Origin of the sequence: Ensifer sp. LC163 (assembly GCF_001695855.1) — a bacterium.
In the GTDB taxonomy this organism is placed as follows: domain Bacteria; phylum Pseudomonadota; class Alphaproteobacteria; order Rhizobiales; family Rhizobiaceae; genus Ensifer.
Genome location: NZ_MBSS01000056.1, coordinates 115,344 through 230,686 on the forward strand (window position 1 = coordinate 115,344; position 115,343 = coordinate 230,686).

General features: G+C 62.1%; 95 protein-coding genes (2 of these 95 cut by a window edge). 39 read left to right on the forward strand and 56 right to left on the reverse strand.

Annotated elements, in window-relative coordinates:
• Together BC360_RS26870 and pbpC are read left to right on the forward strand one after the other, a co-directional pair.
• Window positions 1-4,001, forward strand: partial view of an alpha-2-macroglobulin family protein gene (locus tag BC360_RS26870; protein WP_065797577.1) — the 3' portion only. Its footprint begins 1,450 nt before the window's first position; the window shows 4,001 of its 5,451 coding nt (coding positions 1,451-5,451); its start codon lies beyond the left edge, outside the window; it ends in the stop codon at window positions 3,999-4,001.
• 8 nt (window positions 4,002-4,009) lie between these two features.
• Window positions 4,010-6,091 (forward strand): penicillin-binding protein 1C, encoded by a 2,082-nt coding sequence (pbpC, locus tag BC360_RS26875; protein WP_065797578.1) that lies wholly within the window; start codon window positions 4,010-4,012, stop codon window positions 6,089-6,091.
• 9 nt (window positions 6,092-6,100) lie between these two features.
• On the opposite strand, the gene BC360_RS26880 is transcribed toward pbpC, so the two are convergent.
• Complete coding sequence (locus tag BC360_RS26880; protein ID WP_244512927.1) at window positions 6,101-7,756, reverse strand: hybrid sensor histidine kinase/response regulator; 1,656 nt, start codon at window positions 7,754-7,756, stop codon at window positions 6,101-6,103.
• A 190-nt stretch (window positions 7,757-7,946) separates the two neighbouring features.
• Here BC360_RS26880 and BC360_RS26885 point away from each other — a divergent pair, with 190 nt between their 5' ends.
• The 3 genes from BC360_RS26885 (at window position 7,947) to hpaH (ending at window position 10,366) form a co-directional block, all read left to right on the forward strand.
• Window positions 7,947-8,606: a response regulator gene (locus BC360_RS26885; protein WP_065797493.1), complete on the forward strand. Its 660-nt coding sequence runs from the start codon at window positions 7,947-7,949 to the stop codon at window positions 8,604-8,606.
• A 208-nt stretch (window positions 8,607-8,814) separates the two neighbouring features.
• Window positions 8,815-9,429, forward strand: a complete 615-nt coding sequence (locus BC360_RS26890; RefSeq protein WP_065797494.1) for a LysE family translocator — start codon at window positions 8,815-8,817, stop codon at window positions 9,427-9,429.
• A 133-nt stretch (window positions 9,430-9,562) separates the two neighbouring features.
• Complete coding sequence (gene hpaH / locus BC360_RS26895; protein WP_065797495.1) at window positions 9,563-10,366, forward strand: 2-oxo-hept-4-ene-1,7-dioate hydratase; 804 nt, start codon at window positions 9,563-9,565, stop codon at window positions 10,364-10,366.
• A gap of 154 nt (window positions 10,367-10,520) precedes the next feature.
• Here the strand turns inward: hpaH and BC360_RS26900 are convergent, their stop codons facing one another.
• The 4 genes from BC360_RS26900 to gcl all read right to left on the reverse strand — a co-directional run bounded on the left by BC360_RS26900 (window position 10,521) and on the right by gcl (window position 15,616).
• Entirely contained in the window at window positions 10,521-11,789 is a 1,269-nt protein-coding gene (locus tag BC360_RS26900) for a glycerate kinase (RefSeq protein ID WP_065797496.1), read from the reverse strand.
• A gap of 310 nt (window positions 11,790-12,099) precedes the next feature.
• Window positions 12,100-13,020, reverse strand: coding sequence for a 2-hydroxy-3-oxopropionate reductase (gene glxR / locus BC360_RS26905; protein WP_244512936.1), 921 nt, complete (start codon window positions 13,018-13,020; stop codon window positions 12,100-12,102).
• Window positions 12,990-13,805, reverse strand: coding sequence for a hydroxypyruvate isomerase (hyi, locus tag BC360_RS26910; protein WP_065784304.1), 816 nt, complete (start codon window positions 13,803-13,805; stop codon window positions 12,990-12,992). Before hyi ends, glxR begins: the two co-directional genes overlap by 31 nt.
• Before the next feature lie 26 nt (window positions 13,806-13,831).
• The gene (gene gcl, locus BC360_RS26915) at window positions 13,832-15,616 is read right to left on the reverse strand and encodes a glyoxylate carboligase (protein WP_065797497.1); all 1,785 of its coding nucleotides are present in this window, start codon (window positions 15,614-15,616) and stop codon (window positions 13,832-13,834) included.
• Window positions 15,617-15,786: 170 nt separating this feature from the next.
• On the opposite strand from gcl, the gene BC360_RS26920 reads away from it, so the two are divergent.
• A complete protein-coding gene (locus tag BC360_RS26920; RefSeq protein ID WP_065797498.1) occupies window positions 15,787-16,608 on the forward strand; it encodes an IclR family transcriptional regulator in 822 nt (273 codons plus the stop codon).
• A gap of 66 nt (window positions 16,609-16,674) precedes the next feature.
• Here the strand turns inward: BC360_RS26920 and guaD are convergent, their stop codons facing one another.
• On the reverse strand, window positions 16,675-18,030 hold the full coding sequence (gene guaD, locus BC360_RS26925; RefSeq protein ID WP_065784301.1) for a guanine deaminase: 1,356 nt from the start codon (window positions 18,028-18,030) through the stop codon (window positions 16,675-16,677).
• A complete protein-coding gene (locus BC360_RS26930; RefSeq protein WP_065797499.1) occupies window positions 18,027-19,265 on the reverse strand; it encodes a urate hydroxylase PuuD in 1,239 nt (412 codons plus the stop codon). The genes guaD and BC360_RS26930 overlap by 4 nt, the downstream gene beginning before the upstream one ends.
• Window positions 19,266-19,412: 147 nt before the next feature.
• On the opposite strand from BC360_RS26930, the gene BC360_RS26935 reads away from it, so the two are divergent.
• Window positions 19,413-20,327: a LysR family transcriptional regulator gene (locus BC360_RS26935; protein WP_065797500.1), complete on the forward strand. Its 915-nt coding sequence runs from the start codon at window positions 19,413-19,415 to the stop codon at window positions 20,325-20,327.
• 37 nt (window positions 20,328-20,364) lie between these two features.
• Here BC360_RS26935 and BC360_RS26940 read toward each other — a convergent pair whose 3' ends face one another.
• Window positions 20,365-21,345, reverse strand: coding sequence for a quinone oxidoreductase family protein (locus BC360_RS26940; RefSeq protein ID WP_065797501.1), 981 nt, complete (start codon window positions 21,343-21,345; stop codon window positions 20,365-20,367).
• 99 nt (window positions 21,346-21,444) lie between these two features.
• On the opposite strand from BC360_RS26940, the gene BC360_RS26945 reads away from it, so the two are divergent.
• Window positions 21,445-21,822 (forward strand): winged helix-turn-helix transcriptional regulator, encoded by a 378-nt coding sequence (locus BC360_RS26945; protein ID WP_065797502.1) that lies wholly within the window; start codon window positions 21,445-21,447, stop codon window positions 21,820-21,822.
• Between the two features lie 2 nt (window positions 21,823-21,824).
• Here the strand turns inward: BC360_RS26945 and xdhC are convergent, their stop codons facing one another.
• From xdhC to uraH, 4 genes are read right to left on the reverse strand one after another with little or no spacing between them, the layout of a single operon-like run.
• Window positions 21,825-22,694: a xanthine dehydrogenase accessory protein XdhC gene (gene xdhC / locus BC360_RS26950; protein WP_065797503.1), complete on the reverse strand. Its 870-nt coding sequence runs from the start codon at window positions 22,692-22,694 to the stop codon at window positions 21,825-21,827.
• Window positions 22,694-25,045, reverse strand: a complete 2,352-nt coding sequence (gene xdhB, locus BC360_RS26955; RefSeq protein ID WP_065797504.1) for a xanthine dehydrogenase molybdopterin binding subunit — start codon at window positions 25,043-25,045, stop codon at window positions 22,694-22,696. Before xdhB ends, xdhC begins: the two co-directional genes overlap by 1 nt.
• Before the next feature lie 12 nt (window positions 25,046-25,057).
• Complete coding sequence (gene xdhA / locus BC360_RS26960) at window positions 25,058-26,539, reverse strand: xanthine dehydrogenase small subunit (protein WP_065797505.1); 1,482 nt, start codon at window positions 26,537-26,539, stop codon at window positions 25,058-25,060.
• A 6-nt stretch (window positions 26,540-26,545) separates the two neighbouring features.
• Entirely contained in the window at window positions 26,546-26,917 is a 372-nt protein-coding gene (gene uraH / locus BC360_RS26965; protein WP_065797506.1) for a hydroxyisourate hydrolase, read from the reverse strand.
• A gap of 171 nt (window positions 26,918-27,088) precedes the next feature.
• Here uraH and puuE point away from each other — a divergent pair, with 171 nt between their 5' ends.
• The 3 genes from puuE to BC360_RS26980 are packed head-to-tail and all read left to right on the forward strand — an operon-like array spanning window position 27,089 to window position 30,052.
• Window positions 27,089-28,504 carry an allantoinase PuuE gene (gene puuE, locus BC360_RS26970; RefSeq protein ID WP_065797507.1) on the forward strand — a complete coding sequence of 472 codons (1,416 nt, stop codon included), beginning with the start codon at window positions 27,089-27,091 and terminating at the stop codon, window positions 28,502-28,504.
• Window positions 28,505-28,514: 10 nt separating this feature from the next.
• The gene (gene alc, locus BC360_RS26975; protein WP_065797508.1) at window positions 28,515-29,537 is read left to right on the forward strand and encodes an allantoicase; all 1,023 of its coding nucleotides are present in this window, start codon (window positions 28,515-28,517) and stop codon (window positions 29,535-29,537) included.
• A gap of 29 nt (window positions 29,538-29,566) precedes the next feature.
• Window positions 29,567-30,052, forward strand: coding sequence for an ureidoglycolate lyase (locus tag BC360_RS26980; RefSeq protein ID WP_065797509.1), 486 nt, complete (start codon window positions 29,567-29,569; stop codon window positions 30,050-30,052).
• 70 nt (window positions 30,053-30,122) lie between these two features.
• On the opposite strand, the gene BC360_RS26985 is transcribed toward BC360_RS26980, so the two are convergent.
• Window positions 30,123-30,971: a helix-turn-helix transcriptional regulator gene (locus tag BC360_RS26985; RefSeq protein WP_083222745.1), complete on the reverse strand. Its 849-nt coding sequence runs from the start codon at window positions 30,969-30,971 to the stop codon at window positions 30,123-30,125.
• A 110-nt stretch (window positions 30,972-31,081) separates the two neighbouring features.
• Here BC360_RS26985 and BC360_RS26990 point away from each other — a divergent pair, with 110 nt between their 5' ends.
• Window positions 31,082-32,335 carry a cytochrome P450 gene (locus BC360_RS26990; protein WP_065797510.1) on the forward strand — a complete coding sequence of 418 codons (1,254 nt, stop codon included), beginning with the start codon at window positions 31,082-31,084 and terminating at the stop codon, window positions 32,333-32,335.
• Window positions 32,336-32,403: 68 nt separating this feature from the next.
• The gene (locus tag BC360_RS26995; protein ID WP_065784289.1) at window positions 32,404-32,724 is read left to right on the forward strand and encodes a 2Fe-2S iron-sulfur cluster-binding protein; all 321 of its coding nucleotides are present in this window, start codon (window positions 32,404-32,406) and stop codon (window positions 32,722-32,724) included.
• A gap of 131 nt (window positions 32,725-32,855) precedes the next feature.
• Here BC360_RS26995 and BC360_RS27000 read toward each other — a convergent pair whose 3' ends face one another.
• Window positions 32,856-34,148, reverse strand: a complete 1,293-nt coding sequence (locus BC360_RS27000; RefSeq protein WP_065784288.1) for an NCS2 family permease — start codon at window positions 34,146-34,148, stop codon at window positions 32,856-32,858.
• A gap of 432 nt (window positions 34,149-34,580) precedes the next feature.
• Here BC360_RS27000 and BC360_RS27005 point away from each other — a divergent pair, with 432 nt between their 5' ends.
• From BC360_RS27005 to BC360_RS27055, 11 genes are all read left to right on the forward strand, one after another.
• A complete protein-coding gene (locus BC360_RS27005) occupies window positions 34,581-34,778 on the forward strand; it encodes a heavy-metal-associated domain-containing protein (RefSeq protein ID WP_065784287.1) in 198 nt (65 codons plus the stop codon).
• Between the two features lie 176 nt (window positions 34,779-34,954).
• A complete protein-coding gene (locus BC360_RS27010; RefSeq protein WP_083222746.1) occupies window positions 34,955-35,524 on the forward strand; it encodes a DUF4396 domain-containing protein in 570 nt (189 codons plus the stop codon).
• 57 nt (window positions 35,525-35,581) lie between these two features.
• Window positions 35,582-38,104, forward strand: a complete 2,523-nt coding sequence (locus BC360_RS27015) for a heavy metal translocating P-type ATPase (RefSeq protein WP_083222747.1) — start codon at window positions 35,582-35,584, stop codon at window positions 38,102-38,104.
• A 108-nt stretch (window positions 38,105-38,212) separates the two neighbouring features.
• Entirely contained in the window at window positions 38,213-38,683 is a 471-nt protein-coding gene (cueR, locus tag BC360_RS27020) for a Cu(I)-responsive transcriptional regulator (RefSeq protein WP_065784409.1), read from the forward strand.
• A gap of 93 nt (window positions 38,684-38,776) precedes the next feature.
• A complete protein-coding gene (locus BC360_RS27025) occupies window positions 38,777-39,205 on the forward strand; it encodes a hypothetical protein (protein WP_065797511.1) in 429 nt (142 codons plus the stop codon).
• 99 nt (window positions 39,206-39,304) lie between these two features.
• Window positions 39,305-39,535 (forward strand): hypothetical protein, encoded by a 231-nt coding sequence (locus BC360_RS31955; RefSeq protein WP_065784284.1) that lies wholly within the window; start codon window positions 39,305-39,307, stop codon window positions 39,533-39,535.
• Complete coding sequence (locus BC360_RS27035) at window positions 39,532-40,983, forward strand: TolC family protein (protein ID WP_139110214.1); 1,452 nt, start codon at window positions 39,532-39,534, stop codon at window positions 40,981-40,983. The genes BC360_RS31955 and BC360_RS27035 overlap by 4 nt, the downstream gene beginning before the upstream one ends.
• A 14-nt stretch (window positions 40,984-40,997) precedes the next feature.
• Window positions 40,998-42,347: a multicopper oxidase family protein gene (locus BC360_RS27040; protein WP_065784408.1), complete on the forward strand. Its 1,350-nt coding sequence runs from the start codon at window positions 40,998-41,000 to the stop codon at window positions 42,345-42,347.
• 38 nt (window positions 42,348-42,385) lie between these two features.
• A complete protein-coding gene (locus BC360_RS27045) occupies window positions 42,386-42,871 on the forward strand; it encodes a plastocyanin/azurin family copper-binding protein (RefSeq protein WP_065784407.1) in 486 nt (161 codons plus the stop codon).
• A gap of 26 nt (window positions 42,872-42,897) precedes the next feature.
• Entirely contained in the window at window positions 42,898-43,170 is a 273-nt protein-coding gene (locus tag BC360_RS27050; protein WP_065797512.1) for a copper-binding protein, read from the forward strand.
• A gap of 77 nt (window positions 43,171-43,247) precedes the next feature.
• Window positions 43,248-43,715 carry a DUF411 domain-containing protein gene (locus tag BC360_RS27055; protein ID WP_139110215.1) on the forward strand — a complete coding sequence of 156 codons (468 nt, stop codon included), beginning with the start codon at window positions 43,248-43,250 and terminating at the stop codon, window positions 43,713-43,715.
• A gap of 26 nt (window positions 43,716-43,741) precedes the next feature.
• Here the strand turns inward: BC360_RS27055 and BC360_RS27060 are convergent, their stop codons facing one another.
• The gene (locus tag BC360_RS27060) at window positions 43,742-44,422 is read right to left on the reverse strand and encodes a phosphoribosyltransferase (protein WP_065797513.1); all 681 of its coding nucleotides are present in this window, start codon (window positions 44,420-44,422) and stop codon (window positions 43,742-43,744) included.
• 194 nt (window positions 44,423-44,616) lie between these two features.
• Here BC360_RS27060 and BC360_RS27065 point away from each other — a divergent pair, with 194 nt between their 5' ends.
• Window positions 44,617-45,798 carry a M20 aminoacylase family protein gene (locus BC360_RS27065; RefSeq protein ID WP_065797514.1) on the forward strand — a complete coding sequence of 394 codons (1,182 nt, stop codon included), beginning with the start codon at window positions 44,617-44,619 and terminating at the stop codon, window positions 45,796-45,798.
• Between the two features lie 210 nt (window positions 45,799-46,008).
• Here the strand turns inward: BC360_RS27065 and BC360_RS27070 are convergent, their stop codons facing one another.
• The 7 genes from BC360_RS27070 to BC360_RS27100 form a co-directional block, all read right to left on the reverse strand.
• Window positions 46,009-47,769, reverse strand: a complete 1,761-nt coding sequence (locus tag BC360_RS27070) for an adenine deaminase (RefSeq protein ID WP_065797584.1) — start codon at window positions 47,767-47,769, stop codon at window positions 46,009-46,011.
• Between the two features lie 17 nt (window positions 47,770-47,786).
• Window positions 47,787-48,710 (reverse strand): nucleoside hydrolase, encoded by a 924-nt coding sequence (locus BC360_RS27075; protein WP_065797515.1) that lies wholly within the window; start codon window positions 48,708-48,710, stop codon window positions 47,787-47,789.
• A 6-nt stretch (window positions 48,711-48,716) separates the two neighbouring features.
• Entirely contained in the window at window positions 48,717-49,745 is a 1,029-nt protein-coding gene (locus tag BC360_RS27080) for an ABC transporter ATP-binding protein (RefSeq protein ID WP_065797516.1), read from the reverse strand.
• The gene (locus BC360_RS27085) at window positions 49,738-50,517 is read right to left on the reverse strand and encodes an ABC transporter permease (protein WP_065784275.1); all 780 of its coding nucleotides are present in this window, start codon (window positions 50,515-50,517) and stop codon (window positions 49,738-49,740) included. Before BC360_RS27085 ends, BC360_RS27080 begins: the two co-directional genes overlap by 8 nt.
• Entirely contained in the window at window positions 50,514-51,341 is an 828-nt protein-coding gene (locus BC360_RS27090; protein ID WP_065784274.1) for an ABC transporter permease, read from the reverse strand. The genes BC360_RS27085 and BC360_RS27090 overlap by 4 nt, the downstream gene beginning before the upstream one ends.
• Before the next feature lie 105 nt (window positions 51,342-51,446).
• Window positions 51,447-52,469 (reverse strand): ABC transporter substrate-binding protein, encoded by a 1,023-nt coding sequence (locus BC360_RS27095; protein ID WP_065797517.1) that lies wholly within the window; start codon window positions 52,467-52,469, stop codon window positions 51,447-51,449.
• Window positions 52,466-53,551, reverse strand: a complete 1,086-nt coding sequence (locus BC360_RS27100) for a LacI family DNA-binding transcriptional regulator (RefSeq protein WP_083222748.1) — start codon at window positions 53,549-53,551, stop codon at window positions 52,466-52,468. Before BC360_RS27100 ends, BC360_RS27095 begins: the two co-directional genes overlap by 4 nt.
• Before the next feature lie 247 nt (window positions 53,552-53,798).
• Between BC360_RS27100 and BC360_RS27105 the strand changes: the two genes are divergently transcribed.
• The 7 genes from BC360_RS27105 (at window position 53,799) to BC360_RS27135 (ending at window position 60,815) form a co-directional block, all read left to right on the forward strand.
• A complete protein-coding gene (locus BC360_RS27105; RefSeq protein ID WP_065784272.1) occupies window positions 53,799-54,479 on the forward strand; it encodes a YoaK family protein in 681 nt (226 codons plus the stop codon).
• Window positions 54,480-54,773: 294 nt separating this feature from the next.
• The gene (locus BC360_RS27110; RefSeq protein WP_413813789.1) at window positions 54,774-56,228 is read left to right on the forward strand and encodes an ABC transporter substrate-binding protein; all 1,455 of its coding nucleotides are present in this window, start codon (window positions 54,774-54,776) and stop codon (window positions 56,226-56,228) included.
• A gap of 342 nt (window positions 56,229-56,570) precedes the next feature.
• Entirely contained in the window at window positions 56,571-57,524 is a 954-nt protein-coding gene (locus tag BC360_RS27115) for an ABC transporter permease (protein WP_065797585.1), read from the forward strand.
• Window positions 57,521-58,372, forward strand: a complete 852-nt coding sequence (locus tag BC360_RS27120; RefSeq protein ID WP_065797518.1) for an ABC transporter permease — start codon at window positions 57,521-57,523, stop codon at window positions 58,370-58,372. The genes BC360_RS27115 and BC360_RS27120 overlap by 4 nt, the downstream gene beginning before the upstream one ends.
• Window positions 58,369-59,181, forward strand: coding sequence for an ATP-binding cassette domain-containing protein (locus tag BC360_RS27125; protein ID WP_065797519.1), 813 nt, complete (start codon window positions 58,369-58,371; stop codon window positions 59,179-59,181). Before BC360_RS27120 ends, BC360_RS27125 begins: the two co-directional genes overlap by 4 nt.
• A complete protein-coding gene (locus BC360_RS27130; RefSeq protein WP_065797520.1) occupies window positions 59,175-59,921 on the forward strand; it encodes an ABC transporter ATP-binding protein in 747 nt (248 codons plus the stop codon). The genes BC360_RS27125 and BC360_RS27130 overlap by 7 nt, the downstream gene beginning before the upstream one ends.
• Window positions 59,922-60,110: 189 nt before the next feature.
• Window positions 60,111-60,815: an OmpW/AlkL family protein gene (locus BC360_RS27135; RefSeq protein WP_065797521.1), complete on the forward strand. Its 705-nt coding sequence runs from the start codon at window positions 60,111-60,113 to the stop codon at window positions 60,813-60,815.
• A 192-nt stretch (window positions 60,816-61,007) separates the two neighbouring features.
• Here the strand turns inward: BC360_RS27135 and BC360_RS27140 are convergent, their stop codons facing one another.
• From BC360_RS27140 to BC360_RS27190, 11 genes are all read right to left on the reverse strand, one after another.
• Window positions 61,008-61,427 (reverse strand): CBS domain-containing protein, encoded by a 420-nt coding sequence (locus tag BC360_RS27140; RefSeq protein ID WP_065797522.1) that lies wholly within the window; start codon window positions 61,425-61,427, stop codon window positions 61,008-61,010.
• A gap of 87 nt (window positions 61,428-61,514) precedes the next feature.
• A complete protein-coding gene (locus BC360_RS27145; protein ID WP_065797523.1) occupies window positions 61,515-63,680 on the reverse strand; it encodes a glycoside hydrolase in 2,166 nt (721 codons plus the stop codon).
• The gene (locus BC360_RS27150) at window positions 63,680-64,678 is read right to left on the reverse strand and encodes a glycosyltransferase (protein WP_065797524.1); all 999 of its coding nucleotides are present in this window, start codon (window positions 64,676-64,678) and stop codon (window positions 63,680-63,682) included. The genes BC360_RS27145 and BC360_RS27150 overlap by 1 nt, the downstream gene beginning before the upstream one ends.
• A gap of 54 nt (window positions 64,679-64,732) precedes the next feature.
• A complete protein-coding gene (locus BC360_RS27155; RefSeq protein WP_244512931.1) occupies window positions 64,733-65,167 on the reverse strand; it encodes a VanZ family protein in 435 nt (144 codons plus the stop codon).
• A 37-nt stretch (window positions 65,168-65,204) separates the two neighbouring features.
• Window positions 65,205-66,305: a glycosyltransferase family 4 protein gene (locus tag BC360_RS27160; protein ID WP_244512938.1), complete on the reverse strand. Its 1,101-nt coding sequence runs from the start codon at window positions 66,303-66,305 to the stop codon at window positions 65,205-65,207.
• Between the two features lie 373 nt (window positions 66,306-66,678).
• Window positions 66,679-67,923 carry a glycosyltransferase family 4 protein gene (locus tag BC360_RS27165; RefSeq protein WP_065797525.1) on the reverse strand — a complete coding sequence of 415 codons (1,245 nt, stop codon included), beginning with the start codon at window positions 67,921-67,923 and terminating at the stop codon, window positions 66,679-66,681.
• A 10-nt stretch (window positions 67,924-67,933) separates the two neighbouring features.
• Window positions 67,934-68,695 (reverse strand): polysaccharide deacetylase family protein, encoded by a 762-nt coding sequence (locus BC360_RS27170; RefSeq protein WP_065797526.1) that lies wholly within the window; start codon window positions 68,693-68,695, stop codon window positions 67,934-67,936.
• A complete protein-coding gene (locus BC360_RS27175) occupies window positions 68,688-70,019 on the reverse strand; it encodes an O-antigen ligase family protein (protein WP_065797527.1) in 1,332 nt (443 codons plus the stop codon). The genes BC360_RS27170 and BC360_RS27175 overlap by 8 nt, the downstream gene beginning before the upstream one ends.
• 13 nt (window positions 70,020-70,032) lie before the next feature.
• Window positions 70,033-71,646, reverse strand: coding sequence for a GumC family protein (locus BC360_RS27180; protein ID WP_065797528.1), 1,614 nt, complete (start codon window positions 71,644-71,646; stop codon window positions 70,033-70,035).
• Window positions 71,647-71,773: 127 nt separating this feature from the next.
• Entirely contained in the window at window positions 71,774-72,919 is a 1,146-nt protein-coding gene (locus tag BC360_RS27185) for a hypothetical protein (RefSeq protein ID WP_065797529.1), read from the reverse strand.
• Window positions 72,909-74,231, reverse strand: a complete 1,323-nt coding sequence (locus BC360_RS27190; protein WP_065797530.1) for a lipopolysaccharide biosynthesis protein — start codon at window positions 74,229-74,231, stop codon at window positions 72,909-72,911. Before BC360_RS27190 ends, BC360_RS27185 begins: the two co-directional genes overlap by 11 nt.
• 279 nt (window positions 74,232-74,510) lie before the next feature.
• On the opposite strand from BC360_RS27190, the gene BC360_RS27195 reads away from it, so the two are divergent.
• Together BC360_RS27195 and BC360_RS27200 are read left to right on the forward strand one after the other, a co-directional pair.
• Window positions 74,511-75,182: a N5-glutamine methyltransferase family protein gene (locus BC360_RS27195; RefSeq protein WP_139110227.1), complete on the forward strand. Its 672-nt coding sequence runs from the start codon at window positions 74,511-74,513 to the stop codon at window positions 75,180-75,182.
• Entirely contained in the window at window positions 75,179-76,294 is a 1,116-nt protein-coding gene (locus BC360_RS27200; protein WP_065797531.1) for a hypothetical protein, read from the forward strand. The genes BC360_RS27195 and BC360_RS27200 overlap by 4 nt, the downstream gene beginning before the upstream one ends.
• A 37-nt stretch (window positions 76,295-76,331) precedes the next feature.
• Here BC360_RS27200 and nadE read toward each other — a convergent pair whose 3' ends face one another.
• The 7 genes from nadE to BC360_RS27240 all read right to left on the reverse strand — a co-directional run bounded on the left by nadE (window position 76,332) and on the right by BC360_RS27240 (window position 85,818).
• Window positions 76,332-77,339, reverse strand: a complete 1,008-nt coding sequence (gene nadE / locus BC360_RS27205) for an NAD(+) synthase (RefSeq protein WP_065797532.1) — start codon at window positions 77,337-77,339, stop codon at window positions 76,332-76,334.
• A complete protein-coding gene (locus tag BC360_RS27210; RefSeq protein WP_065784253.1) occupies window positions 77,336-78,883 on the reverse strand; it encodes a class I adenylate-forming enzyme family protein in 1,548 nt (515 codons plus the stop codon). Before BC360_RS27210 ends, nadE begins: the two co-directional genes overlap by 4 nt.
• A gap of 25 nt (window positions 78,884-78,908) precedes the next feature.
• On the reverse strand, window positions 78,909-79,175 hold the full coding sequence (locus tag BC360_RS27215) for an acyl carrier protein (protein WP_065784252.1): 267 nt from the start codon (window positions 79,173-79,175) through the stop codon (window positions 78,909-78,911).
• Window positions 79,176-79,197: 22 nt separating this feature from the next.
• A complete protein-coding gene (asnB, locus tag BC360_RS27220) occupies window positions 79,198-81,135 on the reverse strand; it encodes an asparagine synthase (glutamine-hydrolyzing) (protein WP_065797533.1) in 1,938 nt (645 codons plus the stop codon).
• Between the two features lie 562 nt (window positions 81,136-81,697).
• Window positions 81,698-82,459 (reverse strand): FkbM family methyltransferase, encoded by a 762-nt coding sequence (locus BC360_RS27230; protein ID WP_065797535.1) that lies wholly within the window; start codon window positions 82,457-82,459, stop codon window positions 81,698-81,700.
• Window positions 82,460-82,558: 99 nt separating this feature from the next.
• The gene (locus BC360_RS27235) at window positions 82,559-83,023 is read right to left on the reverse strand and encodes a cyclic nucleotide-binding domain-containing protein (RefSeq protein ID WP_065784248.1); all 465 of its coding nucleotides are present in this window, start codon (window positions 83,021-83,023) and stop codon (window positions 82,559-82,561) included.
• A gap of 92 nt (window positions 83,024-83,115) precedes the next feature.
• Window positions 83,116-85,818, reverse strand: coding sequence for an ABC transporter transmembrane domain-containing protein (locus BC360_RS27240; RefSeq protein WP_065784247.1), 2,703 nt, complete (start codon window positions 85,816-85,818; stop codon window positions 83,116-83,118).
• A 306-nt stretch (window positions 85,819-86,124) separates the two neighbouring features.
• Between BC360_RS27240 and BC360_RS27245 the strand changes: the two genes are divergently transcribed.
• Window positions 86,125-86,799 (forward strand): hypothetical protein, encoded by a 675-nt coding sequence (locus BC360_RS27245; protein WP_065797587.1) that lies wholly within the window; start codon window positions 86,125-86,127, stop codon window positions 86,797-86,799.
• Here the strand turns inward: BC360_RS27245 and BC360_RS27250 are convergent.
• The 9 genes from BC360_RS27250 to BC360_RS27290 all read right to left on the reverse strand — a co-directional run bounded on the left by BC360_RS27250 (window position 86,777) and on the right by BC360_RS27290 (window position 98,878).
• Complete coding sequence (locus BC360_RS27250; RefSeq protein ID WP_065797536.1) at window positions 86,777-87,955, reverse strand: glycosyltransferase family protein; 1,179 nt, start codon at window positions 87,953-87,955, stop codon at window positions 86,777-86,779. The two genes, BC360_RS27245 and BC360_RS27250, sit on opposite strands and share 23 nt — an antisense overlap.
• Window positions 87,940-89,184, reverse strand: coding sequence for a glycosyltransferase family 4 protein (locus BC360_RS27255; RefSeq protein ID WP_065797537.1), 1,245 nt, complete (start codon window positions 89,182-89,184; stop codon window positions 87,940-87,942). The genes BC360_RS27250 and BC360_RS27255 overlap by 16 nt, the downstream gene beginning before the upstream one ends.
• Before the next feature lie 4 nt (window positions 89,185-89,188).
• Window positions 89,189-90,406 carry a glycosyltransferase family protein gene (locus BC360_RS27260; protein ID WP_065784244.1) on the reverse strand — a complete coding sequence of 406 codons (1,218 nt, stop codon included), beginning with the start codon at window positions 90,404-90,406 and terminating at the stop codon, window positions 89,189-89,191.
• A gap of 75 nt (window positions 90,407-90,481) precedes the next feature.
• A complete protein-coding gene (locus BC360_RS27265) occupies window positions 90,482-91,657 on the reverse strand; it encodes an ABC transporter permease (protein WP_065784243.1) in 1,176 nt (391 codons plus the stop codon).
• Window positions 91,654-92,652, reverse strand: a complete 999-nt coding sequence (locus BC360_RS27270) for an ABC transporter permease (protein WP_065784242.1) — start codon at window positions 92,650-92,652, stop codon at window positions 91,654-91,656. The genes BC360_RS27265 and BC360_RS27270 overlap by 4 nt, the downstream gene beginning before the upstream one ends.
• A gap of 1 nt (window position 92,653) precedes the next feature.
• Window positions 92,654-94,555, reverse strand: a complete 1,902-nt coding sequence (locus tag BC360_RS27275) for an ABC transporter substrate-binding protein (protein WP_065784241.1) — start codon at window positions 94,553-94,555, stop codon at window positions 92,654-92,656.
• The gene (locus BC360_RS27280) at window positions 94,552-96,444 is read right to left on the reverse strand and encodes an ABC transporter ATP-binding protein (RefSeq protein WP_065784240.1); all 1,893 of its coding nucleotides are present in this window, start codon (window positions 96,442-96,444) and stop codon (window positions 94,552-94,554) included. Before BC360_RS27280 ends, BC360_RS27275 begins: the two co-directional genes overlap by 4 nt.
• A 125-nt stretch (window positions 96,445-96,569) precedes the next feature.
• A complete protein-coding gene (locus BC360_RS27285; RefSeq protein WP_083222751.1) occupies window positions 96,570-97,520 on the reverse strand; it encodes a polysaccharide lyase in 951 nt (316 codons plus the stop codon).
• Window positions 97,521-97,528: 8 nt separating this feature from the next.
• The gene (locus BC360_RS27290) at window positions 97,529-98,878 is read right to left on the reverse strand and encodes an adenylate/guanylate cyclase domain-containing protein (RefSeq protein WP_065797538.1); all 1,350 of its coding nucleotides are present in this window, start codon (window positions 98,876-98,878) and stop codon (window positions 97,529-97,531) included.
• 389 nt (window positions 98,879-99,267) lie between these two features.
• Here BC360_RS27290 and BC360_RS27295 point away from each other — a divergent pair, with 389 nt between their 5' ends.
• Complete coding sequence (locus BC360_RS27295) at window positions 99,268-100,605, forward strand: nucleotide sugar dehydrogenase (RefSeq protein ID WP_065784238.1); 1,338 nt, start codon at window positions 99,268-99,270, stop codon at window positions 100,603-100,605.
• On the opposite strand, the gene BC360_RS27300 is transcribed toward BC360_RS27295, so the two are convergent.
• A complete protein-coding gene (locus tag BC360_RS27300) occupies window positions 100,602-101,768 on the reverse strand; it encodes a DUF3095 domain-containing protein (protein WP_065784237.1) in 1,167 nt (388 codons plus the stop codon). The genes BC360_RS27295 and BC360_RS27300 overlap by 4 nt on opposite strands.
• Window positions 101,769-102,314: 546 nt before the next feature.
• Here BC360_RS27300 and BC360_RS27305 point away from each other — a divergent pair.
• Both BC360_RS27305 and BC360_RS27310 read left to right on the forward strand, forming a co-directional pair.
• Entirely contained in the window at window positions 102,315-104,819 is a 2,505-nt protein-coding gene (locus BC360_RS27305; RefSeq protein WP_167590864.1) for an autotransporter domain-containing protein, read from the forward strand.
• A gap of 379 nt (window positions 104,820-105,198) precedes the next feature.
• Complete coding sequence (locus tag BC360_RS27310; protein ID WP_065784236.1) at window positions 105,199-106,029, forward strand: MBL fold metallo-hydrolase; 831 nt, start codon at window positions 105,199-105,201, stop codon at window positions 106,027-106,029.
• Here the strand turns inward: BC360_RS27310 and BC360_RS27315 are convergent.
• The 6 genes from BC360_RS27315 to BC360_RS27340 all read right to left on the reverse strand — a co-directional run bounded on the left by BC360_RS27315 (window position 106,016) and on the right by BC360_RS27340 (window position 114,840).
• Window positions 106,016-106,786 carry a polysaccharide deacetylase family protein gene (locus BC360_RS27315; RefSeq protein WP_065784235.1) on the reverse strand — a complete coding sequence of 257 codons (771 nt, stop codon included), beginning with the start codon at window positions 106,784-106,786 and terminating at the stop codon, window positions 106,016-106,018. The two genes, BC360_RS27310 and BC360_RS27315, sit on opposite strands and share 14 nt — an antisense overlap.
• Window positions 106,783-107,880 (reverse strand): glycosyltransferase family 4 protein, encoded by a 1,098-nt coding sequence (locus BC360_RS27320; protein ID WP_065784234.1) that lies wholly within the window; start codon window positions 107,878-107,880, stop codon window positions 106,783-106,785. The genes BC360_RS27315 and BC360_RS27320 overlap by 4 nt, the downstream gene beginning before the upstream one ends.
• 92 nt (window positions 107,881-107,972) lie before the next feature.
• Window positions 107,973-108,257 (reverse strand): hypothetical protein, encoded by a 285-nt coding sequence (locus tag BC360_RS27325; RefSeq protein ID WP_065797539.1) that lies wholly within the window; start codon window positions 108,255-108,257, stop codon window positions 107,973-107,975.
• A gap of 248 nt (window positions 108,258-108,505) precedes the next feature.
• Complete coding sequence (locus BC360_RS27330; RefSeq protein ID WP_065784232.1) at window positions 108,506-109,960, reverse strand: lytic transglycosylase F; 1,455 nt, start codon at window positions 109,958-109,960, stop codon at window positions 108,506-108,508.
• 25 nt (window positions 109,961-109,985) lie between these two features.
• Window positions 109,986-112,130 carry a mechanosensitive ion channel family protein gene (locus BC360_RS27335; RefSeq protein ID WP_065797590.1) on the reverse strand — a complete coding sequence of 715 codons (2,145 nt, stop codon included), beginning with the start codon at window positions 112,128-112,130 and terminating at the stop codon, window positions 109,986-109,988.
• Window positions 112,131-112,248: 118 nt separating this feature from the next.
• Complete coding sequence (locus tag BC360_RS27340; protein ID WP_065797540.1) at window positions 112,249-114,840, reverse strand: SH3 domain-containing protein; 2,592 nt, start codon at window positions 114,838-114,840, stop codon at window positions 112,249-112,251.
• Between the two features lie 259 nt (window positions 114,841-115,099).
• Here BC360_RS27340 and BC360_RS27345 point away from each other — a divergent pair, with 259 nt between their 5' ends.
• Window positions 115,100-115,343, forward strand: the 5' portion of a protein-coding gene (locus tag BC360_RS27345) for a helix-turn-helix domain-containing protein (protein WP_065797541.1). 215 nt of this gene lie beyond the right edge of the window; 244 of the gene's 459 nt are visible here — the first part of the coding sequence; it begins with the start codon at window positions 115,100-115,102; the stop codon falls past the right edge of the window.

A 115,343-nucleotide genomic window follows, 5' to 3' on the forward strand; every position in this document is an offset into this window, starting at 1 on the left:
TCGTCTCCGATATCGGTGTGTCGACCTATGCTGGCACCGACGGCCTCAACGTCTTTGCCCGGTCGCTCGCAACCGCCAAGCCGATCGAAGGCGTCGAGCTGCAACTTGTCGCCAAGAACAACGAGATCCTCGGCACGGCAACGACGGATGGCGATGGCCGCGCCACCTTTACCGCCGGCCTCATCCGTGGCACCGCCGCCCTGACGCCGGCAGTGATCACGGCCAAGAGCGGCGAAGACGATTTCGTCTTCCTCGACATGACAAGGGCCGGTTTCGACCTTTCGGACCGTGGCGTCACCGGTCGTGCCGCCCCCGGCGCGATCGACATCCTCGCCTGGACGGAGCGCGGCATCTACCGCGTCGGCGAAACCGTGCATGCGTCAGCGCTTGCCCGCGACGTCAATGGCGAGGCGATCGAGAACCTGCCGCTCACCTTCGTATTCTTGCGCCCTGATGGCGTCGAATACCGCAGGATGATCAGCGATGGCGGTAAGCTCGGCGGCCACACGCTCGATCTCGATGTTCAGGAAAACGCCATGCGCGGCACCTGGACGATGCAGATCTTCACCGACCCCAAGGCCTCGCCGATCGGCGAGAAGCAGTTCCTGGTCGACGATTTCGTGCCGGATCGCACGGAATTCGATCTGACCAGCGAGGCAAAGGAGATTGCTGTCGGCGAGCCGGTGCAGGTCGCGGTTGACGGGCGTTTTCTCTATGGCGCGCCGGCAGCCGGCCTCGAGCTCGAGGGCGAAGTGGTCCTCAAACCAACGCGCGAAAGCGCGGCCTTCAAGGGATATTTCTTCGGCCTCGCCGACGAGGAGGCGAGCGAGGAGACGCGCCTGCCGCTGGAAGAACTCGTGCCTCTCGACGACGAAGGCAAGTCGACCTTCGACGTCGCGCTGAGCGAAGTGCCGTCGACGACGCAGCTCCTCAGCGCCAATGTCACCGTGCGCATGCGCGAGGCCGGCGGCCGCGCCGTCGAGCGCTCCTTGACGCTGCCGGTGAAGCCGGAAGGGACGATGATCGGCATCAAGCCGGAATTTTCGGGCGACCTTCAGGAAAACTCCGTCGGCAAGTTCCGCGTGGTCGCCATTGACCCCGACGGCGCTAAGGCGCCCATGCCGGGGCTGCTCTGGAAACTGATCAGCGTCGAACGCAACTATCATTGGTACCGCGACGGAACCGCCTGGAAATACGAGCCGGTGGTCACCACCAAGCAGGTTGCGAACGGTACGCTCGACGTGACCGCCGATGGCGGCGAGATCGCCGTGCCCGTCGGCTGGGGCCGCTTCCGTCTCGAAGTTGAGACAGCCGCTCTGGACGGACCGACGTCGAGCGTCGAGTTCGATGCCGGCTGGTATGTCGCGTCGACGTCGACCGAAACGCCCGACGGCCTCGAAATCGCGCTCGACAAGGAAAACTATGCCGTCGGCGAGACCGCCAAGCTCAAGGTTTCGCCGCGTTTTGCCGGTGAACTGCTCGTGACCGTCGGGACGGAAGACCTGGTCACAACACAGAGCGCGACGATTGCCGCCGAAGGTGGCGAGGTCGATCTGCCTGTCACCGCCGATTGGGGTGCCGGCGCCTATGTGACTGCGACCCTCTTTCGCCCCGGCGACGCCCAGGAAAGCCGCATGCCGATGCGTGCGATCGGCATCAAATGGTTGGCCGTCGATCCGGCCGAGCGCAAGCTTGCCGTCACCCTCGAAGCGCCCGAAAAGACCGAGCCGCGCAAGCCGCTCGATATCAGCCTGCAGGTGGCAGGCGCCGGCGCCAATGAGGACGCCTATGTCACGATTGCCGCCGTCGACGTCGGCATCCTGAACCTGACCCGTTACGAAGCCCCGGATCCGGCGGCCTGGTATTTCGGCCAGCGCCAGCTCGGCCTCGAAATGCGCGATCTCTACGGGCGGCTGATCGATGGCTCGCTCGGGGCGACAGGAAAGTTGCGCACCGGCGGCGACGGCGGCCAGGTCGCGTTGCAGGGAAGCCCGCCCACCGAAAAGCTCGTGGCATTCTTCGAAGGCCCGGTGAAGCTCGACTCCGACGGCAGGGCGACAGTCAGCTTCGATATCCCGCAATTCAACGGCACGGCGCGCATCATGAGCGTCGCATGGACCAAGTCCGGCGTCGGTCATGCCGTCCGCGACGTCGTGATCCGCGACCCGATCGTGGTGACCGCGAGCCTGCCCCGCTTCCTCGCGCCTGGAGATCGCGCCGAACTGCGGCTCGATATCGCCAACACCGACGCCCCGGCCGGCGACTATCAGGTACAACTGACGACCAACGGACCGGCGACGGTGGAGCAGACCGGCCCCAGTGAAACGGTACGCCTCGAACAGGGTGGCAAGTCGGTTCTGACGCTGCCGCTGGTCGGCCAGCACGCAGGCGACGGGCTCGTCACCGTGCAGCTCACCGGGGCATCTGGGCTTTCGCTCGAACAGGCGCTCAACATTCCCGTGCGCCCGGCCACCTTGCCGGTCACGCAGCGGCAGGTGGTCAACCTCGCCGCGGGCAGCAGCCTGACGATCGACGGCCAGTTGCTGGCCGACAGCGTGCTCCAGGGCGCGTCGGTTTCACTGAGCGTCACCCGGTCGGCAGCCTTCGACATTCCCGCCATCCTGATGGCGCTCGACCGCTACCCCTATGGCTGCGCCGAGCAGACGACCAGCCGGGCGCTGCCGCTTCTCTATCTGAGCGAACTGGCGAAGCAGTCGGGCCTTGCCGATGACGGCGAGGTGACGAAACGGGTGCAGGAGGCGATCTACCGCGTGCTCTCCTACCAGTCGTCTTCCGGCAGTTTCGGCCTTTGGGGCCCGGGCTATGGCGACCTCTGGCTCGATGCCTATGTCACCGACTTCCTCACACGCGCACGCGAACAGAAGTACGACGTGCCGGAGGCAGCGATGGTGCAGGCGCTCGAAAACCTCCAGAACGGCCTCGGCTACGACACCAATGCCAAGGATCGCGGCAACGAGATCGCCTATTCGCTCTACGTACTCGCGCGCAATCGCAAGGCCGCCGTCAACGACATCCGCTATTACGCCAACACGCTGATCAACGATTTCCCGACGCCGCTGGCCAAGGCTCATATCGCGGCGGCATTGGCGCTCTACGGCGATGCCCAGCGTTCGCAGGAAATCTTTGCGTCCTCTGCCAACATGTCGACGGGCCTCGTCAATGTCAGCCTGTCGCGTTCCGACTATGGTTCTTCTCTGCGCGACGATGCAGCCGTCCTGGCTCTGGCCGCGGAAAGTCGTCCTGTGCCGCCGATGATCCCGGAACTGTCGAAGGTCGTCGCCCGGCAATGGGAGCAGAAGAAATACACCAGCACCCAGGAACAGGCCTGGATGCTGCTTGCAGCCCGCGCGGTTCAGGGCGGTGACGAGGACATGCTGCTCGACGTCAACGGCGCGTCGAAGACCGGCAGCTACGCCGCTCGGATGACCGGTGATGCGCTTCTGTCTCATCCGGTGGTGATCAGGAACGAGGGGGCGGACGCCGTCTCTGCCGTGGTCACTACGGTTGCGGCCCCAGCCCAGCCGCTGTCGGCCGGCGGTGACGGCTTTGCCATCGAGCGCACCTACTACACTCTTGATGGTACTGAGGCCAATGTCAGCCAGGCCAGGCAGAACGAACGCTATGTCGTGGTGCTGAAAGTCACGGAAACCAACGACTGGCCCTCCCGTGTGCTTGTTTCGGACCTGCTGCCGGCAGGCTTCCAGATCGACAACCCGAGCCTTGTCGACAGCGCCCAGCTGACGAACTTCGAATGGCTCGGTGAGATCACCGCGACGCATACGGAATTCCGTAACGATCGCTTCGTCGCCGCCTTCGACCGCGCTAGCGGCGACAGCCGTGAGCTGACGCTTGCTTACGTCGTCAGGGCGGTGAACCCGGGCGTCTACGATCATCCCGCCGCAAGCGTCGAAGACATGTACCGGCCGCAGTTCTCGGCACGCACCGCAACCGGGCGCATGGAGGTCCTGGCAGCCCAATAGGCCTGATGATGTCGATAAGGCAAAAACTACTGATCGCGATCCCCGCCGGCCTGTTGCTGGCGGGGCTGTCATCCTTTGCGCTCAACAAGGCCGATCAGGCATTTCCGCCGCCACTGGAGGCGGCCGGCATCGTGTCTCGCGAGGTCCTCGACATCGACGGCCAGTTGCTCAGGGCCTTTGCAACGCCTGACGGTCTCTGGCGGTTGAAGACGACTGTCGATGACGTCGATCCGCAGTTCCTGCGGATGTTGGTCGCCTATGAGGACCAACGGTTTCGCGAGCACGCCGGCATCGACTTCCTCGCGCTTGGCCGCGCCGCGCTGCAGTTCGTCACCAATGGCCGCATCGTTTCCGGCGCCTCCACTCTTTCGATGCAGGTGGCGCGGCTGATCGAACCGCGCGAGCAGCGAAGCATCGCCGCCAAGCTGCTCCAGATTGCCCGTGCGATCCAGATCGAACGCCGGCTTTCGAAGAACCAGATTCTCGATCTTTATCTGACCCACGCGCCCTATGGCGGCAATCTCGAGGGGGTGCGCGCAGCAAGCCTTGCCTGGTTCGGCAAGGAGCCGAAGCGCCTTTCTGTAGGCGAAGCCGCACTGCTGGTGGCACTGCCGCAATTGCCGGAAAGGCGCCGGCCGGATCGCAATCATGCGGCGGCCGAAGCGGCACGCGAGCGCGTTTTGACCCGCATGGCCGTTGCCGAAGTGATCGGCGAAGGCGAGGCGGAGCGCGCGGCGATGACGACCGTTCCCACCCGCCGCCTCCAGTTGCCGGCCTATGCCGCCCATCTGGCAGAAGCAGCGTTGCGCAAGCAGCCCACGGCCGTGCAACATCACACGACGCTGCGCCGCAACGTCCAGCGCGGCCTCGAGGCGGTTGCGCACGACGGCGCCGCCAAGCTGGGCCCGAGGGTGTCCGTCGCCATGATCATGGCCGACGCGCGCACGGGCGAGATCATCGGCGAAGTCGGCTCGGCCGACTATTTCGATGCAAGCCGCTCGGGCTGGATCGACATGACGCGGATCACCCGCTCGCCCGGCTCGACGCTGAAGCCCTTCATCTACGGTCTCGCCTTCGAAGAGGGGCTGGTCAGCCAGGAAACCATTATCGAGGATCGTCCGGCCGACTTCTTCGGCTATCGGCCGCGCAATTTCGACATGAGCTACCAGGGCGACGTCAGCGTGCGACAGGCGCTGCAACTGTCACTCAACGTACCCGCCATCCGCCTGCTCGATGTCGTCGGCCCTGCCCGGCTGATGGTGCGGTTCCGCCGTGCCGAGGTGAAGCCAGTGCTGCCGGCCGGCGAGGCTCCCGGATTGGCGATCGGCCTGGGCGGCGTCGGCCTGACGCTGCGCGATCTCGTGCAACTCTACGCGAGCCTTGCCAATCGCGGCTTCCCGGTGCGGCTCGGCGATGGCATCACCGACACGGCCGGGTTGATCGACGGGGAGCCGCTGCTGTCTGCCGTTTCCGCCTGGCATGTCTCTGATGTGCTCTCCGCCGTCCTGCCGCCGGCGGGAAGCCGCCAGCGCGGCATCGCCTACAAGACGGGCACCAGCTACGGCTACCGCGATGCCTGGTCGGTCGGCTACGACGGCCGTTATGTCCTCGGCGTCTGGGTCGGGCGGCCGGACAATGGCGCCGTTCCGGGCCTGACCGGCTATGGCGCAGCCGCGCCCATTCTCTTTCAAGGTTTTGCCAAGTCCGGGTTGCCCGTCACGCCGCTGCCGGATGCGCCGTCAGGTGCCGTTCGCATCTCGCAGACCGAGCTGCCGATCAGTCAGCGCCGTTTTTCGATGACAGCGAGCGGTCTCGTCAACGCTTCGGCGCGCGAGCCCGCCCCACAGATCGTCTTCCCGCCGGAGGGCGCGCGCGTCGAACTCGGCGTCGGCCATGAGACCTTGTCGCCATTGACGTTGAAGCTGCAGGGCGGCCGCGCGCCCTTCCGGTGGCTCGCAAACGGCAGGCCGCTTCCCGACCCCACCCGCCGACGGACAACTCAATGGCAGCCGGACGGCGCCGGTTATTCCACCCTCACGGTTATCGACGCAGTCGGGCGGGCTGCCAGCGTCCGGGTCTTCATCGAATAGGGGTAAACCTCATTCGGCTGCGGTTTTGCGTGCCTCGCTCAACAAGGCATCGATTGCCTCCTGTAGATGTTCGGCATCGACCGGCTTGTGCAAGAGATGATGGCCGCTGGTGCCGACCTCGCGCAAGCGTGCCGGAGAGGTATCTCCTGAAAGCACGATGACGGGTACGGGGCGACCGAGATAGGTCACGACTTCACCGATTGCCTCCAAGCCGGTTCGCCCGCCGGCGAGCCGGTAATCGCTAATGACCAGGTCGATCGGCGTCGGCCCGCGCCGGGCGGCTTTGGTATGATTGCGGCAGGCCTCGGCGGCGGAACGACCGGGATAAACACTATAACCGAGTGTTTTCAGAAGCAGGCTCAACGCATCAAGCGCATCGCGCTCGTCATCGATCACAAGGATGCCGCCAAGGCGAGGCGTTGCAGGCTTTGCCGGATCGCCCCGCCCCTGCAGAGGCACAGGCGCGGCCATCGGCAGCAGCACCGAAAACATCGACCCGCGCCCTTCGACGGAGCGCACCCGGATGGGATGGCCCAGTAGATCGGCCATGCGCTGAACGATGGCAAGCCCGAGGCCGAGGCCCTGTGCCCGGTCTCGGGCCGGGTTTTGCAGTTGCACGAACTCCTCGAAGATCGTTTTCTGGTCCTCCAAGGGAATGCCGATGCCGGTGTCCCATACCTGGATTTCGATCGCGCCGTTGCAACGGCGGCACCCGAGCAGCACGCGACCGCTCCTGGTGTAGCGGAACGCGTTGGAAACGAGGTTGTCGAGTATACGCTTCAGCATCATCGGATCGGTATGGACCCAGACATCCGTCATGACGACCTGCCACTCCAGGCCCTGCCCCTTCGCGAGACCGGTGAACTCCTCCCGCAGATCCGTCAACAAGCGCCCCAACGCCAATGGTTCGCGCGCGACTGTCACGACGCCGGCGTCGAGCTTGGAGATGTCAAGAAGTGCGTCGAGCAGGCCGCTCAGATTGCCGATCACCGAACGCGCCCGACCTGCGAGATCGCGGGCATCCGCGGCGGTGACATTGCCGTTACGGCCGAGCGCCGCGAGGGTGGAAATGAACAGGCTCAACGCGTGTATCGGCTGGCGCAGGTCGTGGCTGGCAGCCGCGAGAAAACGTGACTTGGCACGATCGGCCGATTGGGCGCGGTCCCGCTCTTCCTGCAAGCTGCCGATCAGCGCCAGATTCTCGAAGCGCAAGCGCACCGTCTCGGCGATCGAACGGTAGGTCACCCGGCTGTAGTAGAGATTGACCCCGACAAGGCAGAGCGTGAAGACGAGATAGATATCATAGATCGCGCCCTCCCCCATGAAACAGCGAAACGCAAATGGCAGCAGCATCCCCAGCAGCGAGCCGGCATAGGCCGGTGGAAATGCCGAGAGCGATGGCACGGCCCCGCAGGCAAGCCCCGTGACGACGATGCAGACGAAGGCCAGGGCGTGCGGCTGCTCCGGCAGGAAGGCAAAAGCGGCGAGCATTCCCCAAAGAGCACTGGACGACCACGACAAAACCGCGAAGCGCCACGCCCATCTGCGCCAGTTCGCATTGCGCTCGGCTTGAGGACTGCGGCGATAGCAGCGGTCGAGAATGATGCGTGCCATTGTCAGCGCGTAGAGGGCAGCGATCCATCCCTCAAGCAAGTCTGACGGCACCCACTCCTTCAGAACGTAGGCAACCGGTAGTGGAATGGCAAAATTTGCGAACAGCACCGCGTAAGATTGACGAAATAGTAGTTCTATCAGGAGAGGTTGCAATCGCTCACGCTGTTCCATTGCGCCGCCTCTGCTCGCCGGACTGGTTATCGTTGCCGACAATTGCTGATTTCAATGAAGGATTGCTTACATGTCGAAGGCCATCACCGTCACCGTTGCCGACGACCACGCCATCGTGCGCGAAGGCTTGAAGATGCTGCTTTTGACGATGGAAGGCATATCGGTGGTTGGTGAGGCCGCTGATGGCGAAGCCGTACTGGCGCTTGCCCGGAGCGAGCCGGCAGACCTTCTGATCCTCGATCTCGGCATGCCGGGTGTGGCAGGCATCCAGTTCATTGCCGACCTTCGCGCGATCGCCCCAAGGATGAAGATCCTGATACTGACCGCCAATATCGAGCCGCGAACGGTTCGCGCCGCCATCGATGCCGGCGCCAACGGCTATCTCACGAAGAATGGCGACCCTGCCGAGCTTGCCGCTGCGGTTGACGCGCTCGGCGCCAACGAAATCTACCTCGCACAATCGATACGTTTTGCAGTCAGCGACCCGGAACGACAGACACTGCCCGCCGCCAACGACGAAGCGCTTTCGCCCATTCCTCTGACCAGGCGCGAAATGCAGATCCTTTCGCTCGCAGCACAGGGCCTGACGGCGCGCGAGATTGCCGAGCGGCTTGGCATCAGCCCTCTCACTGCACGCAAGCACCGCGAAAACCTGATGCGCAAGCTGAGCCTGCATAGCGCCGCCGAGATCGCCGCCTACGCGGTTCGCATCGGCCTGCCCATTGGCTGAAATCCGCATGCTGCGCGTGCTCCATCGGTGACATTCCCTTAACCACCCCATCTTTAGCCGCAGGTTTGCGGCTCCGAAATACGGCACCTGCCGTATGTCGCCAAGGCACAACCAAGCGTAGTTTTCTGCCGGCTCGATTTCCGGACTGACCGGGTCGAGACGAATGCCGCACTGCCCGAGGAGCAGCCGGCAAACCGGAGGAACTGCGATGCCCTCGATCGAGCACTGGATTTCGTTTACGGTCGCCACGGCGATCTTTGCCTGCATGCCGGGGCCAGCCATTCTCTATATGACCGCCCAGACACTGGCCCATGGGCGCAAGGCCGGTTTTCTGGCAGCTCTCGGCATTCATATCGGTTGCTATGTGCATATCGCAGCCGCAACCCTCGGGCTTGCCGCCCTTCTCAGTCACGCACCGTTTGTCTACGCAGCGATCAAACTCGCCGGCGCCGTCTATCTGGTCTGGCTTGGCGCCACGATGCTGCTCGGCATCGGCAAGCATGGCGGCCATAAGACGGACACCGGGCCGGGCGTGTTGCGCGACAGCATCCTCGTCGAAATCCTCAACCCGAAGACCGCGTTGTTCTTCGTGACGTTCCTGCCGCAGTTCGTCGATCCGGCAGCGGCGATGCCGGTCTCGCTGCAGTTTCTGGTCTTCGGCATGCTGGTCAATCTGGCGTTGTCGGCCGCTGATGTCGCAGCCGTGTTGCTCGCATCCCTCACCCTTGGCCGTTTCGCTGGCGGCCAGAGCCGGCTGGTCCCGCGCGCCTGCGGTTCCATCCTCATCGGCCTCGGCATGATGCTGGCAACGCAGTCCGTCTGACGCGAGGCGTCTTGCAACCAAGCCTTTCCTATCCCGGCTGTTTCGGCGATGATATCCAGGCCTTGAACGCTCGAAACCCTTCGGATGCCCATCGCAAGGCCATGGTTGCGTCCATGCGAGAGGAAGCGGTCGTATGCTCAGCCCTGCCGAGATTTCACAAGCAGCCGAGAGTCTTCACCAGGCCGAAGTCGATCGCAGCCAAATCGGCCTATTGTCCCTCAAGCATCCCGGCATGACGATAGACGACGCCTATGCGGTTCAGTCCGCCTGGGTCCGGCGCAAGCGGGACCTCGGCCGGCGGATCATCGGCTTCAAGATCGGGCTGACTTCGAAGGCCATGCAGCAGGCGCTGAACATTGACACGCCGGATTCCGGCGTGCTGTTCGACGACATGCTGTTCGAGGATGGCGCCACCATTCCCGCCGATCGGTTCATCCAACCCCGAGTAGAAGCAGAAATCGCCTTCGTGATGAAGGCGCCGCTCAAGGGGCCGCGCGTCACCGTCCTGAACGTGCTCAACGCGACCGACTTCGTCATTCCTGCCTTGGAGATCCTTGATACCCGCATCGTCAGACGCGATCCGGAGACGCAGCAGGCGCGGGGCATCGCCGATACGATCGCCGACAATGCTGCAAATGCCGGGCTGATCCTTGGGGGACGACCGATGCGGGCCGACGCGGTCGACATGCGCTGGATGGGCGCCATCGTCTCGCGCAACGCCGAAGTCGAAGAAACCGGACTGGGCGCCGGTGTTCTCAACCACCCCGCCCGCGGCATTGCCTGGCTTGCCAACCGCCTGGCGCAATATGGCGACGCGATCGAACCGGGGCAGATCGTGCTCTCCGGTTCGTTCGTGCGTGCGGTGGAGGCACGCAGCGGCGACACTTTCGTTGCCGATTTCGGCAACCATGGCACAGTCGGCTGCCACTTCGCCTGAAGCGCCGCCTGACCAAGCGGCACCAATGCGTTAGAGCGTTTCCGGTCTAAACGGAATCGCAGAAACGCTATAACTCTTTGTTTTTGCGCATTTCCTGACGGAAAACCGCTTCGCACTTTTCCTGGAAATGCTCTAGTAGCTCTATCCTCGCGCGCTATTGCACCAGGATAGCCCGGAAATCGTTGACATTGGTACCCGTCGGCCCGGGCTTGAAGATATCGCCAAGCGCGTCGAAGGCGCTCCAGCTGTCATTCCGCTGCAGAAACGCTGCCGCGTCGAGCCGTTGCTCGGTCAGCCGCGCGATGGTCGTGCCATCGGCAAAGGCACCCGCATTGTCCTCGGAACCGTCGATGCCATCGGTATCGGCAGCAAGCGCCGAAACGCCCTTGGCGCCATCGATGCCGAGCGCCAGGGACAGCAGGAACTCGCTGTTGCGCCCGCCCTTGCCTGCGCCACGCATGGTCACGGTCGTCTCCCCGCCGGAAAGAACGACAACGGGCTTCGGGAAGGGTCGGCCGCGGCCTGCGACCTCGCGGGCAATCGCCGCGTGAACGCTGCCGACGTCACGCGCCTCACCTTCGATCGCGTCTGACAGGATGATCGCCTCGATGCCGGCTTCCCGCGCCTTGGCGGCCGCCGCTTCGAGCGAGACGGAAGCGGATGCGATCAGGCGTACCTCGTTGGCGGCGAAACGCGGGTCGGACGGCGATGGCGCGTCGGCTGCCGCATCGGCGAGCCACACCAGAACCTTTTCGGGGAGTTGCAAGCCGTAGCGCTCAACGATCTTCAGCGCGTCGGCTCGGGTGCTTGCATCCGGCAAGGTCGGGCCGGAGGCCACCAGTGCCGGGTCGTCGCCGGGTATGTCCGATACGACGAGAGAAACGACCTTCGCCGGGTAGGCCGCGGCTGCGAGCCGGCCGCCCTTGATCATCGAGACATGCTTGCGCACGGCATTCATGGCGCTGATCGGCGCGCCCGAGGCGAGCAGTGCCCGGTTGACGGCAACTTCATCATCGAGCGAAAGGCCTGGGGGTGGCGAAGGCAGCAAGGCCGAACCGCCACCGCAGACAAGGGCAACGACCAGATCGTCTTTCGACAGTCCGCTGACCTCGGCGAGCAAGCGTCGCGAGGCCTGCAGACCGCTTTCGTCCGGCAGCGGATGCGATGCTTCCAAGACTTCGATGCGTTGGCATTGGGCGCCGTAGCCGTAGCGGGTGACGACGACACCGGAAAGTGGACCGTCCCAGTGGCGCTCGACGGCTTGTGCCATCTGTGCCGCGCCCTTGCCGGCACCCACCACGACGGTCCGGCCCTTTGGCCGCTCCGGCAAATTGGCTGCGATCACCAGTGCCGGATCGGCAGCGGCAACAGCAGAGGTGAACAGCGTCTCCAGGAAGCTGCGTGGATCGGTGATGGCTGGCATTGGTCTCCCCCGAGAGCATGTCGCATCGCCTTCGATGCTCTACTACCTGTCATTCGCAACTCCGGACGCAAAGCTACTGCGCGCTCTTGCTGGAATTGCTTACAGCGCCGCGCGTCTATTTAGACGCGCAAAGGTCGCTGTAACACTTTGAGTTGCTGCATAATTTTGTCCTTAAATCGATTCCGATTTAAGGAATTATGCAGTAGTCGTCTCGGGCGGCGGGTCCTCCTACCGCCGCCCGGACACATGATCGGCCCGGTGCAATGGGTCTCCGGACGGATCATGCGCATTTATGCGGCCGGCAACGGTCTCAGGCGACCTGATGGTTCGCCATGCGCTCCAAGGCGCGCACCAGGCCGGAATGGTCGAGCCCGCTGTCACCGTTGGCGGCGCAGTTGTTGAACAGTTCCTGGGTCGCAGCCGTGTTGGGCAACGAAATACCGAGGGATTTCGCCCCCTGCAGCGCCAGGTTCAGGTCCTTCTGGTGCAGCGAGATGCGGAAGCCCGGATCGAAGGTGCGCTTGATCATGCGCTCGCCATGCACTTCGAGAATGCGCGAGGAGGCAAAACCACCCATCAGCGCTTCGCGAACCCGCGCCGGGTCGGCGCCGGCCTTCGAGGCGAAGACGAGCGCCTCGGAAACCGCCTCGATCGTCAGGGCGACGATGATCTGGTTGGCGACCTTGGTCACCTGGCCATCGCCACAATCGCCAACGAGCGTGATGTTCTTGCCCATCAGCTTGAAGAGCGGCAGGGCGCGGTCGAAACTCTCCTGCGAGCCGCCGGCCATGATCGAAAGCGAGGCGTTCTTGGCGCCGACTTCACCGCCGGAGACCGGCGCATCGACGTATTCCGCACCGGTTTCACGAACCTTCTTGGCGAACTCCTTGGTCTCGATCGGCGAGATCGAGCTCATGTCGATGACCAGCTTGCCCTTGGAAAGACCGTAGGCGACGCCGTTCTCGCCGAAGAGCACGTCCTTCACTTCAGGCGTATCGGGCAACATCAGGATGATGGTGTCAACGGTCTCGGCAAGTGCCTTCGGCGTCTCGACGAACTTCAGGCCGTTGTCGAGCAGTTCCTGGCGCGGCGGGATCGCGAACTTCGAGGTGATGATCGTGTGTCCGGCATCCTGCAGATGGCGTGCCATCGGCGTACCCATGATGCCCAGTCCAATAAAGCCGATCGTTGCCATTGTGCTTAACTCCTGATCTTGATGATATCTGCGGATTGCGTGCGCTTGCGCTCGGCGCCAAGCCAGCCGAGGCCTTCGGCCGTGGTCGTGCGCGGCTTGTATTCGCAGCCGATCCAGCCGTCGTAGCCTGCCTCTTCGAGTGCATCGAAGACGTGGGGATAGTTGATCTCGCCGGTACCCGGTTCGTTGCGGCCGGGGTTGTCGGCAAGCTGGACGTGGGCGATGCGGCCGGCAAAGCGCCTGTAGGTGCCGATGAGTTCGCCCCGCGTGCGCTGCTGATGGTAGAGGTCGTACTGGATGAAGAGATTGTCGCTGCCGACCTCGTCGATGATCGAAGCGGCCTGTTCGACCGTGTTGAGATAGAAGCCGGGAATATCGAAGTGGTTGATCGGCTCGATCAGCAGGCGAATGCCCTGCTTGCCGAGTTCGCTCGCGGCCAGCTTAAGGTTGGCGACCAGGGTGCTGCGCAGTACGGCTTCCGGGACCCCGTCCGGCGCAATGCCGACCAGGCAGTTGACCTGTTTGCAATCAAGCGCGGTCGCATAGTCGATGGCGCTGGCCACGCCCTTGCGGAACTCGTCGATCCGGTCAGGCAGGATGGCGATACCGCGCTCGCCACCGGCCCAGTTGCCGGCCGGCAGGTTGTGCAGCACCTGTTTCAGACCGTGGCGCTGCAGCTCGGCGCGCAGGCTCACCTTCTCGAATTCGTACGGGAAGAGATACTCGACGCCCTCGAAGCCGGCTTTTGCAGCAAGGGCAAAACGATCGAGGAACGGTGCCTCGGTAAACAGCATTGTCAGGTTCGCAGCGAACTTCGCCATGCGATGTTTCCTCCTTGTGATTGTTTTCAGTCGAGAAGCGCTTCGATCGCGGTCGGTACGTCCTCGCCGCGGATCGCCAGTTCCTCGAACTCGACGACGGCATTGATGTCCGCACCCATGGAGATGTTGGTGACGCGCTCGAGGATGAACTCGATGACGACGGGAACCTGGTGCTCGTCCATCAGCGCCCGCGCCCGGTCGAAAGCCTCCTGGAATTCATTCGGGCTGCGCACCCGGATCGCCTTGCAGCCGAGCCCTTCGGCGACGGCGACATGGTCGACGCCATAACCCTTCTCCGCGTCTTCAGACGCATTGATGTTGTCGAAGGCGAGGCTGACTTCGAAGTCCATGTTGAAGCCGCGCTGCGCCTGGCGGATGAGGCCGAGATAGGAATTGTTCACGACGACGTGCAGATAGGGCAGCTTGTGCTGGGCCCCGACCGCCAGTTCCTCGATCATGAACTGGAAATCGTAGTCGCCGGAAAGCGCGACGATCGGCCGATCGGGATCGGCGGCACGCACGCCAAGGGCGGCCGGCAGGGTCCAGCCGAGCGGGCCGGCCTGACCGCAATTGATCCAGTTGCGCGGCTTGTAGACATGCAGGAACTGGGCGCCGGCGATCTGGCTGAGGCCGATGGTCGAGACATAGCAGGTGTCGCGGCCGAAGGCCTTATTCATCTCTTCATAGACACGCTGGGGTTTGAGCGGTGTCTGGTCGAAATGGGTCTTGCGCAGCATGGTCCGCTTGCGCTCACGGCACTCCTCCGCCCAGCCCGACCAGTCACGCAGCTTGCCGGCCGTCTTCCACTCGGTTGCAACGTCGAGGAAAAGCTTCAAAGCTGCGCCGGCATCAGACACAATGCCGAAATCCGGAGCGAAGACTCGGCCGATCTGGGTCGGTTCGATATCGACATGAACGAACTTGCGGCCTTCGGTATAGGTCGGGACGTTGCCGGTGTGGCGATTGGCCCAACGGTTGCCGACGCCGAGCACGAAGTCGGAGGCGAGCATGCTGGCATTGCCGTAGCGATGCGACGTCTGCAGGCCGCACATGCCGGCCATCAGTGGATGGTCGTCCGGGATCGTACCCCAGCCCATCAGGGTCGGGATTACAGGAATGCCGGTGATCTCGGCAAATTCCGTCAGCAGGTCAGAGGCATCGGCGTTGATGATGCCGCCACCGGCAACGATCAATGGCCGTTCGGCCTCGTTCAGCATCGCGATCGCCTTTTCCGCCTGCGCGCGCGTCGCCTTCGGCTTGTAGGGTTCGAGCGGCTCATACGTCTCGGGATCGAACTCGATCTCGGCGAGCTGAACATCGACCGGCAGGTCGATCAGGACCGGTCCCGGCCGGCCAGAGCGCATCAGGTGAAAGGCCTTCTGGAAGACGAAGGGCACCAGCGCCGGCTCCATAACGGTGACGGCCCACTTAGTGACGGGTGCGGCGATCTTGGCGATATCGACCGCCTGGAAATCTTCCTTATCCAGACGGGCGCGAGGCGCCTGGCCGGTGATGCAAAGAATCGGGATCGAGTCGGCAGAGGCTGAATAAAGCCCGGTGATCATGTCCGTGCCGGCCGGCCCCGACGTGCCGATGCAGACGCCGATGTTGCCGTGCTTGGCGCGAGTATAGCCTTCCGCCATATGCGAGGCGCCCTCGACGTGACGTGCAAGGATATGGCGAACCGAGCCGCGCGCCCTGAGGGCGGAATAAAGCGGATTGATGGCCGCACCGGGGACACCGAAGGCACAATCGATGCCCTCTTTTTCGAGAACGTAAACAGCCGCATCGACGGCGCGCATCTTAGCCATGGAAACTCCTCCTATTTGATGAAACGATACCCCATCAATGGCGATATGCAACATATAAATGGGATGCATTTCCATCAGGCGGAAATAAACATCTTCAAGAATTTCGAAACAATCGATCCTGGTCCTGCTAGAGGATGATAGGAATGACTCGGGCGGCTGGAGGATGGATCATGGATGCGACAGGCAAGGGAAAACGCGGTCGGAAGGCAGGCGAAAATGCAGCGCCCGGCTCCGTGCAGGTGCTCGACCGCAGCCTGACGCTGCTGGCGATCGTTGCCGAGAACGACGGCTCGACATTGACCAACTTGTCCGACGTCACAGGGATGGCGCCATCGACCGTGCACCGGCTGCTGACGTCGCTGGCCAACCACGGCATGGTGATGAACGACCCCGACACCGGCGCCTGGACGATCGGCCTCAAGGCCTTTGAGATCGGCAACGCCTATCTGCGTTTCCGCAAGCTCGGCACCATCAGCCGCCCGTTCCTGAAACAGCTGATGGAAGAAAGCGGCGAGACCGCCAACATCGGCATCGAGGAAGGTGGAGATGTCGTTTTCATCTCGCAGGTGGAAAGCCATGCCCCGATGCGGGCCTTCTTTCGTCCTGGCCGGCGTGGGCCAATCCATGCATCGGGCATAGGCAAGGCGATCCTGTCGACATGGGCCGACAAGGATGTCGCGCATCTGCTGGCCGGCCGCGAGCTGGCGCATTTCACCGACAAGACACGCGACAACCTGCCGGCCCTGCTGCAGGACATTCAGAAAATTCGGCAGCGCGGCTGGTCGATCGACGACGAGGAACATACGCTCGGCATGCGCTGCGTGGCAGCGCCGATCTTCAACGAATATGGGGAAACGATCGCCGGAATCTCGATCTCGGGACCATCCGTGCGCGTCAATGACGACAGGCTCTCGGTGCTGGGACCGGTCGTTCGCGAGCGCGCCGATGCCCTGACCCGGGCCATGGGCGGCAAGCGCCCGGAAGATCTCTGACAGAAAAGCCTCCCCTTGGGAGGGGAGGCTCGTGCATGTCGTAGATCGGGGATTTTCAGCTTCGGTTCAGACCGTCTCGAGCACCTGGCTACCGTTAATTCCCACCTTAGCAGCCTGGGTGCCTGCACGATGTTTCATCGGCTTGCCGGCAACATAGGTTTCTGCCACCGAACGGTCGTCACCCATCGTCTGCAGGATGAAGAGTTCCTCGGCGAGTGTGCTGGCCACGCGCATTCTCAGCTCCATCGACGGCTTTGCGCGACTGTCGAGCACGACGATGTCGGCGTCGGCGCCGATATGCAGCGAGCCGATGCGGTCCTCGAGATCCAGAGCCCGGGCGTTGCCGAGTGTCATCATGTAGAACGAGTTGAACGGCGAAAGCCGCTGGCCCTGCAGATGAAGAACCTTGTAGGCCTCGTCCATGGTTTCCAGCATCGAGAAGCTGGTGCCGGCGCCGACATCGGTTGCCACCGACCAGCGCGCGCCGAGCTTGTCGAAACGGTCGCGATCGAACAGGCCTGAGCCGAGAAACAGGTTCGAGGTCGGACAGAAGGTGCCGACAGCGCCCGTCTCGGCGAGAACCGAAATCTCGCGATCGCTCAGATAGATGCAGTGCCCGAGCAGCGTCTTGCGCGTCAGGAGATCGTAGCGCGCATAGATGTCGGTGTAATCCTTCGCTTCCGGGTAGAGCGATGTTGCAAAAGCGATCTCGTCCTTGTTCTCGGAAAGATGCGTCTGCACGTAGCATTCCGGATGTTCGGCGACGAGCGCGCGGCTCATCTCCATCTGCTCCGGCGTCGAGGTAATGGCGAAACGCGGGCTGATGGCGTAATGCGCGCGGCCGCGGCCGTGCCACTTGCCGATCAACTGCTTCGTCTCGTCATAGCCGAGTTGCGGCGTGTCGCGCAGCGCGTCGGGCGCATTGCGGTCCATCATCACCTTGCCGCCGATCATCAGCATGCCGCGGTCTTCCGCAGCACCGAAGAAGGCATCGACGCTTTCGGGATGGACCGAGCAATAAGCGACGGCAGTGGTCGTGCCGTTGGAAAGCAGCTCGTCCATGAACCGGCCGGCGATGAATTCCGCATGCTCCGGCTGACGGAACTTCTGTTCCTCGACGAAAATGTAGGTGTTCAACCATTCGAGCAATTGCGCGCCATAGGATGCGATCGCCTGCGTCTGCGGGAAATGCAGATGCGTGTCGATCAGACCCGGCAGCACCAGGTTCGGACGGTGGTCGGCAACCTTGACGTTTGTGCCGGCGCGGCGAGCGACATCCGCATGCTCGCCGATGTCGGCAACCTTGCCGTTGCGCACCAGAACGGCGCCATCTTCAAAGTAGCGATAGGAGGCGGTATCGTCGACGCCCTTCGGTGCTTCGACGAAGGTCAGCACGCGGCCGCGGATCAGCAAATCGGTCATTGGACCTTCTCTCCCTTTACAACCGTTTCATACCAGGCGACAAGAAGCTTGCGCTCGTCGTCGGATATGCCAGTGACATTGGCCGGCGGCATGGCGTGCGAGCGGCCGGCCTGCAGATAGATTTCACGCGCATGATTTGCGATTTCGGTATCGGTCTCGAGCGTCACGCCCTTCGGCGGCACGACCAGCCCCTCCCAGCCGGGCTCCTTGGCATGACACATGGAACAGCGGCCAAGGACGGTATCGCGAACCTTCGGAAAGGCTTCGGCTGTGACGAAGGGCTGCTGCGCGGCCGAAACTTTTGCCTCTTCGTCACCGCTCAGGATCTTCGGCACGGTCGACAGCCACATGATGACGATGAACAGCAGCGCAGTCGCAAGCCAGGTCCAGGTCGGATTGCCCTTGTCGGCATGGCGCGTATTGAAATAGTGGCGGATGGTCACGCCCATCAGGAACACCAGCGAGGCGATGATCCAGTTGTACTCCGTCCCGAACGCCAGCGGATAGTGGTTCGACAGCATCAGGAACAGCACCGGCAGCGTCAGGTAGTTGTTGTGCGTGGAACGCTGCTTGGCGATGACACCGAATTTCGCGTCCGGCGTGCGGCCGGCGATCAGGTCCGCAACGACGATCTTCTGGTTCGGAATGATGATGAAGAACACGTTGGCCGACATGATCGTCGCGGTGAAGGCGCCAAGATGCAGGAAGGCCGCGCGGCCGGTAAAGAGCTGTGTATAGCCCCAGGCCATGGCGACCAGGATGAAATACAAAAGCACCATCAGCTTGGTGTTGTCGCGCCCGGCCGGCGACTTGCAGATCGTGTCATAGGCAAGCCAGCCGAAACCGATCGATGCCAGCGAAATGGCGATCGCCGTCGTCTTCGACACGTCGAGCACATTGGGATCGATCAGATAGAGGTCGGCGCCGGCGTAGTAGACCATGCACAGCATGCCGAAACCGGAAAGCCAGGTGACGTAGGATTCCCATTTGAACCAGATCAGGTGCTCCGGCATGTTTGATGGCGCCACCAGATACTTCTGGATGTGATAGAAGCCGCCGCCGTGAACCTGCCATTCCTCGCCATAGGCTCCCACCGGCAGATCGGGTCTTTTCTTCAGGCCAAGGTCGAGCGCGACGAAATAAAACGACGAACCGATCCACGCGATACCGGTGATGACATGCAGCCATCTCATGGCAAAGGTGAGCCAATCCCAGGCTATGGCATACTCGTACATGCAATTCTCCCATTTCTCCGTGGCGCATTATGTGTCATTGCTGGAGGTCGCGGGAACGTCGCTGCTTCACCAACACTTTCAAAAAAAACTATAAAATCGCGACGGAATGGATGCGTTACATAAGGCCCGGAGGAGAAATCGGGAGGCATGTCATATCTGGACAATGTGCGCGTCTTCGTACGCGTCGTAGAGCTTGGAACACTGTCGGCGGCTGGTCGTGATCAGCGCGTAACGCCGGCGGTTGCCAGCAATAGAATCAAAGAGTTGGAACGCCACATGGGCGTTCGGCTGTTCAATCGAACGACACGAAAGCTGACCCCGACGGAACACGGTCGTGTGTTCTACGACGGAGCCGTCAAGATCCTCGAAGCGGTCAACGAGGCGGAAAATGCCATCGCGGATCTGTCGCACAATCCGAAGGGCGCGCTGAAGATTACCGCTCCGCTAGGGATAGGTCGGCGGCTGATCGCCTCGGGCATTCCGGAATTTCACGACAAGTATCCGGATATCGAGGTGCGGCTGCGGCTCTCCGACCACAACGTCGACATCCTGTCGGAAGGGGTCGATGTCGCCTTCAAGCTTGGCATTCTCGAAGACTCGAACCTGCGCATGCGCGGCATCATGAATTGCGAGCGGGTCGTCTGCGGCGCACCCGCCTACTTCGAAAAACGCGGGATACCGCAGACGCCGGACGATCTCATCGCCGACAAACACGACTGTCTGCTGCTGCGTTACCCCGGGTCCAAGGAATACTTCTGGACGTTGCAGACGCCGGAGGGCGTCAGGAAATTTGAAGTGACCGGACCGTACGATTCCGATGACGGCGATGTGCTGACGCAATGGGCGCTCGACGGGCGCGGCATCATCAACAAGCCGCTTTTCGAAGTGAAGAGCCACATCAATACCGGCGAACTGGTACCAATCCTGGCGGCGACACCGCCGCTCGGCGTGCAATTGGCCGCGATCTATCCGCACAAGCGCTTCCAGGATCCGAAGGTGCGGCTGATGATCGACTATATGGCGGAGCGCTGTCAGCGGCTGATAGGCAGGATGCTGACCTGACGCCCCGCCGCGGTAAAACAGCGCTCTCTTCCATGGACTACGGTACGAGCACGATCTTGCCGATCGTGCTTCGCGTTTCCATGGCGCGGTGCCCCTCTGCCGCTTGTCCCAGCGGAAACCGACCGCCCACGTGGACCTTGAGCTTCCCGTTTTCGACGCGACGGAACAGATCGCCGAGGTCGGCCTTCAGGGCTGAAGGCGCGAGCAACGGCAATAGGGCGAACCCACGCAGAGACTGATTGGCCGACAGCACCTGTTCGATATCGGCTGCTTCGAGTTCGAAGCGGCCCATCGCGCCGAACACGAGGTCGCCGCCTGGCGCCAGAACGCCAAGCGCCGACTTAGTGAAGGATCCACCCACCATGTCGTAGATCGTCTCGACGGGCCCACCCGCCGGACGCACCCCGAGCGCCGCCTGCCAATCCGCCGCCCGGTAGTCGATCGCAAGGTCCGCGCCAAGCGTGCGCGCGAACGCAACCTTCTCGCTGCCGCCCGCGAGCGCGATAACCGTTTTAGCACCCGCCTCCTTTGCAAGCTGAATGAGCAGCGAGCCGACGCCACCGACGGCAGCTGACACCAGCACGGTCTTGCCCCGGGGATCGCTTTGCCGAACGAGATGAAGCGCCGTCAGCCCCTGAATCATCAGCGCTGTCGCCACCTCGAACGAAACGTCGTCAGGGATCGGCACGAGTGCGCCAGCATCGATGGCGACATATTCGGCGCAGCCACCCACCCCGCGCGCGAAGGCGAACATTGGCACCGCAACACGGGCGCCAATCGCGACCGTCTGCGTGCCTTCGCCCAGCGCCTCGACAACACCCGCCACCTCGACGCCCGGCACCATCGGCAAATCAGGCGTGACCGCATATCGATCCTGCCGCATCAAAACTTCAAAGAAGTTGAGCCCGGCCGCCTCAACTCGCACCAGGGCTTCGCCGCGCTTGGGCACTGGCGTCGGCATGTCGACGAGTCGAAGCACTTCGGGGCCGCCGAAGGAGCGATATTGGATTGCTTTCATGGATCTCCACCTAATTTGATTGGCTTCGATCTGAAATTAGCCTTACGCTCCGGGTCAGCTCTACACACCCTTTTGTTCCATACTGACCTGTTGGTAACTATGGTCGATATCATCAAGCGACTGCCGTCACTGCCATCCGAGCGAGCGCTCAAGGTGATCTCCGGCCGATGGAAGGCAGTCATCCTCTATCATCTGTTCGACGGTCCGAGGCGACTCTCGCAGTTGCGACGGCTGGTGCCAGCCGTCAGCCAGAAAGTGCTGATCCAGCAACTGCGCGAGATGGAAGAACACGGCCTCGTCCATCGCGAGATCTTTCGCGAAGTGCCGCCCCGAGTGGAATATTCGGCAACGGCTCTGGGACAGAGTCTTGAGCCGGTCCTGCTCGCCCTTTGCGAATGGGGGCAGCGTCACGCCGAAGAACTGGGTGAATTCGATCAGGTCGGCGACTGCGTCATCCGACCGCGCCAAAGCGCCTGAGGTCAGGCGCCGATGCGCTTGCCTGCCTTGACCGACGAAACGGCGGGTGCTTCCCAATGGTAGTTGAGCGCGGCGGTCATGATCTCGGCAGCGGCCAGGGCCGCAATGACGGCCGGCCTCTTGTCCTTCACCGCCGTGCCGCCGATCGGGCAGATGAGACGGTCGAAGAGATCGGGCCGGCCGATTTCCCGCGACAGCCAGCTCTTGAAGGTTGAGCGCTTGGTCTTCGAACCGATCATCCCGACATAAGACGCGTCGTCACGCCTAAGCGCCTCGGCAGCGATCAGGAAGTCGAGCGCGTGGTCATGGGTCAGGATCACAAAGGCGCTTCCGGGCGGTGCATCACGGACCACCGCCTCGGGCATCGCCGTCAGACAAGTCTCGATGCCGTGAATGTCGGCGGCCGAAAGCTCATCCTCGCGCGTGTCGACGAGGATGGTGCGCACCGGCACAAGCGACAGCGCCATCGCCAGTGCATCGCCGACATGTCCGGCGCCGAAAACATAGACATGGGGTCGACTGGCAAACTCCAGATCGCTGCGTTCAATCAGCATGGCCGCTTTCTCCCGATCAATGCGCGTGAAGGCCAGCGCGACACGCCCGCCGCAACACTGGCCGATCTCGGGGCCGAGCGGGATCGTCATCGTATCGGCGTCGTCGCCGCGCTTGAGCGCGCGCCGCCCATGATCGATCGCCATATATTCGAGCTGGCCGCCGCCGATGGTGCCGAAAAGGCCGTCCGGCGCCACCAGCATCCAGGCGTCGGTGTCGCGTGGCGTCGAGCCAGCGGCACCCGTCACCTCGACCAGCACGCAGTCCGGCTCGCGGCGCAGGAAGTCCCTGATATCCTCTCTGCTCGCAACCATCGCCATCAATCCTGTGCCACCACCTCTTGCCTTGCAGCGGTCCGTAGCCGCTCGATCGCCATCAGCACCCGCTCCGGCGTCGCCGGCGCGTCGATGCGCGGAGGGATACGATACTCCGCAACGCTCGCGGCTGCCATCGACAAGGCTTCCAGAACCGAAATGCCCAGCATGAACGGCGGTTCCCCGACGGCCTTCGACCGGCGGATCGTTTCCTCGCGATTAACAGACCATTCGGCCAGGCGGACGTTGAACACGCGGGGACGATCGGAGGCAAGCGGGATCTTGTAGGTCGACGGCGCATGCGTGCGCAGCCGCCCCTTGGCGTCCCACCATAGTTCCTCGGTGGTCAGCCAGCCCATGCCCTGAACGAACGCACCCTCCACCTGGCCCAGGTCCAGTGCCGGGTTCAGCGACCGGCCGACATCGTGCAGGATGTCGGTGCGATCGACCTGATATTCGCCGGTCAGCGTATCGACGCTGACTTCCGAGCAGGACGCGCCATAGGCATAATAGAAGAACGGACGGCCGCGGCCCTCCGAGCGGTTCCAATGGATCTTCGGCGTCTTGTAGAAGCCGGCCGCCGAAAGCTGGATGCGGGCGCCATAGGCGAGCTTGATGAATTCGCCGAAAGCCAAGCGTTCCGCGCCGATGCGCACGGTATTCGGCTCGAAGGCGACATCGGCTTCGCTAACACTCCAGCGTTCGGCGGCAAAACGCACCAGCCGCGCCTTGATTTGCTGCGCCGCATTGGCGGCCGCCATGCCGTTGAGATCGGAACCCGAGGACGCCGCTGTCGCCGACGTGTTCGGCACCTTGCCGGTCGTCGTCGCCGTGACCTTGACCCGATCGAGATCGACCTGGAACTCGTCGGCCACCACCTGGGCAACTTTGGTATAAAGCCCCTGCCCCATCTCGGTGCCACCGTGGTTGAGGTGGATCGATCCGTCGGTATAGACGTGCACCAGGGCGCCGGCCTGGTTGTACTCGGTCTTGGTGAAAGAGATGCCGAACTTGACTGGGGTAAGCGCGATGCCGCGCTTGATGATGTGGTTTTCGCGGTTGAAGGTGATCACGGCCTCTCGACGCGCGGCGTAATCCGCCGAGGTTTCGAGCTCCTCGATGATGCGCCCGATGACGTTGTCTTCGACCGTCTGGTGATAGGGCGTGAGATTGCGGCCCTCGCCGCCATAGAAGTTGAGCTTGCGGATTTCGAGCGGATCCTTGCCGACGGCATAGGCGACATCCTCGATCATGCGTTCGCCGCCGACCATGCCTTGCGGACCGCCGAAGCCGCGAAACGCCGTGTTCGAGACGGTGTTGGTCTTCAGCGGTTTCGAGCGCAGACGGACATTCGGGTAGAAGTAGCAGTTGTCGGCGTGAAAGAGCGCACGATCGGTGACCGGGCCCGACAGATCGGCGGAGAAACCGCAGCGCGCCGCAAACACCGCATCGACCGCCTCGATGCGGCCCTCGTCGTCGAAGCCGACCTTGTAGTCGACATGGAAGTCGTGACGTTTGCCGGTCGCCGACATGTCGTCGTCCCGGTCAGGCCTGACCTTGACGGCGCAACGGTATTTCTTCGCGGCCAGGGCCGCCACCGCTGCGAAGATATTGGCCTGCGTCTCCTTGCCGCCGAAGCCGCCACCCATGCGGCGCACGTTGACGGTGACGGCGTTGGACGGCACGCCAAGCACGGTTGCCACCATGTGCTGGGTTTCGCTCGGATGTTGGGTCGAGGAATAGACCAGGACCTCATCGTCCTCGCCGGGGATGGCAAAGGAAATCTGGCCTTCCAAATAGAAGTGGTCCTGGCCGCCGATGCGCATCTCGCCTTCGACGATGTTCTTCGCCTTGGCGAAACCGGCTTCGATGTCGCCACGCTCCAGCTTCAAGGGATCGATGACCAGCGGATAGTTCGCGGCCACGGCCTCCAGCACGTCTGTCACATGCGGCAGGTCACGGTATTCGACCTTGACCTTGGCGGCTGCACGCCTTGCAGCTTCGCGCGACGTGGCAATGACGGCGAAGATCGGCTGGCCGTGGAACTCGACCTTGCCGGTTGCGAACACCGGATCGTCGTGCTTGTGGGCGGGGCTGATGTCGTTCTCACCGGGGATGTCGTCGGCAGTCAGGATGCCGATGACGCCTTCGCTGGCGCTGACCGCGTCGAAATCGATCGACAGGATGTCGGCATGGGCGCGCTGCGACAGGCCGAGATAGCCGTGCAGAGTTCCGGCCGGTTCGGGAATATCGTCGATGTATTCGGCCGTTCCCGACACGTGCTTGTGGCCGGATTCGTGCCGCTCGTTTTCGTGGACGCCACCGCGGATGCGGTCGATGGGCTGCATCACATTCATGGGTCTCACCTCCTAGACGGCAACGGCAATGTTGCGGTCGATCCGGATGTTTCCGGTCGCCTGCGTTTCGAGATAGAAGCGGCGCAGCAGGTTCTTCGCAACCAGCTGGCGATACTCCGCCGAGGCCCGCCAATCGGTGAGCGGCGTGAAGTCTTGGTCGAAGGCGGAGATCGCCTGCTCGACCGATGCCTCGCACCAAGCCTTGCCCTTGAGTGCTGCCTCGACATGAGCTGCCCGCTTCGGGGTTCCGGCCATGCCGCCAAAGGCGATCACCGCATCGCTGACGTCACCGGCACTGTCGAACGTCAGGCGGAACGCGCCGCAGACGGCGGTGATGTCCTCATCCAGACGCTTGGTGATCTTGTACACGGCAAAGCTGGTGTCAGCTTCGAGGAAGGGAATTTGGACCGCCTCGACAAATTCGCCGGGCTCACGATCCTGCTTGCCATAGGCGATGAAGAAATCTTCGAGCGCCACGGTGCGGCGGCGAGCTCCCTTGCGCAGCGTCACCGACGCACCGAGTGCGATGAGTGCCGGCGGCGTGTCGCCGATCGGTGAACCGTTGGCGATGTTGCCGCCAACCGTACCCATGTTGCGGACCTGCTGTCCGCCGATCCGGTCCCAAAGCTCGCGCAATTGCGGGAAGTGCTCGGTGATAACGGGATAGGCCTCGGCATAGCTGACACCTGCGCCAAGCGTCACGCCCTTGTCGTCGACAGTGATACGGCGAAGCTCCTCGAGATGCGTAAGGTGCACGACCGGCGCGATGTCGCGCATGAATTTCGTGACCCAGAGGCCGACGTCTGTCGAGCCGGCGACGATCGTCGCCTTCGGGTTGGCTTCGAGCACATCGGCGAAATCGTCGACGGAAGCCGGCAGCATGAACAGCTCCGCTCCATCGCCGATCACCACGCGGCGACCGTCCTGAAGGCTCGAGAGTTCGCCGGCAATCCGGTCGCGCTCTGCAAACAGTGGATCCTTGCCGAGATCGCCGATGGTCGAAATCGCCTCCGCGGCGCGAATGATCGCAGCATAGCCGGTGCAGCGACACAGGTTGCCCTGCAGCGCCTTCTCGATTTCGGTGACCGAGGGCTTCGGATTTTCCATCCAGAGCCCATAGAGCGACATGACGAAGCCGGGCGTGCAGAAGCCACATTGTGAAGCGTGCGTCTCGACCATCGCCTGCTGGACGGGGTGGAGCGGGCCGCCCGGCGTTGCCAGCGAATCCACCGTCACCACGTGACAGCCGTCGAGCGAGCCGACGAAGCGGATACAGGCATTGACGGATTCATACTTCAGCTGCCCGCCGAGCAGGCGGCCGACGAGCACCGTGCAGGCGCCGCAATCCCCTTCGGCGCAACCTTCCTTGGTTCCGCGCAGGTTGCGATCGATGCGCAGGAAATCGAGCAACGTCTGCACCGCAGAAACGTCGGAAAGCTCGACAAGGCGGTGGTTCAGGAGGAAACGGATCGTGTTTCGGATCTGGATGGTCATTGCCGATCAGCTCCCACGGTAGGTCGAGTAGCCATAGGGCGACAAGAGCAACGGCACATGATAGTGCGCCGCCTCGTCGTCGATACCGAAGCGGATGGGGATGACGTCGAGAAACGGGTTGGCGCCGCGCGCAGCTTCAGAGCCGAGATAGTCGCCGGCGTGAAAATGCAGCTCGTAGGTGCCAGCCTGCATCAGCGATCCGCTCAACAGCGGTTGATCGCAGCGTCCGTCGTCATTCGTCCTGACCGAGCGCAGATGTGTCTGCCGCTCCCCCTCGATACGGTAGAGCTCGATGCGCAGGTCCTTGGCCGGCTTGCCACTGGCCGTGTCGAGCACATGGGTCGTCAGACGGCCGTCGTTTCCACCATGAGATTGCATGCGTCTTGCTCCTCCCGAAGTCAGCTTTCCAGTTCGCAGTATCCCGGTGAGCCAGTGCATTGAGAAGCAGGCGGATCATTCGAGACTTTCAAATTTTTTGGGGGGAATGACGCTGCAAAAATCCCGTTAGGAATCGGGTCGCAGAGACAAATGTCTGGAGGACTGCTTCAAATGAGATACCCCCGCGATCTTCACGGCCATGGCCCGAACCCCAGCACCGTCTGGCCCGACAAGGCGCGGATTGCCGTGCAATTCGTGATCAATTACGAGGAAGGCGGCGAGAACTGCGTGCTGCATGGCGACGCCGCATCTGAGGCTTTTCTGTCGGAAATCGTCGGTGCGCAGGCCTGGCCCGGACAGCGCCACTGGAACATGGAATCGATCTATGAATACGGCGCCCGCGCCGGCTTCTGGCGGCTCCATCGCATGTTCACGGAAAAGGGCGTGCCGGCGACGGTCTATGGCGTCGCAACCGCGCTGAAGCGTTCCCCTGCCCAGGTGGCAGCCATGCAGGACGCCGGCTGGGAGATCGCCTCGCACGGTCTGAAATGGATCGAGCACAAGGATTTCAGTGCGGAACGGGAGCGGGAAGAGATCGCTGAGGCGATCCGGCTGCACACGGTCGTCACCGGTGAGCCGCCGCGCGGTTGGTACACCGGTCGCTGTTCGGAAAACACGCTCGATCTGGTGACCGAGACCGGCGGCTTCGACTACGTCTCCGACAGCTATGCCGACGACCTGCCCTATTGGCATGAACATGCCGGCCGCCACCAGCTCGTCATTCCCTATACGCTCGACACCAACGACATGCGCTTTGCGACTGCGCAGGGCTTCAACAGCGGCGACCAGTTCTTCAGCTATCTCAAGGACAGCTTCGACGTGCTCTATGCGGAGGGTGCGGCCGGTGCGCCGAAGATGCTCAGCATCGGCCTGCACTGCCGCCTCGTCGGCCGGCCGGGTCGCGCCGCAGCGCTTGCCCGCTTCATCGAATACATCAAGGGGCACGAGAAGGTCTGGCTCGCCCGGCGCATCGATATCGCACGCCACTGGGCAAAGACCTATCCGTTCAAGGCCTGGGACGATCGACCATCGCGACTTTCCGAGGCCGACTTTGTCGCTCGCTTCGGCGGCGTCTTCGAACATTCCGAATGGATCGCCAGACGCGCATTTGTCGGCGAATTGTCCGCCGCCAACGACACGGCCATCGGACTGGCTGCGGCGCTGACCACAGTCTTCCGCGCGGCAACGCAAGAAGAGCGTCTTGCCGTCCTCAACGCTCACCCGGATCTCGCCGGCAAGCTGGCGCAGGCAAAGCGGCTGACCGAAAGCTCGACCAGCGAACAGGCCTCCGCCGGCCTCGACGCCCTGACCGATCACGAGCGCGCACGTTTCACCGAACTCAACAATGCCTATGTCGAGAAATTCGGTTTCCCCTTCATCATCGCAGTCAGGGGCCGCAGCAAGGAGGACATCCTCGCAGCCTTCGAAAGCCGGATCGGGAACGATCGCGACAGCGAGCTTGAGACGGCCTGCCGCCAGGTGGAAAGGATTGCGCTTCTCCGCCTCAAAGACATGCTGCCGAGCTGAGCCCCTTGCGATGACGATCGAGAGCGTCGGCCTTCCTGACTTCGCCCGCAAGGCGATCAACCTCGCCTCCGCCGGTCTCGGTGCAAGGCCGGTCTTTGCCACCGACGAGTTCTTCGCCCCGCTCGAGCGGCTGCTGCAGGATTGCGCCGCCGTCTTTCATCCGGGCGTCTATGACGAACACGGCAAATGGATGGATGGGTGGGAAACGCGGCGTCGGCGCGGTCCCGGCCATGACCATGCGATCGTCGCGCTTGCCGCACCCGGTCGGATCGCCGGCTTCGATGTGGATACCGCGCATTTTACCGGCAATTACCCCTCTGCCTGCGCAATCGATGCCTGTCTGGCGCCTGATGGGCCTGATGAAACCACCGTGTGGACCGAACTGCTGGGCATGAGCCCGCTTGGCCCAAGCGCCCATCACTACTTCACGGCGCTTGCCGACGGGATCTGGAGCCATGTCAGGCTGCGCATCTATCCCGACGGTGGCGTTGCCCGATTGCGGGTCTACGGCACGCCGGAGCTCGACCGGGACCGGATCGGCGACGAGGCGGTCGATGTCGCGTCCTCGCTGCTCGGCGGCCGGATCGTCGTCTTCTCCAACGGCCACTACGGCCATCAACGGCTGCTGGCACCCGGTCGGGGGATCAACATGGGCGACGGCTGGGAAACGCGGCGGCGGCGTGAACCCGGCAACGACTGGGTCATCGTCAAGCTTGCCGCGCGCACGTCGATCGAACGCATCAGCGTTGATACCGCGCATTTCAAGGGAAATTATCCGGACGCCTGTTCGATGCAGGCGGCAGATCTCAGCGAGGCCGACTGCGCGGCCGATGCCTTGGTAACCGCATCCTCCCTCTACTGGCGGGAGGTGCTGCCGCGCCAGAAGCTCAGCGCCGACAGCATCCACGACTACGGCCCCGGCGTGATCGAAGAGGTCGGTCACGCCACCCATGTTCGTCTCAACATCTACCCCGACGGCGGCATCAGCCGGCTGCGTGTCTTCGGGCGCATTACAAGGGCCGGCACCCCATAAACGACCAACATAGGACGGAGGAGCGTCACATGAAGGAGATCGAGATAAAGCCGCTGACACGCGAGGCATTCGCGCCATTCGGCGACGTGATCGAGACTGAAAACGCCTACAGTTTCCCCATCAACGGCGGAAAATGCACCCGCTACCATGACCTTGCCAAGATCGAGACCACCGGCGAAAAGGCCCGGCCAATGATCAGCCTGGTGCGCGGCGAGCCCTATCCGCTGCCATTGAAGCTGACCATGGTCGAACGCCACCCCCTCGGCAGTCAGGCCTTCATTCCCTTGACCGATAACCCTTTTCTGGTTGTCGTTTCGGCAGAGACGAAAGAAGGCCCGAGCGAGCCGATTGCCTTCCGGACCTCACCGGGCCAGGGCGTGAACATCGCCCGCAATGTCTGGCATGGCATCCTGACGCCGCTCGACGACGTCTCCGACTTCGCCGTGATCGACCGCGGCGGCGAAGGCGTCAACCTTGAAGAGCATTTCTTCGAGGAGCCATTCCTGCTGCGCTGACGACGGGTTCGAAACCAGAGGACGGGCCCGCTCCATCGGAGTGGGCGCCGTCATCGGCTAGGCCGCGATCCTAATATCCGCCGTCGCGCCTGAACCTGGTCGGGGTGTAACCGGTCAAACGGCGAAAATCGCGAGAGAAATGGTAGGGGTCGGGATAGCCGCAATGCGCGGCAACCGCTGAAACCTTCGCGCCGGGCTCGACCAGCTGGCGTTTCGCCTGGTTGATGCGCTCGTGGCGCAGCCAATCCATCGGCGTCGTGCCGATCGTATCCTTGAATCTGCGAAAGAGTTGCGACGGGCTGAGACGTGCGAGAGCGGCAAGCTCGTTGATCGTCCAGGCCTTTGCCAGGTCCTTTCTGACCGCCGCAAGCACGCCGGTTATCCGATCGCGCAATGCAGGATCGTCGGTTGGTGCGGCACCAACCAATCGCGGCGCACTCAGATTGGTAATCAGACCGGCAATCGCCGCGCTGACCAGTGCATCCGTTGCCGACGTGCGCTCGTCGAGATAGCCGATGACAGCCTGGAACGCAGCCCGTGCCGCTTCGCGATCGGAAGGTTCGAACAGCGGTGACTGTTGTACATTGAGGAAGGCATAGACATCGTCCAGCCCGTGTCCCTCGACGCCCATCCAGAGATAGCGCCATTCCCCGGCATCGGGCGCACAGCGATGCTCATAGGCCTGCGATGTGTCCAACCAGATCGACATGTCCTTCTGGGCGACGAACCGCTGTCCGCGCACCTCGATCAACCCCTGTCCCGCAGTGGTGTGAACCAGCACGTGCTGGTGGAAGCGCTTGCGGATCGGCGGCTCCTCAGGCAACGCCACCCGAGCGCCGGCAACCAGCGCGGTGTAGGGAAACGCCCCGGCGAGACGCGCCGGTGTGTGAAAATAGATCTCTTCGCGCTCAGCCAACATGCGCGACACTCTGCATGCCGATGCGAGTTTTGTCCATTATCTTGCGAGAGCGCTGCATTTCCTCGATCTGCCCGATGACGTTATCATGCAGTTTTTGCAGGGAGTGGCAGATGGCGGAGACCTTATCGACACAGAGCCGAGTGGAGGCAGCGTTCGCTCCCTTGTCTCCAGATTTCGCGCGCGATCCCTATCCCACCTATAAGGCGCTGCGCGACAAGGGCGGCCTGCACTATTTCGAGGATTTCGACATCTGGCTGGCTTCGCGCTTCGAGGATGTCTCGGCAATCGTCATGGACAAGCGCATGGTCCGCTCGCTCGAGGACATCGCAACATCAGAGGAAATCGCCGCCATCCAGCGCGCCGGCAACTGGCACGACATGCCGCATCACTCGCGCTTCGTGCAGTTCAGCCTGCTCGACAGCGACGGCGCCGTACACGACCGGCTGCGCAAGCAGGTCTTCAAACTTTTCACGCCGGCGATGATCGCCAAGCTGCGCGATCAGATCCAGGCCTATGTCGACAGGCTGATCGACAGCCTTGCCGACCGCGGCCAGATCGATTTCGTCGACGATCTCGCGGCCCACGTACCCGGCCACATCATCGGCCGCCTGCTTGGCGTCCCCGACGAGGACTGTCCCCAGCTGCGCATCTGGTCCGAGAACATCGTCCAGTTCTTCGACGTCGACCGGTCGGATGAACGCAAGCGCATCGCCGAGACGAACACCACCGAATTCTACGAATACCTGACGGCTCTGAAACACGAGCGCGAGCGAAGCCCCAAGGACGATCTCATCTCGGTTCTCATCGAGGCCGAGCGCGCCGGCGCGATGAGTTCAGACGAGTTCATTTCGACGTGCATGCTTATACTGATGGCCGGCCACGGGTCGACGATCGACGTGCTTGGAAGCGGCATGCATGCGCTACTGCGCTTTCCCGAACAGATGGCGCGGCTGCGCCGGGATCCGGCACTGATCCAGACGGCGGTGCAGGAGATGTTCCGCTACGAATCGCCCCTGCCGTTCTTCCATCGTCACTGCATCGAGGAGGTGGAAATCGGCGGACGAAATTTCGCGCGCGGCACGAAGTTCGGGCTGCTTTATGGAGCGGCGAACCGCGACCCCAAACAGTTCGAAAACGCCGATACATTCGACATCGGCCGCACCCCCAACAGGCACCTGGCCTTCGGCGGCGGCGTGCACTTCTGTCTCGGCAACCATCTCGCCCGGCTGGACATGGACATCATCTTCAGCACCTTGCTGCGGCGCTTCCCGACGATCGAACTTGTTGATGAAAAGCCGGAATATAAGCGCGGCCTCTCGGTGCGCGGGCCGAAGCGGCTGCAGATCGCCATCAAACCGACCTGAACGCCGGCAAGCGCGCGATCCAGCGCAATGCAATACGACCGATTTCAGATTTGAGTGGAGACCATGCAATGCCCAGGATTGTTTTTGTGGATGCGGAGGGGAAGTCGACGGAGGTGCAGGCTGAAGAGGGCCAGTCGGTGATGTCGGCAGCCGTCCAGAACGGCATCGATGCCATCGCCGCCGAATGCGGCGGCTCCTGCGCCTGCGGCACCTGCCACTGTTACATCGATGGTGCGTGGGCCGACAGGCTGCCGTCGCCCGACTATCAGGAGCAGGATATGCTGGATTGCGTCGTCAATCCGGAGGAAAGAAGCCGTCTCAGCTGTCAGATCACCGTCTCCGACGCGCTTGACGGCCTCGTGGTGCATCTGCCGGCCGGGCAATATTGATCGAGGGCGGTTGAGCCACCGTCCGCCGCCAAGCGCAAAAAGGCCGGAGCCGCAGGAATGTCCACGGTCCGGCCAGCCTTCGCGGGGGGAAGGTATGAGAGGCCGGGGCATCGTTTGCCCCGGCCTTTTTCCTATTCGGCGAAGAAGGCGAAGCGCACGATGAAGAGCGCCGCGACCAACTGCGTTGCCGGATGGATGACGCTCCACTTGCCGGTGAACACCTTGAGCACGACATAGCTCACGAAGCCGAAGGCAAGGCCGTTGGCGATCGAGTAGGTAAAGGGCATGGCGAGTGCCGTGAGTGCGGCAGGCGCCGCTTCCGTCAGGTCGTCCCAGTCGACTTCCGTCAGTTCGCGCATCATCAGGCCGGCGACATAGAGCAGTGCCGGTGCCGTCGCATAGGACGGGACGGCCGCTGCCAGCGGCGAGAAGAACAGCGCGGCAAGGAAGAGCACGCTGACGGTCAGCGCCGTCAGACCCGTGCGGCCGCCAGCCTGGACGCCCGAGGCGCTTTCGACATAGGCCGTGGTGCTGCTGGTGCCGATCAGCGAACCGGCAACGATGGCGGTGCTGTCGGCGAGAAGCGCGCGGCCGAGACGGCTCGGCTTGCCTTCTTCGACCAGCTTGGCGCGCTTGGCCACACCGATCAACGTACCCGTGGCATCGAAGACTTCGACGAGCACGAAGACGAGGATCACGTGGACCAGGCCGCCATGCAGCGCGCCCATGATATCGAGCTGCATGAAGGTCGGCGCGATGCTCGGCGGGGCGGAAACGATGCCCTTGAACTCGCTGACACCCAGCAGCATCGACAGGATGGTGACGACGAGGATGCCGATCAGGATCGAGCCGCGGACCTTGAGCGAATCGAGCACGGCGATGACGAAAAAGCCAAGGATCGCCAGCAGCGGACCGGTCTGCTTCAGGTCGCCGAGGCCGACCAGCGTCGCCGGATTGTCGACGACGATACCGGCATTCTTCAGTGCGATGATACCGAGGAAGAGACCGATACCGGTAGCAATTGCGCTTCTGAGCGAATGCGGAATGCCGGCGATCAGCCAGCTTCGGACCCCTGTTACGGTCAGGATCAGGAAGATCACGCCGGAGATGAACACGGCGCCCAGCGCCTGCTGCCAGCTGAAGCCGAGGGCTGCAACGACGGTGAAGGCGAAGAAGGCGTTGAGGCCCATGCCCGGCGCCATGCCGATCGGCCAGTTGGCGACGAGCGCCATGACGGCCGAACCGAGCGCCGCGGCAATACAGGTCGCGACGAAGACGGCATCCCTATCCATGCCCGTGGTCGACAGAATGTCGGGGTTGACGAAGATGATGTAGGACATCGTCAGGAATGTCGTAACGCCGGCGATCACCTCGGTGCGCACGGACGAGTCATGCTCTTTTAACTTGAAAAGTCGTTCAAACATATTTCCTCCCTTGGCGGCGTCGCCACGACGCAGCCGAACGACAGAGATCGGGACACAGTCTCCTCCAGTACCCGACCGGTGCATTTCGATCATCCCCGGATAATCCGGTGCGATCGCATCACGAACCGTTTGCGGCCCGTGCCGGGCGGGCGATCGTCCGCCCCCTTGAGACGACGCGAATGCCCTTGTGCACAGCCTGCGGATTGTGCGTCTTCCCGCGGCCGACCGCTAGCCGTCCATTCCAGGGTTCGGCGATGAAAGACTTTCAAATTTTTCGGAGCATTTGCCGCCGGTCGGCGGGCCGGTCCGTGATCTTTCGCCACCGGTTTCACCGGCCGAAGCGCGCCGAAAAAATATGCTTGGACGGCCCCTTGACCTTCCAACGGTGGGAAGCCCCATGTTCTTCTCACATCGAAAAGAAGGAGACAACCGATGCAGAATTACAAGATCGATAACATGACCTGCGGACATTGCGCCGGCAGCGTACAAAAGGCGATTCTGAGCGTCGATCCGCAGGCAACTATCAAGGTCGATCTCGGCGCGCGCGAGGTCAGCGTGGATACGGCCGCCGCATCCGGCCCGATCGCAGAAGCGCTGAAGGCGGCAGGCTACGAGAGCCGCCAACTCTAGATCAAGATCGCCACGGTGCCTGCAGTCACCGGTTGGCGCCTTGGCCTCGTGCCGAGGCGTTTGCCGTCTAACGTCGCCGGACCGAGGCCAAGGTCCATTCGCTCCACCACACGCCTTGACCTTACAACGGTGGGAACCTTTAGCTTGCCGGCTCCGCATCTTCACGGAGACCGAGCATGCAACACGACGAACACCACGCTCATCGACATGATCACCGCAGGGTGACGGCAGGCCCCTCACAAGGCGAAGGCACGTCGCTCAACCGCCTCGCCCTATCTGCGACGGCGCATTGCCTGACCGGCTGCGCCATCGGCGAGGTACTCGGCATGGTCATCGGCTCGGCGCTCGGCTGGGGCAATGTCCAGACCATCGCGCTTGCCGTATTCCTTGCCTTTGTCTTCGGCTATGGCCTCACCATGTTTCCACTGATCAAAGCAGGCATGCCATTCGCCGCGGTCCTGAAGCTCGCGCTTGCGGCCGACACGGCGTCCATCGTGATCATGGAGATCGTCGACAACGCCCTGATGCTGATCATCCCGGGTGCGATGGATGCGGGCGTCACGTCCCTCCTCTTCTGGGCGAGCCTCGCGATCGCGCTCATCGTCGCCGGCGCTGCAGCGTTCCCCGTCAATCGCTGGCTGATCGCGCGGGGCAAAGGTCACGCCGTCGTGCATTCGCATCACCGGCACAGAGCAAGTGGTGGATCGATGCATATTGGCCGAAGAAATGTTTCAAGCCGCCCTTGACCTTCCCATCGTTGGAAGCCCCATCTTCCGGTAAAGAACAGGAAAAGGACCACGATCATGGGATCTGTGACCACCATCGAAGCGAAAAGCGCCGCAGCAATTCCCGGCAATGCCCTGACGGCCAGCATACCGGTCGAAGGCATGACATGTGCTTCGTGCGTCGCGCGCGTCGAGAAGGCCATCCGCGCAGTCCCAGGGGTCACGTCCGCCTCTGTCAACCTTGCAACCGAACGGGCCGACGTCCGGTTCGATGGAACGACCAAGACCGCCGACATCGTCAAGGCGATCGAGAACAGCGGCTATGGCGCCGCTGAGGAATCGGTCGAACTGGCGATCGACGGCATGACCTGCGCCTCCTGCGTTGCCCGCATCGAGAAGGCGTTGAAGGCAGTTCCCGGCGTGACGCAGGCCAATGTCAATCTTGCGACCGAGCGCGCCACCGTGCGCCTGACCAAGGGAATTGCCACCACGACCGCACTGGAAGAGGCCGTGCGCGCGGCCGGTTACGGCGCCAAGCGCATCACCGGCGACGAGAGCACCGACGAGGAAGCCGAAAAGCGCGAGCGCGAAACCCGGCGCCTCAGCCGTTCGCTATTGGTTGCCGCAGCCCTGACATTGCCGATCTTCGCGATGGAGATGGGCTCGCATTTCATTCCGGCCGTGCACGACTTCGTCATGATCAACATCGGCATGCAGGAGAGCTGGTATCTGCAGTTCGTGTTGGCGACGCTCGTGCTTTTCGGCCCGGGCTTACGCTTCTACCAGAAGGGTATCCCGGCCCTTTTGCGTCTCGCGCCCGACATGAATTCGCTCGTCGCCATCGGCACGGCCGCCGCCTGGGGCTATTCGGTCGTTGCCACCTTCGCATCCGGGCTGCTGCCCGAAGGCACAGCCAACGTCTATTATGAGGCCGCAGCCGTCATCGTGACGCTGATCCTTCTTGGCCGGGTGCTCGAAGCCCGCGCCAAGGGCCGCACCTCCGAAGCGATCAAGCACCTGATGGGCCTGCAGGCAAAGACGGCGCGCGTCGTTCGCGACGGGGAAACGATCGAGATTCCGCTCGCCGATGTTCATTCGGGCGATACCGTGCTGGTGCGTCCCGGCGACCGCGTGCCGGTCGACGGAACCGTCCTCGACGGCAATTCCTACGTCGACGAGTCGATGATCACCGGCGAACCGGTTCCCGTCGAAAAGATCGTGGGCGCTGACGTCGTCGGCGGCACCATCAACAAGACGGGGTCCTTCACCTTCCGCGCAACCAAAGTCGGTGCCGAGACGGTGCTTGCGCAGATCATTCGCATGGTCGAACAGGCCCAGGGCGCCAAACTGCCGATCCAGTCGCTGGTCGACCGGGTAACGGCGTGGTTCGTTCCGGCCGTCATCGCTATTGCCGCCGTCACCTTCGCGATCTGGCTGGTCTTCGGCCCGGATCCGGCGCTGACCTTCGCGCTCGTTAACGGCGTCGCGGTGCTGATCATCGCCTGCCCCTGCGCCATGGGCCTGGCGACCCCGACCTCGATCATGGTCGGTACCGGTCGTGCCGCCGAAATGGGTGTCTTGTTCCGCAAGGGCGAAGCACTACAGACCCTGCGCAATGCCGAAATCATTGCCGTCGACAAAACAGGCACGCTGACCAAGGGCCGTCCGGAACTGACCGATCTCGACACATCAGCCGGTTTTGAGCGCAGCGAGGTGCTTGCACTCGTCGCCGCCGTCGAAACCCGGTCGGAACACCCGATCGCCGAAGCAATCGTCGAGGCTGCGAAGGCCGAAGACGTCGCTGTCCCGGCGCCTTCGAACTTCGAGGCTGTCCCCGGCTTCGGCGCCAGCGCCGTCGTGAATGGGCGGAGTGTCCATGTCGGCGCCGACCGGCTGATGGCCCGGCTGAAGCTCGACGTCTCGGTGTTTGCCGGCCAGGTGGCCCGCCTCGGCTCGGAAGGCAAGAGCCCGCTCTATGCGGCGATCGACGGCAAGCTTGCCGCCATCATCGCCGTTGCCGATCCGATCAAGGAAACGACGCCGCAGGCGGTCCGCATGCTGCACGATCTCGGTCTCAAGGTGGCGATGATCACCGGCGACAACCGTCGCACGGCAGAAGCGATCGCCGCCAAGCTCGGGATCGACGAAGTCATCGCCGAGGTGCTGCCCGACGGCAAGGTTGCCGCCCTGAAACGCTTGAAGGCCGACGGCCGCGCCGTCGCCTTCGTTGGCGACGGCATCAACGATGCGCCGGCCCTTGCCGAAGCCGATGTCGGACTTGCGATCGGGACCGGCACCGATGTCGCGATCGAAAGCGCCGATGTGGTGCTGATGTCCGGCGATCTGCTGGGTGTGCCGAACGCGATCGCCCTGTCGAAGGCAACGATCCGCAACATCAAGGAAAACCTGTTCTGGGCCTTCGCCTATAACGCGGTTCTGATCCCGGTGGCAGCGGGTGCGCTTTATCCGGCCTATGGCCTGCTGCTCTCGCCGATCTTCGCCGCCGGTGCGATGGCGCTTTCCAGTGTCTTCGTGCTCGGAAACGCACTCCGGCTAAGGGGCTTTCGCGGCATTGCCGCGGAAACGCCAGCGGCACGATGACATTAAGGTCCCTCCACGGTGGATCACGCCAACGTGGCGCCCGCCGGGAAGAATTCCTATATTCGACTCGAATACTCGCGCTCTGCGCGCCTCTCGAAAGGTGAAGTCATGAACATCGGCGAAGCCGCACGCGCCTCCGGCGTCTCGACGAAGATGATCCGCTATTACGAAACGATCGGCCTCATTCCGCCGGCCGATCGCAGCGGGGCCGGCTATCGCAATTACGGCGACAACGATGTCCACACTCTGCGCTTCATCCGCCGCTCCCGCGATCTCGGCTTCACCGTCGAGCAGATGACCGACCTCCTGACGCTCTGGCGCGATCGCTCGCGCGCCAGCAGCGAGGTGAAGAAGATCGCGCTCGAGCATGTCGAGATCCTTGAGCGCAAGGCGGAGGAACTGAGGGCCATGAGCCGGACGCTGAAACATCTGGCCGCCAACTGCCACGGCGACGGCCGGCCGGACTGCCCGATCCTCGACGATCTCGCCGACATGGCGAACGAACCCGGCAAGGCCCTAGAGCCTGCGCGCTTTGGCCCGGCAGGTATTGACCCGGTCCGCAACCGCCGACAGGCCTGAGAACAAAGAAACCTGGCCGGGGCTCACGCATTCGTGAGCCCGAGCCCTGCCGGCAGCATTGACAGGAATCGACGGCGTTTCTACGGATTGGTGATGGAAAAGGTTGGAAATGCATATCGGCGTCTGCTGACGATGCTCAAGCTGGTGACGATGCTGTCGCTGGCTGTGCTGCCTTTTTCCAGCGCTGCCGGCATGACCCATGTCGCATCGCACGCGGCTATGCAGATGCACGCAGCGATGCACATGCACGCGGCGATGCAGCCGGATGCCTCGGTCGATATCAGCGCGCCGGCGCAGAGCGAGCACTGCCTGGAGGCAGACAGCGGCAAGACAAAACCCATCGGTGATAGCGGCAAGGCCGACAAGAAGGACTGCTGCAAGACGTTCTGCGCCTCCGTCGCGGTTCTCGCCGAAGCCGGCGAAGCCCGGTTCGGCGTGCCACGCGCCACCTTGAGCTTTGGCCTGCAGTCGCAACTCAACCCCGGCGACCGCGCGGGCTTGCACCGCCCTCCAAGAGCCTGATCCCGTGAACAGTTGACCGCGTCTCGCGGTCTAGGTCTTGGCCTGCTCGGCTTTGCCGGTCGGACGCCGAAATCCATCATTCACATTTCAGGTTGAACCATGAAACGTCTGTTTCCCATGGCGCTCCTGCCCATCCTTCTGGGCGGATGCGCAACGACAATGCCTGCCGAGGTGACAAGCCTCGCCGATCCCTCGGAGAGTTCCGCCGCCGCCAACAGCCAGACCTACCGAAGCCCCGTTGCCGGCTACATCCACCGCGAGCCGGTTGGTCCAAAACCTTGGGTGCCGCTCAACGACGCCCAGTCTCCCGCCAAGGGAGAGGCATCATGAACAGGCAAGGGTTCAAGCTCGCCGCGATTATCGGCTTGCCGCTGCTGCTCGCCGGCTGCGCGACAAACGCAGAGTATTCGGCAAATGATGCCGGCTTCACCGCCGTCGAGGCCAAGGTCGGCGCCGGCACGGCGAAAAAAAGCGTCTGGATCCAGAACCGCAATCAGGCCGAGAAGGCCCGGGCCCAGGTGAAAACTCTGCTGGCACGCAAGTCGGTCGATGCCGATACCGCGGTGCAGATCGCGCTTCTCAACAACAAGGGCCTGCAGGCCGCCTATGCCGATCTCGGCGAGGCGTCAGCGGATGCCTGGCAGGCAACGATGTTGCTCAACCCGACGGTTTCGATCGGCACCACCGGAATCGGAGCGCCGGAGCTTCAAGCCTATCGCGCCATCGAAGGACTGGTCACCACCAATATCCTGGCGCTCATGACACGGGAGAAGACCATCGCCGTCGCCGACGCGCGTTTCCGTCAGGCGCAGCTTGCGGCGGCCTTGAGGACGCTTGCGCTCGCGGCGGAGACCCGCCGCGCATGGGTAGAGACGGTTTCGGCCTGGGAGACGGTCGCACAGCTCAACCGAGCGCAGGCCGCCGCCGACGCATCCTCCGAACTCGCCGCCAAGCTCGGAGAAACTGGTTCCATGGGCAAGGGCGACCAGGCACGCGAGCACGTCTTCAATGCCGAGCTCGCCGGCCAAGTGGCGGAAGCCCGCCTTGCCGCACGCCTTGCCAAGGAGAACCTCACCCGGAAAATGGGGCTTTGGGGCGGCGACGCCGATTACGAGGTGCCGAACCGGCTGCCTGACCTACCGAAGACCCTTTCCCGCCGGGACAGCATCGAGGCCGAAGCGCTCAAACGCCGTGTCGACCTGCAGATGGCCCGCCTTGACCTTGAGGCCGTGGCAAAATCCTATCGGTTAACGGAGGCGACACGCTTCGTCAGCGATCTCACGCTCGTCGCAGGCGCAGAAGCCGAGCGCGAACGCGAAGACGAGGACACTAAGGTCGAAACCACCGGCCAGGCGGAGCTGGAGTTTTCCATCCCGATATTCGACACCGGCCAGGCGCGCATGCGCAAGGCGGAACTGGCGCATATGCGCGCCGCCAACCTGCTGGCCGAGAAGGCCGTCAACGTCCGCTCGGAAGCCCGCTCGGCCTATCAGGCCTATCGGTCGCGCTACGACATCGCCAGGCACTATCGCAACAACGTCGTGCCCTTGCGCAGCAAGATCGAGGAGGAAGCCACCCTCAGCTACAACGGCATGATCACCAGCACCTTCGAATTGCTCGCCGACACGCGCGCCAAGGTGGACTCGGTGATCCTCACCATCAACGCCAAACGCGAGTTCTGGCTCGCCGACGCCGATCTGATGACGGCCATCCATGGCGGCGGTGCGGAGAGCGCCGAGGTCGAGACGGCTGCCCCCGCAGCGGCCGATGCGGATTGAAAGGGATCATGACCATGTTCAACAGACGACAAATTCTCGGCGCAGGCGCGGCACTCGTTTCGACCACCGCCTGGGCACAGACCTCGACATCCGGCCTGCCGGAGGCGGCAGGCATGGACAATGCCGCCACACAAAAACCGCTCGTGCCGATGAGCGGGCCGGACTACCAGCCGGTCGTGACGCTCAATGGCTGGACGCTGCCGCACCGGGTGAACAACGGCGTCAAGGAATTCCACCTGGTCGCCGAACCGGTGGAACGCGAGATGGCCGACGGCATGACCGCCTATCTCTGGGGCTATAACGGCCAGTCTCCCGGCCCGACGATTGAGGCGGTCGAGGGCGACCGGGTGCGCATCTTCGTCACCAACAAGCTGCCGGAGCACACCACGATCCACTGGCACGGCATGATCCTGCCATCGGGAATGGACGGCGTCGGCGGCCTGTCGCAGCCGCATATCCCGGCGGGCAAAACCTTCGTCTACGAGTTCGATCTCGTGAAGTCCGGCACCTTCATGTACCACCCGCATGCCGACGAAATGGTGCAGATGGCCATGGGCATGATGGGCTTCTTCGTCATCCACCCGAAGGATCCGGCCTTCATGCGGGTCGACCGCGACTTCGTCTTCCTGCTCAACGCCTATGACATCGACCCAGGCACCTATGTCCCGCGCATCATGGAGATGACGGACTTCAACATGTGGTGCTGGAACAGCCGGATCTTCCCGGACATCGATCCGCTGGTTGTTTCCAAGAATGATCGGGTGCGGGTGCGCGTCGGCAACCTGACCATGACCAACCACCCGATCCACATGCACGGCTATGATTTCGAGGTGACCTGCACCGACGGCGGTTGGGTCCGCCCGGAAGCCCGATGGCCGGAGGTGTCGATCGACATTCCCGTCGGCGCGATGCGCGCCTACGAGTTCGATGCCAAGTACGAAGGCGATTGGGCGATCCATTGCCACAAATCGCACCACACGATGAATGCGATGGGCCACGATATCCCGACCTTCATCGGTGCCGACAAGACCCAAGTCGCGGCCAAGATCCGCAAGATCAAGCCCGACTACATGCCCATGGGCACGGCCGGGATGGCCGACATGGGCGAAATGGAAATGCCGCTTCCCGACAACACGATCCCGATGATGACGGGCTGGGGCCCGCACGGCGCGTTGGAGATGGGCGGCATGTTCTCGGTGGTGAAGGTGCGCGAAGGCATCTCCGCCGGCGATTACAGCGACCCCGGCTGGTACGAAAACCCGCCGGGAACGCAGGCCTGGGAATGGACCGGCGCGCTGCCGGAAGCCACCCGCGCAACCGATGCCAAGACAGTGATCACGCCGCCTCCGCCAAGAAAAGGCTGACCGCCATGACCTCTACCAACGCAACCAAGGAAACCAAGATGAAGATGACACTTTTCGCACTGGCGTTGCTCGCCGCATCCTCACTCGCCTCGCCGATGCTGGCCAGCGGTTCCCACGCCGGCGGCCACGATGCCGTGTCGGTCGGCGAGCCGGGCGACGCCAAGAAGGCGACCCAGACCGTGCGCGTGACGATGAAGGAAACCGATGACGGCAAGATGATCTTCACGCCGGCAAGCATCAAGGTGCGCCAGGGGCAGACCGTGCGCTTCGCCATCAAGAATGTCGGCGAGCTCGGGCATGAATTCGTGCTCGACGACAAGGCGCAGATCCAGGAACACAAGGCCGCGATGGAGAAGTTTCCAGAGATGGAACACGACGATCCGAATGCCATTCGGCTTGAGCCCAGCCAATCCGGTGAGATCGTCTGGACTTTCACAAACAACGGCACTTTCGAGTTCGCCTGCCTGGTCCCAGGCCACTACGACGCCGGCATGCATGGGCCGCTCGAAGTTGTGAAGAAGTGACTGCAACCCATTGAAAGGATAACATCATGAAGACGCTTGTAACGTTGCTCGCCACCCTGGTCATGGCCGTATCGGCCCATGCGGTGGAATTCACCAAGGGAACGGTCAAGAAGCTGGATACCTCGGCCAAGAAAGTGACGATCGCCCACGAGGATCTCAAGAACCTCGACATGCCTGCCATGACCATGGTGTTCCGGATCAAGGACGAGGCTATTCTGGCCAAGCTGAAGGAAGGTGCGGCAATCGAGTTCGTCGCCGACCGGGTCGATGGCAAGCTCACCGTGACCGAGATCAAGTAATCCAGTGTCCAAGGCCCGGTATAACAACAATCCCGGGCCTTGGACGACCAGGCCGAACTGAAGGAAAGGAGCGTCCGATGTTGGACGTCAAAAGTAGACATTTCATCGTTGGTGCGATCATGGGCATGACAATGCTCACAGCCTCAGCGGCGATCGCGGCAGGCCCGATGACCGTCTACAAGGACCCGCAATGCGGCTGCTGCGAACAGTGGGCGGAAGCGATGGAGGCCGCAGGCTTCAAGGTCGACATCCGCGATCAAGCCGATATGACGCCGATCAAGACCCGGTTCGCCGTGCCGGTCGACATGGAGGGTTGCCACACCGCCGTCATGGACGGCTACGTCATTGAGGGGCACGTGCCGCTGGAGGCCGTACAAAAACTCATGACCGAGAGACCGAATGTCGCAGGCATTGCCGTGCCCGGCATGCCCGCAGGTTCGCTCGGCATGGGCAACGACCCGCAGGCGTCCTACGACGTCTACACCATCGCCAAGACCTCCGGCGTAGCGCCGACCATCTATTACAAGGTGCGGCCGGCGCAGTAACGCAGGCATGCATGGGCGATATAGCCTTAGGCGGCGCGCCAGGCGCCGTCTTCTGCCCGGGCCAGCAAGGGTGTGCGGAACACACCCATCACGCGTTCCGGCCAATGCGGCCCTAGATCGGCCAGAGGCTGTCTCCAGCGCTCGGTCTGCAGCATGGCGGCACCGACCGCAATCGGCTCGATGCCGCAGGTCTCCATGAGCGTCAGCCCGGCAACGATCGACGTGCCACTGGAGATGACGTCATCGACGAGCCCCACCCGCTTGCCCTCAAGAAGCGGCAGCATGCGCGGATCGACGTAAAGCCGCTTCTTCTGGTCGGGCGTAGTGATCGACGACAGCGGCACGGAGAGGTCGTCGACATACCAGAACTTGCGCGATGTGCCGAGCGGCACATAACGCGCATGGCCAAGCTTGCGGGCGACGGCGGCGGCCAAGGTCAGCCCCAGCGTCGGCAAGCCGGCGATGACGTCCGGTTCGAACGGCGCGAGCCTTGCGGCCAGTTCCGTTGCCAGAGCTTCCTCGACCGCGAAACTCGCCTGGTTGATGATCAGCGAAGCCAGCGCATGTTTGCCATCGGAGAGTGGCCGGATCGGTAGCGGGATCTGGCGACCGTCTTCAAGAGTTGCCGGGAAGAAATCGCGATAACCGCTTCCAATATCGAAACTTTTCGGCGGAAACACATCCTGCCAGAATTCATACGGCTGCATCGGTACTGTCCTCTTCTGCGCCACTCAGGCTTCGAACGAAAGGCGATGAAAACACCGGCGCACTGTTCTGGTTCCGGCGGTTTTCGTCTATACCGTTTACCACTTCGATCAAACCGAAAGGGCGCCCCGGCAGACGCAAATCTGGGGAATTCGACGGGCCCTGCTCCAACAGACATGCAAGGAACTGCCAGACAATGCGCGTGCCAGATGGGATCATCAACGACCTGCCCTTCCTCACCGAATTCCGTCGCGATCTGCACGCCCACCCGGAGCTTGGCTTCGAGGAGGTTCGCACAAGCGATCTGGTCGCGAAACTACTTGAAGAAGCCGGCCTTAAAGTCCACCGTGGCCTTGGAAAAACCGGCGTCGTCGGCACTTTGCAGATCGGCAACGGCACCCGCTCGATCGGCCTGCGCGCCGACATGGATGCGCTCGCCATGCCGGAGCTTGCCGAACGGCCGTACAAGTCGAAAGAAGACGGCAAGATGCATGCCTGCGGCCATGACGGCCACACCGCCATGCTTCTTGGCGCCGCCCGCCACCTCGCCGGGACGCGCAATTTTTCCGGCACGGTGCATTTCATCTTTCAACCGGCCGAAGAAGGTCGCGGCGGCGCGAAGCGCATGGTCGAGGATGGCCTCTTCCAACTCTTCCCCTGCGACGCGGTCTACGGCCTGCATAACATGCCCGGCCTCGACCCGGACGAGATGGCCGTGGTGGCCGGGCCGCAGCTCGCTTCCTCCGACAGCTGGCGGCTGACCTTCCGTGGTGTCGGCACCCATGGCGCCAAGCCGCATCTCGGCCGCGACCCGGTGACGACAGCCGGCACCTTCCTCGCCTCGCTGCAATCGATCGTCGGCCGCGTCGTCGATCCGCTGCAGCCGGCCGTCGTCAGCGCCTGCTCCGTGCGCGCCGGCGACCCGAAGGCGCTCAACGTCATCCCCGACACGGTCGAGATTGGCGGCACGGCGCGCGCCTACACGCCTTTAGTCCGCGACCAGCTTGAGGAAGAGATCGGCCGTCTGGCGCGAGGCACCGCCGAGATGTACGGCATCAAGGTCGACTACGCGTTCGAACGTCGCATTCCGCCCGTGGTCAATGATGCCGACGCGAGCGAACGTGCGCTTTCGGCAGCCCGTGCGGTCTTCGGCGAAAAGACCCGCACGCGGTTTCCGCCATCGACCGCGGGCGACGACTTCGCCTTCTTCGGGCTCGAAGCCCCTGGGTGCTACGTCTGGCTCGGCAACGGACCTGCCGTCGATGGCGCCCTTCACCACAACACAGCCTATGACTTCAACGACGCGGCGATCGGCCCCGGCGTCACCTTCTGGACGACATTGGTGGAGCAGGAGTTGAGCGCTTCGGCAGACCGTTGATCGGATCCTGTCTCGCTTAGAATCGCGACGGCCGCTGTTGCGCTGCACGTCTGGAACGAGGACCAGCCCGAGCAGATCCGAGGCAGACGTCCACGCCGCAGCAAACTCCGGCGACATGCCGACCGCGTTACGCAGGGACGCCTCCTGCCTCCGGGTTCGCGGTGTTCAGCGAAAGCAGTCGCGGGGCGACAATCGTCGCCCCTTGGTACATCAGAGCACTTCGAGCACGGGATTTTCGAGAAGCCTTCCCGTCACCACATCGGCAATGCCGCGATCGGTCTGGTGCGGCCCAGCATTGCAGGCTAGCGTCGCTCCGAAGCAGGCCTTGAAGACGAGGTAGGGCGGCTGCCAATCCACGACCCGCCCGACAGCATCGCGCAGTGCAGCAAAGCCAGCGGACACATCCGCCAACGGTGCATCGGAGACGAGGCCACACAGCGGCAATGGTAGCACCGCGTCGATCTTGCCTGCGGATGCGACAGCCATACCCCCACCGGCGGCGATGACGGCATTGGCCGCCACCATCATGTCGCGGGCATTGCCGCCGAAGACCGTCAGGTTGTGGCTGTCGTGCGAAACGGTGGTCGCGAAAGCGCCGCGCCACGCTCCCCAACCGGTGAGCAGTCCGACGCGCGGCCTGCTGTCGGCGCGGCCATGGCGATGGGCGACGGCAATCAGCGTCGCGCCTCGCGGCGGAACGACAAAACCGTCCTCGACCTCAGCCACGACCTCGCCCCATTGCGTAAAGCGGGGGCGATCGATCGTCGCCACACGCACCTTCGAACCCGTCGCCGGAATGGCGAAATCGGTGTCGATCAACGGTTCGATCTTCATAGTGCCGACAAGCACCTCGACGTCGGCTTTCGGCAAGGCATCGATCATCCGCCCGGCCATCGCGACCTGTTTGCCGCCGGCGATCACCGTACGTGCGCGAAAGTCCTCGAGATCCTCGAAGACCACGATATCCGCCCGCCGCCCCGGAGCCACGAGGCCGAGGTCGACGCGGCCGAGGCGAGCAGCGGCGTTCAGCGTCGCGGCGCGCAGCGCCCATTCGGGTTTCAGCCCGTAGCGCACGAGCCGCCGCACGACGTCGTCAAGCCCGCCGGCACGATCGAGATCGTCGGGAAAGACATCGTCCGTGCAAAGCGTCACGGTCTGCGGCAGGTGGCCGAGAGCATTCAGCGCCTCGACGAACTCGGGCAACAGGTGATCATGCGAGCCGCGCAGTTCGATCGACAGCCCGGCGCGAAGCTTGGCCAGCAGATCGTCAGCGGAGACCAGTTCGTGATCCGAGCTGACGCCCGCGGTCACGAAGGCCTGCAGGTCCGCACCGGCAAGGCCGCGTGCATGGCCATTGACCGGCTTGCCCGCGGCAAGTCCTGCCTGGACGATGGCGTGCATGCGCGGATCGCCATCGATAACGCCGCGCATGTTCATCATCTCGGCGATGCCGCCGATCTCCGGCCAGGAGAGCATGGTGGCGATGGCATCGGCATCGAAGTCGGCGCCGGCCAGTTCCAGGCCCGGCGCGGACGGTACGCTGGAGGGCGCCAGCAGAACGCAGCGCAGCGGTAGGTCAGCGATGGCATCCGCAGCCCAGCGCACGCCGGCCATGCCGCTGACATTGCCGAACTCATGCGGATCCCAGACGATCGTCGTGACACCGCGCGGCAACACCGCCTCGGCATAGGTCGCAGGCGTGACCATCGAACTTTCGACATGCATGTGCGTGTCGATGAGGCCCGGCGACAGGAAGGCACCGGCGGCATCGACGATCGAAGCGGCATCGCTGCGGGTACCAGGAGCATGCACACTGGTTATCAGCGGACCGACAAGGCCGACGTCGGCTGCGCGCCTTTCACCGGTGACCATGTCGACGACAACGCCGCCGGTGATGAGTATGTCGAACGCCGCGCCCCCTCGCGCCGCTGCGACGGCACGTGCGCGCAGCGCCGGATCCATCAGGTCCATCGGTTCCTGCGGACGGGTCACTTGGCGGCTTCCTTCATCAACGCGCCGAGGATCTGGGCTCGTGCCGTTTCTGCATGCACGTCGGTGGCATATTCGGCGTTGAAGGCGGCATGGCTTTCACGGACCTCGACCACCGTACGTCCGCGGGTAAGCGTGCCTGCCAACTCCGTATCGATGCGCGCCTTGCGGAAGGAGACCGCACCGGGATTGACGAATGCGACTGCGGCGGTCGGATCATAGATCGCCATGCACGGACGCCCGCGGCTTGTGCCAATGGAGACGTAGCCGGACAGCAGATCGGCAATCAGCGCGGCATTGACACCGCCTGCGGCACGAATGGGTGCAATATCATCGGGATAGGCGAAGACCTTGCGGCAGAGGTCGAGGTCTACCATGCGCAACGGCAGTTCGTGCGCCAGCACGATCGCCAAAGCTTCCGGGTCTGCGAAGGCGTTGAATTCGGCGGAAGCCGTATGGTTGCCACTGGTGACGCCACCGCCCATCCAGGTCAGATCGGTGATCTTCGCCGCCAGATCCGGACGGGCAAGGCAGAGTGCCGCGAGGTTCGTAAGCGGGCCGAGCGCCAGGATGCGCCTCGGCTCATTTGCCTCCTCCAACCAGCGGCAGAGTGCGGCAAAGGCATCGCTGACTGGCAGCGCTGACGCCGCCGGCAGCGTCAGGCCGGCGGTCGGCATGCCGGTTTCGCCGAGGATCCGCTCCGCCGTTTCCAGCTTGCCGAGCACGGGCAAGGCACGTCCCTCATGGATGGGGAACGTCCAGCCGAATGCCATTGCCGCGCTGGCGGCATTGCGCTTGACCTGTTCGAGCGGCGTATTGCCGAAGACGAGCGAGACGCCGTCAAGCGTCTCATTGGCATGGAGAACGACGAGCACCGCTGCGATGTCGTCGAAGCCCATATCCGTATCGATCCAGATCCCCATTGCTGGTTACCCGAACCGCTCGAGCCGTGCCGCCTTGGCGACAGGCAGATCGAAGGTAAGCTCCGTGCCCGGCTGATGCGCGGCAAGGCCCGCATCCTCCTCGGCCTTGATCGCACCGAGCGGCGTATCGAGCAGATATTCGCGTGTGCTGCCGGAGAAAGAGGCTCCGCGCACAGTGCCTTGGAAAGGACCTGAACCAAGGGTCACCATGCGCGGACGCCACGCAAGCCCTGCCGTGTCAGGCGGCAGGGATTCGGAAAGGGCGATCGGGCCGTTTGCGGCTTTGAGCTTGCCGCCTTCGGCCGCGAAAATGTTCTCGAAGCCGACGAAGTCGGCAACGAAACGGGAAACCGGGCGGTTGTAGATGTCCTCGGGCGTGCCGATCTGCTCGATGGCGCCGTTCAGCATCACCACGATCCGATCGGCGAGCGACAGTGCTTCGCCCTGATCATGAGTGACGAAGATCATCGTCACACCGGTTTCCTTCTGGACGCGCTGCAGCTCGGTGCGCATCTCGAGGCGAAGCCGGGCATCAAGGTTCGACAGCGGTTCGTCGAGCAGCAGAACCTTCGGCTCCATCACCATCGAGCGGGCAAGCGCCACGCGCTGCTGCTGACCGCCGGAAAGCTCGGCCGGCTTGCGCGTAGCGAACTTCGACAGGCCCACGGATTTGAGGCCGGCCGTCACGCGCGTCTCGATCTCGCTTGCCGGCAGCTTCTTCAGGCGCAGACCGAAAGCGACATTCTCGAAAACCGACAGATGCGGAAAGAGCGCATAGGACTGGAAGACGAGCCCGACCGACCGCCTGTTGGCGGAAACCCGCGTGATGTCGGTACCGTCAAGGCTGATGCGGCCCGACGCCGGCGTCAGCAGCCCGGCGATCGAGCGCATCGTCGTCGTCTTGCCGCAGCCGGACGGCCCGAGGAACGCCACCAATTCGCCCTTGCGGATCGACAGGTCGAGATCCTTCACCGCAATGGTATCGCCGTAGGCGAGCGTGAGCTTTTCGAGACTGAGGAAGGCGGCGTCAGACATAACGGGAAAATCCTAGGAAGCGTTCGGCAAGGAAAACGATGCCGATGGACATGAAGGCGAGCAGCGCCGAAAGGGCCGCAACCGACGGGTCATAGGTGATCTCCATGTAGGAGAGCATGTCGATCGGCAGCGTGCGCACGCCCGGGCCGGACAGGAACAGCGAGACCGGCACCTGGTTGAAGCTCGTCACGAAGCCGAGGATGAAGGCGGCGAGAATGCCGCTGCGAATGTTCGGCATCACCACACGGAAGAAGGCGCCAGCGCGCGAGGAGCCGAGCAGCACCGCCGCCTCCTCGATGTCGGAGCGCAGGTTGTTGAGGCTCGCCGACACGACGCGCACGGCATAGGGCAGCACCAGCGCCGTATGCGCAAGGAACAGCGCCAGGGTGATGTTGAAACCGAAGGGCACGACGATATAGCGCAGCAGCGCCAGGCCGACGATGATACCCGGCACGATGATCGGCAGGGACACGATCGTGCGCACGGTCTCGCCGAAGGGCAGCTTGTAGCGCGAAAGGGCGTAGGATGCGGGAATGCCGAGCACGAGTGCCATGGCGGTACCGCCGATGGCAAGGAACATCGACACCGCAAAACTTTCACGGAAGCTTTCGACGGTGAAGACCTTGGCGACCCATTTCAGCGAGAACCCCTGTGGCGGGAAGGCCAGGGTCTCGCCGCCCGACAGCGATGCCGCGACGATGATGAAGAACGGCCCGATCAGGAAGGCGATCACCAGGAGCAGGACGAGGGGAGAAAAGACGCGGGGAGTCATCGCTTGTTCCTCGCGGTGGCGAGCCGTTTCAGGAGCAGATTGGCGGCAAAGCTCATGACGATCAGGATGAAGGCAATGACGCTCGCCGAGACGAAATCACTGGCGACGGTGACGCGCTGATAAAGCAGCGTTTCGAGCATCAGCACCTTGGAGCCGCCGAGGATCGCCGGGGTGATATAGGCGGTCAGCGAACCGGTGAAGACCAGCGTTCCGCCAATGACGAGACCTTCCTTGGTCAGCGGAAGGATGACCTTCCAGAACACCTGGAACCAGTTGGCACCCAATACGCGCGCCGCTGGGATGGCGTCCTTCGGCATGTTCTCGAGCGCACTGATCAGCGACAGGATCATCAGCGGCAGAAACAGCTGCAACAGGCCGATGAACACGGCTGTCTCGGTGAAGAGAAAGCGGATCGGTTCGTCCGAAAGGCCGATGAGCTGCAGCGCCTGGTTGACGATGCCGGTGCGCCCGAGAATGACGATCCAGGCATAGGTTCGCGCGACCGACGAAATCATCAGCGGCAGCACGACGAGGCCGATCATCTGCCCCTTGTTGCGCGGCGAAAGATTGACGATCGCAAAGGCTGCGGCATAGCCGATCACGGCAGAGACGGCCGTCACCATCAGCCCGAGCCGGAACGTGCGCAGGAAGACGGTGCGGTTCAGCGGGTCGGTGAAGAAATCGACATAGGCGACAAGCGACCAGCTGTCGGCGCTGCGAAAGCCTTCGGCAAGCAGAATGACGACAGGCGCCAGAAAGACGATCGCCGCAAAGACCGCCGCCGGCAAAGCGAGCGCCAATGCCTCGGCGCGGTTCTGAAACATCCCTGGTCTTCCTTTCGTCGCGTTCAATCATTGCGGGTCGGTTGAGGTCGCCGGACAGCCGCAAACTGCCCCCATCATGGTGATGGGGGCTTTTGGCGTTGGCTGTTACTGGCCGACCTGGGCGTTCCACTCGGAAAGCCAGGCTTCGCGGTTGTCGAGGGCGACTGCCGACGGAATGAGCTTGAGGCTCTTCACGGTTTCCTCGCCATAGGTGAGGTTTTCAGCGATCTCCGGCGCGACCTTCACGTCCTTGTTGGCCGGGCTGTCGACCAGCTTTTCGGCAAGGGCCGTCTGGATTTCGGTCGAGAGCCAGAAGTCCATGAACTCCAGCGCCAGGTCCTGGTTCTTGGCGCCCTTGGTCAGAACCATGACGTTCATGCCGCCGGTCTGGCCTTCCTTCGGCGCCGCCCACTTGATCGGCAGGCCGAGCTTGGTGAAGCCTTCCCAGGAGAAACGACCGATCGGAGCTGCCCAGATTTCTTCCTGCTGCATCAGCTGCACGAGCTGCGAAGACTTGACGTAGAAGGTGACGATGTCGTCCTTCTTCGCGCCGACGGCGGCAATGGCTTCCTTCAGATCTGGCGTATTCTTGCCGATCGCCTCACCGACCATGTAGAGCGCCGGCGGGCCCTGGTTGGTGGTGACGTTCGGGAAGGCAACGTGGCTGGCGTTCTTCTCGTCGAGCAGGTCGGCCCAGGAGTTCACTTCCATCTTGTCGGAGCGATAGACGATCGACGTTGCGTAGAAGGTGTAGCCGACGCTCATGCCGTCGCCGTTCGGATCCTTGGCGATATCGTAGAGCTTGTTGAAGTTCGTGAGCTTCGTGTTGTCGATCTTCTCGATCAGGCCGGCGCGCGAGGCCGAGAGAGCGTCAGCCATGGAGACGACCGCCATGTCGACAACCGGGCTCGCCTTGTTGGCTTCCATCTTCGCCAGGCGCTCGACGCTGTTGCCGGTCTCCACCACCAGCTTGCAGCCGCATTTGGCTTCGAAGGGTGTGTAGACCAGCTCCTTGAAAGCGTCCTGGGCAAAACCGTAGACGGAAATGGTCAGCGTCTTTTCCTGGGCGGAAGCGGCATTGGCGCCGACGAGCAAAAGCGCGCTGGAAGCGAGCAGGATCTTCTTCATGGCTGGTGTTCTCCTTCTGGGGCTGAGGTTCTGGCGTTGGCAGTCGTCTGGCCAGGCTGGAATTGTATCCTGGGCGGTGCGGCGCTCGATTGCCGCACGACCAGCTGCATCGGCACTTCGGCGTCGTCGGCGGTTACCGGCGCGCCGATGGCCGCATCCGTCGGATCGCGCTCGCCGATCGCCTTTACCAGCGCTCCGACGGCGATCGCGGCAATCCGGGTCATGTCCATGCGTGCGGTGGTCAGCGCCGGCGTCACCACCGGCGACCAGATGAGATCGTCAAAGCCGGTGACGCTCGCCTTTTCCGGCACGTTGATGCCGGCCCGCTGCAACTCGGTCAGTGCGCGGAGCGCGTGAAGATCGGAGACGCAGGCAAAGGCGGTAAAGCCCTCCGCAACCTTCTCGGCGAGGCCGAGCGGACAGCCCTTGCCCTGCTCACGCTCCAGCGGCTCGATCCACAGCGTTTCAACGAACGCGCCCTCGGCAAGCGCCGAGCGAATACCGCCGATGCGATCGTTCTGCACGTTGGAGGCAGGATTGTTGCCGATGACGAGAACGCGCCGGTGGCCAAGCGCCTTCAGGTGTTCGGCGATCTGCCGGCCACCGCCCCAATGGTCGGCGGCAACCGTATTGCCCGGTGTCGACGGCGTATCGATAACGGCCACGGGACAGCCGACATCGGTGATGCGCGTGCCACGCCGAGGCACGATCACCATGCCGTCGACGTCACGGTCGATCAACCGCTCGATGGCCTTGGTCTGGGTGGTGACGTCACCGCGGGAGTCGGCGATCAGAACGCCGTAGCCGGCCGAAGACGCAGCCAGTTCGATCGCCTGGGCGATCTGCGGGAAGAGCGGATTGGCAATATCGGGAAGCACGAGGCCGATGGCGGCAGTGCGGCCGGTGCGCAGCGCCCTGCCCGCGAGGCTCGGGACATAGCCGAGTTCAGCTGCCGTCGCGCGGATCTTCTCGGCCAGTTCGGCAGAGACACGCCCCTTACCGGAGAGCGCGTTGGAAACCGTCGCCGCGGAGACGCCCAGTGTTCTGGCAATCCTCGTCAGTTTTGGTCCGGAACGCGCCAAGGCCGTGTTTTCCGTTATCGATGATTAAACGATTAATCAAGCGATATATCAGATTCCCTTCACTGTCGAATCCTTTTGCCGGCTCTCGAAATTTTTGTGCTTTCTTGAGGCGCTCCGTCTGTGGACAGACAGCGACGCATGACGCGACGATCATGCCTACCCCGCCTCGTCAAAGCGCACCTATACCGGGTGACTTCCATTCTCGCGGTCGGCGGATTAAGCCTGAGGAAAACGGCGGGGCAGCATCATGACTTTTCAGCGACGGCGTCGGATCATCAAGCGCCAGCGAACCGGGACCGCGCTTCTCGTCGTCGCGCTCATTTCCTTCCTGGCCGGGATGACCGACGCGATCGGCCTGCTGACGGTGGGCGACTTCGTCTCCTTCATGAGCGGCAACACGACGCGCGCCGCAACCGCCATTGCCGACGGCAACATCCTACGGTCGCTCATCCTTCTCGGCTCGCTCGCAGTCTTCGTCATCGGCAATGCCATGGGAACGATCGTCGCGAGCAGGTTTCGTGCCGGTGGTGTCCTGTGCTGCGTCACCCTTATCCTCACCCTTACCGCTGCCGGTGGCGACCACCTACCGAACGAATTGCGCTTCTATTTCATCGTCCTTGCGATGGGTGTCGTGAACGCCTCCGTCGAGCATATCGAGGGACTACCGATCGGTCTTACCTATGTAACGGGCGCCCTGTCCCGCTTCGGCCGTGGCTTGGGCCGATGGATCATCGGCACGGGCAACATGCAATGGACGATCCAGATCGTCCCCTGGATCGGGATGCTCGGCGGCGCCATCATCGGCGCCATTCTCGAACATCGTTTCGGGCAGTTCTCTCTCTGGGCACCGGCGATCCTAGCCGGCCTGTTGTGCGTCCTGGTTCTGAAGATTCCGGGGCGCTGGTCGCGGCGATATGCGCAGCACTAATCGCCCCGCTGCATCTTCTAATTCGGGAACGCCCTTCGCTTGCCGGGGCCTGCCGCGGGTGCAAATTTCAACTTGGCACGACAAAACGAACCAAAATTCCCACTAAATTGGTAGGGAATTTGTATGATGCATCGCAACCGCCCGATGTGTACATTCGGACGGCAAGCGCGACCTCGCGTGATGAGTATATATGCAGGAGTTAGGGAAATGACTGGCAACACGATCGACTTGGGCGAACTTTCGAGGCTGAGCCGGAAAGGCAGGCGTTCGATCCTCGCCTCCGCAGCTTTGGCCATGCTGTCGACGAGCACGGCAGCGCTCGCGCAGGACGCAAACTTCGATCCGGATGCCTCCGTCGTCATCGGCTCGCTCTATGAACCGCAGAACCTGGACAACACCGCCGGCGCCGGCCAGGGCATCAACGAAGCCTTCAACGGCAACGTCTACGAGGCCCTGTTCACACTGACCGATGCGGGCGACGTCACTCCCGGTCTCGTGGCCGAACAGACAATCAGCGAAGACGGCCTCACCTATACCTTCAAGCTCCGGCCGAACGTCACCTTCCACTCCGGCGACCCGCTGACGGCACAGGACGTGAAGCACAGCATCGAGCGCGTGGTCGCGCCCGATTCCAAGAGCTCGCGCAAGAAGAGCCTGGCGACGATCAGCGGGATTGAGACCCCCGACGATCAGACGGTGGTGGTCAAGCTTTCCGCCCGCTCCATCTCGCTGCCTTACAACCTCAGCTATGTCTGGATCGTCAACGACGCGGCGAAGGATCTCAACGCCGGCGAAGATGGCACGGGCCCTTACCGCCTCGACGAGTGGCGCCGCGGCTCGTCGCTGGCGCTCAGCCGCAACGACAAATACTGGGGCACGGCCCCGACCAATGGCGAAGTCGTCTTCCAGTACTTCACCGACGCCACTGCGCTCAACAATGCGCTGCTGACGGGTGCCGTCGATGTCATCACCAGCGTGCAGAGCCCGGATTCGATTGCCCAGTTCAAGGACAATCCCGATTTCACGGTGACCGCCGGCCAGTCGACCACCAAGGAGCTCCTGGCGTTCAACGACAGGGTCGAGCCCTTCAACAACGTCAAGGTCCGCAAGGCCATCGCCCGCGCGATCGACGACAAGAAGCTGCTGCAGTCGATCTGGGGGGAATACGGCACGCTGATCGGCTCCTTCGTGCCGCCGACCGATCCGTGGTACGTCGACCTCACCGGCGTCGATGCCTATGACGTCGAAAGCGCCAAGGCGCTCTTGAAGGAAGCCGGCTTTGCCGATGGCTTCTCGTTCAAGCTCGACACGCCGAATTACGACCCGCATCCGATCGTCGCCCAGTTCCTCCAGAGCGAGCTGGCGAAGGTCGGCATCAAGGTCGAGATCAACGTCATCACCGCCAACGAGTGGTACACCAAGGTCTACAAGGCGCACGATTTCCAGGCGACACTGCAGGAACACGTCAATCACCGCGACATCGTGTTCTACGGCAATCCCGACTTCTACTGGGGATACAACAACCCTGATGTCGTCGACCTGATCAAGGAATCGGAAGCCGCGGCCAACACCGACGCGCAGACGGCCAAGCTGACGGAGGCAAACCGCATCATTGCCGAGGACGCTGCCAGCAACTGGCTCTATCTCTATCCGCAGATCGTGGTTTCGAGCTCGGCCGTCACCGGTTATCCCGTCAACGGCCTCAACTCGCAGTTCTTCGCCTACAACATCAAGAAGAGCGGCAACTGATCCCGACCTTCTTCTAGACGATCTGCCGCGATCGCACGCTCAAGAAGGGAGCCCTCGAGCAATTTGGGGGCTCCTTTGCGTTGACGGCTATGCCACGCCATTCCCTCCGCAAGGCAACGCCAAGTCAGTCTGTTCCTACCCGGATGCAAAACAGCGCCGCGGGCGAGGTGCGCCGCACCAAGGCGCTGTAGCGCTCGGAACGTGCTGCATAATTTCCGCTGAAACCGATGACGATTTAGGGGATTATGCAGTAGCCTCCCGGTTGATTATGTGCAAAAGCCAGCGCTCCGGGCCCGGGTGTTACGCCCGTCGGATAAAAGGAAGCCCACCATTTTCGCCTATATTCTGCGCCGCTTCGCCATTCTGATCCTGTCGCTGCTGATCGCCGCGGTGGTGCTGTTTGTGCTGCTGCGCCTTTTGCCCGGAGACCCGGCGAACGCCTTGCTTTCCGTTGGCGCCGATCAGCAACAGATCGAGGCAGCGCGCGAACAGGTCGGCTCCAACCTGCCGCTCTGGGAGCAGTTCCTGCGCTTCGTCGGCAATCTCGCCCGCTTCGATCTCGGAACATCCTTCGTCAGCGGCAAGCCCGTTGTCGAGGAAATCGCCGCCCGCCTGACCGTAACGGTGCCGCTGGCGCTGCTGGGCTTTGCGCTTGCGATCGCCATTGCCGTTCCGCTCGGCATCCTGTCGGCGGTCAAGGCCAATCGCTGGTACGGTGCGGCCATTTCGACCGTGTCGCAGCTCGGCATCGCCATCCCGGTCTTCTGGGTGGGAATCCTGCTCGTCACCGTCTTTGCGGTCAATCTTCGGCTCTTTCCCTCGGGCGGTTATCCCCGTCGCGGCTGGCAGAACGAGGGCCAGGTTCTGTATGCGCTCGCACTGCCGGTCCTGACGATCGGGCTGGTCATGGCCGCCTCGCTGATCCGCTACATCAGATCCGCGACACAGGACGTTCTCGGCAGCGACTACCTGCGAACCGCCCGCGCGCTCGGCGCCAGCTTCTCGCAGGCGCTGATCCGACATGGCATTCGCAACGGCGCCGTGCCGATCGTTTCGATCCTGGGCATCGAGCTTGCAACGACCCTGCTTGGCGCAGTCGTGGTCGAGCGGGTGTTCGCCCTGCCCGGCCTTGGCTCGATGCTGCTGTTGGCAATCGAGCAGCGCGACTATCCCAATGTCCAGGGCGTGTTGTTCATCTCAACCCTGCTCGTGCTGCTGATCGGCTTTGCCGCCGATCTGTTTCAGCGGCTGATCGATCCCCGCTTGCGGGAACGGGCGACAGGAGCTGCAACATGACCTCGCTGGACCTTTCGACGGATAGACCGGCCCGCAGACACTCGCTGTCGCTTTCCATCGGGCTCGCGCTCGTCGGCCTGAACGTCGTTGTCGCCATCCTCACCCTGTTCTGGACGCCCTACGATCCGCTCAATGCCTCCGGCGGTCGGCTCGAAGCGCCGTCATGGCTGCACTGGGTCGGAACGGATCGGCTCGGCCGAGACTACCTGACGCAAATCATGATCGGCGCGCGCACCGCGTTGATCGTCGGTACCGGCGCGGTTGCGATCGGCGCCTCGATCGGCGTGACACTCGGTATACTCGCCGCTTTCGCGACGCGCCTGCTCGACGATGTGATGGCCGCGACCCTCGATATCCTGATCGCGTTTCCCACACTGCTGCTGGCGATGCTGGTGGTCGCTGCCAGCGACAGCGCCAGCCTGTGGTCGGCGATCCTGGCGCTCGGCCTGGCGATCTCGGCGATCGTCGCCCGCTTGACGCGCATCCTTGCCAAGCGCGTGCTGCGCCAGGACTATATCATCGCATCCCGGACCTCCGGCACCTCGTGGCTAGGTGTGGTCGCATGGCATGTGCTACCCAATATATGGCCGACGCTCTCGGTCAACTTCGCACTGCAATTCGGCCTGGCCGTGATCGCGGAGGCGTCGCTTTCCTATCTCGGCCTTGGCGCACCGCCGCCGAACGCGTCCTGGGGCAGGTTGCTGCAGGAAGCCCAAGGCACGGTCTATACGGCCCCCGTCGGCTCGATTGCGCCCGGCATTGCCCTGGTCGCGCTGGTCATCGGCATGAACCTATTTGCCGACGGGCTGCGGGATGTCGGCGATCCGACACGCAGGAGATCACGATGAGCGCCTTGCTTTCCGTCCAGGGCCTGACTGTGCGCGCCGGCGGCAAGACAGTGGTTTCGGACCTGTCATTCTCCATCGGCTCCGGTGAGCGGATGGGGCTGATCGGCGAATCCGGTTCGGGCAAGTCCATGACCGCGATGGCCATTACCGGCCTGTTGCCGCCGAACATTTCTGTGACCGGCTCGATCGTGCTCGATGGCCAGGAAATCGTTGGGACTGAAGACAAGCACTTGAACCGGCTGCGCGGGGTCGCGACCGCCGTCGTCTTCCAGGAACCGCTGACAGCGCTTGATCCGCTGATGAAAATCGGCAAGCAGATTGCCGAGCCGGTCCGCCGCAGGCTTCAGCGTGAACAGGGCCGTGCGTCGCGTCAGGCGGTTGGCCGCGAAGTGCTGGATCTGCTCGACAAGGTCGCCCTGCCGCAGCCGGAGCGCATCGCCAACGCCTATCCGCACGAGGTGTCGGGCGGCCAGCGCCAGCGCGTGGCGATCGCGATGGCGCTCGCCTGCCGCCCAAAACTTCTGATCGCCGACGAGCCGACGACGGCTCTCGACGTCACCACGCAGGCCGAAATCCTCAAGCTGCTCGATGGGCTGGTGCGCGAAACGGGAATGGCTCTGCTCTTCATCAGTCACGACCTGCCTGTTGTTGCCGAAGTGGTGCAGCGCGTGATGGTGTTGCGCGACGGCATAGCGCTTGAAGAAGGCGCCGTTATCGACGTGTTCGCCAACCCGTCGCACGACTATACGCAGACGCTCGTCGACGCCGCACGCATGTTCGACGAGGCCCTTGGACGGACCGGATCATGATGCTGGACCTGCAGAATGTGAACTTCGGCTATTCCCGTCACCGCAAGGTTTTATCAGACGTTTCGTTCAACGTGCGCGCCGGCGCCAGCGTCGGCCTGGTCGGCGAGTCCGGTTCGGGCAAGACGACGCTGCTGCGACTGCTGCTCGGCCTCGAACGGCCCACCAGCGGCACAATCCGCTTCGGCGACGAAGTGCTCGATCCGGCCGACGGCGCGTTCATGCGCCGCTACCGGCGTTCGGTACAGCCGGTCTTCCAGGATCCCTACTCGTCGCTCGATCCTCGCCAGAAGGTGCTCGACATCATCGCCGAGCCGCTGCAATCGCTGCGCATCGCCGGACCGCGGAAGGATGCGGTGGCACAGGCGCTGGAGGCAGTGGGCCTGCCCCTCGACGCCATGGAGCGATACCCGCATGAATTTTCCGGCGGCCAGCGCCAGCGCATCGCCATCGCGCGCGCGATCGTCGCCCGTCCACAGATCATTCTTGCCGATGAAGCCGTCAGCGCTCTCGACCTTTCGACCCGCATCCGCATCGTCGAACTGTTCAAGACTTTGTCGGCAACGCTGACGCTGGTGTTCGTGTCACACGACCTCGGCGTCGTCGCATCGCTTTGCGAGGAGATGGTCATCCTCGAAAAGGGACAGGTGGTCGAGAGCGGCAAGACGCGCGATATCCTGGCGGCGCCACAGCATTCCTATACCCAGCGGTTGCTTGCCAGCATTCCACGCATGCCGGCTTGAGCGTTTGGAGCCGTTAGCATTCGCCACGCGCGAATCTCGCGGCGGCGGCCACCCCACCAACTGGCAAACCACCTTGATCTAGAACAACCCCTCGTCGAGCGGAGTTGCCCATAGTGCCGCCGGCCGCAGATTCACTGCCGCCGCATGCCCTGAATGGCAATTTTTAACTTCTTCTGGGGGTCCGGAATCATGTTTACTCGCTCCATCCTGCCAACCGCCGCCACGCTCGTCTTGCTGGCGGCCCCGGTCACCGCGGCTCGGGCTGCAGACCTGACCGCACCGAGCGAACCCGCCCCTGCGCTGCCGGCCGCAAGCGAGCAGAGCCCATGGATGATCCGCGCCCGCGCGCTCGCCGTCCTGCCAGAGGACAAGGCATCGGTGCAGCTGAACGGCACGTCGCTCGACGGCGAAAAGGTCGGCGTCAGCAATTCCGTCGTGCCCGAACTCGATATCACCTACTTCTTCACCGACAATCTTGCGGCCGAACTGATCCTGGGCACGACCCCTCACACGGCAAGGGGCAGCGGCTCGATCGCCGGTCTCGGCGAGATCGGCAAGGCCTGGCTGCTGCCGCCAACGCTGACGCTGCAGTACCACGTCAATCTCACCGACACGATCAAGCCCTATGTCGGCGCCGGCGTGAACTACACCATTTTCTACGATGAAAAGGCCAAGGGAGATTTCTCCAGCTTCAACCTCAAGAACACGTTCGGCGTTGCGCTGCAGGCCGGCGTCGACATCAAGCTCGACGATCACTGGGGCATCAACTTCGACGTGAAGAAACTGTTCCTCGAACCGGAGGTCAACGCGACCCTGCCGGGCGCAGGCACAGTGACAGGCAAGGTCAAGCTCGATCCCTGGCTGATCGGCACAGGCATCACCTACCGCTTCTGACGCTTTCGTCAGCGGTGACGCGTTGGCAGACAAAGTCCTTCCCCCCGCCGCCGTGACGCGGCGAGGGGAACACCCTACAGCGCCGCGCGTCTTAGCAGACGCGCGGCGCTGTAGCACTTTGAATTTCTGCATGTTTTTGTCCTTAAATCGGATGGGATTTAAGGAAACATGCAGTAAGCCAGCGGTCGCATTTCATGCGTGATGTGCGGTTACGGCCTTGACCAATCCGGTCGTCAGTTCACGGCTGCTCGCATGGGAGATATCGCCCAGCGACAACATACCGACCATACGTTTTTCGTCATCGATCACCGGCAGGCGCCGTATCTTCTTGGCCTCCATCAGGCGAACGGCGTCCTCGAGCGTTTCGCTCGTGCGGCAGTAGACGATATCCTTCGTCATGATGTCGCGCGCGGTCAGCGACGCGGCATCGTGGCCGTTCGCCCACGCCCGCACTGCAATATCCCTGTCCGTCACCATGCCGATAAGGCGATCGTTTTCGCCGACCGGCAGAGCGCCGATGTCTTCGTCACGCATGATCCTTGCCACCGTGCGCAAGTCCGTTTCAGGCGTTATCCAGCGCGCGCCGGGGTGCATTGCTTCCCAAGTTCTCATCGCATCCTCCCTTGGTTTGAAAGGATGATTATAGGCGGAGATCATGGCCAATCATTGATCCGCTGAGCCGCATTCCAGTGCTGAGGCTTACTCAAGTTCCAGCAGGAAGTAGGTCGTCGGGCCGGACGGGGCATCGTTGCTCAGGCGAAATGCGACGGCGCCGACACCATCGGCCACCGGTGGGTGAACTGTTCCGTCAAGCCCCACCGGAGAAATGCGCCACCTTGCAGCCGTCCGAGACAGGGAGAGATCGACATACCCCCGCCGGATCAGCACCGGCAACCGTCCAAAACTCTCGATGACCTGCTCTTCGCTGTCACGGAATGCCATGTCCGTATTCTGGGCGTCGGTTGCAAAGATCAACAGGAAACGCCGGCTGTCGGACAAGGTTGCGCGCGGATCCAGCACCGACAGCGCGACAAGACCATTGCCGTCGGCGCGCTCCACCCGCAGCATGTCGAGGTCGACCGGCTCGCGCAGGGACGCAAACGCCATCGCTTCCGTCGCCGGTGTCTTAACGCGCAACTGGCCGGCGAACCGATCGAGGAGAATTTCACCGGTGCTGCTTTGATAGATGCCGGCATCGACGTTCGTTCCATTGTCTGGCATCAACGTGCCGTTCGACCGCAGCAGCGCCAGCATATAGTCGCTGCTTTCCCGCCGCGGCTGGGCGATCGCAAGCGCATCGCCCAATCGCTCGGCTCGGCCCAGACCGATACGGCCGACCAGGGCAAGATCGGTCAGAGACTCCGGCTCGCGCGCCTGCATATCATCGGTCAGATCCTCCTCGCCGCGCACGGAAAATGGGATCGTCACATCAGAGGTCGCAACATCGCCACGGCGATAGAGCAAGGCGGCCAAGGTCTCGCCCGCGCGGGCGACCGGATCGAGCGCAATCGCGTAGGGCAGCATCGCCCGCTTGTGGGGAAACGGCTCCCCATAGGCGAGCGCGATCGGCCCGTGACCATGGCGGCAAAGAGCGTCCCAGCCCTGAAGGGCGGCATAGGCCGGCATGGCAAGGCCAGCCTCGTAACGGTAGCGGTTCCAGAACAAGTGATCGTATTCGCTGACAACGAATGGTTTTCCGAGCCAGCGCGATGCTGCGATCATCCTGATATAGTTGACGCCATCGGCGATTGAACTGGTTTGCAGAAGTTCGCTGCCCGGCGCGTAGCCGCCAACCCAATCGTGGTAAGTGTTCGCCGTAACGACCTGGAGGTCGCGCCTGCTGAGACCCATCTGGCTCGACGGCCAATTGTTGTAGTTGCTGATCAGGCCCTTGTAGCCGAGGTCGCGCAGAACCTTGCTCATGCGCGCGGTGGAGGCACGCTCGGTTTCGACGAAGAACGCCTGCAGATCGCGCAGACGCGGGCTGTCGTTATAGCGATCCAGTGGCAACCTGATCCCGCCTGTTTCAAGCTCTTCCCCGGCATCGAGCGCGCCCCACACCTTCGCCAGGTTCGCCGTTGTACCGTAACGCTTCTTCAGCCAGAGATTGAACGGCCCAGCCAAGCTCTCGTCATAGGGGGCCCGGCCCGGCCGGTCGTGGACCACCGCTTCGAACTCCAGGCCATTCTCATTGGCGAGAATAACCAGCGCAAGAGCTTGGTCATGGATCGGAGCTTCGCCCGTGTAAGGGTTCACGCGCCCGAGGATCGCCTCTTGCAACCGCCTCCAATGCTCAAAGGTCCGGTCGTCCAGGTGAAGCATGAGTTTCACATCGCCGCCCGTGTCCCAGCGATCGTCGAAACCGCCATATGCGCCACGCGGCGACGACAGACCATCGATGATCCAATGGATGCCGTTGCGCTTCAGAGCCGCAAGCAGATACTGCATCCGGTCGAGCGTTTCCGCATCGAAATCGAAATCCCGATCACGCCCGAACATCAGACTTGCATCGACGAAATGCAGGCGTGCGATATTGTAGCCATGCATCGCCAGTTGGCGCGCGTAACGATCTGCGCCTTCGTGATCGGAGAAGCCGCCGGACGCGGGGCTCCAGGCGAGCGAGGCGCACAACATCCTGACCGGCGTATCCGGCGCTTTCGCATAGGCAAGGCGCCCTTGCTTGCCGGCAACCAGCCTATGATCGTCATCGATCGGGGCGTTCGGCAGGATTGACGAGAAATCGAGCGGGCTGCCTGGGCGCAATTCGAGCGAGATCTCCTTGACCGGGGCCCACTGATCCGAGGCGCTTGCAGGCAGGCACATCACCGCAAGCACCAGCGCCGCCCCCAGGATCCGCTGATGCATCACGCTGCCGCTCCAAGCAACTTGCTCTCGATCGGGGCCTCCGGCTTTCGCCGCCGCCTGAAAAAGCCGACGGGCAATGCAGCGGCATGGAAGAACCAGGCGACGACCGTGTAGAGCCCCATGTTCAAGCTGCCCTTGCGAAAACTCATCAGCACGATGACACCGGCCAGCGCAGCGGTGACGATGCCCAAGCCGACTGTCAGGCTGGGCGAGAACAAGAGCACGCAGAACGAAAGCGCCCACCAGAGGTAGACGAGGCACCAAAGCTTCAGCTCGGGCAGCTCGCGCACAAGCTGGAAGAAATAGGGCCGGCCAACGGAGGCGCGCAGAAGTTCGCCGATACCGAAGAGATATTTGCTCTTCCAGCGTCGAACCAGAAGACGATAGGAATTGACGGTGTGGCCGAAGTGCTGGACGAAACGGCGGTCAAGGCGATGCAATCCCCACCCGGCGCTTCGCAACCGGATGCCGAGATCGAATTCCTCGTATCCATGGAGATTGCGATCGGAGAGGTAACCGACCGCCTCGATCGCATCGCGCCGGTAAAGCCCGCCGCCGTTCATCCGGTCGATCGATCCGATCCGGTTTTCCGGTGAGTTGCGTTTGACGCGCCGCGAAAATTCGAGGTTGGACGTCAACATCTCCTGCACATGACCGGTAACACCCGCAACCGAGGGGTTGTCGGCGAGAAACGCCACGGCGACGTCGAGAAAATCACCATCGAGCAGCATGTCGCCGTCGAGCAGACAAATATGGTCGCCTTTGGAATACTGAAAGCCGAGTTGCGGGCCAATGCCGCAGCTCGGTCGCGCCGGCGGACTGATCTGAGCGATGACCACGGGGTATTGCGAAGCGATCTCGACCGTCCGGTCGGACGAGCCGCTGTCGGCAATGATGACTTCGCCACCTGTCTCGCCGAGAGCTGCAAGCGCGCTTTCAATCGTGGCCGCTATTCGCTTCTCTTCGTTCAGCGTCTTGATGATGACGGATACTGCCACGCGAGCCTCCAAAATCACCGGGGCGTCTAGCCAAGCGTTCCGGCGCAGCCCGTTCTACCCCTGATACTTTGAGTTTTGGTTTATTTGCCCCAGCAATTGCAGCAGACGTGACCGATAGCGGATCAGTATTGAACCCGAAGCCACGCCGCAGGCGCCGCCGAGCAGTTTGACGACGAGATCCTCGATCCGCGCATGGCGATCCGCCAGCACCATCTGCAGCAGTTCGAAGCCGACCGCGGTTGCGAAGACGAGGCAAAGCACAAGAACGATGCGCCTTGAGTAACCGATCGCGAACAGCAGGCCCATCAACCCGAACGCACCGAAGCGCTCGACATGCACGAACGTGCCCATGCGCGGGCGCAGATCGAGCGGCGAGAGCGTCGAATAGGCGATTACGGCGAATATGAGCCATGCAAGCAGGCCGGCGGTGCGCTTGATATTCATACTTTGCTTGTCTCTCCGCACCGCACGTAACACGGCAATCGTCATCCGTCGGCAACAGGGAGATCGCGCAATTGCGCGCGATTTATTTTGCCACCAACGCGCTATACACCGCCACGGTCTTTTCCGCCACGCTTGTCCAGCTGTAGGCGGCTTCGGCGCAGGCGGCACGGGCGCGCATCTCGCTTTCACTGGGAGGATTGGCCAGCTTGGCCGTCATCGCCGATGACAGTGCCTCCACGTCGCCAAGCGGGAAATATTCCTCGCCGGCAAGGCCAAGCTCGCGATTGGCAACGATATCGCTGGCAAGAACCGGCAGACCATAGGCCATGGCCTCCAGCAATGCGATCGGCATGCCCTCATGGCTGGAAGGCAGAACGAATAGTGCCGCATTGGCAAAAAGCTCCGCCAGCCGATCACCAGACTGGAAGCCCGTCAGAACGACACCGCCAACATCGCTCGCCAGCCTTCTCACCTCTTCCGTGTATGAGGTCTCGAATTCAGCACCGCCGGCGAGCACCAACCGGAACTCCTGATTGGAGCATTTGGCATAGGCGCGGATCAGATCGAGCTGGCGCTTCTCGGGCACGATGCGCGCGGCAAGCAGGATGTAACGCCGTGGCACAAGGCCGAACTCGGCAAGAATTCCCGTCTCGCCGTTGGCCGGCGAAACCGACACCCCATTGGGCACAAGGGACATGGACACGTTGTGCCGCGCGCCCATGGTATCGGCGATATCCTTCGAAATGGCGATCCGGCCGCTTGCAAAGCGCATGCCCAGGAGTTCGCCGAGTTTCAACATATTCTTGGCAAGGGCACCCCATTTTTGCCGGTCGTAATCATAGCCGTGATGGGTGACGACCACCGTCAGTCCGAGCATTCTTGCAAGCGGCACGAAAAGCGCCGGCCCTATCGCATGGATATGCAGCACGTCAGGGCGCCGCCAGCCCGCGTAGCAAACGCCGATGAACGTGTGAACGATGGCTTCCAGCGCCATCCGGCGAGGCGCCCAGAACGGGAAGACGCGAATGCCGTTCCAGCTAAAGGGAGCCGATTCGGGAAGATATCGACGACGCCCGATGACGTCGACGTCCCAGCCATGCTTCGTAAGCTTGCCGGCAAGGATCTCGACATGCTTTTCGATGCCGCCCTGCACATCCGGAATTCCGCGCAGGCCCAGCATCATCACGCGCCGTCGTGCCGCTCGCGCGCCCAGCCGTCGATCTTTACCTGTCAGCTCGCGATGACTGTCCACGAGATAGACTCCACGCTGGGCAGCACCGCCCTTTCCGTCGACGCCTTCCAATACTCCAGATTGTACAATCTCAGAAGAGATCGACGGCTGTTGCCGACGATCAACTTGCGAGACTCCTGACTTTCTGCCCATGGTGTGGCCTCAAGGATTGCGCACCCGCTGCCTTTTACGTTAATAATACTTAACAAATTCGTAAATTAATCATTAAATATCGAATGAACCGGCCAACAAATGAACGGAATTAATGTCATAGTAAGTATATATGCAATTCTTGGTTAATGTCGCAAGGATGAAATCCGCCGAACTATGCGGCTCCAAGCGTTGCGTAAAGATCAAGCGTTCTGTCCCGATAAACATCGGCGGAGAAATCCCTGGATACCCACGCCCTGCCTGCCGCGCCCATCCCGGCCCGCGCAGCAGGTCCAAGAGCTGCGATGTCGGTCAGCGCTCGTGCCAAATCCTCGGCGTCTCCGGACGCCGCCGTCGCGCCCGTTTCTCCGACCCGGATCATTTCCGGAATGCCCCCGATGGCTGAACCGACCACCGGCCGCCCCAGAGCGTATGCCTCCAGCAGGCTGATCGGTGCGTTTTCGTACCATTCAGACGGCAGGACGAGCGCCCTGGATGACCCGATCAAACCGTGTAGGCTCTCGCCCGAGAGATAACCGGTGAACGTCACGTCGGCATCGAGCGCGCTGGCGAGCTGCCGCAGCGACGCCTCTTCGGGGCCAGCACCGGCAACGACCAGCCGCTGTTTCGAGAGCGCCGCCGCCTTGATCAGGGTGGCAATGCCCTTCTCGGGCGCAAGTCGCCCTGCGAAAACGAAATAATCGCCCTCGTCCCAGGCGCTGCGGTAATCGTCCACATCAACGAAATTTGGAATGTGCACCATCTGCTCCCGTGCCCAACCCCATTCTACTAGCTTCTCCACGTAGAACTGGCTCGGAACGACGATACGATCGACCTTGTTTCGATAGAGCCCCAGCGCGCGATGCAATACCGTTTCGGCGAGGACCACGCCGCTCAATATCGGCGAGCCCTTGACGCAGCGATGGCGCAGGACGTTGTAGACCCGCCCACCGCGACAGTCCTCGCAGATCTTGCCGTCGCGCAGCATCTTGTAGGAAGGACAGGCAAGCTTGAGGTCATGAGCCGTCATCACGACTGGCACGCCGGCTGTCTTCAGCGTCGAAAAGATCGCCGGCGACAGGTGATGGTAGACATTGTGCGCGTGGGCGACGGACGGACGGGCACGGTCGATCAGCCTGGAGATGTTACGCTGCGCTTCGCGCGAATAGATCACGCTTGCCGCTTGCTCCACTTTTCGCAGAAAACTCGTTTGGCGGCCAAATTCGATTTCGGACACGAAATAGTCTGACCAGGCAGAACGTTCGTTGTCCTCGTGCTCCATGGCAAAAGGCACGACATCCCAGCCGATGTCGGTAAACATCTTCATATGGTCGAAGAAGACCGCCTCAGCGCCGCCACGGCGATAGAAGTAGTTGTTGATGGCGAGAAGTCGCTTGCCGGCGGCTACCGTGTTGGACACATCGTTCTCCTCATCCGCCAAGCCGATCGAGCGCCTTGTCGACAGGCAGGACCGTGCATCGTTTCTCGACCGCGTAACGCACGAGATGTTCGAACGTCTCTGGCGTGCAGCCATAGGGCGTGGGACGCGGCGCGATGTCGTGCGTGAAAAAGACCAGCCATCCCGGCTGCGCGACGAGAGCATCGATCCAGCGCGTCAGTGCAAAAGCGTGCTTCTCAGGCTGGCGGATCTCAACCGCCTTCAGCATCAGCGGATCGACCGCACCGCGGTTGATCGCTTCCCCTGCCGCCCGGCAGGTGCGATAGCGCCGCCCCAATTCCTTGCGCGCCATCGGCCAGGCGGCGTTGTAGGGAAAGGCAAAGTTCCTTGCCGGCTCGCCAACCCCGCTGCGCGCGAGATAGTCCGCATTTCGCTCGAGGTCTTGCGCAAGCGCGCCTCCGGTCAAGCGCCTTATCTTGCTGTGGCTGAAAGTGTGGCAACCGACTTCGTGCTCACGCCTGGAGAGCGCCTCGCAACCCGCAGCCGTGATCAAGGTCCGATCCGGCTCGACCCGTCCTTCGAGCCCTCCGGCAATGTAGAATGTACCGCGAACGCCGTGCCGTTCGAGGATCTCGGCACCCTGATGCAGCGCGCTGTCGGGCACGTCGTCGAAGGTAAAGGAAACGAGCGGGACGTCTGTCCTGACGTCGAGCTTCTTCGGAGCAAAGCGCCAGATCAGGCGATTTGCCAGCCGGTCGACGAGGCCATCAACCTTTTGCAGAAGCTCAGGCATAGGCAACGCCCCCTTTTTCGGCGGACTGCGACGGCAGGGCTAGGACCGCCCGCGCCTGCAGATGCAAACCGTAGAGTGAAAACAGGAAGGTGAACCAAAGCAGGTTACCGCCCTCGTAAAACAAGCTCTCAAGTCCGGCATTGAAGATCGTGTAGAGCCAGACGCGCGTAAAAAGCCGCGTGAGATGCGAGTGCTCCTCGGCCGGTGCCATGCGTGCAATGTTGCGCAGCGGCAGGACGAGGATCCACAGCACCGTCAACAGCAGCCCGGGAAAGCCGGTCGTCAAGGCAATATCGAGATAGGAGTTGTGGCCGTTGGCGGCAGCCACCGCCCAGGTCTCGATCGCGCCGCCGCTATGGACCAGCTCCGCCGTTTGCCAGAAAGCCTTGAAGCCGTAGCCGGTGATAGGCTGCTCGGCGAGCGCTGTGAACGCGAAACGCCAGATATCCGCCCGATTGGTGAACGTCGCATCAATGCCAAGCTCGGTTATTAATTCGCTTAGCGGGGTGAACACGGCAGAGCCGACCGCGAACAGGTTGAACAGCCCGACACCACCGATGACGATAGGAATGCGCAAGAAACGGAACTTCTCGAATATCCAGGCGAGCAGCAGGATCGCCGGAAGCATCGCGGTCGACGTCTTGCCGCCGGTGTGGATGAGGAAGTTGAACGACAGGAGCACAATGGCGATCCCGGCCAATCGCGACCAGGTATTCATCACGAAAAGTCCGAAGAAAGCCGCGATCACCATGGCGGCCGCAGCACTGTTCTTGTGCGGGAAATGGCCGCGCCAGAGACCCGCATTCATCGGCTCGCGCAGTTCGGACGCCTGGTGGATGGAGAGCGCCGGCTTGAAGGCGATGCCGTAGTAGGCAACGCCGAGCATGATGAGCGTGCCGACGCCCAGCATCTTGGCGAAATGCCGCTCGCTGGCGGGCAACAGGAGGTAGATGCTCGCATTGACCGTCACCATGACGGCGAGAACGGTGCCCTTGATCCCAAGTATTGGGTAGGCCGAGATCACCGATACGAACAGGAACCAGGCGAACAGCACGGCCAGCAGCGGACGCGGCTGCAGGATGATGTTTCGCATCGGGTGGCAGAGGCCATAGCCAAACATACCCGCGAACAGCAGCAGGGAAACGATTTGGTTCAGGCGGTTGGAATTGCCGGCGGACGGATCGAGCACTGCTGCCCCGGTCAGGTCGACGAAAGGGTTGATCGATATCCAGAAGAACAGAAACATCGCCATGAACAGCAGGGTGCCGACGCGCAGCCGCAGCGTATCGGCGGCATTGGTTTCGACATAGGCAGCGCTCGTCATTGGCGCGCTCCCGTCAGGCGGTCGCCGGCTGCGGGCGGCGAACATATCTCCACAGGCCGAGGGCGATCGCGGCCGACACGCCGAGAAAAAGGCCGAGCATACCGCCGGCAATCAACAGGATCACCGTGCGTGGCGGCCAAGTGCGTGCGTTGGGCGGCAAGGCGCGCGAGATCACGCGCACATTGGTCGTATCGATCTGCTGGCGCTCGGTAATCTGCTGGGCGCGTGCGAGATGCGTTTCGTAAATCGCCGCCTTGGCGCGTGCGTCGCGCTCGAGATCACGCAGCTGAACCTGGGCCTCGTTGTCAGTGAAGACGTTTGATTTCTCGGTATTTGCCTTGCCGCGCAAAGCCTCGAGCGCCTGCTCCTCGCGATCCATGTCCGCCTTGGCGCGCTCCAGAATGCGTCGAGCCTCGTCGGCAAGCGCTCCCTCAAGGGTCGTACGCTCGGATCTGGCGGCCACCAGGCGGGGATGCCGCTCGCCGAAAGTCCGCTGCATCGAAGCGATCTGCTGCTGGAGCATGTTGTACTGCTCGCGCAGGTTCGTCATGTTTTCGGACTCGAACTCCGACGCGCTGGCCGTTCTCCCTTGAGCGATTGCCGCACTCATCTGGCTGTAGCGCGTCTCCGCCTGGATGAAGCGCTGCTGTGCGCCCAGAACCTGAGTGTTCAGTTCGCCGGAAAGCTGATTGCTCACCAGTTGACCATTGGTCGATTGCAGGCCATTGACCCTGCGGAAATCTTCCACCGCCCGTTCGGCATCGGTCACGTTGCGGCGCAATTCGTCCAGCCGAGCATTCAGGTTCTTGGCGACACGCCCGGCACTTTCTGCCGCCGACTGAAACAGTTCCTGCTCGAAGGCATCGACGATTGCATTCGAGAGCGTCACGGCCTTTGCCGGCTCCTCGCTCCAAACCTTCATGACGACGACGAAGGAGCGTTCCTCCCGTCGTGCCTCCACGCGCTCCGAAAGCGCGCGCATGGCTGCAAGCTCGTTGTTGACCTGCTGTTCCTGCTTCGAAGAGAACAGATTGCGCAGTGAAGCGAACGACGCCGGCTTGACGAACTCGGGATCGCGCGTGAGCTGCAATTCGTCGATCACCCGCGCCAGCACATTGCGTGACGTCAGGATCCTGAGCTTGCTCTCCACCTCCAACAGTTGCGCATCACGCTGCGGATTGGTTGTAAAAACATCGTCGCTGACCACATTGAGATTGGACGGGTCGACGACGATATCGGTGTACACGGTGTATCGAGGTGAGGCGGTCATCGCATAGACCAGGGCCGCAAATGTGCAGATCGTGACTGCGCCGATTATCCAGAACATGCCGTCGCGCAGCCAGCGAAGAACGTCGTCTACTCCGATCTTGCTGACGAGGTGCAGCCGGGGGAAGAACGCACCACCGACATGCGGCGTCGGCTCCGTCTCTGCTTGCACCTGGGGAACCGGCTGCGGACGCCGGACATCCGGATCTCTTCGCGACGCTTGCTTTTCCTCAAAAGGAGCGGGCGCGTCCTCGTCTTCAGACGGCAGAAAATTGAGCAGCGAGCCACGGCCGACCATCGCACGCTGACTGTGCGCTGGCTCAGCCGACCTTTGTTGTCGGGGCTCGTTCGGCCTATACATCCGCATTCCTCACGCCCGCTTCAAGACGCAACAATCGCCGGCTCGCGCGTCTCGTATCTCCAAAGAAGGATTAGAGTTGTACGGTGAAAATTCCGTTAATCGGCCAGGTAGCCGTTTACCTCAACGCTCAGAAGTCCGTCAGCAACCGGCTCCAGCTTTCGGATGCCAGGCCGCCGATATAGAGGTCGTTGCGCAATGCCGCTTCCTTGAGATCACCATGGCGCGTCACCATGCAGAAATATCCGCGGTGGCGGAACGTCAGCCAACGCTGGCGCGATATCGCGTTCATCAGAAAGGGTTGCGCAGCGCCGACAGCCTGGGCGTAACCTTCGCGGTCGAGGCAGGCAAACATTTCGGCCGTCACTTCAAATTCCCGACCGGGTTGGCAAAGCACATTCAGGACCGTCGCAGTCCTGTTTGTCTTGCCAAGAAAGACGAAAACGCCAATCGCTGTTCCATCCGCCGTCACCTGGCGGAAATGCACGTCACCGAGGCTTTGGTTCTTCGCCGCGATCCCGACAAGCCAATCGAACTCTTCGGTCGACCAAACGGGCCTTACCGAAAACCGCTCCATCATTGGTCGGGCACACCCGATAAATTCGCCCGCCCCAATCACCGTCGTGGTGCATCCTGAAGCCGGGGCGGGCTTCACAGATGGTCTTCGCCGGCGCAGAACCCTATCGACTGCGCCAAGGACCCCGAGGAGCATCCTCGAACCCAATGCCGGAAACTGCCTGCTGGCACGAATGGCGCCGCTGGTAACTGGTCGAAACGATCGCTGCCACTCCAGGCTTTGTATCGGAAGCACGACCCCGCCTCCGGCAACCCAATGGTCCGCACTCACCGGCGACGAATTATCCGAGAAGCACATGTCCTGGCGCGCGGCGCGCATCGCACGAGCGAGACATGCCGCACCAACGGCGCCCGCCTTGCCGTCGGACATGAATGCGCAGAGAAGCTTGCCGACGGTACGGCGACCGTGGATCGAGAATTCCATCGGCAGCGCCAGAATAGCGCTCGCGATGGTGCCGTCGCCGTCATCATAGACGATACTGCCATGCTCGGGAGAGTAGAGCGGACTGCCGAAGAAGGTCGCGTCAAGATACTGCCGGAGATCATCGCCCGGCTCGATGTCGCGCTTGCGGAAAATCTTGCTGAAGAGTCGGCTGACCGCAGGGATATCGCCCCGCTCCATGGGTCTCACGCTGCCCGGATGCGGCATGCGACGCCCAATGGCTGCGGCAGTTTCCAGTTCCCTCAGCTCAGCCTTCATGTGCCATCCTCGTCGGGACTACGTCCTCAATCGCTCCCTCTCTGTCGCGCCGGACGAAGCGCAGGAAGACACTCCAGGAAACGATGACCATCGCGATCTCGATCACATAGAAGGAGATGAACGTGCCCGCAGGCGGCGCATACCAGGTCGCCCACGCCGTCAAGGCTGCGCCGAGCACGCTGCCAAGCCCCATCACCGAGGCGCGTGCCGGGTGATGCCCGGATGCGCCAAGCGCCTCCATGGCAACCGACCACATGGCGATGGGTACGACGACCCAGCAGAGAATCCGGACGAAGGAAACCAGCGAGACATAGTCCTTGCCGAAGAGATAGGGGAGCACCGGCGCAAGCGCGAAGACCGCGATCGCCGCCGCGATGCTGATCGATGTGGCAGCAACGAGCACCTTGCGCACCCGCTCGAAGGCGTGGTGCAAGCCGGAGGCCGTCGCCTTGGCCGAACCTGGGTAGATCAACCGGTTCAGCGCCTCGACCGAGAGATAGCTGCTTTCCAGCATGCGCCGTGCGACGCTGTAGCTCGACATCACTTCCGCTGTGGCGACAAGGCTCAGGACGAGCAAGTCGGCATTCTGGCGCACCGCGCGCAGAATGAAGGGCACGCTGAAATAGAGCCCCTGCGGCAGCTCTTCCCGAACGATGCCATAGGTTGGCCGGCCAAGGCCCTTGACAGCATACCAGCAGCCGATGGCCACAAGCACATGGCACACGAACTGCCAGACGGCCCAGGAGGCGACGGTCGCCACGCCGAAGACGATGCAGGCGAGCGCAGCCGCGATGGTGCGGGCAATCGCGAAACCGACGACAACCTTGTTGGCGGATGCAAAATTGGAGTGAGCGAGAAAGATCTGCTCCGCCAAAACAATAATCCGCACAAAGACGACGTTGGTGGTCAGCATCAGCGTGATCACGACGATGTTGGTGACCGGATCGGCGGAAAGCGTGAAGAAGAACGGAAGCGTGATCGCACCAAGCAGAACCAGAACGATGCCGCTGGTGGCCGTCAGTATGATGTTGTGCCCGAGCATGCGGGAATACATGCTCCGGTCGCGCGCCACGCGGCGCACGAGGCACTCCATCGCCCCCAATCCGCAGAGATGCACGGCAATGTTGGCAACGGCGGTAATTGCCACGAAGACGCTGAACTCATGGACGCCGAGCCAGCGTGCGAGGATCGCGAAAGTCAGAAGCTGGGCTGCAGATCCGATGATGAGGCTGCCGCCCGAAGCAGCATAGGACACGATCATCGACAGGAACGGCTTGTGCGCGCGCGGTTCTCTGAGACCTTCCGATGCCATCCCGATCTGCCTCCGACAACAATCCGACGAAATGCGCGTCTTCTGCCGGAAGGGCTGGATCAGCGCCCCCGTTTCCGATCGTCGCAAAAGTTAGCACGCAGAAATGATTGCGCGGTTAACACACGCGCCTCAATTGCATTTTAGCTTCCGTTTACCTGATTGGGGTAGCGTAACCCCCGCAGCGATCCATCGACCGATGAAGGAGAGGCCGTGCCGCAGAACAATACCCCTCTTCCGGACGACCAGCCCGACAGCATTGTGCTGCGCCTGCATCGGTTCATGGACGTCAACCTCGAACTGGCGCCTGATGTCTTGGTGCCAAGAGAGGAAACAGAGCTGCTTGGACGCACTGCTTCCAGAATACTGCACGACCGGCCAGCCGGTGCAACTGTCATCGACATGTGCTGTGGCTCCGGAAACCTCGCGCTTGGGATCGCGACCGATGTTGCGTCCGCCCGGGTCTTCGCGGCGGACTTGACCGACAGCACCGTTGCCCTTGCCCGACGCAATGTCGCACGCTTGAAGGTCGCCGACCGCGTTACCATACGGCAAGGCGATCTGTTTGATGCCCTGGCCGACGACCATCTCGAGGGCGCGGTTGATATGATCGTCTGCAACCCGCCCTATATCTCCACATCCCGGCTCGAAGGTGACAGCGCCCACCTGCTCGAGGCCGAGCCGCGCGAAGCGTTCGATGGCGGCCCCTACGGCATCTCCATCCATCAGCGTCTCATCCGAGATGCCGTGGCGCTGCTGAAGCCCGGCGGCTGGCTGCTCTTCGAGTTCGGCGCCGGCCAGGACCGACAGGCATCCGCTCTTCTCGCTCGCACCAGGGCCTACGAACCTGTCGCGTTCGCCACCGATGCGGACGGCAAACCACGCGTCGCCATCGTCAGGAAACTTGTCACTCAAGCATCCGTTGCGGCGGATGCCGGGAACGAAGAAAGATGAGTAGCATCCGCCCCCTTGAACCCGCAGACATTCCAGCGATCGCTGGAATGTTCCAGAGGGTCTTCTGCAAAGATCAGACGGAGCCGCCAGCTGCGCTCGTAGACTATATGCGCCAGCTCTATCTGGACGCACCTGGCTGCGATCGCGAGATTCGGCCCCTCGTCCACGTCAACGGCGACGGCCGCATCTCCGGTTTCGTTGGCGTGAACGCGCTGCCGATGACGTTTAACGGTCGTCGGTTGCGAGCCGCCATATGCGGCTCTCTTATGGCCGAGGATCGTGAAAGCGATCCGATGGCGGGTGCACGGTTGCTGAAGGCCTTCCTCGCGGGTCCACAGGATCTGTCGTTCAGCGAGACCGCAAGCGAAGTATCGACGCAGATGTGGACGAAACTTCGCGGTATCGTACTGCCGCAATACAGTCTCGATTGGGTGCGTGTCATCCGGCCATCGACATTCACGCTCAGCGTCGCCGAGCACCGGATCAAGCTCGCGCGGCTGATCAATCCGCTCGCGCATGCGTTTGATCGTTTCTATCGCAACAGGATGGGTCGCGGGGAGCGGCGCTGGTCGGCCGTCCCCGAAAGCGGAACCGGCCAGGCAAATTTTCGCGTTGGGGAAATCGACAGAAGCGGTTTCGCCGATCTTGTCGGTCCGCTCACTGCCCAGTTCCCTTTGCGCCCGGATTGGGCGGAAGGGCAGCTCGACAACATCCTCGCAGACGCTGTGCAAAAACCTGATCAGGGTGACGCAATCTTCGCATCCGTTACCGCACGCACCGGAACCGTCGTCGGCGCCTTTGCCTATCACGCTCGCTCCGGCGATATCGGCCGCGTGCTGCAGATCCTCGCCCTTCCCGGACAGGCCGGCCCCGTCATCGATTGTTTGATCGACCACGCAGCCGCGCGCGGTGTCGCGGGTCTGCGCGGGCGGACGCAGCCAGCTCTCCTTGAGGCCATGCTCGGTCGCCGCATCGCCTTTGTGCACATGGCGTCAACCGTGGTCCACTCGCGCGACGACGAACTCGTTCAGGCGTTCCGCCATTCGCAAGGGTTCATAAACGGGTTGGCCGGCGAACATTGGAGCCGACTTATGGGCGGCCGCTTCGACTGACCGATGCGGCCGGACTGGCCATCGCGCCCTATGCCCATCAGTCAGCAATCTCCTCAACGGTCTGGACGAGCTGCGGTCCGAGATGAAGGTAGCGCGTCGCCTTGCGTTTGGCGGAAATGTCCGCCCAGACGCGATCGACCTGCGTGGTCGTCAGGCCCGCAGCCTGCGCAACCGCCTCGATCGCCAGTCCGTTGTTGAGGCCATAAAGGCAGAGATCCATGCGGTCGTAGGGCAGCGAGAAATAGAACTCTTCCTGCGTCTGCTCCAGCGAATAGGTATCCGTCGTCGGTGGACGGCGGCGGATTTCCTCGGGAATGCCGAGATAGGCCGCCAGCGCGTATACCTGCGATTTGTAGAGATGCGCGATCGGCTTGACGTCGGCGGCACCATCGCCGTTCTTCACGAAGAAGCCCTGGTCGTATTCAAGCCGGTTGGGTGTGCCGAGCACCGCGAAATTCAGCCGGTCGGCGTGATAATATTCGATCTGCTTGCGCGTCCGCTGCTTCATGTTGGTGGCGGCAACGATGCCGAGATAGACGGCAGGCGGCATGCGCAGCTTCGTCTGCTTGCCCTGTGGATCCTGAACCACCAATGACGAGATGTTGTAGCCCTCGCCTTCGAGCGCGTTGGCGATCACGATCTTCGATGCCCAGCCCTCGCCGTAGGCAGGAACAAGCTGGCGGATGAAGGCGTCGCGACGCTCGTAGCAGCCCATTGCCTGCAATGTCGGCCCGATATCCTCGACCACGGCATCGACGCCAAAGGTTTCAGCCACCAGACGGCCGAGCCTCAGGCTTTCCGGGTCACTGTCGTTTTCGGGCATGAAGAGACAAAAGACGTTCTTCGCGCCCACAGCTCGCACAGCCAGGGCAACCGACACGCTGGAATCGATGCCGCCGGAAAGACCTAGCACGAGGCCGCGCTTCTTCATTCCACGCAGCTGCTCACGCAGCCCTGCCACGATGCTGCGGGTTTCAGCCGCATGGTCGATATCAAGCGTTTCGGCCGAAAACGCAGCCGCTTCATGGGTCGGGCGAATGTTCATTCTGCAGGCTCCATTGTCTCGGCCGCAAGCCTGCGGCTAACCTTACCCGTGTCCGTCTTCGGCAACTCGGTGCGAAATTCGACAACCTTCGGGACCATGAAGTCCTCCAGATGGCGCGAGCAATGACGGATGATGTCCTTGTCGCTGAGCGTGTGGTCCGAGCGCACAACAAGTGCGGCGATCGCGTGGCCGAGAACCGGGTCGGGCACACCAACCACGACGGCTTCCGCAATGCCTGGATGGGAATGCAGGACCGTCTCGACTTCCTTCGGCGCAACCTTCTCGCCGCGGGTCTTGATGATGTCGTCCTTGCGCCCGACGAAATAGAGGAAGCCCTCCGCGTCGGTCTGAAACAGATCGCCGGTGTAAAGCACTTTTTCCCACGGATGCGGTCCCGGCCGAAGCATGCGTTGTGTGGATGCATCGTTACGCCAATAGCCCTGCATGACATGGGGGCCGCGGATGACGAGTTCGCCTGGCACGCCGGGCGGCACGCGCTTGCCTTCATCATCCACCACAAAAGCCTCGGTGTTCGGGATGGCGATGCCGACCGAACCCGGGCGACGGTCGAGTTCCTCAGGCGGCAGGTAGGTGCAGCGCTTGCATTCGGTCAGCCCGTACATGGAATAGAGCCGGGCGCCGGAAAAGAGCTCCCTCAGCCGGGCGATATGTGCTGGCGGCAGCGCTGCGGCGGTGTTGGAGAGGTAGCGAAGGCTCGGAAGGAAGCCCGGCTCGAGATCACGCATCTGCAGGATCATCGCTGCCATCGTCGGAACGAGCGGAAATCCGGTGACGCCCTCCTCGCGAATGCGCTCGAAGATCGCATGCGGAAACGCGAAGGACTTTTCGAGCACCAGCGTCGCTCCGAGCCTTATGGCCATAAGCAGCTGATAGAGGCCGTAATCGAAGGCGAGCGGCAGGACATTGAGGATGACGTCGTCGTGCTGGTTACGCAGATAGGTCGTGATCGATTCGGAGGCCGCATCGATGTTGCGATGTGTCATCATCACGCCCTTCGGGCGTCCGGTGGAACCGGAGGTATAGATCAGCATGGCGAGATCGAGATCGATACCACCGTGGACAACCGGCTCCGCATCGCCTTCCAGGCATGCGTCGAATGCGGTGGCGCCCGCGGGCACCTGGCCGTTCGGCGCCGCTGTCGAAGCAACGAACAGGTCCGCATCGGCAGCAAGCGCGCGGGCTTCGGTCACGACCGGCATCAGTTTTGCCTGCGTGAGGATGGCGGCCGCCTCGCAATCACCGATGATGTAGGCCAGCTTGTCCGCCTTGGTCGAAGAATTGATCGGGCTGAAAGTCGCGCCTGCCTTGAGTACGGCAAAGATCGATACCGCGGCCTCCCAGCAATTATCCATGAACACCAGCACGCGATCATTGCGCTTGACGCCGCTCCTGGAAAGCGAGGCGGCCAGGCGGCTCGAAAGCCGATCGAGTTCGTCATACCGCAGCCGCTTGCGGTCGGTGATCAATGCCGTTTTCGCCGCATACGCCGCGGCGTTGCCGATAAGGAATTGCTCGAACCGCATCTGCTTGGACCTCGCCCGTTGTCGTTTACGCCGTTACCGTCGCGCCGGCTTTGGCCTCGATGAAAGCCGAGATGCGGGCGAGCGAATCCAGGTTCGCCGGCACGATGTCTGCGTCCGCCATGGCGATGCCGTAGTGATCCTCGATGAAGGCGACCAACTCCAGCACGCCGGTGGAGTCGATGATATCGTTCTCGATCAGCGATGCCGTGTCGGCAAGATCGTAGGATGTGTCGCCGAACAGGAAGTTCTCGATGACAAAGGCCCTGACCTTGTCCTTGATCGTTTCCGTCATGTGTTTTCCTTTCCTCAGTCGTTCAGGCCGCCTCGGCCGTATGGATGCTCGTACCGGTGAATGTCTTCAACCATAGCTGCGTCGACAGAATCCCGACGAACGCCGCATTGTCGCGGAAGCCGGAAACCGGCTGGGACTGGCACTTTTCGTAGAGTTTCGCGACGGCCCTCGGGTTGAAGAGGCCATCCGTGGAAATGCGGTCTTCGTTCATCGCCTCGCGGACGTAATCGAGTTCGCCGACACCGGTGAACGAAAGGCTGTCGGGTGCGCGATAGGGTTGCTTGGTGCGCTTGCCGATCGCCTCCGGCATCAGGTCCTTGGTCGCTTCGCGCAGGATGTGCTTTTCCACCAGACCCTTGAGCTTCATCTCCGGCGGCAGTCCGGCAGCAAACTCGACCAGTCGGTGATCGAGGAACGGGAAACGCCCTTCAATGCCATGCGCCATCGCCATGCGATCGCCCTGGCTCGAAAGAATATAGCCTGGCAGAAGGAATCGACCCTCGAGATACTGAGCCTGGTGTAAAGCGTGCCAGCGGGCGAAATCCTGAGGCAGACGGCTTGCTAGTTCCTCTGCCGCATCGTAGCCGGCAAGGCTGGCGCGCAGATCGGGCGAGAAGAATATCTTCGTCGCCGCCGTGCTCTTGAAGCGTGGACGATGGGAGAACAGCGGATCGTCGAGCGGCGCGTCGCCGGCCCCGAAAAAGGCGGCAAGGTATTCCGCCGACTGCTGCTGCAGGCCCGGCAGGTAGGGATAGAGCTTGCGGAACAGATGCGGGCGAATGCGCGAGCCGGGTTGCCGCCCGCAGAACCGACGTACACGCGCCTCCTTGAAAATATCGTAGCCGGCAAAGACCTCGTCAGCCCCCTCGCCGGTCAGCACCACCTTGAGGCCTTGTTCGCGTACCAGGCCCGAGAGCTGATAGAGCGGCGCCGGCGCCGTCCTGATGATCGGCCTTTCAGCAAAGCGCACGACCTCCGGGAAGACCCTGGCGATATCGCCGGCACGGCAGGCGACTGCGCTGTGCTGCGTGCCGAGGGCCGCAGCCATCTGCATCTGGTAGGCGCTTTCGTCGTGCTCGGCGCTGTCGAAGGTGACCGAGAACGTGCGCAACCCTTGCGGTGCCATGCCCGCTGCGAGCGCCGCGACAATGGAGGAATCAAGACCTCCCGACAGGTAGGAGCCGACCGGAACGTCGGCCCGCATGCGGATTCGCGTCGCATCGCTCAGAAGCGCCCGCAATTCTTCAGCGGCATCACCTTCGTTGACGAAGCGTGAAGTCGCCTCGCGGTCCGGATAGTCGAGACGCCAATAGGGCCTGATCGTCTGGCGGCCCCGCTCGGCGATCATAAAGCTCGCCGGCTCCAACTCATAGATATCGCGAAAGCCGGTTCGCGGCGCGATCGGGGCCCAGAGCGTGAAAATCTGGTCGAGCGCGACCGGATCGATCTCTGCCGCGATTCCGGGAACCTGGAGCAGTGCCTTGATTTCGGATGCGAAATAGAGTGTTTCGCCTTGGGTCGCATAGAACAACGGACGCACGCCCATGCGGTCACGGGCGAGCATCATCCGGTTGCGGCGGGCGTCCCGGATCGCAAAGGAGAAATCACCGTTGAGGACGGACAGGCAATCCTCTCCCATCTCGTCATAGAGGTGAAGGATGACTTCGGTGTCGCTCGAGGTTCGGAAATGCCGCCCCTTGGCGCGCAGTTCTTCGCGCAGTTCGACATAATTGAAGATCTCGCCGTTGAAGACGATGGTCAGGTCGCCCGTCGCATCGGACATTGGCTGCTGGCCGTCGCCGAGCCCGACGATCGACAGCCGGACGTGACCGAGGCCACCTTCCGGCGCCACGAATGTCCCGCGCTCGTCCGGGCCGCGGTGGGCGATCGCGGTCACCATCCTCTTGAGAAGGGCTTCTGCTTCCCGGACCGAACCGAAATAGCCGCCAAAACCACACATGTTCAGAACTTTCACACGGGCCAATCACAACCGAAACATAATCCGCATGAAGAACTCATGGGTTAACCGCCGGCATTTTGTGGTTGTATGGTAAATTCTCTGGAAGGAGTGACGATATGTCATCCGGCGCAACGAGAAATAACTTCATTCTTGCGGAACGTTTCTTTTTGTTACAATTTTAAACATTAGATAGAAAATAAGAACCGGCCAGAAAATACAGATCACAATGCCGGCGACACGATAGGCATTCCAAGACGCGTGCGCCTGCAAGCCCTCCAAATAGGTCATCGCCAATAGGAAAAGCGCAGCCATACAATAGGTTACGCCGACAAAATACATCCAGGACATCTGACCGCTTTCATGGCACAGCAGAAAAACCAAGGAATAAAATAGAAACCTGAAACCTTATACCACCAGAAGTAACATTCTTAAACCAAGAATTAACCAAGCTCCAGACATGGTTAATGGGCGGATCGGCGCGACTTTCCTGCTCCGGTAAGGCATACATCGCCGACACTCGTGCTTGAAAAAGCCGGAGACTGTTGCTCTTTGGCGGGTGATGTTACCGCTCGCGGGCCTTCGCAACAAAGAGCAGATCGAAACCGCGGAATTCGCGCCGAACGATGGATTTCTTTAGCGCACTCCATATCGCCGCCGGATTATCGAGGCGAAAGCCACGGAAGCTGCGCACGAGCCCGAAGGTCGCAACGAGGGTACGAAATGCCCTGACGACTGCCGGCCCACTCAGCGACGCAAATAGGATCTGTGGATGAACGGCGAGCAAAACACCCGTCGTCCGCGTGCGGTCGATACCCCGGAACTGGGTCAGGGCACGGTATTCATAGCCCTCGATATCGATCTTGAAGCACAGCTTGTCGGTTCGCGCCATCGACTGCAGCTCGGCAATCGTGATCGTTTTCGCCTTGATCGCCTGCCCCGTGTCGTCGGCGATCAGCGCCGAGGTTTCTGAACTGCCAAATCCGCCGCCGACTGAATTCAGCACCAGGACCTCATCCTCGGAAAGTGCCGCATTGATCAGTGCGACGTCCCCCTCATTCTGCGGCTCCATTTCCTTGAGGATGCCGAAGCAAACAGGATCGGGCTCGACGGTAATGACATTGTCGGCAATCTGTGCCGCCCAATAGGGTGTGACGCCTATCCAACCACCGATATCGACAAAGGTCGTGTTGCCGTCGACCAGCCGCTCGATGTTCTGAAATGTGCACGGCTCCCACTCGCCGCTTTGAAGCCGCGCAAAGAAGCGCTTCTTCTCAGGCTTGTCGGGGAAATGGACGGTCTTGCAGAAATAGGTGATCGCACGCATGGCGCTTCTCTAGCCCATATCCCGGCGAAGCGGAATCGTTTTTGCGAAGGTCTTTCATGCGGCCAGGACATGCCATCGACAGACGCCGCCGGCTTGATTTCACGCTTCCATGCGTTCGTTTCGGCTGCGTGCTTCCGTAAGTTCGGCCGTCGTCTGGCTGAGACGGTCGGCGAGCACGCGCATGATTTCCACGGCCATTTCGGGGAAGTCGGCCAGGAGCTTCAGGAAATCGTCCTTGCGGATGCGCAGGGCTTCCAGCGGTGTCGTCGTGCGCACAGTTGCCGTGCGCGGGGTGTTACAGAGAATAGCGATTTCGCCGACGATCGAATTCTGCTCGACCTCTGCCAGTTTCAGTGGACCGCTTGCGGTGGTCACCAGCACCTCGGCCTTGCCGGAGAGAATGACATAGGCGGCGTCACCGATATCACCCTGATAGAAAAGCGCCTCCCCGGCACTGTACATGACCCGGTCGGAAGTGAAGGCAAGGAGTTTCAATTTTGCAGGCGGCAATCCTGAAAACAGGGTTATCCGGCGCAGCATTTCGACTTCATCCTTGAGCAACATCACAATCCGTTTCTCCGAGTATCCGGTCGGGGACAAGCCATCTCCCGCATTGCGGCAGGACCCTATGCTCGTGCCCTGACATTAATATTACATCAAGATGCCATTTCCTTATAGTCGGGTCCTTCGTTAGCCCCCACTTCCGTATTGTCGTCGCGAAGCAGATGGCCATTCTCGAAAACTGCGACACGGTCGAACAGCTCCATCACGGCCGGATTGGCGACCACCCAGACGATGGCAGGATTGCGCCCATCCTCCCGCAATAGCGCAAAGACGTTGCGGATCACCTGTTCCTGGACACGTTGATCGAGCGCCAGCAGCGGCTGGTTGAAGATGTAGAAGTCGCAGATGCGGATGAGCGCCCGCGCCAGATCCAGCTTCTGACGCTGGCCTGCGGTCAGGCGCTTGCCGCCAGCGCCGACATTGAAATCGAAGCCGAAGGCAAGCACTTCGTTGTAGAGGCCGACAGCCTCGAAAAGATCCCGCACAATGGCCCTGATCTTTTCCGATCCATCCGCATGCTTGTGGCCGATGCGCCCGAACAGCACATTGTCGATGATACTGCCGGAGGCGATGTAACGGTTCGGGCGATAGTGCTCGATCATACCGGCGAGGTCCGCCGGCAGACCTTCGTCGAACTCGCGCCGTGCCGCGACGATCTTTGCCATCAGCTCGTCAGTCAGGAGACCGAAACGGTGGCGAGGTTCGATATACCCGAAACATAGCCGGATGATCTTGACCTGATCATCCTCGGCAACATCGGCGCGTGGGCGGCCGCGAACCTTTTGCAGCAACGCCTCATAGACGGGGATTTCCTCGGCTGTCATGAACGTCAGTTGCTGGAAGAACGGGTGATCCGGCGGCAGGTCGCGGAACAGTTCCACGACGTTCTCGGCGATTTCCAGACCCATTTCATAGAAGACGTCGCGCAAGCCGACCCGCTGGAGCACGGTCTTGAAGAACGGATGTCCCTCAAGCGCGCCGTCCCACATCACCTGATCGGTGATCGTGCCGAAGAGCAGATTTTCGCCGATCGTTGCTTCGATGTTGTACGAGCCGGGCTCGAAGAACACCACGAGGTCGCTGAGCTTCTCCTCTTCGAGGCGCTGGCGAAGCGCGCTGCGCATTTCGACGATACCCGCGGCAAAAGCCGCATTGCGGTTCGGGTCGATGGTGGAGCGCACTGCAAGCGCCAGCACGTCGTTGGTCAGAAGGACGGCATCGAGGACCGGTCTGATCTTGAGCAGAAGATCTTCCGGTCCAGTTGCGCCGGCCGCCTGATAATCGACCCAATCGCTGTTGACGTCGAAGGATGGATTGCCTGCAAGCTTGGCTTCGACCAGCTCCCACTTGCGATGGGCCGCGCGCTCACCTTCATACCGGACTTCAGTCAATGGCGCGTGCTTCAAGCCGTAGAGCAGGTTGTCGCCAAGGCTACCCTGAAACACATAGACGTCCGAGGAGGCATAAGAAATCCGCCGGCCGGTGACCGATTCCGGCATCTCCAGAATATCCTGACCGCCAATGACAACCCGACCGGCCGCCGGCCAGATCAGACGGGCGAAGGCCTCTGCCAACACTTCTCCGCCGCCTTTGAGCGCGACCGCCTCGCCTGGCTGCACCTGCAGCGAAACGTGGTCGAGAAGCGTGACGCCACCATCGTCGGTCACCGTGAGGTTGACGGCCGCGAGCGCACCGCTCAGCGGTTCGGGACTTGTCGCCGCGACGGCGTGAACCTTGGGATCGAGCAGCGGATCGACGCTGAACTGCTCGACCACCTGGGCATACTTGACCTGCACGTCCTGGCGCGCCTGGTCCCAATCGATGAGTTCCTTCAGCGGTCCGGGCAGGTCCTTGTAGGCGCCGATAACGGCGACGAGCTGGCCGATATCGAGGCGGCCCTGGAGGGCAAAATAGCCGCCGATCGAATAGAACAGGAAAGGCGTAACCTGGGCGAGGAAGTTGTTGATGAACTTGACCAGAAACTTCCACTGATAGAGGTCGTAGCGGATCTTGAAGATCCGTGCGAGCCGCGATGCGATATCGGCACGCTCGAAATTGGAGGTGTCATAACCACGGATCGTGCCGATGCCGTCGACGATCTCGCTCACCCGGCCGGACAATTCGCGCGCCGTCAGCTGGCGTTCACGCCCAAGCACCAGCAGCCGCTTGCGCATGCGCGGGATGATCACGGCCTGCACGGCGACGATGACGGAGGCGATCAGCCCCAGCCAGAAGCTCTGCAACAGGATGAAGATCAAGGCTGTCAGCGCTTGACCGCCCAGCAGCGCCGGCGACACGAAGGCGTCGCCCGTGAAGCCGCCGAGCGGCTCCACTTCGTCCTTGATCATCGTCGAGATCTCGGCCGGTTTCACCCGCTTGAAATGCGTCGGTGGGAACCGCAGGACCCGGTCGACAAGCTCGAAACGGATCCGCCGCAAGAGACGCTCGCCGAGCCGTCCTTTGAAGGTGTTGATGTAGAATTTGAAGAGGCCGTTCACGACCACAAGCAGCAGGAATACGAGGCTCAGAGCCAGCAACATCCCCTCGCGGCCGAGCTGGAAGCCATCGAAGAGATTGATCGTCCCAAGATAAGGCAAGTCAAAGGAGATCGCCAGGAACGCCTGCGTCGCTTCCGGGCTGGCGAAGCCGTCGCCCTGAATCGGTCCGTTGACGATCTGCTTGGGCAGGTCGAAGGACAGGAAATAGGGCACCATCGAAAACGCCACGACCACCAAGATCCAGAGCTGATCCTTGCGCGTATGGGTCCAAATATAGCGGGAGAGGCGTGATTCCATGTTTCTGGCAACGGGACCTTATTGAACACTGCTATGTGTGCGGCGAGGGCTTTCACGATACCCAGCCACGAAATGCGTGCTTGTGATACTTTCCGACTGAACCGCCAGGGGCGTCCGGTCGCGAGGCGTTTCGGCAAAATCTGATCCGGCTTCGAATCCGGTTCACTAGATTATGCAGGAGCGCGAGAAAACCGCAATGGACGCCGCCTTTGAGATTGGCGATCGTGTCTCCTCGCAACGGATGGCGCAGGGAAGGAGACGGGCGTGCTTATTGCGCTCGATCGTATGCCAGCTTACAACGACCGAATGAAACACACCAGCCACCACCCTACTCCTGCGAGCGACTGGTACGAAAACGCTTTCGACCTGACGCGCGGAATTGCCGCCTACACCAGAAGCCCTCTGATCGACGGCATCGCCAAGGTGATCGCCAGGCATCCGGACGCCGATATTGCCAACGCGTTCAACCACAAGCAGGTGGCGTGCAAGCTTTGGGCTCGCGACACGCTGCTGGAAGCCGCGGGCAAATCCTATGAGCGGATCGTCATTCTCGGCGGCTGGTACGGAATTCTTTCCGCCATGCTGCTCGAGGACCGCCGCTTCGATATCGCAATGGCTGAGAGCTATGACATCGACCCTTCGGTCGAGGCTGTCGCGCGCACGCTTAACGCAACCTTTGCCGATCGATTCCAAGCCGTCACGGCGGATATGTACGCGATCGACTATGGTAGTCTTGGCGCCGACCTTATCGTCAACACGAGCTGCGAACATATTGCCGATCTGCGCTCGTGGCTCGATCTGATCCCGCGAGGTACACGCGTCCTGCTGCAATCCAACGATTACTTCAGCGAACCGACCCACATCAACTGTGTGGCGTCCGTCGACGCATTCGCCAACCAGGCAAAGCTCACGACACTCGATTTCGCCGGCGCTCTGCCGACGAAAAAATATACAAGATTCATGCTGATCGGGACGGTTTGACAAGCACTTTCGAGAGCCGCTCGCGCAGGATTGCAGCCGTGTGAGTGGCGCCCTCGAGGTCGAGCGGCGGCATCGCCGGCTTCGCACGTGCCAGCAGCGTTTCAACATCGCGCGCCAATCGGGCCGGCGTTACGTCGTTCTCCGGCAAGACGCCGGCAAGCCCGAGCTTTGCCAGTCGCACTGCCCGCGTCGATTGTTCAGTTTCCCCACCAGCCGTGAACGGGATCAGCAGCGATGCACACCCGGCGCGAATGATGTCGCAGACCGTATTGTAGCCAGCCTGCGAGACGGAAAGCCGCGCACCGGAAAGCAGGCTGGCGAAATCCTGCCGAAACCGGAACAGCTTCACATTGCCCGGCGCCGCGGCTTCGAGCGCATCATAGTCGACCTGCGGCAGGTTCGGCCCGGTAATCAGGCACCATTGCAGCTCCGGCGGCAGAAGCCTCGCAGCCTCTAGCCCGGCGCCGATCAGCTCCTTTCCGACCGCACCGCCACCTGCCGAGACCAGCACATCGAAGCGCTCCAACGGCGCCATCGGCGGACCGCCGGCAACGAGGCCGGTATAGGCGACCTTGTCGGCGATCTCCTGCGCGTAAGGAAAGGTCTCTTCGAGCCGTGCAAAGGCGGGATCCCCATGCACGAGCACGAGGTCGAAATGCGCCTGCACCAGATCCAGCATTTCCTCGGCGCGACCCGGCTTCGTTCGCTCCTGCAGGATATCGCGAAGGGATGTCGCCACCAGTGGGCGTGGGCTCGACGTCTCGATGAGATCGAGCAGCGGCATCAGTTCGAAGCGCATCTGGCGCCGCCCGAACGGAAACGCTTCGAAGATGACCACATCCGGGTCGCACGTGCGAAACGCATCAAGCAGCATATCTCGCCGGCGGTCCTTGAAGTCGTCGTCCACCGGGTTTCCGGTTTCGTCAGCCAGGCCCGAAAACCCCCTGTCGCCGGCAACGACCGGCGGCAGGGCCACGTGCTTCAATCCGGAAGCTGGAAAGCCGGGAACGGGTGTACCGCCGGTGACCACCGTGACGTCGAAACCATCGGCCGCCAGCGCGCTGGCAATGCGGCTTGCCCGTGCCAGGTGGCCGATCCCCAGCAGATGTTGGACATAGAAGAAGACCCGCCGCTGCCGCGTCATGCCGTCTTCCATTCGTTTGCAAACAGGGCCGTCAGCTGGTCAATGCTGGAATGATGGTCGAAATGTGCCCTCACCCGTTGTTCGGCCGCAGCGCCCAAACGGCGACGGCACTGCGGATCGCGGATCAGCTCCTCCAAGGCGAGCGCCAGCGCCTTTGCGTCCTCCGACGGGACGACACGGCCGTTTTCTCCATCGACCAGCAGCTCAGGAACGCCCGAGATTGCCGTCGAGACGCAAGCGAGCTGCTGGCTCGACGCCTCGACCAACACGTTCGGCAGTCCATCACGGTCGCCGTCTGCCGTCACCCGGCAGGCAAGCGCAAAGATATCGCTGGTTCGATAGTGGCCGAGCACATCGGTCTGATCGAGCGCACCCTTCCAGGCAATTCTGTCCGAGATGCCGAGCTCGTCGCCGAGAACCTTGAGCTTTGCCGTCAATTCTCCAGCGCCGATATGCTCAAAACGCCAGTGAAGGTCCTGAGGCAAGAGGGCAAGCGCCTTGAGGAGGACGTCGTAGCCCTTCTTGCCCACCGCCCGGCCGACACTGACGATGCGAACGGGGTCTTGTGGATTGGAACCATCGCGGCTCGAATGCTCGCCATCGAAATGCGGGAAACGTTCAAGGTCGAGACCGTGATAGCTCAGATGCACCCTTGCCTTTTGCGATGTCAGGCTCTGCAGATGCTCATATCCGGTTCGGGTGCAGGTCACCGTCCAGCGCGCGCGACCGAGCTTTTCGGAAAGCTCCCAGTCCGGCGATGTCCAGATATCCTTGGCATGTGCAGAACATGTCCAGGGCGTGCCGGCGATGAGGCTGGCGTAAGCCGTGACCGAAGCGGGCGTGTGGATGAAGTGGGCGTGCAGCCAGCCCGGATCACCCGGCCATTCCGACGCCAGCACCAGCGCCTGCCCGAAACGGCGGAAGCGATTGCGGGTCAGGTCCCGGCCGAGATCCTTCGAAAATTGCCCAAGCGCCCTCCAAAAACCGGGCTTCGGCAGCGAGCGCACAAGGCCCTTGAGGACACGCAACGGCTCCTCATGCAGGTATTCCGGCAGGTAGTGCACGTCGGCACGTATCTCGTCATGCACCGGATGGCGCTTGCCGTCGGTTGGACGCCTCAGCGCGATCAGCACCAGCTCATGCCCGGCTTTCTCAAGTCCTAGCAGTTCCTGCGCAATGAAGGTTTCCGAAAGGCGCGGATACCCCTTCAGAACGACGGCAATCTTGCGGTCCGTTGGCAATGCTTCAGCTCGATTTCTTGACGATGCTCAGATATTCACTCGATTGCTCGCCGAGCCACCCGCCGACGATTTCCGAGATATGCACGAGCCCCTCGAGCCGCAGGCCGTTGGCAGAGCTTTTCGAGGGCGGCGCGCGTTGCGGCAAAGCCTTCAACGCGGCGGCGAAACGCAAGGGATCCTCGGCCTCGTCGGGCAGCAACATGTCGATGAGGCCAAGTTCGGCGGCGCGGCGTGCGCGGATCAGCTGCTCCTCGCGCGGCTGGATGCGCGGCACGATCAGCGCCGGCTTGTCGAAAGACAGGATCTCGCAATAGGTGTTGTAGCCCCCCATAGCCACCACGCCCTTGGCTCCAGCGATCAGCTCTTCCATGCGGTTATCGAACTCGATGATCTTGATGTAAGGGATCTTGCTTCCCTTCCTGATCAGCTTTTCGCGCTTCTTGACCGGCATATAGGGGCCAAGCACGACCAGCGCCCTATGCGTCAGCTCCGGATCCTGCTGGTAGGCATGGATGAAATCGTGGATCAGGTCGGCACCATCGCCGCCGCCGCCGGTGGTGACGAGAATATAGTCGCCTTCCGGCTTGTGACCGGGCAACTCTTCTCGCGGCACGCTCCTCTGCAGGAAGCCGACGAAGTTCATGCGCTCGCGGACGGCAGGCGGCACTTCGAGTTCCGTCAGCGGGTCGTAGAAGTCCGGTGGACCATAAACCCAGATCGTATCGTAATACTGCTCGATCTTGCGCATGGTGTCGCGGCGTTTCCATTCCACCTCAAGCAGATGCGGCGCATCCATCACTTCGCGCAGACCCAGAACGAGCGTCGTTCCATGGGCCTTGAGGTAGGTGAGCGTCTCCTCGACCTCGCCCCGTAGCCCCATCGGCTCCTTGTCGACGATGAAGATGTCCGGTTTGAAGGTTTCCGCCGTGTGCCGGATGATCGACTGGCGCATCTTCAACGTCTCATCCAACTCGATATGGCGATCGAGAGACGTGTAGTTGCCGTTGTGCAGCTTGATGACGCTCGGAATCTTCACGAAGTCGACACGTGCGCGATAATCGAAGGCGCCGGCAATCGTCGCGCCCGAAATGATCAGGATGTTCAAACCGCGATAATCTTCCACCAGCGAATGCGCAATCGTGCGGCATCGGCGCAGATGGCCAAGCCCGAAAGTGTCGTGGCTGTACATGAGTATTCGGGCATCTTCTAAGCGCCGCGTCATGCCAGAAACCTTTCGCTCAGGAAAAAACGAACCAAAACTCGCGTCGCCGGCTTGCGGCCGGCGTCGAAACGGACCTCATTTGTAGGGATCGGCGGCATCGCGCAAGCCATCTCCCAAGAAGTTGAACGCCAAAATCACAAAAATGACCGGGATCGTTGGGAATAGCAGCCAGGGGTAGAAGGCAATCACGCTCACGCTTTTCGCCTCCGTCAGCAGGATACCCCAACTGGTGATCGGAGGACGCAGCCCCAATCCGAGGAAGCTCAGCGCCGTTTCGCCGAGGATCATGCCGGGGATCGAGATCGTCGCGGTGGCGATCAGATGGGACATGAAGCCCGGCACCAGATGCCTTCCGATGATGCGACCGCTCTTTGCACCCATCAATTGCGCAGCAAGGACATAGTCCTCCTCGCGCAATGCCAGCAGTTTCGAACGCACCGCTCGTGCAAGCCCGGTCCAGTCGAGAAGGCCGAGGATGATCGTGATGCCCAGATAAATCAGGATCGGGCTCCAGGTCGCAGGCATGATTGCAGCCAGCGACAGCCAGAGCGGGATGCTCGGGATGGATTGCAGCACTTCGATGACGCGCTGGACGATGAGATCGAAAACACCGCCGTGGTAGCCGGCCAGACCGCCGATAACGATGCCGAGCACGAAGCTGACCGTGATGCCGAGAAGGCCGATCGTCAGCGAAATGCGCGCGCCATAGATGATGCGCGACAGCACATCGCGGCCGAGCCGGTCGGTGCCGAGCAGGAAGAGCTGCCCGTCCTTTGCCGGGCATGCGAGGTGCACGTTGCTTTCAAACAGGCCCCAGAAGCGGTAGCCGTCGCCGCGGCAGAAGAAGCGGATCGGCTCGACGTCCTGCAGGTTGTCGGTGTAGTTGCGCTTCAGCGTCTCCATATCGAGTTCCATCGTCCGTCCATAGACGAACGGCCCGACGAACTTGCCCTCGTGGAATAGATGCACAGACTGCGGCGGCGCATAGATATAGTCCACATTGCGCGTGTGCAGATTGTAGGGCGCCAGGAACTCGCAGATGAGGATCATCAGATAGAGCGCGACCAGGAAAATGCCGGAGATCAGCGCCAGCTTGTGCCGACGGAACTTCCACCACATCAGCCGGAATTGCGAAGCCTGGTTTACCCGCACCTGCTCTTCCGTCATCGCTTCGACGGAATAGGGATCGAATGGTGCAGCCGATACGTAGTGCTGCAGCGGTTCGCCGGGTGCCGGAAGGAATGACGTCACTTGGTGCTCCTGCCTTGCAGCCGTATCCGAGGATCAAGAATGGCGAGCGCGAGATCGGAAATCAGCACGCCGATGACGGTCAGAAAAGCGAGGAACATCAGGAAGGAGCCTGCCAGATACATGTCCTGGCTCTGCAACGCCTTGATCAGCATCGGGCCGGTCGTTTCGAGCGACAGCACGATTGCCGTGATTTCCGCGCCGGAAATGATCGCCGGCAGGATGGAACCGATATCCGAGATGAAGAAGTTCAGCGCCATCCTGAGCGGATACTTGAGCAGGGTGCGCATCGGCGAAAGCCCTTTTGCGCGGGCGGTCACGACATATTGCTTCTGCAGTTCGTCAAGCAAATTGGCGCGCAGACGCCGGATCATGCCGGCGGTCCCCGCAGCACCGACGATGACCACTGGTATCCAGATATGTTCCAGGATCGATTTCGCCTTCTCCCAACTCATCGGTTCGGCCAGATACTTCTGATCCATGAGGTGGCCGATCGAGATACCGAACCAGATATTGGCGAAGTACATCATGATCAGCGCCAGCATGAAGTTCGGGATGGCGATGCCGATCAGACCCATCAGCGACAGGCCATAATCGCCCCAGCTATACTGATGCGTGGCGGAGTAGATGCCGATCGGGAAGGCGATCAGCCAGGTGAAGATGATCGTGACGAAGGAAACCAGGATCGTCAGCCACAGCCTGTCGCCGACGACGGCGCTGACCGGCAGTTCGTATTCGAAGGAGTAGCCGAAATCACCCTGCAGCATGCCGCCGAGCCAGTGGACATATCGCAGTAGAGGCGGCTGATCGAAACCATATTCCTTCCGCAGCGCCTCGATTTGCTCCATGTTGACGCCTTCGCCCTGCGCCCTGATCTCGGCGACGTAGCTCTCGAAGTAGTCGCCGGGCGGCAGCTCGATGATGGTGAAGACGAGCGCTGAAATAATGAGCAAGGTCGGGACCATCGCCGCGATGCGCCAGAGGATGTATCGCAGCATGTCAGCCTTCCTGCTCGATCCAGAACGTATCGGGTTTATAGACACCGAAATAGCTCGTCGGGTCGAAACCGTAGAGCGCCGCTTCCGGGACGTTCTTGATCTTGTTGGCAACGAGGATCGGCTGCAGGGAGGCATTCACGATGCCGATCGAGAAGACCTGGTCCGTGTAGATCGACAGCATCCGCCCCCAGATTTCCGTGCGCTCGGCATCCTCGGCCGAATGCCGCCAACGCTGCAGAAGTTCGGCTAGTTCAACGGCAGCCGGAAGATCGGGCGCCTGGCCCATCTCCCCATGCGAGAGATAGTTAAGTCCCCAAACCGGCCATTGCAGCTGATCGTCCGCAGTCGGCGCCAGTTGGCCCGGATTCATGTCCGCGGTCGGCACACCATTGTCGAGCCCGAACCACATGGACATGATGATCTCGCCGCCGACGGCGCGGCTACGGAACGTGTCGCGTTGCGACGTGCGGATAAACAGGGAAATGCCGACCTTCTGCCAGTAGTCGGTGATCAACTGCAGGACATCGGTCTCGAGCGTGCTTTCGCCCGCGGTCTCGACGACGATTTGCGCAGCGCGGCCGTCAGAGAGAATACGAATACCATCGCTGCCGCGGTTCGTCAGACCAGCCTCATCCAACAGCGCATTGGCCTGCACCGGGTCGTGGGCGATCCAGGCGGAGGCGAATTCCGGCCGGAACAACGGGCTGTCGGGCAGCACCGTATCGGCACTCTCCTTGGTCAGTCCGTAGAAGACGGCCTTGTTGATTTCGGACCGGTCGATCGCCAGTGACAGCGCCCGCCGGACGCGCACGTCCTGCAGCAACGGGCGCCAGATCGCATCGGAGCAATTGAGATTGGGAAGCAGGGCGACCCGCGAACCTTGCGTCTTCTTCCAGAGGCGAACCTTTACCGGATAGCGCTTTTCAGCATCTTTCAGAAAGGTGTAGTCGATGAAGTCGATGTTCGTCGCCTGAAGGTCGCTCTCGCCGGTGCCGGCCTTCGCCGGGATCAGCGCCGGAGAGCTGACGTTGAGCACGAATTTATCGATATAAGGAAGCTGCAAGCCGTTCTCGTCAACCCGATGGTAGAAGGCGTTACGCTCGAACACGAATTGCTCGGCAGGCAAGGCTGTCGTGTTGCGCCACGGGTCGAGAGTAGGCAGATCGGGATTTTCCGGGCGATAGGAACGGGCCATGCGCATGTGCAACTGGCTCCATTTCTTGACCCTCTGTTCCTTCAGAAGAGCCTTGAGCTTGTCCTCATCCTGATATTTCTCATGGAACTGTTTGAGGTAGGTCGCCGGCATCGCCAGCACCAAGGGTTGCGGTGCGGCGAGTTTTTGCAGGAAATCAGGGTTGGGAGCGGACCAGGAATAGCGCACCGTGCGCTCGTCGATGACCTCGAACTTTCCGGCCTCGCCGTCCATCATCAGCGCCGTCGACAAGCCTGCCGGGCTCAGTTTCTCGTTGAGAAGCACATCTTCCCAACAGTAACGGAAGTCTTCCGTCGTCAACGGGCTGCCGTCCGACCACTTGTGTCCCTCGCGCAGATGGAACGTGAAGATCCGATCCTCGACCGTCTCGAAGCTTTCCAGCACATCCGCCTGCAGCTCGAGTTCTTCGTCGTAGCCGACGAGGCGCGAATAGCCGTAGACGGTCATCAACCGTATGTCCTTCGCGCTGCCGATCAGGCTCTGCACCGTGCCGCCGTGTTTGCCCGGCTGGCGCCCCATGCCGGCAACGTTGATGACACGCGGCGTCTTCGGCAGCCGCTCATTGACGGGTGGCAACTTTCCCTCGGCGACAAGCGCCTCCAAGAGTTTCGGCTCGCTTGACGCCGCAAGCAGATATTTGGGAAAAGCCACTGTAGCGAGCAGGGCGAGTGCAGTTCGGCGAGTGATCATGGCCGTAACTCCCTTGCATCCACTGACTTGCGAGCCAGGACGTAGTGGTCGCCGCCGAGGTCGGCAGGAGAAAGCGCATCCTCCTGGCCGTCGCCGCTGAACTGCGGCCCCCAGCGTCGCATGTCCGATCCCTCAATGGCCTTGAGCAGATCGAAATCCAGCGAACGATCAAGATCCGGATACGGAACGGCGGCGAGCAGCGATTTGGTATAGGGATGCACCGGCTTGCGCATCAGAACTTCGCGCGGCGCGAGCTCGACGATCCGCCCTGCACACATCACCGCGATCCGGTCGGCCATATAGTCGACCACCGCCAGATTGTGCGAGATGAACAGGCATGTCAGCCCAAGCTCCTTCTGCAGATCCTTGAGCAGATTGAGGATCTGGGCCTGGACGGAAACGTCGAGCGCCGAGACCGGCTCGTCGCAGATCAACAGTTGCGGCACCAGGGCGAGCGCTCTCGCTATACCGATGCGCTGACGCTGGCCACCGGAAAAACTGTGCGGATAACGGTTGACGAACCGCTGGTCGAGGCCAACGGCCTGCAACAGCGAACGTACCGTCTCTTCACGTGATTTTGCCGTTCCGCGCCCATGGATCTCGAGCGGCTCGCTCAGGATATTCTTGACGGTCATGCGTGGTGAGAGCGATGACACCGGATCCTGAAAAACCATCTGGATCTTCGAGCGCAGCGTCTTAAGCTCATCGCCTTCGGCCTTGAGCACGTCGATCGGACCTTCGCCGTCATCGAAGCTGACACTGCCGCCGTCCGGCGTGACGGCCCGCATCAAGATCTTGCTGACCGTCGTCTTGCCGCAGCCGCTCTCTCCGACCAGACCCAGACATTCGCCGCGACGGATATCGAAGCTGACATTGTCCACCGCACGATGGCGAGATGGGTCCTTCTTGCCGAACCACGACGTTTTGCGCGTGCCATAGGTCTTGGAAAGGTTGCGCACGGACAGGAGAACGTCGGGGCCAGCCGCCTTGGCGGAATCCTTGGCCCCGAGCAATGTCCCTGCTTTGACCGGCACTTCCCGCAACGCCTTCAGCCGCTCTCCCGGCTTCATGTCGAAATGCGGAACTGCAGCCATCAGGCCCTTGAGATAGGGGTGCTGCGGATTGCGGAAGATCGCGTCGACCGGGCCAGCCTCGACAATCTGGCCGTGATAGATCACGACGACTTCGTCAGCCATATTGGCGACCACGCCGAGATCGTGGGTGATCAACAGCATCGCCATGTTGAGTTTGACCTGCAGCTCGCGCAGCAACTGCAGGATCTGCGCCTGCACCGTCACGTCAAGCGCTGTTGTCGGCTCGTCGGCGATCAACAATGCCGGTCGGCAGATCAGCGCCATGGCGATCATGGCGCGCTGGCGCATGCCGCCGGAAAGCTCGAAAGGATACATGTCATAGGCGCGCTTCGGGTTCGAAAACCCAACGTAGCCAAGAAGCTCCTCCGTTCGCGCGCGCCTTTCGGCCTTTTCCGCATCCGTATGAATTTTCAGGACTTCGGAGATCTGGTTGCCGATCGTATGGAGCGGCGACAGAGACGTCATCGGCTCCTGGAAGATCTTGCTGATCCGCGTGCCGCGCAACGCCCGTATTTCTTCGCCTTCGCGCTCCAGCGAAAGCAGGTCGATCGGCTTGCCCTTGGCCTCTGGATCGTTGAACAGGACCTGCCCGCCAACCCGCGCAACATTCGGCAGGATGCCCATGACGGCCTGGCTGATAGCCGACTTTCCGGAACCGGACTCGCCGACGAGCGCGGTCACCTTTCCTGGCAAAATTCTGAAATTCGCTTCCTTGACGGCTTCAACTTCGCCGCCGAGCACCGAGAATGTGATCCGCAGACCTTCAACTCGAAGCAGGTCCGCCCCTGATGTCATCGCAACACACTTCCCTCATTGCCCTTGCATCCGCCGCCTCTAAAAAAAAGACTATCGCAGCTTCAGGGGGCTGTCCAGCTTAGGCCCTTGCAACCGCAGCGTAGTTCACCGTCGTGTCGCAATCGTCAGGGAGAAGGGCAAGCCTCTTGGGACAGCACGTCGGCGCAGTACGGCGATCGACGGAAATCATCGTAATAGAGCGTCCAGTCGGTGACATCGGCTGCGCGATAGGGCCCAAACTTGAAGTACTGGTTGCGGCCGAGCCCCTTGTCCGCATGCCCGACATGGCCCTTGACCGTGATGATCGGCTTACCATTGGCAAAAAGTTCGATGTGGCCGCTGCCGTCGGCGCCTGGTTTTGTATAAATCGCGAAATCGATCCAGCCCGATTTCGGATCCGGCAGCGGATTACCGTGGTTCGTCACGGCGATTGCGTCGGTGCAGCCATTGAACAGATTGCCGTCTTCCGCGTTCCAGGCAGGATCCGCTGCCACGAGCATGCGCATCTGATTGACGCCCGGGCGTCCCCAGACCGGCACTTCACCCGGCTTGCAGCTGGCGGCAACCCCGTCCGGTCCGGAGGAAACCGGCGCGAGATAGTTGGTCTCCACAGTCGCGAACAATTTGCCGAAATTCATGCGCAGCGCCAGGAACGGGCTGAAATCGCCTTCAGCACCCGGGTCGATCTCGCGCTTCCATTGCGCCACGAGGTAACGATGGTCGCCGGACGGGATGGGGTCGGCGAACTTCAACGAGAAGCCGTACCATACACCCTGGTCGTAGGGCACCCGCAGCGCCGTCTGCTCCCAGATCTCCGCTCTCTCGCTGCAGCCATCGAGCGAATCCGGACAGGTCGGCACGACGCTCAGTTTGAGCCCGCCATTGCCGCTGCGCTTGACGAGGCTCTGAAACTCGGCCGTCCCCGCGCTCTGCTCGAAATTCTCGCGATAATAAAGCCCACCATCCGGCGAGAAATTCTGCCCCTCGAACCCGTCGAAAAGCTTGGTTTCCCAAGGTTGCGCTGCCGCGATGCCAGCAATGAAGAAGCTTGCGACGATGAGGGCTGTTCGGAACATACGGATCCTTACTGGAGCATCTTGTCGATGAGACCGCGCGGCGGCTGCAACGGACGGGTGTTGCGATGGAGCAGCATGACATGTTCGGCCTCGGAAAGTCCATCCTGCAGCACATCGTCAAGTCGCTCATCCGATCTGGGCAGAAGTGCTGCCTCGTTAGGATAGAGAATGGTAAATTTCTGACGCACGCCGCGCAGCTTCTCCTGGCCGAGCGCCGTCCAGTCGCCGCCACAGTAGTTGACGAAGGCCTCGCTGGCGACGACGCTATGGGCGTATTTCTTCGTCAGGTTCTGCAGCCGCTGCACTTCGTTGACTGCCGAGCCGAAGGCGGAGAACGTCAACCGGTCCCGCAGACCGACATTGCCGAACATCACATTGCCGACATGCAGTCCGACACCATAGCCGATGGGGTCGCGCCCCTGCTTGCGCCGCTCTGAATTGAGCAGTTCCATGCGGGCGGTCGCGGCGCGAACGGCGCCGAACGCCTCGCGGGCGGCAAACTCGGAAGGCTCCTTGTGCCGGCCGCAGGGATAGACCGCCAGGAAACCATCGCCGACGAAGCTCAGGATGTGGCCGCCGTTGCGGTTGAACGGTGCGGCGATCGCATCGAAGTAGCCGTTCAGCGTCTCGATATAGGACTGGCGGCCTTCCTTTTCCGCGAGCATTGTCGAGCGGCGCATATCCGCCATCACGAGGATAGCGCGCACGGTCTCGCCATCGCCGCGGCGGACCTGACCGCTCATGACGCGCCGGCCGGCGCTCGAGCCGAGATAGGTGGTCAGCATATTGTCGGCGAGCTTGCCGAGAACGGCCATCTTGGCCGCGACCGCGAGATGGTTCTGCAGCCGCAGCAGACCGCCGATGACGTCATCGGTGAAGCCGCCATGGCGGTCCGTCGTCCAGGAGCCGACCATGCCATGACCGGAATCGGCGCCGAGCGACTGCATGAAGGCGATATAGTCGGTCGCCCCCTGCTCCTTCAGTTCGTCGAAGATCGGGAACTCCGACGGCGTGTCCTTGTAAAGGCGCCGACGCACATGCTCGAGATTGTTGTTCAGCAGGTAATAGTAGGGGCTGCGCAGGAACCGCTCCGGATTGAGCGCCAGTTCCTCGTGCCGAAGGCCGCTGACCTCGACACCCTTGCCGCGCACCCAGGTAAAGCCGAGCGCGTCATAGAGCGGATGCAGCATCGAAAAGGAAAGGTGCACGCGCATCAGCGGCAGGCCGGCAGCCGCGAGCCGCTCGCAGAAGCCCTTGACGATCGTCTCCAGCGACTCGTCGCTGAGCGACGTCCGCATGAGCCAATCCGCGACCTTGTCGATCAGGATTTCAGATACGTTGTCGTTTACCGGGCCCATTTCGCGTCCTCACCGTGACAGACAGTCCAGCACCATGCCCTTTTGCGATGGGCAAACGGCCCGGCGATGTGTCGGCGTTCGCTCGCGGCGGGTGATGACGATACGTGCCCGTTAAGAAAATGCTCCAACCGATTCCGGCGTCGATGACGTGCAGGCACCCGGAATGCGGCACTTATATGTTGCAGATATTGATGGCCCTCTGCAATTTCCAGAGGCGAGTGAATTTTTTGTTTCGCGCCGCGCCCACACGAATATTTGATGGCCGGCGAATGCACCGCAGTCGGGGGAAGGCGTCGGCGCCATGCTTGACTTGCAGCTTGTTTATATCCAACAAACCACGGCATGTCGCCAGGCTGGCACGTCCCATTCACAAGAGCTGGAACCGAAACTTGACCTCACCCCATCACGAAAGGCTGCTGGCGTCGATCTCGGCGCGCGCCGCCCATGTCGGCGTCATCGGACTTGGTTATGTCGGCTTGCCGCTCGCGATCGCGGCGGCGCGCGCCGGCTTTTCGGTGACCGGTTTCGACATCGACCCGGGAAAGATCGTCGCGCTGGATGCACATAAGTCCTATATCGCGGCCGTACCGGACGCCGTCCTTGCCGAGCAGGCAGCAGCCAACCGTTTCCGCTCCACGACCGATTTCGGACGGCTCGGCAGTTGCGACGTCATCGTCATTTGCGTGCCGACGCCCCTGACGAAGCATCGCGATCCCGACCTTTCCTTCGTCGAAAAGACGTCGCGCGCTATCGCTGCAACACTCAGGGGCGGCCAGCTCGTCGTGCTCGAATCGACGACCTATCCGGGAACGACCGACGACGTCGTGCGCACCATCCTCGAGGAGACCGGCCTCAAATCGGGAACCGACTTCTTTGTCGGCTTTTCGCCCGAGCGTGAGGATCCCGGCAACCCGGTCTACGAGACGACCAGCATCCCGAAAGTCGTGGCCGGCGACGGGCCGTTTGCAGCAAGCCTGATGGAACGATTCTATGCCGCGGTGGTCAAAACCGTCGTGCCGGTATCGTCCAACGCTACGGCGGAAGCGGTCAAGTTGACGGAGAACATCTTCCGCTCGGTCAACATCGCCCTCGTCAACGAATTGAAGATCGTCTACGAGGCCATGGGCATCGACGTGTGGGAAGTGATCGAGGCGGCGAAGACCAAGCCGTTCGGCTACATGCCGTTCTATCCCGGACCTGGGCTCGGCGGGCACTGCATCCCGATCGATCCCTTCTACCTCACCTGGAAATCGCGGGAATACGAACTGCCCACCCGGTTCATCGAACTGGCCGGCGAGATCAACTCGGCAATGCCGCGTCACGTGGTCAGCCGGCTCGCCGAAGCGCTCGACCGTCACGCGGGCAAGGCGCTTAGCCGATCGAAGATCCTCGTCATCGGCCTTGCCTACAAGAAGAACGTGCCGGACATTCGCGAAAGCCCTTCGCTGAGGTTGATCGAACTGATCGAGGAACGCGGCGGCCGTTGCGAATACCACGACCCCTATGTCGCCGAGATCCCGTCTACGCGGGAACATGGTGCCCTGAAAGGCAGACGGTCCGTGGCGCTCGACGAGCAATCGATCCGGCTGTTCGATGCCGTGCTGGTGGCGACCGATCACGACCGGATCGACTACGCCGCCCTTGCTTCCGCCTCAGCCCTTATCGTCGATACGCGCAACGTGTTTCATCGCCAGGGCCTGACCGGCGAGCACATCGTCAAGGCCTAGGGTCGGGGCCCAGCCAAGGCCGCCTTCAGCTTGCTGGCGGCAACCGCATAGCCGCCGGAGGCTCCATCGACGAAGTGCATGTGGTCGCGGCTCATCGGCGTGGGCACGATGCAGGTCATCAATGCGGAGTCCTGCTGGTGCAGACCGTAGCGGCCGACACCGGCCGCCTCGGCCTGGCGTAGCCGCGCCTCGATCAAGGCGAGGCGCGCTGCGCTGATATCGATCGTCATCTTCAGGCCGTCGTCGAATTTGCGAAAATCGGTGTTGTTGGCGAGATCGCGCCGATAGCGGGTCGTATCGAACGTGCCGAGGTTCCAGCCCAGCCGAAAACAGATAAACAGTGCCAATGTCTGCAACGTGATCCAAAAGCGTGTCAGCTGCCGCCCTCGCAGCGGCGCCCTCGCGCGCGCCTCGGTTTCTATGCCCTGGGTGGAAAAACGCGGTTCGGGCCCAAGCTCGGGAACGGGATGCGCGTGTCGCTCTTCCCCGTCGGCAAGAGCAACGATGTCGGCGATCAGCGCCTGAAATCCCGGTCCGTTCCCTTTTTCGCCGGGCACAGCAATGATCGATGCGATCGAGCCGTGGCGGGACTGGATGGGGTTCCAGCGGCACGAAAGCCCCGTGAGATCCGGGCGCGTGCCTGGCGGTGCTGCCTCCACCTGGTAGCGCCCCGCCTTCATGGCTGCTTCCGCCCAGCTTGCGCCGCCGCCGGAAAACATCGCGTAGGAAACCTCCTCGCTCGCCTTGAAGCGGGCGACGCGCATATCGAGGCCATCCGCCCTGATATCGCTGACCGGCACCAGTGCAGCACGCAATTCAAGCCCCAGTTCTTCCAGGACCCAGGTCTTCACGGCAGAAAGCGCGTCCTTCGCGCGCTCGGTCATTGACGCCGGCAGAACCGCCAAGGCGCCGTCGCCTCCGAAAACGAAGGGCATGGACTTTTGGTCGAGCGCGTTCATCAGCGCGGAGATGACGCTTGCACCAGCCATGTTCACGGTCTTGTACCGCCCGTCGGCGATCGCCCCGGTGGAGTTGACGATATCGGCAAGGGCAAGCATCCAGCCATCGGGCAAGGCGCGATAGTTCGCCTCGTCTGCGACGCCTTCGAACGCATCGAAGAGCGGCACGCTATCGTAAAACCCTGTTTCACCTGCCTGCGCCATGAGTGCTCCGCCCTGCTGACCGCTGGCTTTGTCGATAGACATTCCACGCAAGACCGCAAGAAAAAGTTTCATGGCACGGCGTCGCATTGAAGAGCCAGACTTGGCATTGGCGAGGCGGTGGGCGACCCCATGTCGCGACGTCGCCAAACGGCTCATCAAGTTGACCCGTCTCAATTTGACGCGATTGGCCCAACGAAGCCGCGAGCCACAGCTCATGTGCCGGAAAGGAAAGCATCGACACGCGTCAGGACGTAACGTCCTGGCAATAATGATGGACCGTTCAAGCGTTCTCCTAAAATTTGACGGTTGTCAGGTTGCCGTCCGCGTGCCCAATTCCGCTACAACCGGGAAGCAACCAATATCCCAGCGTACTACCGGGCGCAGTTACGGAAAAGGAGGGCACTTATGGACGGTGAAACCGAGAAGTCTGCAGACCATCTCCCCTTCGCTTTTCCGCCCCGCTGTCGCCCGCAAGCCCCGAAATCTCCGAGCGCCGCGCCGCGCTACTTCGGCCTCCTGGCCTCGACCGCGCTCGGCCTGGTACTGATGCAAGGCTCGCCGGCCAGTGCTGCCTGCACCTTGACACCAACACCGGGCAACAGCGTTTATGTCTGCGACAGCGGCACATCAGGCAGCCTCACCGACCTCGATGGAAACAATAGCCTCACGCTTCCCGCCGGTGGCAGCGGTACGATAAACGGCGCTGTCACCTTCGGTGCCGGCACTGATACCGTCGCCATTCACAGCGGCACCATTACCGGCAACCTGCAACAGGGTGACGGGATCGATGATTTCACCATGACGGATGGCACGCTCCAATCGCTCGAGCAGGGAGACGGCCTCGACACCTTCTTAATGTCGGGTGGCCGGATCATCGATTACTTCGAGGCAGGGGACCACGCAATCATGACCGGCGGCCGGATCGGCCGCGTCAACATGCGTCTCGACGACAATTTCTTTGACATGTCAGGCGGCGTCATCGACAGGAACCTCGTTACCGGCCTCGGCAACGACACGATCATCCTCTCCGGGGGCACGATTGCTGGCAACATCAGTGTGAGCAGCGGTACGGACAGTTTGACCGTGACGGGTGGATCCCTCGCTGGCGACGTGTTGATGAGTTTTGGGGCTGATACGTTTACCTGGGATGGCGGCGGCGTCATCCAGGGAACAGTCGAGCTCGGCGGCGACGACGACACCGCGACGCTCAGCAACCTCACAAGCGCGAACCTCGGCGGCACGGATGCGATCACGGGCGGCCTTGGCGTTGACAACCTGACGCTGGCGAACGTCACCACGGACGGCGTCGCTCGGCTGCAGAACTGGGAAACCATCGCCGCGACCAGTGGCACTGTGCTGACCTTCGACGGAACCCTGACGCTTGGCGATAGCGGCACCGGAACGGGAACGCTTGATGTCAGCTCATCCAGCACGCTTCTCGCCGGCGGCACCAACTCCGCAATATCGGCTGCCACAGCGGGACAATTCGCAAGTCTCGTCAACAGCGGCAGCATCGACCTCACGAATGGCGGTGCCGGCACGAGCGACACTTTTACCATCAACGGCAATTACACCGGCAATGGTGGCCTGCTCCTGCTCAACAGCGTACTCGGCACCGATTCTTCGCCATCCGACCGACTGGTCATCTCAGGCGGCACGGCGTCCGGCACCACCGGCATTGGCATCGTCAACACCGGTGGGAGCGGAGCCGCGACCTTGCTGGACGGCATCCTGGTGGTCGAGCTCACCAATGGTGCGACAGCAAGCACCGGCGCTTTCGGGCTCAATGGGCGGGTTGCGGCCGGCGCGCATGAATATTTCCTCTTCAAGGGCGGCATTTCGGCCGGCACTGCGGAGAATTTCTATCTCCGCTCCACCCTCGTCACACCTCCGGTGGTCCCGCCGCCCGTGATCGTCCCGCCAATGGAGATCGTTCAGCCGCCAGTGACGACACCCGTGCCGGAAGTCGTCACACCGGACGTCGTAATAGTACCGCCTGGACCAGGCGTTACGCCACCTTCGGAAGATGCCACGCCGGTAGCCCCCGAGGTGGTGGTTGTGTCAATAGGCGGCACGCCGACAGCTGTGGAGGTCGTTCCGCTCTACCGCGTTGAAGTTCCTACCTATTCCGCCGTCCCGCCCGTCGCCCAGTATCTCGCCCTATCCAGCCTCGGCACGTTTCATGAGCGCCGCGGAGATCAAGCGCTGCTCGACGGCGCCGGAGCATTGCCGGCGAGTTGGATGCGCGTCTTCGGTCAGAACGCCGAGTTCGAATGGGAAGGGACCGTTTCGCCCGGCTTCGACGGCAATTTGTTCGGCTTTCAAGCTGGCCAGGATCTTTTCGCGTGGGAAGGCGAAGGCGGGCATCACGATCGTGTCGGTCTGTTGGTCGGATATGCCCGCACAAGCGGCGACATCAAGGGACAGGTGCTCGGCTGGAATAATCTGAGCGTCGGAGAAATCGACGTCGACGCAACCAGTATCGGAGGATACTGGACGCATATCGGCCCAAATGACTGGTATCTCGATGCCGTCTTGATGGGAACGCAGTTCGGCGGCGACGCAACATCGATCGGGGCGACCGGCATCGAAATCGATGGCACCGGCATAACGGCGTCGCTGGAAGGTGGTTATCCCATTTCGTTGGCCGAGGGATGGACGCTCGAGCCTCAGGCACAATTGATCTGGCAGCACCTCTCCTTGGACGATCAACGTGACGCATTCTCGGCAGTAAATTTCGACAGCGACGATGCAGTCACGGGGCGGCTGGGCTTCCGCCTGCAAGGCGACGTTCCGACGGAAACGGCAACGCTTCAGCCCTACATCAAAGCCAATATCTGGCACGGCTTCGATGCGGACCAGCACGTCAACTTCGGCACGGATCCCATAGCTACCAAAGTCGGCGGCACCGCTTTGGAAATCGGCGGTGGTCTCGTTGCAAAATTGTCGGAATCGACCAGCCTCTTCGCGACGGCGGACTACACGACCAACCTCGGCGGAGACAAAACGCAAGTGCTGGAGGGGAATATCGGCATCAGCATAAAATGGTGACATCGTCACCAGATCCTGCCGCAAACGTCCTGGGCAGAGGACGAAGCAGCACTTGGTATGTGCCGCTTCACATCCGCTGGCGATTGCAAGAAATCGCCGTGTCAGCTTGAGGAGGAGCAACAGCTACGACAGCCGCGTGACCGGATAAGCTCCCGAAAAGCCTGACGGTTGTTGCAAAAACGGGCCGTTGGTCGCTGCCTGCGACAAGGCTTCGGCCCACCCGACGCAACATCAGATATGCCACCGTGATTGTGGGCATTGATAAGGTTAATGTCTAAACAATAACCCTTGGCATTGCAGGGGGGTGGTCATATGTGCTTGTCTATTGGTCAGGCGCAAGCAACCAGGCTTGCGCGGGCAGCGTGAAGCCGAAACAGGAATGCAAGAAGACAACTTTCGAGTGCGGTTCTGGGGCGTAAGAGGGAGCTTACCGGTATCCGGTGAGCAGTTCCTGCGCTATGGGGGAAATACATCCTGCATCGAAATTCGATGCGGCAAGGAAGTGTTGCTCTTCGATGCGGGATCCGGATTGCGCGAAGCCGGCACCTCGCTGATCGCCGAGGGCGTCGACAACTACGACCTCTTCTTCACCCACAGTCACTACGACCACATCATCGGCCTTCCCTATTTCAAGCCGATCTACAAGTGTCAGTCGTCCGTGCGGTTCTGGTCGGGACACCTGCACGGCGTGATGACGACCAAGGAAATGATCCGCGACTTCATGCGGCCACCGTGGTTCCCGGTCGATCCGGACATCTGTCAGGCAAGCCTCGAAGGCGTCGACTTCAAGCCCGGAGACGTGCTGACCCCGCGCGAGGGCGTGACGATCCGCACGACGAGCCTTACCCACCCCGGCGGTTGCGTCGGCTACCGCGTCGAATGGAACGGCCGTGCCGTTGCGCTCGTCTACGACACCGAACATGAACCCGGCGTTCTCGACCCGGCGGTGCTTGAGCTGATCGCCGGCGCCGACATGGTGATCTATGACTGCACTTACCTCGAAAGCGAGATGACGCACTATCGCGGCTATGGTCATTCGACCGGGGTCCATGGCTCGCGCCTCGCCATGGCGGCGGGCGTCAAGCGCCTGGCGATGTTCCATCACGATCCCGCTCGAACAGATGCACAGCTGGACGCAATGGAAGTCGACGTACGATCCATGTTCGCCGGCGCGTTCGCTGCCCGCGACGGACAGATCATCGACCTATGAGATCAGACGCCTGACGCCAACGGCAACCGGTATGTCCGGCAGTGACGGTAAAGAGCATTTCAAGGAAATCCCACACGGCCTCGTCATGCACGAGGTGATGAGTCAGCAGCCCGACCGTGCGGCCCGACTGATCCTCCCGACCCTCAATGTCGCCGCAGACCTGCCGGATGCGCTCGACGATATCGGCGATGATGAGCCTGTGGTCCCGGCATCCGCGCGTACCGCGCCAATCCATGACATCGACGTGAGTGTTGGCGAGCGGGAACGGCGACGGCTTCTCCGGTCCGAACACCGAGAGGACAGAAAATCCGATCTCCGGCAATCGCTGCAGCAAGGCGGAGTCGATCCGATTCCAAGGCGGAACGAGCATTGGAACGAAATGTTCGGGAAAAAGCGTTTGCAAACGCTCGACCCCGCGGCGCAGTTCATCGAGGATGACGGCGTGCGGCCGATGGGCGCCGAGTTCCTGTTTTTTCTCCTCGGGTGGCGCATGATTGCGGTGCGCCCAGCCATGGGCCGCCACGCTGATATCGGCAATGCCAGCGACACGCCGTGCCAGCGCGTCGGTAGCCGGCGCAGGCGGCACGGCGAGTGTCACCGGGATAGCATGGCTTGCCGCAAGCAAAAGCAGCCGGTCGAGCAGCGCAGTCGGCTCGACGGCGTCGTCATCCCTCAGCCAGAAATCGACCTTTCGTCCCCGCACACGAGCGCGGTCGAGTTCATCGACGAGCGATTGCCAGCCAGCATCAACGGTCAAGTGGTCTTCTCCAGAAATTCGTCGAAAATCTCACCCAATCGCCTCGCCGCAGCGGGAAAGGATCGCTCTTCGTGGACGAAGCGTCGAGCTTCGTCGCCAAGTTGTTGGCGGGTAAACGGTTCATCGATCAGGCGGCGGATCGCGGCGGCGTAGGCCTCGACGTCGCCCTCGGGCGTCAGCAATCCGGTCTCGCCATCCCTCACCACCTCCGGCACGCCGGCCGTCCGCTGCGCTATGACGGGCAGCCCTGCCGCCTGCGCCTCGAGATAGGCCAGCCCATAGGCTTCACCGCAGCCGGGCCAAAGATAAAGCCCGCTTTCGCTGAGGATGGCGGGAATGTCGCGCGCGTCCTTTTCGCCAAGCCAGAACAACCGATCCGCGGGCAATGCAGAAAAAGCATCGCGGACCTGCTGTCGGCACGGCCCGTCGCCGACAATGGTCATTGTCCAGGGCCGATCGACAAGCAACGCTAGCGAGCTCGCAAGCATGCGGTAACTGTTCAGCTTGTCGCCGCTGCGCATCATCGCCACGGCGACAAGACGGCAGCCATCAACGGCTGCGTGGGATTGCGACGAGAACGGGCTCGTATCGATGAAGGGAGGGAGCATTGTATGCCGGCAATCGGGCGCTGCCTCCAGCAGACCATCGCGGTCCCGCCGCGTCAGACAGATATTGACCGCCGCCTGCTCTATCGCGCGCAGTACATGGCGTTGGGCAACGGCGCGGACGCCCTCATTGCGACGGAGAGAGTAGGAGGCCTCCGCCGTGACGTAGGGAATGGAAAACTCGGCCGCAAGCCCCGGCCCTATCAGATCAGGTGCCTTGTAATAGGGGTGATAGCAAAACCAGGCATTCGGCGGCGTTTCGGCCAGCCAGAGGGTGCGAATCCGCTCCGCTTCCCCAACTGCGGCTGCCGTGATCGATGCGAACTGCGCCTCGCAAGCGTCCGCCATGAAGCTACGCAACTCGCTGGTAATCGACACCTCGTGCCCCGCTTGCCGCAGCGCGTCAATCAGCATGCGCGCCATCAGCCGGTCACCGGATGGAACAGGGTGGCTGGGGGATTTCAGCGGCGCGTAAAAGGCGATTTTCATGCAGAGCGAGCTATCGCGCCTTCCTTTGGCGCTGTCAACGGCGGCGGGCAGTGCAAGCGCAGCCTTTGGGCTGCACTCGGACCCTCACCGGATCAATCGATAGGTATGTCGTAGTAATCCCTCCGAACGAGCTTGAGCGATCGGTCCGGCTGGATAATGTAAGTCTCTTTGACGAAGCTGTTTCCGCTCATGAAATTATGCGGCACGATGCTGCCGACCGGTGCTTTCGTCAGCTTGGTGCGCGGTTGCCCGCCATAGGTGATGCTGCCCGGAATCGGCGCCAGGTCAGGCGTCGTACAGCCGGCAAGTGCCAGGCCGAGCACCGCGAACAACACCAACGGCCCGCAGAAACGAGACACATGTCTAGGATCAATCATCACCAATGCCTCCTAAGGCCGGCCTGAAACAAGGTGCTTTGGGCCCACAGCGTCGCGCGTCAAGGATCACCTGCAAAGGTCGCGATAGCACATTAAACTCGCGGCATAACTCCGTAACTCGGCTCCAACTTGAGCGATCAAGCAATACCGCTTCTGCCGCCTTGCGCTCCATCTAGGGTCTGGACCTAGTCTTCGGATTGCCGTCGTCAAGAAAGGCGCCGAGCCGCTCAAGCAGACGTGATGCGAAATTACTCTACGCCAGCGTCGGTAGCAGCCGGTGCCTGTGCCGTAGGCGCCGCTTTGGCATGTTCCGCCAACAGCCCGTAGGCCACGTAGTACTTGTAGATATTGCCGACATACTGAACCGTCTCGCGCCCAACAATCTCGGCGGCTGCATTTTCGACATTGCCGAACCAGAGGTCAGGATTGAGCCCCATATCCTTCGCCTTCGCCCGGAACTTGCGCAAGTTTCCCGGGCCGGCATTGTAGGCTGCAAATGCAAAGAGGAGCTGGTTGCGCGGCGTGATCGCGGGATCGGCGATGTAGGTGTCCACCAGGTGCCGGAGGTACTTCGACCCTGCCTGGACGTTCAGATCCTGGTCCTTGTCGATCCCCTTGATGCCAACGGACTTGTCGGCCGCCGTCGACGGCAGGAGCTGCATGACGCCGACCGCACCACGCGGGCTGCGCCTGGACTGATCGAGCTGGGACTCCTGATAGCCCTGCGCCATCAGCATGAGATAATCGAAGGAGTACGTGTCGCCGTGCTTGCGGAAAATCTCGACCAATTTCTGGAACCGCTCGACATCGGCCGGCGCATAGGCGCGCTTCAGCATCTTGTCGCTCTTGTAGTAGGAATTCTTCAGGATATTGCCAAAGGTCGTGCCGACGCGATGCGTTTTGACGAAGGCATCGAGCGTCGCTTTCAGTTTGGGACTATCCTTGCGGATCGCCCAGGCGATCTGCCCATGATCTGACACCAGGATATCGTCGCGTACCTTGATATCCCTAAAGACCGTAGCCCAGATGTCGGCCTTGTACTTGTCGACAACCGTCCACGGCAACAGACCGGCATTGATCATCTCGAGCACATCTTCGTCCTCGAGATTTTCGTCCATATCCTTGATCGATATCGGTGCGCGGCCGGCCTTGACGAATCCGGCACTCAGCGCGACCAGATGCTCATGGTAGCTGCTGGACTTGCGCACGCGGACCTCCTGTCCGCTCAGATCGTCGACACTGGCAATGGCCGGCGCAGAGGGGCCGGTTACCAGCACTTCCTTGGCCTCATCGAACAAAGGGGCAGTGAAATCGACCTTCGCCAATCGTGCTTCCGTTATCGTCAGGTTGCCCATCACGATGTCGCCACGCCCGTCCTCCAACGCCGTCAATAGCCGCGCTCGGGGCACAGGCACAAAGGCGATGCGAATTTTCTCGATCTCCCTCTTCCGCCCGGCATTGAGTTCCTTCTCCAATGCCATCCCGAATTCCACCGCGGTGCCAAGCTGCCGGCCGCGATCGATGAAGTAGATGGTCTTGCTGAATGGAACGACGATCCGAATGAGGCGCCGCTTCTCCATGACGTCGAGATCGCCCAGATGCGGGGCGATGATCGCCTGGAACGTACTTTCGTTCGATTGCGCCTGCAGGTTCCCAATCCCAACGATCGCGAAGAGCAGCATGAACAATGCAAGCCGTTTCATCTTGGCCTCCCCAGCCCGAGAAACCCTATTCCGGCGGTGCGCCCTCACCGAGCGCTGCTGCCGCATTCTTCTTGGCGATCGCATCGCGCGTCGCCGCAGCCGCGGCCGCGGTCTGCTCGTCGCCGGCCACCTGCACCGTCGGCGAGGCGAACGAGATGCCGTTCTTGTCGAACGCCTCCTTGATCATCGCCTGCGCCCGGCGCCGGATCTGCGTCTGATGTCCCGGCTTCGTCGTCATCGCGAAGCTCAAGGTGATGCCGTAGTCGCCGAACGTCTCGACGCCCTTCATCTTCACCGTCTCGATGATCATCGGACCGAGTTCCGGATCTTCGAGAAGCGTCGCGCCGATGCCCTTCACCACCTTCTTCACCTTGGCGATGTCGGCCTCGTAGGAGACGTTGATCATGAACTTGTCGATCACCCAGTCGCGGCTCATGTTCTGGACGGCGCCAAGCGAGCCGAACGGCACGGTGAAGACCGGGCCGCGATGATGCCGCAGCTTCACCGAACGGATGCTGAAGGATTCGACCGTGCCCTTGTAGCTACCGCTTTGAATGTACTCGCCGATACGGAACGCATCATCCGTCATGTAGAAGATCCCGCTGATGACATCCTTGACCAGGGTCTGCGAGCCAAAGCCGATGGCGACGCCAAAAACACCGGCGCCGGCGATCAGCGGGCCGATCTGCACACCAAGGCCGGAGAGCACCATCAGCACCGCCACCACCAGGATGAAGGCCGCCAGGAAATTGCGCAGGATCGGCATCAGCGTCAGCAGGCGGGTGTTGCGGGCCCGTTGAGCGGGATCGGTCGTTTCGACGGCGGCATGCTTGACGCGCAGGCTGATCAGGCTCTTGATCAACTGCCATACCAGATCCGCCGCCAGCACGATGACGACACCGGCAAGCACGCCACGGAAGATCCGATTGAGGGCATCGTCCTGCACCATCATCGACGCGTTGACGCGGAAGACAAGCGCCAGCCATCCCGCCGCCAGGGCAATGATCACCAGTCTGGCGCCGCGTTCGATCAGCACGTTGCGCATCACCCGCATGTCGTCGTCCGCCGCCGTGTCGAGCATCGTCTTGGCAAAGGCACTGGTGAAACGCAGGAGCGACGGCAGGCCGATGACATAAAGGCCGATCCAGAACAGCACCCGCATGTCCGCCACCCACAGCAGCCAGAGCAGCACCAGGAAGGCGACCATCAGGATGTTGCCGACAACGCGGCGCGAGCCCGTGGTGGCGCCGACAGGCCGGCGCAGCACGGTGAGGATGGCAAGCGCCAGCACGACCAGACCGAGGGCGGCGGCAATCAGATTGCGCACGTCTGCGGAGATTGAAAGGGCGTGCATGGCGTCGCCAATGCCCCATATGGCGGCGGCCGCGCAGATAATCGCCACCGAGGAGCGGTACCAGAACCGGGCATCCTCAGTCGTCAGCGAGAGATAGCCAGTCCGGCCGGCCGGATCCGTCGCGTCAACCGGCCCGCCGGACAGCACCGCGGATGCGATGGTGATAAGCAGGCGAGCCCCGATCCAGGCAACCAGCAGCGGCGCGATGGTCTCTTCAAGCCGTGAGGGCCAGTCGGCCACAGCAAGCACGGTGGTCGTGGCGATCGCGAACACCAGCAGCGGCAGCACTTTGACGAGCATCGAACGCGCCGGCCCGGTCAACTGCGCAGAACTCAATGTCCGTCTCAGCAGATAACGCAGCAGGTATTCGGCGCCGTAACCGATCAACAGGATGAAGAAGAACCCTTTGAGGATCGGCGCCGTGCCATGGTTCTCCATCTCGCCCTGGAGACGGGTCCGCGCCGCATCGAACTCGGCACCGATGCGCGGCACCGCGTTGGTGATGCCGGTCATGTGGCGGCGGAGTTCGGCCGTCCAGCGGGCCGCAAACCCGCTCGCCGGCGCCGCATCGGCAGGTGCCGCTGCCGCAGGCGTCGTGCCGGCTGGCGTCGCCGGCTGTCTGGTGGCCAGCCATTGCCGGACCTCCGGATCGTCGAGCAATTCGATCAGTTGCTGAACCTTGGCCGGCTCTGCGGCCGGCGCGGTGGCTTGGGTCTGAGCCTGGCTCGCGGACACAAGTCCCAGAAACACCGTCAAAAAAGCTAGAATACGGGCCATTGAGCCCCAGAACCCACGTGGCGAACTGACACCGAACATACTGATCATACCCCCAGCGACCGGCGGAGCGCCGATCGATTCCTGTCCTCATCCGCACAAACGCTAACACAGTCCCCGGCGTTTATACCAATTTCCGTTTTCGGTGCGCCTTTTCAGATCAACGACGGCGGAAACCGCCACCGCCGCCACCATGAAATCCGCCGCCCCCACCGTGGAAGCCGCCGCCGCCCGAGAACCCACCGCCGCCGTGGAAGCCACCGCCACCAAATCCGCCGCTGCCACCGCCAAATCCGCCGGGGCGATCGAACCCACCCCCTCCGAAGCCCCCGCCGCTTGGGAAATTCAACGGACGCTGGTCGAACGACTGATGCTCGAAGGAACGCTGGTTGCCGACCTGGCGCCCGGCGCGATCGATCGCCAAGTGGTCCGGCGCCCGATTGCCGATGGCGTTCCCGCCACCGGCCGGACCGCGATCGTCGATGCGCTTGTTCAGGTTCTGCGCCGCATCCGGGTGCTGGGTTGCGAACTGCTGACCGGCTCTCTTCGCATCCTGGATCGACGGCTTTTGAACCGGCTGCCAGCCGTCCGGTGTGTGCTTCTGCCATTGGCCATCGTCGCGACGATAGACATTGCCATCGCGTCCGGCATAGACGTCGCCGCCCTTGCCGCCGGCAACGAAGCCGTGATTGCCGTCGGAGGTGCGCCAATGGGCACCGGCGCCGCCGGCGGTCGAGCCGCCGCTGATCCGGGCGAAATCCGAACCGTGCTTGACCGCGGCCGTACCCCAGCTGCCATAGACATTGTGCCCGCCACGCGCGATCGCCGCATTGCCGGTGCGGGGATTGTAGGCAGCGACAAAGCCGCGCTCGCCTGCCGGACCGTAGCCCGCGGCGCCACGGATATAGGTGCCGGTGCGCGGGTTGTAGGCAGCGCCGGCCGCGATACCGCGATAGGGACCATAAGCGTAGCCATAGCGGCCGAACGTGCCGACCGCCGGATTGTAGAACGCGCCGACGCCATAGCTTACCGGGCGTGGATAATAGGGCCAGTAGCCGCCACCGGCCCAACCATAGTCCCAGTAGTCGTCATAGTACCAGCCGGTGCCGTAGACGAACGTGTCCCAGGCGAGGTAGGCCCCGAGATAGCCCATGGTGTATCCGAACCAAACCGCGTCCGGCTCGGTGTCGTAGATGCGGACATAGGTAGCGTTGTAGACCGGCGATGACGGCGGGATCGTGTAGATCTCGTCGGGGACGGCCTTTGCCACGGTGAACGGACCGGTCGGCGTATCGCCGACGAACCAGACGCCGTCCTTCAACACGAAGTACCTGTCGGCAACCTGGATCACCGTTTCATTGGTATTGACGGCATAGGTGAGCGCCGTTCCGTCGATCTTCTCGAATTTCGGGTCGCCGCTATAGGCGACCTCAACCTTCACCGAACCGTCCAGCGAGACGCGGGCCTTTTCGGGAATACTGGCCTTCAACCTGGCTTCGGCATTTTCCGAGGTGCCCGGAACCGACGAGCGGACCGTGTAATAGGCGGCATCCTCCGGAATATTCTGGAAATCCTGGGGAAGGTTGGGGGTGGCGAAGGTCCAGGGGCCATCGAGCGACGCAGCCGAGAACCAGCGGCCGGAGACGAGCACGTACCAGTTCGAATCCTGAGCCAGATAGAACACATCGCTCTCGGTGTTCGTCGCAATCTTCAGACCGGTGCCCGGCACGGCTTCGAGCTTCGGCTCGCCGTCGAAGACGAGCAGTTCCGACGGCGTGTCCGAATAGATGACCTTGGGCACCGCGCCCTCTCCGGCAGCCAGCGGAATGGCCGCCTTCGCGTCCTTCCAGTTGTCATCATCGGGCAATTTGCCGAACAGATCGGGAAGCGAGGTTACCGGCTGCCAGCCGCTCGACAGGTCTTTCGACTGAAGCCATGCCTTTTCGTTGCGAAGATAATAGGTGCTGTCGGCGTCGAGCTTGAACAGGTCCCAATTGGTGTTGACGGCAAAGGAGAGGCCTTCGGCGCCCTTGACCGGCGCGAACACCGCCTTGCCGTCGGTCTGCACCAGCAGCGCCGGCACCTTGCTGACGTAGATCGGCGGCGGATCGGCCTTCAGACCTTCGACATTGCCGAGCCGCTCATAGTCGGCAAGGCTCGCGGTCAGCTTGTCCTCCGACAGCGTTATGGTGCCGACGGGCATCACCTTGCCGACCTCCAAGGCGAGGTCGGCCAGTTCCTGGCGATCGAGAACCGAGAAATTGATCTCGTCGACCTTGATGTCGGAGACGACCACCTCGTCCGAGCCGCTGTCCGCCACGGTCTTGCCCGTCACCCCGATGACACCGAAGATCGGCTTGGCATCGTCGGACTGCTTGTATTCGGCGGCGATCAGGGCGTCGAGATCGGTAAAATCCTTCCAGGCGTTCACCTGCGGCTGGTAGAGCGTGATCGTCGCCCCCTTGTCGGTCTTGTAGGCGCGCGGCCAGCCAAGGCCCTTCGGATCGGCATCGGCCAGGTACTTGCCGCTGACGAAACCGTCATTCCCTTCGAAGCTGACGGCGCACCAGGTCCCGGCATCGTCGCATTCCTTGACGTCGACCTGTGCGCCGGCGGCGATCTTGCCGAGGCTGTCGAACCCGGTGCCCGGCCCGGCGCGAAAATTGACCGATGCCGTCGTCGTGGCAGGGCCTGCGGCAGCCGTTCCCGAAGCAAGGGCGAGCAGGGTCAGGGTCAGGGGAAATCTGCGCATCTTTGGCTTCTCCGACGTTGCCGCAATTGACTTTGTTGCAGGCGGGCATGGCCCTCATTGCTCAACAACATCGCTCCGCCGCGACCCGGCGCAAGTACGTAACAGTAACAACGGCCGTAACGTCGGCGATGCAAAGGGAGCGTTCGACGTCACGCAGCGCAATTATCCGTGTTTTGGCGCGTAGTGATTGCATCGAGTCATTTATTCGAGCAAACTCATATGTATGATTTGATCACGCCTACATGCGGAGGAAACACACGTGAACACAAAAGCACCCAGCCAGATTGATGTCTTTGTCGGTTCCCGCGTCAGGATGCGTCGGTTGATGGCCGGGTTGAGCCAGGAGAAGCTGGCGGACGGCCTCGGCATCACGTTCCAACAGGTTCAGAAGTATGAAAAGGGCACGAATCGCATCGGAGCGAGTCGGTTGCAGGCAATCGCCGATGTTCTCGGCGTTCACCCCAGCTTTTTCTTCCAGGAAGGCGAAGAGGGTGCAGTTCCCC

What these genes read in the sequence shown, in the direction of transcription:
- BC360_RS26900 (WP_065797496.1), bottom strand. Translation starts at nt 11,789, where the DNA reads ATGCCAGCCATCACCGATCCACGCAGCTTCCTGGAGACGCTGTTCACC.
- BC360_RS27000 (WP_065784288.1), bottom strand. Translation starts at nt 34,148, where the DNA reads ATGTTTGAACGACTTTTCAAGTTAAAAGAGCATGACTCGTCCGTGCGC.
- BC360_RS27010 (WP_083222746.1), top strand. Translation starts at nt 34,955, where the DNA reads ATGCAACACGACGAACACCACGCTCATCGACATGATCACCGCAGGGTG.
- BC360_RS27340 (WP_065797540.1), bottom strand. Translation starts at nt 114,840, where the DNA reads ATGCGCAGATTTCCCCTGACCCTGACCCTGCTCGCCCTTGCTTCGGGA.
- nadE (WP_065797532.1), bottom strand. Translation starts at nt 77,339, where the DNA reads ATGAACATTCGCCCGACCCATGAAGCGGCTGCGTTTTCGGCCGAAACG.
- BC360_RS27060 (WP_065797513.1), bottom strand. Translation starts at nt 44,422, where the DNA reads ATGCAGCCGTATGAATTCTGGCAGGATGTGTTTCCGCCGAAAAGTTTC.
- BC360_RS26980 (WP_065797509.1), top strand. Translation starts at nt 29,567, where the DNA reads ATGAAGGAGATCGAGATAAAGCCGCTGACACGCGAGGCATTCGCGCCA.
- BC360_RS31955 (WP_065784284.1), top strand. Translation starts at nt 39,305, where the DNA reads ATGAAACGTCTGTTTCCCATGGCGCTCCTGCCCATCCTTCTGGGCGGA.
- hyi (WP_065784304.1), bottom strand. Translation starts at nt 13,805, where the DNA reads ATGGCGAAGTTCGCTGCGAACCTGACAATGCTGTTTACCGAGGCACCG.
- BC360_RS27210 (WP_065784253.1), bottom strand. Translation starts at nt 78,883, where the DNA reads ATGCGGTTCGAGCAATTCCTTATCGGCAACGCCGCGGCGTATGCGGCG.
- xdhC (WP_065797503.1), bottom strand. Translation starts at nt 22,694, where the DNA reads ATGGCGATGGTTGCGAGCAGAGAGGATATCAGGGACTTCCTGCGCCGC.
- BC360_RS27140 (WP_065797522.1), bottom strand. Translation starts at nt 61,427, where the DNA reads ATGAGAACTTGGGAAGCAATGCACCCCGGCGCGCGCTGGATAACGCCT.
- BC360_RS27065 (WP_065797514.1), top strand. Translation starts at nt 44,617, where the DNA reads ATGCGCGTGCCAGATGGGATCATCAACGACCTGCCCTTCCTCACCGAA.
- BC360_RS27280 (WP_065784240.1), bottom strand. Translation starts at nt 96,444, where the DNA reads ATGACATCAGGGGCGGACCTGCTTCGAGTTGAAGGTCTGCGGATCACA.
- BC360_RS27260 (WP_065784244.1), bottom strand. Translation starts at nt 90,406, where the DNA reads ATGACGCGGCGCTTAGAAGATGCCCGAATACTCATGTACAGCCACGAC.
- BC360_RS27080 (WP_065797516.1), bottom strand. Translation starts at nt 49,745, where the DNA reads ATGTCTGACGCCGCCTTCCTCAGTCTCGAAAAGCTCACGCTCGCCTAC.
- BC360_RS27035 (WP_139110214.1), top strand. Translation starts at nt 39,532, where the DNA reads ATGAACAGGCAAGGGTTCAAGCTCGCCGCGATTATCGGCTTGCCGCTG.
- BC360_RS26890 (WP_065797494.1), top strand. Translation starts at nt 8,815, where the DNA reads ATGCCCTCGATCGAGCACTGGATTTCGTTTACGGTCGCCACGGCGATC.
- BC360_RS27290 (WP_065797538.1), bottom strand. Translation starts at nt 98,878, where the DNA reads ATGGGCCCGGTAAACGACAACGTATCTGAAATCCTGATCGACAAGGTC.
- BC360_RS27075 (WP_065797515.1), bottom strand. Translation starts at nt 48,710, where the DNA reads ATGGGGATCTGGATCGATACGGATATGGGCTTCGACGACATCGCAGCG.
- BC360_RS27180 (WP_065797528.1), bottom strand. Translation starts at nt 71,646, where the DNA reads ATGTATAGGCCGAACGAGCCCCGACAACAAAGGTCGGCTGAGCCAGCG.
- BC360_RS27185 (WP_065797529.1), bottom strand. Translation starts at nt 72,919, where the DNA reads ATGAAGGCTGAGCTGAGGGAACTGGAAACTGCCGCAGCCATTGGGCGT.
- BC360_RS27110 (WP_413813789.1), top strand. Translation starts at nt 54,774, where the DNA reads ATGCTGTCGACGAGCACGGCAGCGCTCGCGCAGGACGCAAACTTCGAT.
- BC360_RS27145 (WP_065797523.1), bottom strand. Translation starts at nt 63,680, where the DNA reads ATGCATCAGCGGATCCTGGGGGCGGCGCTGGTGCTTGCGGTGATGTGC.
- BC360_RS27120 (WP_065797518.1), top strand. Translation starts at nt 57,521, where the DNA reads ATGACCTCGCTGGACCTTTCGACGGATAGACCGGCCCGCAGACACTCG.
- BC360_RS27235 (WP_065784248.1), bottom strand. Translation starts at nt 83,023, where the DNA reads ATGTTGCTCAAGGATGAAGTCGAAATGCTGCGCCGGATAACCCTGTTT.
- BC360_RS27125 (WP_065797519.1), top strand. Translation starts at nt 58,369, where the DNA reads ATGAGCGCCTTGCTTTCCGTCCAGGGCCTGACTGTGCGCGCCGGCGGC.
- BC360_RS27105 (WP_065784272.1), top strand. Translation starts at nt 53,799, where the DNA reads ATGACTTTTCAGCGACGGCGTCGGATCATCAAGCGCCAGCGAACCGGG.
- uraH (WP_065797506.1), bottom strand. Translation starts at nt 26,917, where the DNA reads ATGCAATCTCATGGTGGAAACGACGGCCGTCTGACGACCCATGTGCTC.
- BC360_RS27275 (WP_065784241.1), bottom strand. Translation starts at nt 94,555, where the DNA reads ATGATCACTCGCCGAACTGCACTCGCCCTGCTCGCTACAGTGGCTTTT.
- BC360_RS27300 (WP_065784237.1), bottom strand. Translation starts at nt 101,768, where the DNA reads ATGGCGCAGGCAGGTGAAACAGGGTTTTACGATAGCGTGCCGCTCTTC.
- BC360_RS27215 (WP_065784252.1), bottom strand. Translation starts at nt 79,175, where the DNA reads ATGACGGAAACGATCAAGGACAAGGTCAGGGCCTTTGTCATCGAGAAC.
- alc (WP_065797508.1), top strand. Translation starts at nt 28,515, where the DNA reads ATGACGATCGAGAGCGTCGGCCTTCCTGACTTCGCCCGCAAGGCGATC.
- pbpC (WP_065797578.1), top strand. Translation starts at nt 4,010, where the DNA reads ATGTCGATAAGGCAAAAACTACTGATCGCGATCCCCGCCGGCCTGTTG.
- BC360_RS27070 (WP_065797584.1), bottom strand. Translation starts at nt 47,769, where the DNA reads ATGGACCTGATGGATCCGGCGCTGCGCGCACGTGCCGTCGCAGCGGCG.
- BC360_RS26920 (WP_065797498.1), top strand. Translation starts at nt 15,787, where the DNA reads ATGGATGCGACAGGCAAGGGAAAACGCGGTCGGAAGGCAGGCGAAAAT.
- xdhB (WP_065797504.1), bottom strand. Translation starts at nt 25,045, where the DNA reads ATGAATGTGATGCAGCCCATCGACCGCATCCGCGGTGGCGTCCACGAA.
- BC360_RS27095 (WP_065797517.1), bottom strand. Translation starts at nt 52,469, where the DNA reads ATGAAGAAGATCCTGCTCGCTTCCAGCGCGCTTTTGCTCGTCGGCGCC.
- hpaH (WP_065797495.1), top strand. Translation starts at nt 9,563, where the DNA reads ATGCTCAGCCCTGCCGAGATTTCACAAGCAGCCGAGAGTCTTCACCAG.
- BC360_RS27005 (WP_065784287.1), top strand. Translation starts at nt 34,581, where the DNA reads ATGCAGAATTACAAGATCGATAACATGACCTGCGGACATTGCGCCGGC.
- BC360_RS27170 (WP_065797526.1), bottom strand. Translation starts at nt 68,695, where the DNA reads ATGCCTGAGCTTCTGCAAAAGGTTGATGGCCTCGTCGACCGGCTGGCA.
- puuE (WP_065797507.1), top strand. Translation starts at nt 27,089, where the DNA reads ATGAGATACCCCCGCGATCTTCACGGCCATGGCCCGAACCCCAGCACC.
- BC360_RS27055 (WP_139110215.1), top strand. Translation starts at nt 43,248, where the DNA reads ATGTTGGACGTCAAAAGTAGACATTTCATCGTTGGTGCGATCATGGGC.
- BC360_RS27200 (WP_065797531.1), top strand. Translation starts at nt 75,179, where the DNA reads ATGAGTAGCATCCGCCCCCTTGAACCCGCAGACATTCCAGCGATCGCT.
- cueR (WP_065784409.1), top strand. Translation starts at nt 38,213, where the DNA reads ATGAACATCGGCGAAGCCGCACGCGCCTCCGGCGTCTCGACGAAGATG.
- BC360_RS27335 (WP_065797590.1), bottom strand. Translation starts at nt 112,130, where the DNA reads ATGTTCGGTGTCAGTTCGCCACGTGGGTTCTGGGGCTCAATGGCCCGT.
- BC360_RS27040 (WP_065784408.1), top strand. Translation starts at nt 40,998, where the DNA reads ATGTTCAACAGACGACAAATTCTCGGCGCAGGCGCGGCACTCGTTTCG.
- BC360_RS27305 (WP_167590864.1), top strand. Translation starts at nt 102,315, where the DNA reads ATGCAAGGCTCGCCGGCCAGTGCTGCCTGCACCTTGACACCAACACCG.
- BC360_RS27085 (WP_065784275.1), bottom strand. Translation starts at nt 50,517, where the DNA reads ATGACTCCCCGCGTCTTTTCTCCCCTCGTCCTGCTCCTGGTGATCGCC.
- BC360_RS26995 (WP_065784289.1), top strand. Translation starts at nt 32,404, where the DNA reads ATGCCCAGGATTGTTTTTGTGGATGCGGAGGGGAAGTCGACGGAGGTG.
- BC360_RS27240 (WP_065784247.1), bottom strand. Translation starts at nt 85,818, where the DNA reads ATGGAATCACGCCTCTCCCGCTATATTTGGACCCATACGCGCAAGGAT.
- BC360_RS26945 (WP_065797502.1), top strand. Translation starts at nt 21,445, where the DNA reads ATGGTCGATATCATCAAGCGACTGCCGTCACTGCCATCCGAGCGAGCG.
- BC360_RS27175 (WP_065797527.1), bottom strand. Translation starts at nt 70,019, where the DNA reads ATGACGAGCGCTGCCTATGTCGAAACCAATGCCGCCGATACGCTGCGG.
- BC360_RS27045 (WP_065784407.1), top strand. Translation starts at nt 42,386, where the DNA reads ATGAAGATGACACTTTTCGCACTGGCGTTGCTCGCCGCATCCTCACTC.
- BC360_RS26885 (WP_065797493.1), top strand. Translation starts at nt 7,947, where the DNA reads ATGTCGAAGGCCATCACCGTCACCGTTGCCGACGACCACGCCATCGTG.
- BC360_RS27285 (WP_083222751.1), bottom strand. Translation starts at nt 97,520, where the DNA reads ATGTTCCGAACAGCCCTCATCGTCGCAAGCTTCTTCATTGCTGGCATC.
- BC360_RS27195 (WP_139110227.1), top strand. Translation starts at nt 74,511, where the DNA reads ATGGACGTCAACCTCGAACTGGCGCCTGATGTCTTGGTGCCAAGAGAG.
- BC360_RS27330 (WP_065784232.1), bottom strand. Translation starts at nt 109,960, where the DNA reads ATGAAACGGCTTGCATTGTTCATGCTGCTCTTCGCGATCGTTGGGATT.
- BC360_RS26985 (WP_083222745.1), bottom strand. Translation starts at nt 30,971, where the DNA reads ATGTTGGCTGAGCGCGAAGAGATCTATTTTCACACACCGGCGCGTCTC.
- BC360_RS27230 (WP_065797535.1), bottom strand. Translation starts at nt 82,459, where the DNA reads ATGCGTGCGATCACCTATTTCTGCAAGACCGTCCATTTCCCCGACAAG.
- BC360_RS26935 (WP_065797500.1), top strand. Translation starts at nt 19,413, where the DNA reads ATGTCATATCTGGACAATGTGCGCGTCTTCGTACGCGTCGTAGAGCTT.
- BC360_RS26940 (WP_065797501.1), bottom strand. Translation starts at nt 21,345, where the DNA reads ATGAAAGCAATCCAATATCGCTCCTTCGGCGGCCCCGAAGTGCTTCGA.
- BC360_RS27325 (WP_065797539.1), bottom strand. Translation starts at nt 108,257, where the DNA reads ATGATTGATCCTAGACATGTGTCTCGTTTCTGCGGGCCGTTGGTGTTG.
- BC360_RS27310 (WP_065784236.1), top strand. Translation starts at nt 105,199, where the DNA reads ATGCAAGAAGACAACTTTCGAGTGCGGTTCTGGGGCGTAAGAGGGAGC.
- BC360_RS27270 (WP_065784242.1), bottom strand. Translation starts at nt 92,652, where the DNA reads ATGCTGCGATACATCCTCTGGCGCATCGCGGCGATGGTCCCGACCTTG.
- BC360_RS26990 (WP_065797510.1), top strand. Translation starts at nt 31,082, where the DNA reads ATGGCGGAGACCTTATCGACACAGAGCCGAGTGGAGGCAGCGTTCGCT.
- BC360_RS27135 (WP_065797521.1), top strand. Translation starts at nt 60,111, where the DNA reads ATGTTTACTCGCTCCATCCTGCCAACCGCCGCCACGCTCGTCTTGCTG.
- BC360_RS27245 (WP_065797587.1), top strand. Translation starts at nt 86,125, where the DNA reads ATGAAACACACCAGCCACCACCCTACTCCTGCGAGCGACTGGTACGAA.
- BC360_RS27090 (WP_065784274.1), bottom strand. Translation starts at nt 51,341, where the DNA reads ATGTTTCAGAACCGCGCCGAGGCATTGGCGCTCGCTTTGCCGGCGGCG.
- BC360_RS27320 (WP_065784234.1), bottom strand. Translation starts at nt 107,880, where the DNA reads ATGAAAATCGCCTTTTACGCGCCGCTGAAATCCCCCAGCCACCCTGTT.
- BC360_RS27250 (WP_065797536.1), bottom strand. Translation starts at nt 87,955, where the DNA reads ATGGAAGACGGCATGACGCGGCAGCGGCGGGTCTTCTTCTATGTCCAA.
- BC360_RS27155 (WP_244512931.1), bottom strand. Translation starts at nt 65,167, where the DNA reads ATGACGATTGCCGTGTTACGTGCGGTGCGGAGAGACAAGCAAAGTATG.
- gcl (WP_065797497.1), bottom strand. Translation starts at nt 15,616, where the DNA reads ATGGCTAAGATGCGCGCCGTCGATGCGGCTGTTTACGTTCTCGAAAAA.
- asnB (WP_065797533.1), bottom strand. Translation starts at nt 81,135, where the DNA reads ATGTGTGGTTTTGGCGGCTATTTCGGTTCGGTCCGGGAAGCAGAAGCC.
- BC360_RS27190 (WP_065797530.1), bottom strand. Translation starts at nt 74,231, where the DNA reads ATGGCATCGGAAGGTCTCAGAGAACCGCGCGCGCACAAGCCGTTCCTG.
- xdhA (WP_065797505.1), bottom strand. Translation starts at nt 26,539, where the DNA reads ATGACCATCCAGATCCGAAACACGATCCGTTTCCTCCTGAACCACCGC.
- BC360_RS26930 (WP_065797499.1), bottom strand. Translation starts at nt 19,265, where the DNA reads ATGTACGAGTATGCCATAGCCTGGGATTGGCTCACCTTTGCCATGAGA.
- BC360_RS27015 (WP_083222747.1), top strand. Translation starts at nt 35,582, where the DNA reads ATGGGATCTGTGACCACCATCGAAGCGAAAAGCGCCGCAGCAATTCCC.
- BC360_RS27025 (WP_065797511.1), top strand. Translation starts at nt 38,777, where the DNA reads ATGGAAAAGGTTGGAAATGCATATCGGCGTCTGCTGACGATGCTCAAG.
- BC360_RS27160 (WP_244512938.1), bottom strand. Translation starts at nt 66,305, where the DNA reads ATGATGCTGGGCCTGCGCGGAATTCCGGATGTGCAGGGCGGCATCGAA.
- guaD (WP_065784301.1), bottom strand. Translation starts at nt 18,030, where the DNA reads ATGACCGATTTGCTGATCCGCGGCCGCGTGCTGACCTTCGTCGAAGCA.
- BC360_RS27050 (WP_065797512.1), top strand. Translation starts at nt 42,898, where the DNA reads ATGAAGACGCTTGTAACGTTGCTCGCCACCCTGGTCATGGCCGTATCG.